We start from the raw sequence: 115,343 nt of genomic DNA, 5'->3' as shown, positions 1-115,343 counted from the left end.
TACTTCTGCAGCGCGTAACTCATCACGTCCCGGAACACCGGACCTCCCTGGAAGCCACCACCCCGAGCACCCGTCGGGTCGTGCAGTACGACGTACACAACGAACCGCGGGTTGTCGGCCGGAGCGAATCCGGCGAAAGAAGTCGCCCACTTGCGGTAGCAACCGCAGGCGGAGTCGACCTGCTGCGCCGTACCGGTCTTGCCGGCCACCAGGTAGCCGTCGATCGCCGCCTGCGGCGCAGTGCCCTTGTCAGCGGTCACCGCCTCCATCATGGTGGCGACCTCCTTGGCGGCCTTCTCGCTCACCACACGGCGCGGTGGGGCGCTCTCGTTGGGCGTCAGACCGCCGTTGGGCTGGATCCAGTTGCGGACCAGCTTCGGCGGCACGTAGACGCCGCCGTTGGCCACCGCGTTGACCGCGGAAGCCTCCTGGACCGCGTTCACCGACAGGCCCTGGCCGAACGCGACGTTCGAGCGGGTGATCTCCGGCCACTCGTCGCCCTGCATCAGCCGGCCCTTGCTCTCGCCGGGGAAGCCCAGACCGGTGGGCTCGCCGAAGCCGAAGTCGTGCAGGTACTTCACGAACTGCGGGATCCGCATCTGCTGCGCGGCCATGATCGTCCCGACGTTCGACGACTTCGCGATCACGCCGGCGATGGTCAGGTTCAGCTTGCCGTGGTCCCAGTGGTCCTTGACCCGGGACGCACCGACCGGGATGCTGCCCGGCACCTGGAGCTTGGTGTTCAGGTCGATCAGCCCGGCGTCGGCCAGCGCGGCCATCGTGACGACCTTCTGCACGCTGCCCGGCTCGTAGGTCCGCTCCAGCGCCGGGTTCTTCAGGTCACCGGACTTGAACTTCTTCGCGTTCGGGTCGAAGGTCGGGTAGTTGGCCATCGCGAGGATCTCGTTGCTCTTGACCTCGGTCACGATCACCGTGCCACCACTGGCCTTGTACTTCTTGACCGCTTCCTCGATCCGCTTCTCGGCGAACCACTGCAGGTCCGCGTCCAGGGTCAGCTGGGCGCCGACACCAGGCCGCGGCTCCTCGACGGTGTGGTTCGCGTTCGGGATCTTGTTGCCGTTGCGGTCCACCTCGTACATCGACTTGCCGTCCTGACCGGACAGCTTGCTGTTCAGGCCGTACTCGAGACCGGACAGGCCCTTGCCGTCGTCCCCGGTGATGCCCACCACGGTCGCGGCGATCGAGCCGTTCGGGTGGCTGCGGATCGGGTCCGCCTCGGTGTAGATCCCGAGCAGCGCCGGCGCCTTCAGGCTGTCCGGCTTGCCCTTGTTCTGCTGGGCGAGCACCTTGTTGCCGGCCTTCATCTCGGCCTGGATCTCGTTCCACGTCTCCGGGCTGACCTCGCCGGCCAGCTTGACGTACCGGCCGGTGCCGGAGAGCTGCGCGAGCAGCTTGTCCGCCGTCGTGATCCCGGTGAGCTTCGGAGCCAGGATCGACACCAGCTGCGCCGCGACCGGCTTGGTCTGCTTCGGGTCCGCGGTGATCGCGACAGTGTCCTCGGTGACCGAGAACTCCACGCCGTTGCGGTCGGTGATCGAGCCACGCGACGCATGCAGGACGGAGGTCTTGTTGTTCTCCTTGCTCGCCGCCAGCGCGTAGCTGTCCGGGTCGACACCCTGCAACAGCACGAGGCGCCCGGCGAACAGCGACAGCACGAACGCCATCACTCCGAACGTCAGTCGCAGTCGCAGCGTGGACCGCCCGAGCTTCAGCGTCCGCGGCGGCTTCTTCACACGTGCCTTCTTGGGACGCGGCTGTGGCCGGTTCTGCGGCGGGCGCTTACGAGCGCTGCTCTTCTTGGCAGCGGTCTTCTTCGCCGGCGCCTTGCGCGGACCGCCTTCAGCAGCGGTACGGCGCGGCACCGGGCGACCGTCGCGTGGCGGCACCCGCTTGGCCGGTGCGGCCTTCTTGGCCGCTGCCTTCTTCGCAGGAGCTGCCTTCTTGACTGCAGCCTTCTTCACCGGACGGCGTGGCTCGGTCTGCTGCCGCTGCGCCTCTTCCTGCTCGCGGGCCTGCCGGAGCAGGCGCTCACGGGTGGACTCGGGACGCTGCGGCGTTGCGCGCGTGCGGTCCGTAGCGGGTGACGGACGAGACGGGGTGGAACGCGGCGGTGTACCGCGACCGGATCCGCCCTTGCGTGGCGGCTCGTTACCCCGTCGGTCCGTCATCCGATCATCCCCCGGTGGTCGTGTTGGCGGGTGGCTTCGTCGTACCGGGCTTGTTCGTGCCCGGTGTGACCGGCTTGTTGGTCTGCGTGTTCGCCGGCGGCTTGCTCGTCACCGGCGGCTTGCCGGCGGGCGGAGCCGACGGCTGCACGCCCTCCGGCGTACCGGGCCCGAACATCGCCTTGCCGGTGCCCGCCTTGCCTTCCTTCGGTACGCCGAGGACCTGGCCGTCGGACAGCCGCAGGAAGACCGGGTTCGGGTTCGGCACCATGCCCATCTTCAGCGCGCGGTCCGCCAGGTTCTGCGGCGACTCCAGCGTGCGGACCTCCTTCTCCAGCTGCTCCTGCTGGTCGCGCAACTGGCCGGCCTGCTCGTTCAGCTTGGTGATTCCGAAGGTCCCGCGCTGCAGTTCGGTGTTGAGCAGCAGCAGGCCGATCAGGCCGGCCGCCAGCAGCGACACCACGAAGATGACGAACGGCATCCGCGGTGGCCGGAACGGCGCGCCGTAGACGACGCGGAGCTTCGGCTCGGACCGCTTCGCCGGCGGCGTGGCCGGCTGGACGCGCGCCTTCTGTGGGCTGAACACAGTGCTCATCAGGCCACCATTCCCTTCTCGCGGACCCGCTCGGCCGCCCGCACGCGAACGGAGGCCGACCGCGGGTTCTCCGCGAGCTCCTCCTCGGTCGGCCGCTCGGCACCCCTGGTGAGGATCCGCAGATATGGTTCGTGGCCCGCCGGAATCACCGGCAGGTCGTCCGGTACGTCGGTCTTGGTGCCGGCCGCCAGCGTCTGCTTGGCGATCCGGTCCTCGAGCGACTGGTAGCTCATGACAACGATCCGCCCGTGCAGCGCCAGCGCCCGTAGTGCATTGGGCAGCGCACGACGCAGTACCTCGAGCTCGCCGTTGACTTCGATCCGCAACGCCTGGAACGTCCGCTTGGCCGGGTGCCCGCCGGTACGACGGGCCGCCTGCGGGATGGAGTCACGCACCAGCTCGGACAGCCGCGCACTGTTCGTGAACGGCTCGGTCTCGCGCTCCCGCACGATCCGGTCCGCGATCCGGCGGGAGAACTTCTCCTCGCCGTACTGGAACAGGATGCGCGCGAGCTCGGCCGAGCTGTAGGTGTTCAGGATGTCGGCCGCGGTGGTCGGGCCGGTCGAGTCCATCCGCATGTCCAGCGGCGCGTCCTGCGCGTAGGCGAAGCCACGGTCGGCCTCGTCCAGCTGCATCGACGAGACGCCGAGGTCGAACAGGATGCCGTCGATCGCCGGCACGCCGAGGTCGTCGAGCACCTGCGGCAGCTCGTCGTACACGGCGTGCACGAACGTGGTCCGGTCCTCGTACGGCGCCAGTCGCTCACCGGCCAGCCGCAGCGCGGCGGGATCCCGGTCGAGACCGATCAGCCGCATCTCGGGAAACTCACGCAGGAAGGCTTCGGAGTGACCGCCGAGCCCGAGGGTCGCGTCAACGAAAACAGCGCCGGGCCGCGTGAGTGCGGGAGCCAGCAGCGCGACCACGCGCTCCAGCATCACCGGCACATGCCGCTCCGACGCATCCATGTCTCGACCCTTCTCGTCGCTGCGGGAGCGACCCTGCCCCCGCAGGTCCCTGTTGTTCGTAGTGCAGTTGTTCGTAGTGCTGGTGAGTTGGCGACCGGATATGACTCCGTCCGGTCAGATCGCGGGTACGACGTCCGGGGAAGTACTCCGTCGTTTGGCGCCGGGGAAGTGGCGTCAACACTCGAAGTCGGAGGTCGGACCCGTGATCTCACCGGACGGCCGGTGTGCTCGCGCGCCGCAAACTCATTCTTTTGTCTCAGAAGATGCCGGGCAGAACCTCTTCGGAGAGATCGGCGAATGCCTGCTCCTGCTCCTGGGAGTACCTGTTCCAGTTCTCCGTGTTCCAGATCTCCACCCGGTTCATCGCCCCGATGACGACACAGTCGCGATCCAGTCCCGCGTAATCGCGCAGCATCGGCGGGATGGTGACCCGGCCCTGCTTGTCCGGCACCTCGTTGGAGGCTCCGGCGAACAACATCCGTAGGTAGTCCCGCGCACCCTTGTTGGTGATCGGCGCCTGCTTCAACTGCTCGGTCAGCTGGATGAACTCGCGCTCCGGCCACACGGACAGCGACCGCTCCTGTCCACGCGTGATGACCAGACCTTCAGCCAGTTCGTCCCGGAACTTCGCCGGCAGGAACAGCCGTCCTTTGTCGTCGAGCTTGGGGAAGTGAGTTCCGAGGAACACGCTCCACCTCCCCGTTGCGGACTCTCCGTCTCAGGCGAGCTGCTTTCCACCACTTCGGTTCCACTGCGCTCCACCTTACTCCACTTCGCCCCACCGTCAACCAACTTCCGCCCCCTGTCCCCCACCTCAAGCGCAAATCGACTGGGCGTGTCCCGCGTGTCGTTGCGCCGGAAGGCAGCGCGGAACGGGCCGGTGGAGCGAAGTGGAGGACGTGGTGGAGGAATGTGGAGGAGAGGGTTCAGAACGGGTAGAAGAAAGGTGCGAACCGAACGCGTGTTTCCGGCGTCGTACGGCGCACTCGGTATTTCCCCCACCCGTACGCTGGGAGGGGCACCGAAACGCCAGGTAACGAAACCTCGGCTGCTCTAGGTCCGACCCTCACTCCGGGTGAGAATGTGTCGGCCGTCAACGAATTTGGGGAGGACCCAGGGTGAGCACCACCGCGACCAGCCCGCTGGCAGGAGGCGGGGACTTCGACGAGCTGTCCGAAGTCGCCGGACGAGTCCGCCGCGCGATCGAGCAGGTGATCGAAGGCAAACCCGACGTGGTCGAGGTCGCCATCACCGTCCTGCTGGCCGAAGGCCATCTCTTGATCGAGGACGTACCGGGTGTCGGCAAGACGATGCTGGCCAAGGCGCTGGCGAAGTCGATCGACTGCACCGTGCGCCGGATCCAGTTCACGCCGGACCTGCTGCCGTCCGACATCACCGGTGTCTCGGTCTTCAACCAGGAGATCCGCGACTTCGAGTTCAAGCCCGGCGCGGTGTTCGCGAACATCGTCGTCGGCGACGAGATCAACCGCGCCTCGCCGAAGACCCAGGCCGCGCTGCTGGAGTCGATGGAGGAGCGCCAGGTCACCGTCGACACCACGACGTACCTGCTCGAGGCGCCGTTCATGGTCGTCGCGACGCAGAACCCGATCGAGATGGAGGGCACGTACCCGCTGCCCGAGGCCCAGCGCGACCGGTTCATGGCTCGTGTCTCGATGGGGTATCCCGAGCCGGCGGCCGAGCTCCGGATGCTCGACGGCCACGCGGCCGACAACCCGCTGGCGAACCTGCAGGCCGTCACCGACGGTCAGCAGATCCTCCGGCTGGTGAAGACCGTGCAGTCCGTACACGTCTCGGAGTCGGTGAAGGAGTACGCCGTCGCTCTCGTCGGTGCGACCCGTCGTTCGCAGGAGTTGCGCCTTGGCGCATCACCGCGGGCAACGCTGCACCTGATTCGGGCAGCACGTGCCGCGGCAGCGCTGGACTCCCGGGAGTTCGTCCTGCCGGACGACATCCAGGAGCTGGCGGTGCCGGTGCTGGCGCACCGTGTCCTTCCCGCGGCTGAAGCGCATCTCGGTGGGCGCGGATCAGCCGACATCGTCGCTGGGCTGGTCTCCTCGGTGCCGCTGCCTCGCACCCGTCGGGACTGAGCCGTGCGGCAGGCACTGCGCGGGCTGACCACCAGAGGGCGAGCGTTCGTGGCGGCCGGGATCACCGCGTCGCTGTGTGCGCTGCTGCTCGGGCAGAAGGACCTGTTGCGCGTCGGCATTCTGCTGGTCGCGCTTCCGGTCGTCGCTGCCCTGGTCGTCGGCCGCACCCGGCTGCGGCTGCAGGTCCGCCGCAGCCTCAGCCCGAACCAGATCCCGGTCGGGACCCAGGCCACCGTCGAGCTCGCGCTCAGCAACGAGGGCCGGATGCCGGCCGGGCTGCTGCTCCTCGAGGACCGCATCCCTTACGTACTGGGGCATCGGCCCCGGTTCGTGGTCGACCGCGTCAGCCCGAACTGGAAGCGTACGGTCACCTATCCGGTGAAGTCCGACGTACGGGGGCTGTTCCAGGTCGGGCCGTTGATGCTGACCGTGGCCGACCCGTTCGGGCTCGTCGAGACGAGCCGGACGTTCACCCGCAGCCAGCATCTGCTGGTCACACCGCGGGTCTACCAACTGCCCGAGATCCGGCTGGGTGCGGACCGGGCCGGCTCGGGTGAGAACCGGCCGCGCGCGATCGCCTCGGCCGGCGAAGAAGACGCGACCGTGCGTGAGTATCGCGACGGTGACGACCTGCGCCGGGTGCACTGGCGTTCGACCGCACGTCGCGGCGAACTGATGGTGCGCCGCGAGGAGCAGCCCTGGCAGAGCCGGTGCGCACTCTTCATCGACGCCCGGACGATCTCGCACCACGGCCACGGACCGTCGTCCAGCCTGGAGTGGGCGGTCAGTGCGGCCGCCTCGATCGGCGCGGACCGGATCCGCCGCGGCTACGCCACCACGATGCTCGGCGGGCCGACCACCATCTCGGCGATCAACCACCGCTCGTCGACCGCCGTCCATCAGCCTTTGACCTCGCAGGCACTGCTCACCGAGTGCGCCACCGTCGAGGAACACAAGTACGCCGAGATCGCTCCACTGCTCACCGTCGACCGCCACGCTCAGGACCCGAGCCTGGTGATCGCGATCCTCGGCGCGTGCAGCAGCGAGGACATCACCGCCCTCAACCGCTGGCGGACCAGCCAGGCCACCGGCGTCGCGCTCGTGCTCGACGCGGCCAGCTGGGCGGTCGGCGCCGAGGCGACCGAGAAGGGCGCCCGGTTGCGCGCCGCGACGGACGCCACCGAGAACGAACTGCGCCGCAACGGCTGGCGGGTCGCCAGAGTGCAGCGCGGTGACCAGGTACCCACCGTGTGGTCCGGGCTCGGGCTACGGACCGGGAGAATCGCATGACCGGACACGCCAGAATCTCGCTCGCCGCTTGGTGCGCCACGGTGCTCGGCTCGCTCGTGCTGACCCCGGTCTTCTCCGGGCCGTTCCTGTTCATCAGCGCGTTCCTGTGCGCGGTCATCACCGGCGTCGGCGTGCTGCTGCAGAACCTGCGCGCCCCGCGCGTCGTCGTACCGATCGTCCAACTCGTCGTGCTCGTCGAGCTGATCTCGATGTTCTTCCTGCACGAGACGATGAAGTTCGGCCTGCTGCCGACCGGTGGCACCGCGATCGAGTTCAACGCGCGCATGGTCGAGGCACTGAGCTCGATCAACCAGTACAGCGCTCCCCTGCCTCCCGACAAGAACCTGCTGCTGTTCGCCACCTCGGTGATCGCGGCGACCGGTCTGCTGATCCACGTGATCGCAGTCCAGCTCCGGCAGGCAGCCTGGGCCGGACTGCTGTTGCTGATCATGTACACCGTGCCGGCCGCGACGGTGCACGGCGGACTGCCCGCACTGCTGTTCATCCCGCCGGCCATCGGCTACATCGTGCTGCTGTCCGCGGAGGGTCGCAGCCGGCTCAGCAGATGGGGCCGGCGGATCTCCGGCGTCTCGCACCTGGACGCGGCCGAGCCGGTCGAGGCCTCCGCCCTCGGCCAGGCCGGGCGACGCATCGGGTTGAGCGTGGTGGCGCTGGCCGCACTGCTTCCGGCCCTGCTGCCGGCTCTGCCGGAAGGCGTGATCGGCAACGGCCTGGCCGGTGGCGGTGCCGGCGGCACCGGCATCGGCGCCACGATCTCCAAGACCGACCCGATGCTCGACATGGGCAAGAACCTCAAGCAGCCCCAGAACGACGTCGCCCTGACCTACAAGGGCGCGCCGTCCGGCGGCGTCTACACGCGACTGACCTCACTCGACCAGTTCGACGGGAACACCTGGCGGATCTCCGATCGTGGCAAGGGCCGCAAGATCGAGGACGCGCTGGTCCCGCCGCCCGGTTACAACACCGGCGATCTCAGTCGGGTGCCGAAGTACAAGCTGGATGTCTCGGTCAGCAAGATCCTCCGGGTCCAGTTCGCCCCGATCCCCTACCCGGCACAGTCGATCTCGCTGCGCCGCGACTGGGCGTACGACGCCAGTTCGCTGGACGTCTTCTCGACCGACAACGCGGTGGTCAGCGGCAAGAAGTACACCGTGACCGCGTACGACCTGCGCCCGACGGAAGAGCAGCTGCGCAACGCGGTCTCACGCGGCGCACCCGACCAGATCACCGATCAGATCCCCCGCAGCGTGCCGCAGAGCATCAAGGACCTGACCAAGCAGGTCACTGCGAACGCCGAGAACAACAAGTACGCCGAGGCCGTGGCGATCCAGAACTGGTTGCGCCGGGACGGTGGCTTCAACTACAGCACCGACAACCAGCGCGGCAGCGGGATGAAGGCCATCGAGGCTTTCCTGCTCAGGAACAAGAGCGGGTACTGCGAGCAGTTCGCGACCGGGATGGCGCTGATGGCGCGGATCGCCGGGATCCCGTCCCGGGTCGGCATCGGCTTCCTGCCGGGGCAGGCCGGCAAGGACGGTCAGTACACGGTCCGCATGCACGACATGCACGCCTGGCCGGAGCTGTACTTCGAGGGCACCGGCTGGGTCCGGTTCGAGCCGACGCCGGCCACCCGGGCGGCGACCACGCCGGACTGGACGGTCCCCTCGGGGAACCCGACCAACCCGAGCACGACGCCGACCACCGCGCCGACCACGCCGGGACAGACCGAGGACCCGAACATCTCCAAGCCCAACAACGGGCGGGACCCGACCGACAACGCCGGTGCCGGGAGCTTCGACAGCGGCAACTGGTTCACGAACGGTGGTGCTCGCACGATCGGGATCGTGGCCCTCGTCGTACTGGTGCTGCTGATCCCCTGGATCCTGCGCAGCCTGAACCGGCGCCGCCGGTTCAGCCGCCCGCCGAGCCGCGTCGCGGCCGAAGGGCTCTGGTCCGAGGTCCGCGACACGTCCCGCGACCTCGGCCTGGACTGGAACGACGTCTCGACACCGCGGCAGTCCGGCGAGTGGCTGATCACGAAGCTGCCCGAAGAGGCACATCCGTCGGCCCTGCGGCTTGCCCGCAGCATCGAAGCGATGCGGTACGCCGGTGCTGCCGACCTGGCCACGGACCTGCGACCGGACACGACCGTCATCCGCAAGGCACTGTGGAAGCAGGCTCCGGCCCGTCGTCGCTGGCGCGCCCGGCTGCTCCCGCCGTCCTGGCGCTGGTACCTGAGCCGCGGCACCACCGAGGCGTCCGATCTGCTGGACGAGTTCGACCTGCTGCTGGCCCGGCTGCGGAGCATGATCCTCCGCCGCCGGCACGCAAGCTGAGGCACCTGAGGTAGCAACGCAAACACCCCGAGCCCACCAGGGACTCGGGGTGTTTGTCGTGCGGAGCTGGTTGCTTCCTAGAGGTCTTCGTCGCGCCGGCGGCGCCAGCGGTCTTCCATCCGCTCCATGAAGCTGCCAGACGAGTCATGTTTGGTCCGGTGCCGCTTCGAGGACGGTGGCGGCGGCGGTAGGTCGTCGGCGTCGCCCGCGTTGCTGATCCGCTTCATACTCAGCGCGGCGATGTACAGACAGGCGACCATCATCACGAAGCCGATGACGCCAATGATCGTGTTGGGGACGATCGCACCGGTCATCAGCACCGCGATGCCCAGCACGAATCCGACGCCGGCGAGCACTGCCCGGCGCTTGTAGTAAGCGCGCACATTGGTCCCTCGCATGGCGGAGACAAACTTCGGGTCTTCCGCTGCCAGGGCGCGTTCGAGCTGCTCGAACTGGCGCTGCTCTTCTTCCGAGAGGGGCACCGTCGATCCCTCCATGGTGAGCGCGATCTCGATAGGCCACCTTCAGTCTAGGCCGCGCCAGCGTCACACGAAACCCTGACCGCCTGTCCCGCGCGTCACGGTCCCGCAACTCCCCTCGTCACACTGCCCCCGAAGCCGCCGCTTCACGGCGTTTCAGCACCCCTTCAGGTGCCCCGGCGCGCTCAATTCCGGTCCGGAACCGCTCCCGGAACAGATACTGCGTGATCAACCACACTCTGCAACCTTCACCCGATTGCGTGGCCTCTGAGAGGTCAGCGAGTGGCGAGGATGTGCAGCTGGGTGGCCAGCGCCCGGAAAGCTGGGTGCTGGCTGGCAGTTCGCTCCAGGTCCGCGAGCGACTCGGCCGCGCCCGGCTCGGAGTCGACGAAGGCCGACGGAACCAGATCGGCGAAGGTCCGCACCCCGTGCACGGTGTGCACCATGAAGCCGGCGTCCGCGAGCTGCGCGGCGATCCCGGCCTCGTCGAACCGGCGCGGCATCGGATCGTTCGCACCCCAGCGGCCGTCCGGATCCTGCAGCGCGACCCGGGCGTCGGTCAGGTGACCGGCCAACGCGCGCGCCAGCACCACCGCGTTGCGCTGGGCAACCAGCAGGCTCAGTACGCCGCCCTCCCGCAACACCGAGGCCATCGCCTGCAGCGCCTGCACGGGATCATCGACGTACTCGAGGACGCCGTGACAGAGCACGGCATCCGCGCTCGACTCCCCCGCCAGCCCGGGTAGCTCGGTCGCATCACCCTGTACGCCGCGGACCAGCTCACTCACGCCTTCGTCCCGCGCCCGCCGCTCCAGCGACGCCAACGCGTCCGGGCTCGGGTCGACCACGGTCACCCGATGCCCTTCGACCGCCAGCGGCACAGCGAATCCGCCGGTGCCACCGCCCAGGTCGACGATGTCGAGGCCTGCTCCTGGATCGACCCGGCTCCGCCCCGCCAACGCAACGCGCAGAGCCTCGCCCACCAGCGCCGTCCGCACGGCCCGCCGCCGCCGATCCACCATCACGCAAACCCTTCCACGACGCCAACCCCCGACGCGCCACACCCTACTTCCCGCGTTGCCACAACCAGCAAACCCCGCCACCGAACCCCGTTCCGCCCCTACCATCGACCGGTGGGAATCTTCTCGCGCAAACAGCCGCCGATCAGCACCGAGGGCCTGCTCCTCGACCAGACCTGGGACGACCCGCCCCTCGACGCGGCCTACGCCGCCGTCCGCCACGGCGATCTGTCGACCGGTCTGATGCTTCTGAAGTCCAGCCCGCACAGCACCGACCTACGCTCGATCCGCATGACCGGCCTCGCCAATGCGGCAATCGGCCAGAGCGAAGCCCTCGAACTACGCCTCGAGGCTCTCCCCGGCGACCCCGACCTCCTCTGCTGGCTAGCCCAGACCCTCGTCTTCGAAGCCTGGGAGGTTCGGTCGGCGTACCGGGCCACACACGTCTCGCAACAGCAGTTCACGACCTTCCACGACATCCTGCGGACGGCGAACCGAGTTGTCACCGACGCGATCGACGGCTCCCCGGACGACGTCACGCCGTGGATCGCGTTGCAGTGGATCGCCCTCGGTCTGCAGTTCTCACTCGACGACAAGTGGCTCGTGTTCCGCAACGCGCTCGCCCGGCAGCCGGACTCTTATCTCGCCCACGCACGCCACGTTCAGACCATCGCACCGAAGTGGACCCGTCGCCCGGTCGAGGAGTTGCTCCAGTTCGGCCGCGACGCCGCGTTCGCATCGCAGCCCGGACGAGCACTCGGGCCAGGCATCCTGGCGCTGGTCTTCGCCGAAGCGATCGCCGAGATCGCGGGCGACCAGGCGAATCGCGATGCTCGGCTGAAGGAGCTGATCGTCGGCCGCAGCAGCATCCTGACCGACGCCATCACTCGCTGGTGGAACCCCGGCCACCTCCCCGAGGCCGCCGACCAGGAGGCCCACCAAGCCGTCGCCTTCACGCTCCGCGCCTTCAGCCACGCCGAGCACGCACTGCAGCACGCAAACCTCACGCGCGGCCGCATCAGCCACAACCCCTGGTGGATCTCCGGCAACGACCCCCTCACCGGCTTCGCCACCGCCCGAGCCAACCGCATGCGCATCTAACAGCGATCCCGCCACCATGAACAACTGCAGGTAGCCGCCCCGTGAGCGGGCGCGAACACCTCCCGCCGCCGCAACAGCACCCATCAACCACACACCTGCAGTCCTTGATGCCACTGGGTGCCAGTGTGCAGATTCTGCGGGGATCTCCTGCCTCTGACCGGCAGCAAGCCCCCGCAAACCGTGCGATTCGGCTCGCTGGGATGCGGCCGGAGCGGGTGAGCGCCGGGATGCTCGCCGCTGCGGCCGATTTACAGAGACGGACAGCTAAGCGGGTCGACGGCTGTGGGGGATGGCGAGGGCAGTGACCGAGGTTCCGGTTGCTTGAGCTTCCGGGCTACGGCTGGGGTGCGTGCGGTGACGGCAGTCGGAAACTTCTCGTCGCATGAGCTTCCGGGCTCCGGTTGCGGTCCAGAAAACGAGGGGATCTCCCCGCAGGTTGCCCCTTCTCCCCTCAAAATATGAGCAGAGAAGGGTCAACCTGAACGGATATCCACCGAAGTTCCGCAGCCCAGGCACACAATCCGAACCCCCGTGCTCGACCACCGCGACGGATCAGCCACACACCACCCAAGCCACACGGCTCTCGGCTAAACCGGCCGCAGCGGCGACCAGCCACCGCCTACCGAACCGGCCGGATCACCAACCGGCCCAACCGCAAACACCCCACCAGGGAACGCGAAGACCTGACCCCAGATGTCCCACCACCCACGGGCTGTACAAAGGCGACATGCCCTGGTTGATCGCCGCCGCGGAGCCCCGCAGCCAACGTCCGACGATCCGGAGACGACGTACGCGGTTCTTTCGGACGTTGTGTGAGCGGGTAGCTAACGTCCGACGATCCGGAGACCAGGTGTGCGGTTCTTTCGGACGTTGCGGGGGTGGCGTGGCGGTGGGATGCGCGGTTGGAGGGGGACGTGGGTCAGCCCATCTCCCCGCGCCTCTGGGGGTGATGGGCTGACTGGTTGGGGGGTATTAGCTGGCTTGCATCCAGGGTTGGGCGAGGACCGAGGCGGGGTCGGTGGTGGCGGTGAGGGCAGGGGTGGTGGAGAGGCGGAGGCTTGCTTCGACCTGGCTGTAGAAGGTTTCTACGGCGCGGATGAGGTCGTCGGCCTCGCGGGTGGTCACGGAGCGCTCCAGGCCGGCCTCGGCGGCGGCGCGCTGGGCGGCGCCGGCGGCGAAGAAGGTCGCCCACTCGGCGAACTCCGGCGCCACCTCGGCGAGCAGGACCCAGGCGTTGCGCTGACGGCGGCGGTTGCCCGAGCGGGTCGGGCGGGCGCGGACGGCGAGGACCGCCGCGGCGACGCGGAGCGCGGCGATGTGCGCGCTCGAGTAGCGGATCAGGTGGTCACTCGTATCGATCGCCTCGGCCAGGGCGGCGCGGGCACGGAACAGCTCGCGGCCGGCTGCACCGGCTGCTATCGGAGACACCGGAGAAACGGTCATCGGTCGGTCACCCTTTCCAGTTGCCAGCGGCCGGAGTCCGGGTCGTGCGCCAGGTCGAACAGCTCCCGCCGTCCGTGCCGGCCGCAGCCCGCCTCCACTCGGTACACCGCGCGCCGCGGACCCCAGTCCGCGTCCAAGACACCAACGGCTGCGGGGCTGGTCACCATTCCCGCGCCGGAATCGAACATGCCCGCGGCGGCCATCACGGCCCCCACGGTCGCCATCCCCTGCTCCTGGGTCCCGGGAGCGTGCGCGGCGACGCGCTCGGCGCGGGAACGGGGATGCGCCGGCGTCGCCGCGCCGCTCGGGACCCGCTGCGACCAGGGGTCGAGCCGGTCGTCGTGGGCGGCGGTGCCGATCACGCCGCGCTCCCACCAGGCGGCGGTCTCGGTCCAGTGCGCCTGCACCGAACAGACCCGCCACAAGCGGCCGCGCCAGAGGAACTGCTCAGGAGACTCGAGGCCGTCCACGACACTCGAACGCACCTCGACGGCTTCGTCGAACTCCCACATGCTCCATCGCCTCCTGTGTGCGAACCGCTGCTGCTCTTGACCGACGGCGGGGTCGGAGTCCCGGTGAGCGGGACCGTGATGGGGGTCGAGGTCCACCACGGCACCCGGCTCACCGGGAGCACCGGATCCCGATGCGGCCGCAACTCCGCACCGGGGCCGTCCAGCTGCCCGGGTCACCTCCGGCCGGTCTCCCGACGAGGCCGGACCGAAGGTAATCGAACATCTGTTCGAACACTTGAAGAGTAGCGTTGCCCGGCCGCAATCGTCAACGGGCCGTAAGCCCGGCGCGTCGCCGTGCGACCGATCCGCCCGACAGACTGGAGGCACGCAGACGAGAGGACGGTCCATGAAGCGGACAGCACTGGTCGCCACGGCGGCGGTCGCCGTGCTCGCGGCGGCAGCGATCGCGCTACCGCTCTTCCAGCCCTGGCGGCTGCTCACCGACAAAGCTGTCGACGACGCGCTGCCCGGCGCCTCCCCCAGTTCCGTCCCGATCTCCATACAGCCATCGTCGACGACGCCACCGACAGTTTCGGTGGCTCCGACCTCCGGGCCCCCGGCAACGACCGCGCCGAAGACCCCGGCCACGACGAAAGTGCTTTCCAAGGGCAGCCTGATCTCACACGAACACGGCACCTCGGGCGACGTCGCCGTACTGCGACTGCCTGACGGCTCCCGCGTCCTGCGGCTGGAGAACCTCGACACCTCCGACGGACCGGATCTCAGGGTCTGGCTCAGCGACGCCGCGGTGCTGCCCGGCCGAGCCGGCTGGCACGTGTTCGACGACGGCCGCTATCAGGCACTCGGTCGCTTGAAAGGCAATCAGGGCAACCAGAACTACCCCATCCCGGCGAGCGTCCAGCTCGATGACTTCCGCAGCGTGACGATCTGGTGCGACCGGTTCAACGTGTCCTTCGGGGCAGCGGAGCTGAAATCGGTGTGACCGCCATGGAGCCCGAGGCCTAAGCTGCAGAGGGTGAGCAATCATCCCAAGGTGCAACGCGTCGCCGACGCACTCCAAGCAGCCGGTGCGACCGGTGAGATCAAGATCCTGGACGAGGCGGTCCCGACAGCCGCGGCCGCAGCGGCCGAGCTGGGCTGCGAGGTCGGTGCGATCGCGAACAGCCTGATCTTCGACGGCGACGGCGCACCGGTCCTCATACTGACCTCTGGCGCACACCGGGTCGACACCGCAAAGGTCGCCGCCGAGCTCGGCATCACCAAGCTCCGCCGTGCGACCCCGGAGTTCGTCAAGGAGCACACCGGTCAGTCGATCGGCGGAGTGGCTCCGGTGGGCCACCCCGCCCCGGTGCCGACGTACGTCGACATCGTCTTGCAGCAGTACGACGTGATCTGGGCGGCCGCGGGGATTCCGCATTCGGTGTTCCCGACGAGCTACACCGAGCTGCTCGAGCTCACCGGGGCCACCCAGATCACCGTCAACTGACTAGAACGCCGGCCTGATGTCCACGTCGGCGGCCCGGACGTAGAACATCCGGTGGCCGAACCAGATCTGGTAGTAGCGATCCTTGCCGAGGACCTGCACGTGATCGCCCGGCGTGGCCATGTCGAACGTCACCGCGCGGTAGTAGTCGGTCTCGATCGACGCATCACTCAACGGATAGGACTGTCCGGCCCCGATCGAGTACTGCAGCGGTGTGACGGCCTGGTACGGAACACCTGTCGGGTACGCCGCCTGCTCGGGGTAGGCCCGTCCGTACACCGGCACTGATTCCTTGCCTGCCTTCGGAGTCACCACGACACCCGGCTTGGCATAGGCATCCGGCGCCGACTTCGGGCTCTTGAACCAGCCGATCGCACCGAGGTACCAGACCCCGACCCAGTCGCCCTGGCGCTTCGCGACGACGTACTGAGCACCCGCTGCGACCCGTGCGCCGTGGTCCCACGTCGCTGTGGTGCTGGCCGAGCCGTCTGCGTGCAGTCCGAGGTCCTTGACCAGCGGAGCGCTGTCGTCCGGTGCCTGGCGCAGGTAGACGAAGTTCGTGCCCTGCGTCGGGCACGGGGTGCCGGCAGTGGTGCAGCCGGTGACGACCTGCGCGTTACCGGAGAAGCCAGGCTTGATGGTGACGATCGAACCGGCCTTGACCGGGAAGATCGAGTGCCCGTAGATCGGTGCGCCGAGCAGGTCGAAGTAGTGCTCCCAGTCCCAGTACGGTCCCGGGTCCCAGTGCATGCCACCGACCGTGGTGGGCAGCGTGCCAGGCACCTGGTCGTGGCCGATGATGTGCGCGCGGTCGAGCGGGATGTGGTTCTTGGCGGCCAGGTACTTCACCAGCTTGGCCGAGTTCCGGTAGAGCGACTCGGTGTACCAGGTGGCGCCCTGAGCCGCGAAGCCCTCGTGCTCGATGCCGATGCTGTGCATGTTGATGTACCAGTTGCCGGCCTGCCAGGCGACGTCGTTCGCCTTCACGTGCTGCCAGACATGGCCGTCGGACGAGCGCATCGTGTACTGCCAGCTCACGTACGTCGGGTCCTGCACCAGGTTGAGAGTGCCCTGCCAGCCACCCTCGGTGTCGTGAATGATGATGTAGTCGATCTTGCCGGTCTTCGGCCGGTTCGCCAGGTCATGGTTGCCGTACTGGCCGGCACCCGCGCCGGTCTTCGCGTACGGCGCAGGCAGCCACTCGCAACCCAGTGAGACCGGGCACTCGACGTCGGAGTTCGACTGCTTCACTCCGGCCGGCAGCGCCAGCTTGGTGGCCTGGGCCTTGTCCGGCGCCACACTGACGGCCGGCATCGCGATCTGCTGCCCAGTGTTCGTCGTACGGGCCGCACCGCGCGCCATGATCGAGTAGACGTCATCGGCGAAGGCGGTCGCACCCGCGCGGTCCGCTGCCTCGGCGTACGACGCCACTGCGCCGTACCACTGAGCTGCGGACGTGTCCGCGCCGACCGGAAGCCCGAGCGACCGCTGGTACGACGCCAGTAGCGCAGCTCCACCGGTGATGTTGGCGACTGCGTCGGTGCGCAGTGCGACCGGGTCGAGTCCGGTCAGCTGGGACGCCTTGTACAGCGTGCGCAGCGACTCGGCCTTGGCGACCTTCTGCTTGCCGGACAGGTCGACGACCGTGCTCGGGTCGACAGCTGTCAGGTGCATCGGGCCGTAGCCGCCCGACGAGCTGGACGCACCCTGGTGGTCGTCCCAGCGGCTCTCCGCGTACGACACGGCCAGCAGCACCGACTCCGGTACGCCGTACTTCGCGGCCGCGGCACCGAAGGCCGAAGCGGCCGCAGTGGTGGACGCATCGGGTGGCGAGGCGGCTGCGGGTGGCCCACCCGACGACACGCCGGTCACCGTGATCGGCAACGCTACCGCCGCGAGTGCGGCGAGAATCTTCGAACGACGCAGCATGTTGGTTTCTCCTGACCCGAGGGCGGGGGCTGCCGGTCACACAGGCTGGCAGTCTGATCACTGTTAGTCGAGGCGACCCGCGCTGTCAACGGTTTACCAAGACTCGCCCTTCAGAGGTTCGATTCTGACGAAAAGGTACGCAGGTGGAAGCACTACCGTTGGCGTTCACAGCGGGCTGGGCGAGTGGGATCAACGCCTACGCCTGTGTGCTGATTCTCGGGCTGCTCGGCCGGTTCGCCGGGGCTGAGGACGTCCCCACCGCGCTGACGGGCAACGGTGTACTGATCGCGGCGGCCGTCCTGTTCGCCTTCGAGTTCGTCGCGGACAAGATCCCGTACATCGACTCGGCCTGGGACGCGATCTCGACCGTGATCCGGCCGACCGTCGGTGCGATCATCGCGGCGCTGATGTCCGGCGAGGCGAGCACCCTCCAGCAGGCCGTGATCGTGACGACCGGCGGTGTGGTGGCGCTGCTGTCGCACGCGGTGAAGTCCAGTCTGCGGCTCGCCATCAACACCTCTCCCGAGCCCGTCACCAACATCGCCGCCTCGTCCGGTGAGGACGTCGCGGTCGCCGGTGTGATGTCACTGGCCGCGTTCCACCCGGAGATCGCGCTCACCATCGCCGCTGTCCTGCTGCTGCTCGGGCTGATCGGCGTGTACGTCGCCTTCCGGTTCATCCGGCGTGGCTGGGCCCGCTTCAAAGCCTGGCGGGACAAACGCAGTGATCCGGCGACCGGGAGCAGTGTTGTCTGATGGCCGAAGTGATCGTCATCGGGGCCGGCCTCGCCGGACTCGCCAGTGCTGTACGTCTGGCCAAGCTCGGCCACCGGGTCACCATCTGCGAGCAGGACGAGCGCCTGGGCGGTGTCCTCGGTCGCATCGAAGCTGACGGCTTCCAGTGGGATGCCGGAGCGGCCAGTACGACGCTCCCGGCCGCGCTGCGCGACCTCTTCCGAAAGAGTGGCCGCCCGATCGAGACTCTGGTTCAGCTGGAGCCAGTGCTCGAGGCACGGCGGCACATGTTCGCTGACGGCTCGGTGCTCGACCTACCGCTGAATGATCGCGCTACTCAGCACGAGGCCTGGACAGACCTGGCTGGCGCCCAGGTGGCCCAGCAGTGGACCGATCTGGTCGACAGCTACAGCGACATCTGGCAGCTGCTGCGCACGACCTCGATCGAGCCGCCGCTGGAGGACAAGCTGTCCTTCAGCACGATCCGCGCTCTCAAGCCGTGGCAGTCGCTCGAAAAGGTAGCCCAGCGCCGGCTGTCCGACGAACGAGCCCGTGCCGTACTGCGCCACTTCGCTGCTCAAGGCGGATCGGATGCGAGCCTCACGCCAGGCTATGTCGGCGTGTGGTCCTACCTGGAGCGCACATTCGGTAGGTGGACCATCCCCGGCGGTTTCGGTGCGATCGCGGACGCCCTGGTGCAGCGAGCCAGCGAGCGGAAAATCACTGTCCGCACCAGCGCGACTGTCGCCGCTGTCACCACCAATGGCGGCGCTGTGACCGGTGTGCGGCTCACTGACGGCGAGGAGCTGGCAGCGGACATCGTGGTCAGCGACATCGACCCGCGGGTGCTCTACGGCGAGCTGGTCGACGACTCCGCCGCCAAGAAGGTCCGCAAGCACGTTCTGGCGACGCACCAGGCCCAGGAGGCGTACGTCGTCCACCTCGGTCTGCAGGAGCCACTCCCAGCGCTCCCCTTCGAGACTGTCCTGCACGGTACGCCGACTGTCGTGGTGCGCACGGGCGGTCAGGCACCGGCCGGCTACCAGGCATGGTCGGTCCTGGTCCACGGCTACCCGACTGACGACGTACTGGACCTGCTGGTCGCCCGTGGCCTGCACATCCGGGACAAGGTCGTCTCCCGCCAGGTGTCACCGTCCTGGTGGGCCGGAGTGGCCTGGGAGGGCTATCGCACCGCCCGCCGCCGGGCCGGCAACGTCTCCCCGGTCAAGGGCCTGTACTGCGTCGGAGCCGGCGCCCACCCCGGATCCGGCGTACCGGCGACCACTCTCGGCGCCGCCATCGTCGCGGACGCCATCGGAAAGGCCTGAAGAACGGAAAGGCCTGAAGAACGGGAAGGCCTGAGCCCCGTCTGCGGTTGATTCAACGAGGCGCACTAAGATTGGTCGTTCCTGTGTTTCGTGTCGGGGTGGTGCCCGGCAGTAGAGAGGATCTCGGTGGATCAAACCCCCCTGCCGGCCGATGACGAGAATGTCGAGCGGGCTGAGCTGGCGGCTGAGCAACAGCACGTTGACCTGGTGTACGACCGGGTCGACGTAGCGGCTCGATCGGCATCCCGAATTGCTGTAGACGGTCACGCGCGGGCCCAGGCCCAGAACGTGGGCCGGGTTCGTGACGAGGAGCAGACTGGTCTGTACGAGCGGGACGTGCTGGTGTTCGCAGCCGCCCGCCGGATCGCGGAGCTGGACGCGGAGCATGAGGGCCTGGTCTTCGGACGGCTCGACTCCGACCACGGCGACGACCAGCCGGCCGCTACGGCCGCCAGCGAGCTCGAGAGCCTGTATGTCGGCCGGATCGGAGTGCGCGACGCCGAGTACGAGCCCCTGGTGATCGACTGGCGGGCACCGGCCGCAGAGCCGTTCTACCGGGCCACCGGTACGGACCGGCTGAAGGTAGTCCGGCGCCGCGTGCTGCGGAACAAGGGCCCGCGCATCATCGGGATCGAGGACGACCTGCTCGCGCCGGAGCGTGCTCCGGCGGATCTGCCGGTGATGGGTGAGGGCGCACTGATGGCCTCCCTGTCGCGGGCTCGCGGTCACACGATGCGCGACATCGTCGCCACCATCCAGGCCGAGCAGGACCGGGCCATCCGGGCGCCTGCGCGCGGAGTCACCGTGATCGGTGGTGGACCGGGCACCGGTAAGACGGTGGTCGCTCTGCACCGTGCGGCGTTCCTGCTCTACAGCGACCGGCGCCGGTTCGAGCGTGGCGGCGTACTGGTGGTTGGTCCGTCGGCGGCGTTCATGGCCTACATCGAGCGCGTCCTGCCGAGCCTCGGTGAGAACACGGTGTCATTGCGTGCGGTCGGCGAGCTGGTCGACGGCGTGAAGGCCACTGCGGTCGACGAGGCCGATGCTGCCGCGATCAAGGGCTCGCTGCGGATGACCGGCATCTTGTCGCGGGCTGCGCGGGACCGGGTGCCGAACGCACCGACCACGCTGCGGGTCTTCATCGGCGGTGCCACCGTCGAGGTGGACACCAACCAGCTCGACAACGTCCGCCGGAACGCACTGCGCCGGACTCCGCGCAACCGAGCCGCGTCCGAGGCCCGCAAGGGTCTGGTGGCCGCTCTGTGGCAGCGGTTCCCGGAGGACCTTCGCACCGGTGTCTACGGCGACCGTGAAGCGTTCGGTGACCGGGTCTCCGACACTCCGGCGTTCCGGACGTTCTTCAGCCAGTGGTGGCCGGTACTGACGCCGGAGACCGTGCTGCGCTGGCTCGGTGACCCACGCCGGTTGCAGCGCTGGGCCCGCAACGAGCTGACGCCGGTCGAGATCGACACGCTGGCAGCTGCGATCCGCAGTACGGACGAGTTCACCATCGCCGACGTGGCGTTGCTGGACGAGCTCAGTACGTCGCTCGGCCGCGCACCGATCCCGGAGTCTCGTGGTGACGAGGAGTTCGACTGGATGGAAGGGCTGTCGGACGGTGTGAACGAGGTGCTGACCACCTCGGAGCGCCGGGCCCGCGCAGTCGCTGCCCGGGAGGCCGAGGAGCCGGAGGACTACGCGCACGTCCTGGTGGACGAAGCGCAGGACCTCTCTCCGATGCAGTGGCGGATGGTCACTCGCCGCGGCGCGCAGGCCAGCTGGACGATCGTCGGCGACCCGGCGCAGAGCTCGTGGCCGGATCCGGACGAAGCCCGGAACGCCATGGACTCGATGCTGTCGCACCTGCAGCGGCACAGCTTCCGGCTGTCCACCAACTACCGCAACTCGGCCGAGATCTACGCGTTCGCCGGTGAGGTGATCCGTCAGACCCTGCCGGATGCCGACCTGCCGAACGCGGTCCGGGAGACCGGGATCGACCCGGAGCACCGGATCTTCGACGCCGGTAAGGTCGCCGAGGCCGCCGGCGACGCCGCAGCCGAGCTTCTGCAGCTCGTCGAAGGCACGGTCGGAGTCATCGTGACGCCGGCCCAGCGTCCGGCCGTGGAGCGGGTGCTGGCCGAGCTCGGGGACCCCCGGGTCGTCGCGCTGACCCCACTGGAGTCGAAGGGTCTCGAGTACGACGCCGTCGTGGTCGTGGAGCCGGACCGGATCGTCAGCGACACGCTGGGCGGCGTTCGAGCCCTATATGTCGTCCTGACCCGGGCGACCCAACGGATGATTACTGTGAACAGCACAACCCATTGGCTGCCCGCCCGCGCCTCTTAACGAGGAAAGCTGGCGTCTTGACCAAGGTTCTGCGCGCGGCCGCGATCGGCATTGTCGTCGTATCGCTGGCCGCGCAGCTCACAGCTCCGGCAACAGCCGCACCCGTCAAGCTCAAGTTCGGTGCGTGCCCGCCGGACTCCGGTGCGACCCGGCAGACGTACTGCGCGACGCTCAGGGTCCCGCTGGACTACGCCAAGCCGAAGGGCCGCCAGATCACGCTGACGGTCTCTGCGGTCGGCAGTCTGAGCGCCAAGCACTTCATGCTGGTCAATCCGGGCGGACCGGGTGCCTCCGGCATCGGTATCGAGCAGTTGGTCAGCGCGGGCCTGCCAGAGAAGGTCGGCGAGCAGTACGCCGTGTTCAGCTTCGACCCGCGCGGAGTCGGTGCGAGCACGCCGGTCAGCTGTGGTGCCGTCACCAGCAAGCACCCTGCACTCCCCTACCTGCCGGCCAACGCCAAGCTGGAGCAGCAGCGCATCCAGCAGGCGAAGCAGGTCGCGGAACAGTGCGGCCGCAAGGCCAAGGACCTGCTGCCCTACATCACCACGGACAACGCGGCCCGGGACATTGACCGGATCCGCATCGCGCTTGGCCGGGACAAGATCGACTATCTGGGCTACTCGTACGGCACCAAGCTCGGTGCGACGTACGCGACCATGTTCCCGCAGCACACCGGCCGGATGATCCTCAACAGCGTGGTCGATCCGCTGGTGTCGACGTACCGGACCGGCTATGAGCAGGACCCGGCGTTGCAGGCGCGGGTACAGGCGCTGTTCGCGTGGATCGCCCAGCAGGACAAGACATATCACCTCGGTAAGACGGCGAAGGCAGTCCAAGCGGTGTGGGAGAAGCTGCGCAGCGACGTGTCCAAGAAGCCGGCCGGGGGCCGTGCTGGGATCGCAGAGGTCGACGACCTGCTGGCCGGCAGCCTCTACACCGATGACGAGTGGTCGTCAGTAGCCGATGCGATCGTCGACTACAGACACGGCAAACCTGACGCGCTGCTGTCCATCACCGACCAACTGGCGTTGCAGTCGGTGGACCCGGCCCAGCTGGCCTACAACTGCACCGACCCGGGCTGGCCGCGCAGCTGGAGCACGTGGCGCTGGGACACCGCAGTCGCCGCGCATCGCGCGCCGTCCATCGCCTGGCTGAACACCTGGTACAGCGCGCCCTGCGCGTTCTGGCCGGTCGGCCCGGTGCAGCAGACCACCATCGGCTCGGGCGAGGTTCCGCCGATCCTGCTGATCCAGCCCCGGTACGACGGTCCGACGCCATTGAACGGTGCGCGCCGGATGCACGTGGTCTTGAAGGGTTCACGACTTCTGATCGAGAACGGCGGCAACCACGCGTCGTACCTGATCCGGAAGAACCCCTGTATCGATGCCAAGGCCGAGAAGTACCTGCTCACCGGGGAGCTGCCGGCCGATGGCAACTGCCCGGCGAGCATCTAGAGAGGTCTGTCCCATGACCACATTGCTGCGGGCGGCAGCGATTGGCGTTGCCGTCATCTCACTGACCGCACAGCTCACGGTTCCAGCCACTGCCACGCCGGGCAAGCTCAAGTGGGGCGACTGTCCACCCGACTCCGGAGCCTTCCAGCAGACCACCTGCGCGACGCTGAAGGTCCCACTGGACTACGCGAGGCCGAGCGGTCAGCAGATCACGCTGACCATCTCGAAGGTGGGCGACCTGACGGCACCCCGCGTTCTGCTGACGAATCCGGGCGGACCAGGTGTCCCCGGCATCGGCATGGAGCAGGGCATCAGGGTCTCGCTACCGCAGAAGCTCTACGACCAGTACGCCGTACTCAGCTTCGATCCGCGCGGAGTCGGCGACAGCACTCCGGTCAACTGCGGTGACTTCGGCAAGCTCGACAAGCACCCGACTGCGCCGTACCGGCCGGCCAACGCGCAGCAGGAGCAGCGGCGAGTGCAACAGGCGAAGCAGGTTGCCGAGCAGTGCGGTCGCAAGGCCAAGGACCTGCTGCCCTACATCACTACGGAGAACGCAGCCCGGGACCTGGACCGGATCCGGATCGCCTTGGGACGCGACAAGATCGACTACCTGGGCTACTCCTACGGCACCAAGCTCGGTGCGATGTACGCGACCGTGTTCCCGCAGCACACCGGCCGGATGATCCTCAACAGCGTGGTCGATCCGTTGACGTCGACGTACCGGCAGTCGTTCGCGCAGAACGCCGGCTTCCAGACTCGGGCCCAGGCGATGTTCCAGTGGATCGCTACGCGGGACAAGACCTACCACCTCGGCAAGACGGCGAAGGCGGTCCAGGCGAGCTGGCAGAAGGTGCGCAGCGACGCAGCCAAGAAGCCGTTCGGCGCACGGGCCGGAATCAACGAAGTGGACGACACTCTGGTCGGTGTCCTGTACAGCGACGGCCTGTGGTCGTCACTGGCCGATGCGGTCGTTCAGCTCCGCAAGGGCCACCCGGACGACCTGCTGGCGCTCGTCGACCAGTACGGGCTGGGGTCAGTGGATCCGGGGCTGCTGGCTTACAGCTGCACGGATCCGGGCTGGCCGCACAGCTGGACCAGGGCCCACCTGGACACCACGGTGTCCGACCGGCGTGCGCCACTGGTCGCCTGGGGTAACACCTGGTTCACTGCGCCCTGCGTGTTCTGGCCGACGGGACCAGTGCGGCAGACCAGGATCGGCTCGGCGAAGGTACCGCCGATTCTGCTGATCCAGCCGCGCTACGACGCCGCAACACCACTGCTCGGCGCACAACGGATGCAGGCCGTGCTGGCGGGCTCGCGGATGCTCGTGAAGAACGATGGCAACCACGCGGCGTACCTGACCGAGCAGAACGACTGTGTGAACAGCCGGGCGGAGAAGTACCTGCTCACCGGCGCACTGCCGGCCAACACGACTTGTCCAGCCAGCACCTGAGCCAAGAAGGAGCCGTCAGCCGGCCGCCTTGCCGCCGATGAGGACGAAGGCGATGACACAGGGGGCGGCCGAGCGGTTGGACCAGGCGTGGTTGGTGCCGCGCTGGATCAAGACGTCCCCTGCGGACAGGCGAGTCTCCTCGGCGTCGAGCACCGCCCAGATCTCGCCACTGAGGACGATGCAGTAATCGAGCGAGTCGGTGGCGTGGATCTGCCGGCGGGCCAGCTCCTCGCCGGCGGATCCCGGCGGCCGCCAGACCGAATCCGGGGGGAATTCGACGGTCCGAAACACCGAGCCGTCCCGCGGCGGAGCCACTGGGAGCGGCTCGGCCGGGATGTCGATCGCCGGACCTTCGTTGTCCACCGGGGTCCGGCTGGTCCGCCACAACTGCGTGACGACGAACTGGTCCGTGCCGGCCTGGCAACTGACATGCGGGCTGATGTTGTCGATGGCGATCATCGACTCGCCGGCGCTGTTCAGCGCGGTGACCACGCGCCGGACCTTGCGGGTGCCGGGCGCCGGGGTGAGGTCGAGCGACGCGACGAGGTTCTCGGCCATGGACTACTCCTGTTCGGTCGGGCAGACGGTCAGTCGGGGATGACCGGGAGGAGGAGGTGCGAGGGGTGCTCGGTGTCGTGGAAGACGTGGTGGAGCGTCGTCCGGGAGCTGCTGATGTGGTAGGGCACGTACTCCACATCAGTGGCGCCGGCGACGCCGGTCGGCCGGTCCATGCTGGTGATCTCCAGGCAGATCCGATGGCCGGCACGGAAGAGGTTCGCGGTCGCCAGGATCTCGATGTCGTACTCCACGACCTCGTCCGGTGTGACCGGTTCCGCGGCGTCCCGGGTGAGCTGGTGGAACGGCTTCCACGGCGTACTGCGGTCCTGGTCGAGGGCACGGTTCGACGCCTTGAGCCAGCCACGACTGAGCTCACGCTCCGGCAGGTCGGAGGGAATCTCGAACTCGCCCTCCCGGGCGCTCCGGACCGACGGGTCGGGCCCGACGTCCTTGAGGACGACCATCCAGTTGGTGTCGTCCTGGTCGATCGACGCCCACAACTTGAGCTTGGCAGGCCCGGCGATCAGGACGTCGCGGGGAAGCGGGTCGGTCAGGAAGCGCAGCTTCGCGACCTGACGCGTATGGGTGAGTGGCATCTGCACGAACGAGTCCGGCGGGATGAGGTCGTCGGCCGAGCCGGGAGTGAACTCCTGGCTGCGCAGCCGTTCCCAGCTGGTCAGGTAGAGCTTGGTCCACTGCGTCTCCGGCAGGGGCCAGTCGGTGCCGGTCCGCCAGTCGTTGAGACCGCTGACCCAGTACCGGACCGGCGGCTCGTCGAGCATGCCGGTGTCGATGCCCTTCAGCCAGTGGTCGTACCAGCGGACGATCTCGTGGTGCAGACCGTGGAAGGGGCGCTCGAGATGGGTGTGGCTGAGGAAGAGCAGCTTCTTCGGGATGTCCGTCAGGTTGCGCCAGTAGCTCTGCGCGCCCTGGAGGTGGGTCTTGTAGGTGTAGCCGTACCAGCCGGCCCCGGTGTAGACGGGGATCCTGATGTTGCCGAACTCCGCCTCACTGCGCTCGACCGTGCCGGGCTGTTCGAAGGGGTCGATGAGGGTCTCGAAGACGGCCGGCATGTGCTGGCCCTTCATGCTGAGCACATTGAGGATGTGCCCGAACATCCGGTAGTCGGGGTTCGCCATCGCCTCGCGCCACAGCGATTCTCTGGCCGGCGGCAGCTCCCCCGGCACGCCCTTGTCCTGATGGAACACACCGAAGTGGCCGACCAGGTAGCGGAACAGGCTCAGTACACCGCCCGGGTGTTCTTCCCGGAAGCCGCCGAGCGTCCCGTAGGCGCCGCGGGGGTCGTAGGGGAAGATCGCCTTCAGAGCGGGCGGGTTCTGCCGGGCGACGTGCATCTGCTCGGCACCGAAGCCGGAGATCCCGATCATCCCGACGTTGCCGTCGCACCACGGCTGGGCGGCGATCCACTCGATCAGGTCGTAGGAGTCGAACTCACGCGAGCCGCCACCCTCGGACTTACCGATACCGCGCGGCATGCCGACCACATGGACGTAGCCGCGGGACGTGATGAAGCGGGTGTCCCCGGCTTCGGTCGGGCCCATCCACAGCGGCGACCACGCCGGCTGCGGCGGCAGCGTTGTCGCTTCCGGCGACAGCAGTTCCTTGTTGTAGATCGAGAACGCCAGCAGCACCGGCAACGGCTCGTCGGTGACCGGGCGGTGGACGTCGATGCAGAGCCGCACCCCGTCGCGCATCGCGACGTAGACATCCGGCTCACTCACCAGGCCGGAGTGAGTGGCCTCGCGACGGTATGCGGTGGGCAGTTCCGGAGAGGGAGCGAGTTCGCTCATCGAGGCATCTCGATTCTTCGGTGAATACGGCGTAGCGATGCGATGAAGCGAGAGACTGACATGTAAAGAATTACACGTCAAGGGCTCAGCATCTGACCGGGTAGGCCCAATATTCATGACAGACTTGACATGTTGAGGTCGGCAGAGCAGATTGGCCTTCGGTACGAGCGAAGGAGGTCGCGGTGACGGCGGTGTACCCACCTGGTGATCCACGCGCTGCGCTGGCCGTCCAAGCCCGGCAGGCGACTGCTCCGCGTCCGGCCGAGGTGTTCGAGCTGTCGGCGGAAGCACCCGATCGGGTACTGCGCAACGGCACCCGCTCGTGGCTCGTGCGAGCTCAGAACTTCTGTCTCGAGGTCACGGCGCTCGTCGCCGGCGACGAACTGACCGAGGTGTCGCTCCCCGAGGAGCACATCGTGCTCGTGCAGAGCGGGGCCGTCTGCGTGTCGGACGAGAACGACGGCCCGGTGGAAGTCACCGACCCGTCGGTCGTCATCGTGCCCCCGGGATCGAGCAGGCTCCGGGCCGGCACCAATGCCCTGGTGGTCAGATTGTTCTCGGCTCACGTGGACGAGGTTGTCGCACGGGCACGGAACGCCGGCTCCTACCGGACCGCCGACCCGACGGTACGGCGGTTGCCGCCGGTGGAAGCAGCGAACAGCCCAGGCCTTCGCGTCCACAGGCTGGCCGACGTACCGGTGTCGCCCGGCCGGCTCGGGCGGATCTTCCGGTCCTCGAGCCTGATGGTCAACTGGTTCGCCGACGAGCACCAGCCTCGTGATCCGGACAAGTTGTCCCCGCATTCTCATGACGACTTCGAGCAGGGCTCGATCACGCTGGCCGGGGACTTCGTCCATCACTTGCGCACGCCGTGGACCCAGCGGCTGGCCGATTGGCGGGACGACGAGCATCACCTGGTCACGAGTCCGTCGGTGACGATCATCCCGCCACCGGTGGTCCACACCACGCAGGGCGTCGGCCAGGGAGTTCACCAGCTCGTCGACGTCTTCGCCCCGCCGCGGGCGGACTTCCTCGCCCAGGGCTGGGTCCTGAACGCCGGCGACTACCCCGAACCAGGCGATCCGTCGTGAGCGCCGAGAACCTCGTCGGCACCTGGGTGAAGTTCCCGGCCCCGGAGGTCGTGGAGGTCCTCGCCGCGGCCGGGCTCGACGTGGTGGTCATCGATCTGGAACACGCGACCCTCGACCTGACGACAGTCTCGCGGATGATCGGCGTCGCCCGTGACCGCGGGGTCCGGCCGTTCGTCCGGGTCTCCGGCCGGACCGCCCGCGATGTCCAGCCGGTGCTGGACGCGGGTGCGGCCGGCATCGTCGTACCCCACGTGGACGATGTCGCCGCGGCCCGCGAGGCCGTCCAGGCGATCAGATTTCCCCCGTTGGGCGAGCGGGGAGCGAGTCCGTCCGGTCGCGCCGGTGGCTGGGGGCAGACCTCCCTGCCCGACTACCTGAGCACCGGTGCGGACGTCTGCGTGATCGCGCAGATCGAGAGTCTCGAAGGGCTCGACAACATCGGCGCGATCGCCGGCGTCCTCGGCATCGACGGTGTGTTCATCGGCGAGGTCGACCTGGCCGCCTCGACCGGGATGGCCGTCGACGTGCCCGCACTCCGGGCCAGGATCGAGCAGGCCGAGGCGGTCTGCCACGCGGGCGGGTTCGTGCTGGCCGGCGGCGCTGCCGACGGCGCCGAAGCCGCCCTCCGGTTCGCCCGCGGCTACCAGTTGGTGCTGGTCGGCACGGACATCGGATTCCTCCGCCGCGGTGCGGCGCAGGCACGCGAGTCCGTGCAGATCCCCGGCGGTGCGGAGCAGCCGGCTCCCCCGGAAACCGGCCGTCGATCCGTGGCCGCCGAGCTGACCCGGATCGTCGCCGATGTCTGGTTCGAGATCGACCACACCGACGGCTCCATGGTGTCCGGCCACTTCACGCCGGACGCGAACCTGACCATCACCGGCGGTGCCCTGCACGGCAAGGCGGAGATCGACGCGTTCTACAGCGCGCGGCACGCTCGCGGCCCGCGGGTCTCCCGCCATTGCGTCACCAACCTGCACGTCCTCGAGGCCGACGAGCGACGAGCCTCCGCGCTCTCGGTACTGATCCTGTACGCCGAGGACGGGGAAGCCCCGCGGCGCCGGACGAACCCCACGCTGATCGCCGATGTGTACGACGACTTCGTCCAGCAGGACGGCCGTTGGCTGATCCACGACCGGCGGATCGTCGCCCAGTTCTTGCCCGAGCAGAACACCCTCACCGTCCCGGGCCGGTAGTCCCCCGCCCAGGGACAGAACACCATCGAAGGAGCAGGCGATGACAGAGCTCGATGCCGGAGATCACGACACCGGCGACCTCCCGGACCGCTCACGCTTCCCGCTGCCCGCCGAGAAGGGCGCACTGCCGCTCGTCGACTCGTTCCTCTACACCGATCTGCTGCCCGAGGTGCCGGCCTTCGAGCTCAGCGCCGGGGAGCGGCACTACCGAGATCCCTTTGTCGGCATCACCGAGAGCGGTACCGCTCGAGAGGGCCTCTACTCCCTGGTCGACACCGGTGAGCGGCCGCTGGCGGCGATGGCAGCCGCGCGCGCCTACCTCGACGTACTGGCGCCGTACCAGCTCACGATCGCGCACCTGCCGATGACCTCTCCGGATTGGCGGTTGTGGACGAACGCCATCCCGACCTGGACGCCGAAAGGCATGCGCCTGGAGCGGCTGGACGAAGATCAGCGCCGGCGGGCGCTGGACGTGATCGAGGCCAGTCTCAGCCCCGCCGGGTTCGCCCTGGTCCGGGCCGCGATGAAACTGAACGGCGCTCTGGGTGAGCTCGTCGACGACTACAACGACACGCTGACCGAATTCGCCTACTGGTTCACCGTCTTCGGGGATCCCGGGTCCGGCGAGCCGTGGGGCTGGCAGCTGATGGGACATCACATCGACCTGCACTGCGTCTTCGTCGGCAGCCAACTCGTCTTCGCGCCCGTCTTCGTCGGAGCCGAGCCGACCGTCGCCGTCACCGGTGTGCACCGTGGCGTCCGGGCGCTCGACGAGGAGACCAGGCGTGGGCTCGATCTCCGCAGGTCGCTGAGTCGGGCCCAGGAGCCCGGCTTCCTGCTCAGCAGCTCCATCGCCGCGGCCGCCTTGCCGCCGGAGCTGGCCGGCCCCTGGAACGGGCGGCATCTGGGCGGTGCCGGTGCCGACAATCTGGTGCTGCCGTCCGAAGGCATCCGCGCGGACGAGCTGACCAGCGACCAGCAGGACCGCCTCGTCGAGCTGTTGCGGGTCTACCTCGACCGGATGCCCGGCCGGCCCGCCAAGACCAAGCTCGACCAGGTGCTCCGGCACTTCGACGAGACCCGCTTCGTCTGGCGGGGCGGCCACGACGACGAGGCCGCCTTCTACTACCGCATCCATTCGCCGGTCCTGCTGGTGGAGTACGACAACCATCCGGGCGTCTTCCTCGCCAACCCCGAGCCCGACCGGTTCCATGTCCACACGATCGTGCGCGAGCCCAACGGGAACGACTACGCCAAGAACCTGCTGGCCCAGCACTACGCACTCCACCACGGCGGCTCGATGGCCCACCAGGTCGATGCCGGCGGCAACCAATGAACCGCGGCCGGTGAGAGTCCTCGTCGTCGGCGCCGGCATCGGTGGGATGTCCGCCGGGATCGCGCTCGACCAGCACGGCATCGATGTCGAGCTGATCGACATCGACCCGCTCTGGCGGGTGTACGGCGCCGGCATCACCATCGCCGGCGCGACCTTGCGCGCTTTCAGCGAACTCGGCGTCTACGAAGACCTCAGGACCCACGGGTACGTCGGTCAGGGGATCCGCGTGTGCTCCGTGGCGGGCGAGCCGCTCTGGGACGTGCCGACGCCGATGCCGGCCGCGGCCGGTGTGGCCGGCTGCGGCGGCATCATGCGGCCGGTGCTGCACCAGATCCTCTCGAGCCGGATCCTGGACGCCGGGATCGGTGTCCGGCTGGGAACCTCGGTCGTCGGGCTGCGGCAGGATCCCGGCGCGGTCGAGGTCGGATTCAGTGACGGCAGCACCGGTCGCTACGACCTTGTCGTCGGGGCCGACGGCATCTACTCGCGGACGAGACGGCAGATCTTCCCCACCGCGCCCGAGCCGGAATACACCGGCCAGAGTGTGTGGCGGATCCTCACCGACCGGCCCGGTCACGTGGACCGGCGGCACTACTTCCTCGGTGGCCCCGCCAAGGTCGGCTTCACGCCGGTCTCGGCGACCCAGATGTACCTCTTCGTCGCCGAGCGAACCCCGCAGGAGTTCCGCGAACCCGGCGAACTCTACGAGACCTTCGTCGACCTGCTGTCCGGCTACGGCGGCATCGTCGCCGACATCCGTGCCAAGGTCACGCCCGAGACCGAGATCGTGTTCCGTCCGCTCGAGACCTTCCATCTGCCCGCGCCCTGGCATTCCGGCCGGGTGGTGCTGATCGGTGACGCGGCCCACCCCACGACGCCCCAACTGGCTTCAGGGGCTGGGATCGCGGTCGAGGACGCCCTCGTCCTGGCCGCGGAGCTGGCGAGTCACGGTGCCGTACCTCCGGCGCTCAACGCCTTCCTGCGACGACGGGAGGAGCGCTGCCGGTACGTCGTCGACAGCTCGATCGAGATCGGGCGTCTGGAGCAGGAAGGTGCTCCACCGGAACAGCAGACCGCCATCGTCGAGCGGGCCCTCGCGAAACTGGCCGAGCCGATCTGACGGCCTAGACGGACTCGACGCCGACGACCGGGCTGTCCTGGTCGCGATAGCGCCGTTCGTACTCGTCGAGGGCCCGGAGGGCGCGCTGAGCCCAGGCGATCTCGAGCTCGGCGCGCTCGACCTCGCCGTCGTACGCGATCTCCCGCAGCAGCAGTGTGAAGGCCTGCTGCGCGGGGGTCCGGCCGGCCACTCGCCGCTGGACGCGGGCATGCCGGCCGGCCGAGATCAGGTCGCGCGTCTGACGCACCTGGTCGCGACGGCGGACGTAGTACTCGACGTGCAGCTCGAGATGGCTTCGGACGGACCGCGAGCCGGCGAGGTCGGAGAAGATCAGCTGGATCCGCTCGGGGTCGCGATTGGGCCGGTACTGCGGGGCCTTCGAGACCCAGGCCACCAGCTCGTCGAGACCCGTCCGGGTGATGGCGTAGACGCGCTTCTCGAGCTTCTCACCGACGGTCGTGACCGCCCCCTCGATGAGTCCGGCCTCTTCGAGCCGGCGCAGCTCGGGATAGATCTGGCTGTGGGACGCCGACCAGAACCACCCCAGGCCGAGGTTGAACTGCCGGGCCAGGTCATAGCCGGAGTTGGGCTCGGTGGAGAGCGTTCCAAGGATCGCGTAGCGCAGAGACACATGTACATCCTGCCACAATCCGGCGGACTTTCACGCGGACCGGCGAAATGAGGCTGTAACTATTTAGATGTCACTATTGACATGATTTGCCCCGCATCATACGTTCGGCCCGCCGGCTCGGGGAGACCGCCGGCCGATCTGCGGGAGACGGAGGCCAGCATGAGCGTGGCGATGTCGGCAGGCGATGAACGGGCTCGCCCCGTCGTTCAGCTCGAAGGCTTCACCAAGACGTTCGGCGCCGTGCGGGTGCTCACCGGCATCAGCCTGCAGGTGCTGCCGGGTGAGATGCGAGCGCTGATCGGGCACAACGGCTCGGGCAAATCGACGCTGGTGAAATGCCTGAGCGGGTTCTACCGGCCGGATGCCGGATCCAGCGCCACCGTCCGCGGCACTCCGCTCGATCTCGGCGACGCGCGCTCGGCCGACACCGCCGGGATCCAGTTCATCCATCAGGACCTCGGGCTGATCCCCGACCTCAGCGTCACCGACAACGTCGCGCTCGATGTCGGCTACCGCCGTGGACGATCCGGCCGGATCGACTGGCGGGCGACCCACCAGCAGACCCGGGAGCTGCTCGAGCAGATCGGCTACGACATCGACGTACGCCGTCCCGTCCGCGAGCTCGCGATGGCCGAACAGACCGGTGTCGCCATCGCTCGTGCGATCGCACCGCGGCGCGGGCACGGGACATGTCTCGTCGTGCTCGACGAACCGACGGCCAACCTCAACACCTCGGAGGCCGACCACCTGTTCGCCGTCCTCGAACGCCTGCTGGAAGGTGATATCGGCGCCCTGCTGATCACCCATCACCTCGATGAAGTGATGCGCCACGCGGATTCCGTGACGGTGCTCCGGGACGGAAAGGTCGTCGCGGCGAAGCCGGTGTCCACCGTGGAATCGCCCGACGACCTCGTGGCGCTCATGCTCGGCGCGGAAGCCCAGCAGGACCTGGCCATTCCCGTCCCGGCCGGCTCGCGGAACCCGGCCGGCTCGGCGCTGACCGTCCGGGGGCTCGGCTCGCGGACGATCCGGAGCCTGGATCTCGAGGTCGGCAGCGGTGAGATCGTCGGGATCGCCGGCATCACCGGCTCCGGCCGCGAGGAGGTCGCCGCGGCCGTCTTCGGCGGGCTCCCCCGCGCCGGCGAGGTGCTCGTCACCGGGCGCACGCTGCCGCCGTCCCGGCCAGGCACCTCGGTCCGCCGGGGAGTGTCCCTGCTGCCCGCCCGGCGGCGCGAGCACGGCATCTTTCCCGGCCTCGATGTCGCCGAGAACCTCACCCTGGCACGGATCCCGGCACGCGGTCGCGTCGTACTGGACTCCCGCCGGCGCCGGGCGATCGCCCTGAAGTGGATCGATCAGCTGCGCATCAGGCCTGGTCTCCCGGCCCTGCCGATCGAGCAACTCAGCGGCGGCAACCAGCAGAAGGTGATGCTGGCGCGCAGTCTGGAGACCACCCCCACCGTTCTCCTGCTCGACGAACCGACGCAGGGCGTGGACGTCAGCAGCGCGGGCGTCATCCACGCCCGCATCCGGCAGGCCGCGCAGGACGGGGCGGCGGTCCTGGTCGCCTCCTCGGACAACGACGAGCTGGCCCGGCTGTGCACGCGCGTACTGGTGATGCGCCGCGGCGAGGTCGCCTCAGAGGTCCGGGGCGCCGAGCTCGATCGGGATCGGATCGACTCGCTGACGCTCAAGGAGCAGCCATGACCGTACCCGTTGCCGCGCCCCGCGCGCTCAGGTGGCTCGATCGGCACGTGATCCTGCTCGTCTGGGCCGGCGTCATCGTCTTGTTCGGTGTCCTCAGGCCCGACATCTTCCTGACCGAGCTCACCGTCAAGACGGTGCTGGCGGACCAGGCCATCACCTGCGCCCTGGCGGTCGGTCTGACGCTGGCGCTCGCCGCCGGCGTCATCGACCTTTCGTTCGCGGCGATGGCCGGGTTGTCGATGGTGATCGTGACCAAGCTCAGCATCACCACCGGCCTCGGCGTCCTGCCCAGCGCATTGATCGCGATCGCGGCGTGCGCAGGGCTGGGGCTGGTGACGGCGTTCCTCGTCACCTGGCTGCGCGTGGACAGTCTGATCGCCACCCTCGGCATGATGAGCGTGGCGACGGGGCTGACCATGAAGCTGACCGCAGGCACGACGCTGACCGGAAAGTTCAGTGATTCCTTCGCGGCCTTCGGTCAGGGGTACTGGGGTCCCTTCCCGCGGCCCTTCGGCTACGCCGTCGTCCTTGGCGTCGCCGGCTACGTCGTTCTCGAGCACACCCCGGCCGGCCGGCGGATCCTGGCCGTCGGGAGCAACATCGAGGCAGCGCGGCTGACCGGAATCCGGGCCTCCGGGTTCCAGGTGACCGCAATCCTGGCCTCCTCGATCGTGGCCGCGGCCGTCGGTGTCGTCCTGGCCGCGAAGATCGGCCAGGCCACCGACACGACCGGCACCGGGTACCTGCTGCCGGTCATCGCGGCCGTCTTCCTCGGCAGCACCCAGTTCAAGGGCCGTGTCAACGTCGCCGGCTCGTTGGTGTCGGCGCTGGCCATCGGTACCGGGATCAAAGGTCTCCAGCTCATCGGCGCCACACCCTGGGTCGCCGACTTCTTCAACGGGGCGGTCCTGCTGCTCGCGGTGGCTTTCGCCGCGCGCCGCCGCCGGCAGTAGCACTCGAGCACCGGCAGCCCACGACTTCGAAGTACCAGCTCTGTCCTTTGCACGACCAGAAGAACCAAGGAGCTCAGCGCATGCACATCCGAACCTCGGCGGCGATCGCCGTCCTCGCTGCGACCTCTCTGCTGGCTGCTTGCGGTAGTGGAGGCGGAACAACGACAGCTGCCGGCGGCGGGGCCGGGCCGTCCGGCACCAAGGCGCAGACAGCGCTGGCGCCTTACCTTCAGCCTCCGACCGCCCTTCCGGTCAGCAAGCCGCTGTCGACGACCCCGCCACCAGGCAAGCAGGTGTACTTCCTCTCCGACGGGATCGGCCTGTCGCAGACGATCTACTCCGGGTTCCAGGCCGCCTCGAAGGAACTCGGCTGGACGGCGCACGTGCAGACCTGGGACGCGGCCAACCCAGCGACACTCAACTCGGCCATGCTCTCGGCCGTCAACGCGGGCGCGGATGCGGTGGCCTTCGTCGCGATGGATGCGGCGGCAATCAAGGAAGGACTCAAGGCAGCCCAGGACAAGCACGTGATCGTCGTCGGCGCCGCTACCGGCAACAAGCCTGGTACGGCGGGGATCTCGGCCGAGGTCAACTCCGCGCTGGTGGCCGGGGTCACCCGGGGCAAGATGATCGGGCTCGGCATCGCGGCAGCCGCCGAGAAGTCCGGAACGGCCGCGCACGTCGTCAACGTGACGGCGCCGGTCTACTCCAGCATCCTCGAACCCACCGACGACGGCGTGGCCTCGACGCTCAAGGAGTACTGTGCGTCCTGCAGCTTCGACAACCTGAACATCGCCGCCGCGGACCTCTTCGCCGGCAAGGTCCCACAGCTCGTGGTCTCCTACCTGCAGGCCCACCCGGACACGAACACCATCAGTATTCGCGCCGCCGGCCTGATGCAGAACGGCCTGGTCGCGGCCCTCAAGGCGGCGGGCCTGCCCAGCATCGCGATCTACGGCGACTCCCCCCTGGAGGCGCAGATCGGCGAGCTCCAGAAGGGTGATGCGACCGGATACACGGGCAACCCGCTCGCCGTACAGGGGTGGCAGATCGTCGACGCGATCGCGCGGGAGGTGGTCGACGGGAACGGCGACGTCTACAGCTCGGCGGACGCCCCGGAGTGGTGGCTGACCACCGACACGAAGCTGTCCTCGGCGCAACCGGAGTTCCCCGCCGGCTACGAGGCACAGTTCAAGAAGCTCTGGAAGCTGCCGTAGGACCAGCCAACAGGCTCAGCCGCGTGGGACGACGTACGACGTCAGGTCTGCGTCGTCCACCGCCAGATCCGCCCAGCGACAGGTCAGATGCAGGACGGTGAGCCCGGAGGTCGGGTACTTCTGTGTGAGCTGAACCCGCTCCGGGCTGGTGCCGTCCAGCGCCAGCTCGTCGGCCAGCCACGGGATGCCCGGGGCGTGCCCGACCATGATCACCGTGCGGGCCTCAGCCGGGGTGTCATGCAGTACGTCGAGCAGCTCGTCCGTACCGGCGCTGTAGATCCGCCGGTCGTACCAGACGTCCGCTGCGGTCACTCCGGCCTCGGCGGCGTACTGCCAGGTCTCACGGGTGCGCTGCGACGGCGAGCACAGCACCAGGTCCGCTTCGATGCCTTGGGCAACCAGATAGCGCCCGGCCGCGGCGGCGTCCGCGCGACCGCGGTCGGCCAGCGGCCGCTCCAGGTCCGGCATTGACTCCGGTGGGACGGCCTTGGAGTGCCGGAGCAGGACGAGGGTGCGATCGACCAGCAGGTCGGACGGGTCAGCCATCAGCCCACGATAGGGCTCAGGAGCCGACGTGGCTGCTCAGGTTCTGGAAGACCTGGCGGGTGGCTGTCGAGCGGTTCAGCGTGATGAAGTGGATGCCCGGTGCGCCACCGGCGAGCAGCTGCTCGCACAGCTCGGTCGCGATCTCGATCCCGACCTGCCGCACGGCGACCGGGTCCTCCTCGACCGCCAGCAGCCGCTCGGTGACGGCCGTCGGCAGCGCCATCCCGGTCAGGTCGGCCATCCGCTGGATCTGCTTGATGTTGGTCACCGGCATGATGCCCGGCAGCACCGGGATGTCACAGCCGAGCGCAGCGGAGCGGTCGACCAGCCGGAAGTAGTCGTCCGCACCGAAGAACATCTGGGTGATCGCGTAGTCCGCACCGGCCTGCGCCTTGGCCGCGAGCACCTGGGCATCCGCCTCCAGCGAGGCTGCCTCCGGGTGCTTGTCGGGGAACGCTGCGACCCCGACACAGAAGTCACCGAGCTCACGGATCAGCTCGACCAGCTCGACGGCGTGGTTCAGGCCTTCCGGGTGTGCGACCCACGGCTGGTTCGGACCGCCGGGCGGGTCTCCGCGTAGTGCCAGCATGTTCCGTACGCCGGAGCCGGCATACGCACCGATCACCGAACGCAGCTCATCGCGTGAGTGCGACACGCAGGTCAGGTGACCGATCGGCGTGAGCGACGTGTCTTGGGCAACCCGCTCAGTGACCCGGATGGTGCCGTCGCGGGTAGTCCCGCCCGCGCCGTACGTGATGGAGACGAAGGTGGGGCGTAGCTGCTCGATCTCGCGCAGTGAGCGCCACAGCACCTCCTCGGCCTCCGGAGTCTTCGGTGGGAAGAACTCGAAGGAGAACGAACGGCTTCCGCTGGCCAGCAGCTCGCGGACAGTCGGAGTGCTGCCGGGGAGCGTGGAGGGAAGACCGTTTGCCATGCGCCAAGGTTACCCGCGCCGTCGATGCCTGTGCAGCGACCGACTACCCTCCGAGACGTGTATGGCGAAGTGGATATCCCCACCGAGGTCCAGCGCGCGCTGACGGGCTTCCTGGACCTGCAGGAGCAGCGGCTGACGGCCATCGGGCCGGAGCTGGGCGAGGTCGTGCAGGCCGCCCGGGACGCGACCAGCGGCGGCAAGCGGCTCCGGCCGGCGTTCTGCTACTGGGGCTTTCGGGCCGCCGGTGGCGACGAGACGCAGCCGATCCTGACCGCAGCAGCCAGTCTGGAGATGCTGCACGTCAGCGCTCTGGTCCACGACGACGTCATGGACTCTTCAGATGTACGGCGTGGCGCTCCGGCCGCACACCGGCGATTCGAGGCACTGCAGCGGGATCGGTCCGAGGCATCCGGCCGTGGCGGCGATCCGGTCAACTTCGGGGTCGGTGCGGCGATTCTGCTCGGCGACCTGTGCCTCATCTGGGCCGACGAGCTCCTGCACACTTCTGGCTTCGACGCGGCCGCACTGGCCCGCGCATCGCGCTTCTTCGACTCTGTGCGGGTTGAGGTGACCGCTGGTCAGTACCTCGACCTCGTCGCCCAGGCGAGTGGTGAGTCCGACATGGACCTGGCCCTGCGCGTACTCCGGTACAAGGCCGCGTCGTACACGGTCGAGCGCCCACTCCACGTTGGCGCTGCGCTGGCTGGTTGCGACCAGCCCCTGATCGACTCCCTGTCGGCGTACGGCCAGCCGATCGGTGAGGCCTTCCAGATGCGCGACGACCTGCTCGGTGTCTTCGGCGACCCGGCCCTGACCGGCAAGCCGGCCGGAGACGACCTGCGGGAAGGCAAGCGCACTGTCCTGGTCGCCTACGCCGTCGACCACGCGTCGGAGGTCCAGCTGGCCGAGTTCGACCGCCTCTTCGGTCGCCCGGACCTGGACGACGACGAGATCCAGTTGCTGCGTGAAATCCTCCAGGACTCCCGCGCGGTACAGGCTTGCGAGGACCTGATCACCGAACGCACCGAAGACGCCCTCGACGCGCTCGACCGCGCCCCCCTGGCCGACGACACTGCCCGAAAGGGCCTGACTGATCTCGCGATCGCCGCAACGTCCCGCGTGCTCTGATCTAAAGGACAGGTAGTGCGGTGAGCAGTGCCGGGGTCTTGGCCTTGGGCTGCTCCTGTACCAGGACTCGGAGCTGTCCGGAGTTGGTGATGTCTTCGGCCAGGATCTGCAGGGCTACGTCGACAGTGTCGTGGTCGTGCTCCAGCAGGTGTTCCAGACCGGTCCACAGGACGATCTCTGCCTCGCCTGTCGAGCGATCACTGAGGGAGTCGGCCAGAGCGTCCCAGTTGCGGCCGAACCAGCGCGGGAAGTCGAAGGCGGTCGCGCACAGGTCGAGGAAGCCTGCTTTGTCGTGGACGTCGCTGGTGTCCAGCAGAACGAAGTCCCAGCCCGCTGCGGCGACCTCCCGGCGTACGGCGTCGGTGGTGTGGCCGGACTGCCAGCGGTAGACGCCGGGGCGCAGGCCCTTGGTCAGCAAGGCACGCAGGTCGGTCATCCGTTGTCCTCCGCGATCCGGCGGAACGACACGTAGTGGTCGTCCGTGTAGTAGTGCTCGTCGCTCTTACCTGCCACGATCCGCCGGGCGCCGCGGTCTTTCTCCCCTGGCGTCTTCACGGTGTACTCGTGGTAGTAGCCGTTGTTCTGCTTCGGCAGGATCTTCTCGCGGTTGCCGAAGACCACTCCGTCGCGGCTGTACGGGTACGGGCCGCCCTTGTTGATCAGCTTCAGCGTGTCCTGCGCCTCCTTCGGCAGCTCGGCCACCGCGACGTACCGCAGGCCGCTGACCGGATCGACACTCGGCGTAGCGGTCGGCTGCTTCGCCGGTGCACAGCCGAAGAGCGAGGCAGCGAGCGTGAGCACCAGCATCGCGATCACTACCGCCGCGACGATGCGGACGGTCTTCGGATTGTTCATCCAGCACTCCGCAGTCGCCGACTGAACTCCGCAGCCGCAGCGGCCGGGTCGTCAGCCTCAGTGATAGCCCGTACGACGACCACTCGGGTCGCACCGGCCTCGATCACCTCGTCCAACCGCTCCAGATCGACACCGCCGATCGCAAACCAGGGTTTTGATTGCTGACGGCTTGCAGCGTAGGAGACCAACTCCAGTCCGGCCGCCTGACGACCAGGCTTCGTCGGGGTCTCCCACGTCGGACCGACACAGAAGTACTCCGACCCGTGCTCAGCCACCGCCGCGTTCACCTGGCTGAAGGTGTGGGTGGACCGGCCGATGATCGGATCCGGCCCGACGACACCGCGGGCCGCGTGCACCGGCAGGTCGCGCTGCCCCAGGTGCAGTACGTCGGCTCCCGCGGCGAAGGCGATATCTGCGCGGTCGTTGACCGCCAGCAGTTTGCCGTGCCGCTTGCAGGCGGCTGCGAACACCTCCAGCGCCGCAAGCTCGTCGGCAGCCTCCATGTCCTTCTGACGGAGCTGCACGATGTCGACGCCGCCGGCCAGTGCGGCGTCCAGGAACTGTTCGAGGTCACCCTGCTTCTCGCGCGCGTCCGTGCACAGGTACAGGCGGGCGTCCTGCAGGCGGTCCGTGGACTCAGTCACACGGCACAGCCTGCCATGCCGTCCCGGACGTAGGGTGACGGCATGCCTGAGCACACGTCTGATGTGGTGGTGATCGGCGGCGGTTTGATCGGTCTGGCGACCGCCTGGCAGTTGGCTACCGACGGCCTTCAGGTGACAGTCTGCGACCCGACTCCGGGCACCCAGACCTCCATCGTCGCCGCCGGCATGCTCGCCCCGGTCACCGAGGTCGAGTACGGCGAGGACGACCTGCTCGCGCTCAACCTGGCCGGTGTCGCGGCCTGGCCGGACTTCGCGGCCCGCCTCGAGGAGGCGACCGGTCTGTCCGCCGGTCTGCATCAGACCGGCACGCTGTCGGTCGCCTACGACGTCGACGACGCGGCCGAGCTCCGTCGACTGGCGGAGTACCGGCGCGGCCTCGGTCTGGCGGTGGAGGTGCTGTCCGGCCGCGAGGCCCGCAAACGCGAGCCCCTGCTAGCGAATGGCGTCTCCGGCGGCGTCTGGGTCCCCGGCGACCACTCAGTCGACAACAGGCAGGTGGTCACCGCTCTACTGCACGCAGTCGAGATCTCTGGCGTCACACTGATCCGTCAGAGCGTCGACCACCTCATCACCTCCGGTACGACGGCCATCGGCGTGCAGCTCGCGGACGGGAGCGCCGTACATGCCGCTCTGGTGATTGCCGCGACCGGACCGTGGTCTGCGCAACTGAAAGGCGTGCCCGCGGAATTCCGTGCACCAGTACGCCCGGTCAAAGGCGAAGTACTGCGGCTTCGGGTCCCGGAGGCATATCGCCCGGTGCTCAATCACACCGTCCGGGCGACCGCGCGCGGATTCTTGGTCTATTTGGTCCCCCGGCCCGGCGGGGAACTGGTGGTAGGTGCCACGAGCAACGAGCTCGGCTACGACACCCGGGTGCTCGCCGGCGGCGTCTTCGCTTTGTTGCGCGATGCAAGGACCGTGCTGCCGGTCATCGACGAACTCGAGCTGGTGGAGACGATCGCCGGGCTCCGGCCGGCCACTCCGGACAACGCGCCGATCCTCGGACCGTCCGGGCTCGATGGGTTGCTCTGGGCAACGGGTCACTACCGCAACGGCGTCCTGCTGACCCCGGTCACCGCGGCGATCCTCGCCGAGACCGTCCGCACCGGCGTGCTCCCGGATCTCGGTAAACCTTTTTTGCGCAGCCGTTTCGGTCAGTTCTGACCAAACAATATAAACATTGAGTTACAGGCGTAACAATCACCCCATTCGCCTCTGTTGTCACATCTGTATCAGCACTTACGGTCAAGTGACGTGACACGGGGAGATGGACTATGCGGAACGTCGTACGTGTACTGACCGGAATCGCGGTCCCGGTGCTGGCTGCCGGGGTGATCACCGCCGGGTCGCCGGGCTTCGGCGCCTACACCGTCAAGAGCGGTGACACCCTCAGCCACATCGCCACCCGCTACGGGACCAGCGTGAAGACCCTGGTCGCCCTGAACAAGCTCCCGGGCAACGGCAACGCCATCTACGCCGGCGAGGTCCTCCAGCTGCCCGGAAAGCCCAAGGCCGCGCCGAAGACGCGGACCGCCGCGAAGACTCCGCCCACGCGCTCCCAGCTCCGGATCACCCGGTACGTCGTGAAGCCGGGCGACACGGTCTCCAAGATCGCCAAGCGGTTCCGGAGCTCGCAGGCGAACCTGCTGGCGGCCAACCGGATGAAGGCCAGCGACCGCATCTTCGTCGGCCAGACCCTCCGGGTCCCGGTCAAGGCAAAAGCCAAGCCCGCGAAGAACACCGAGCCCGCGAAGTCCACCAAGGCCGCCAAGAAGCCCAAGGCGAACAAGAACAACACCTTCGCCGGCCGCACCTACGCCGACCACATCGTCGCGCAGGCGGACAGCAACCGGGCGACCCTGAAGAACCGCAAGCTGCCGACCCGCGCCCAGATGCGCACCCTCATCGTCACCACCGCCAAGCGGTACGGCGTCGATCCGGAGCTGGCGCTCGCGGTGAGCTGGCAGGAGTCCGGCTGGAAGCAGCGGGTCGTCTCCCCCGCCAACGCCATCGGCGCCATGCAGGTGATCCCGTCCACCGGAAAGTTCTCCTCCAGCATCGTCGGCCGCGACCTGGACCTCCTGAAGGCCCAGGACAACGTCACCGCCGGTGTGGTGCTGCTGGACCGGCTCACCGGCGCGGCCAAGCTCGACGTCGCGGTGGCGGGCTACTACCAGGGCCTCGGCGGCGTCCGGAAGAACGGCATGTACCCCGACACGAAGCTCTACGTGCAGAGCGTGCTGCGCCTGAAGGGCCAGTTCGAGAAGGGCTGGAACCCGCTCAAGTGATCGTTTGACTCCGGTAGGCCCCGGAGCCGGCAGCGCTGGCAGCGGTGCGCCTGGCGCTGTCGGCCTGGAGCCTTATCTACACTGCGTGGGAGCAGAGGTAGCTTGAGAGGCGGCTTACCAGCAGTGACGGATGACGTGGGCACGCAGGTTGGCGACCGCCTCGTCGGGCGTGTGCTCGACGGCCGCTACCGCGTGGGCGCCCGGGTCGCCAAGGGCGGCATGGCCACCGTCTACCAGGCGCTGGACATGCGTCTGGACCGGATCATCGCGCTGAAGATCATGCACGACGGTCTCGGTGACGACGCCCAGTTCGCCCGCCGCTTCGTCGCCGAGGCCCGGGCCGCCGCCAAGCTCTCGCACCCGAACGTGGTCGCCGTGTTCGACCAGGGCGACGACAACGGCACCCTGTTCCTCGCCATGGAGTACATCCCCGGCCGAACGCTGCGTGACCTGATCCGTGAGCACGCACCGCTGTCGCCGGCCCGGGCACTGGATCTCCTGGCGCCGATCCTGTCCGCACTGTCTGCCGCGCACGACGCCGGCATCGTCCACCGGGACATCAAGCCGGAGAACGTGCTGCTCTCCGACACCGGCACAGTTAAGGTCGCCGACTTCGGTCTGGCCCGTGCGGTCAGCGCCACCGGTAACACCGCGACGCAGGGCCTGCTGATGGGGACTGTCTCGTATCTGGCCCCTGAGCTGGTGACCGACGGCAGCGCCGACGCCCGCTCGGACGTGTACTCGTCCGGCATCCTGCTCTACGAGCTGCTGACCGGAAACAAGCCACACAGCGGTGACACCCCGATCCAGGTCGCCTACGCGCACGTGCACGCCGACGTACCTGCTCCGTCACTCGTGCAGCCGAGCATCCCGCCGTACGTCGATGCGCTCGTCCAGCGCGCCACCGCCCGCGACCGGGACCTCCGGCCGGCGGATGCGCGCGTTCTGAGCCGTCAGGTGCGCAGAGTGCGCAGTGCGCTCGAGGAGGGCCTGCCGGACGACCCGGAGCTCACCGGCGACCTCACTGTGCCGATCCACCAGATCCGGCAGGACAGCGACTACGACGACGGCTACACGCGCGAAGTCACCCCGATCACGCCGGTGAGCGTGCTCAAGCACGAGACAATCGTCGTACCGGTGGAGCACGGCCGTCCGACTGGTCAGCCGGCAGCCCGCAAGCCGCCTCCTCCAGTACGGCGTCGCCCGGGCCGCGGCCTGATCGCGCTCATCCTTATCCTGCTCGCAGCGATCGGCGTCGGCACCTCGGCCTGGTACTACGGCATCCACCGCTACACGACCGCTCCGGACCTGGTGAAGCTCACTGCGGCCTCGGCGGCGGTAGAGGCCGAGAAGGTCGGGCTGAAGACCACTCTGGCCAACCAGGAGTACTCCGAGGAAGTCCCGAAGGGACAGGTCGTCTCCACCGACCCCAAGTCGGGTGAGCGGATCCGCAAGGACGGTGAGATCAACCTCACCGTCTCCAAGGGTCCGGAGCGATACCGCATGCCGCAGCTGACCGGTCTGGATCTGGACGCCGCGAACCGCGCGATCGCACCGATCAAACTGGTGCAGGGTCAGGTCAAGGAGCAGTACAGCGAGACTGTGCCGATCGGCCAGGTGGTCGACTTCTACCCGCGGTTCGACATGGTCGTAGCGCCGAACACCGCGGTCAACTTCGTGATCAGCAAGGGCAAGCAGCCGATCGCGGTCCCCGACTTCACCGGAAAGACGTACCGCGAGGCGAACAAGGCTCTGCGCAAACTCGGCTTCGTCGTGAACCGCACCGACCAGTACGACGAGAAGGTGGCCGAGGGTGCGGTGATCAGCCAGACCCCGAAGGGCGGCACGCTGCACGCCAAGGACAAGGTGCAGGTCGTCGTGTCCAAGGGCCCGCCGCTGGTCGACGTACCGAATGTGAAGCGCAAGTCGCTCGCGGACGCCCAGCGGATCCTCACGACGGCCGGGTTCCAGGTGAAGGTGGAGAAGGCCGCGCTGAACATCGGCCTGAACATCGTCGCCGCCCAGAACCCGGGCGCCGGCCAGAAGGTCCGGCCGGGCAGCACCATCACCGTCACTGTGCTCTGAGCAACGTTTTGGTCGTCTCCAGGCCCGGGTGATTAGCTGTCCGGGTGAATCGCTCGCGCCTTGCCGTACTGGCGCTGCTGGCAGTCGCGGCGGCCTGGGGATCGACGTTCTTCCTCACCAAGGACCTCCTCACCAGGATGGACGTCGCCGACTACCTGGCGTTGCGATTCCTGATCGCCTCGGTCGCCCTGCTGCTGATCAGTCCGCGCGCGATCGCTCGGCTGAGCCGCCTGGACCGCGGCCGGGCCGTTGCCCTGGGCATCACTTACGGCATCGCCCAGCTGGTGCAGACCGAGGGCCTGCGGCACACGCCGGCCAGCGTGTCCGGCTTCGTCACCGGCATGTACGTCGTGTTCACCCCGCTCCTGGCTGCGGTGATCCTGCGGCACAAGCTCGGTCGCTGGGCCTGGATGGCGGTTGCGCTGGCCACTGTCGGCCTCGGCGTGCTGTCACTGCGCGACTTCAGCCTGGGTACCGGCGAGCTGCTCACACTGGCCTCCGCCGGTCTCTACGCGTTGCACATCATCGGTCTGGGCGCCTGGTCCACCCCGGAAAACGCCTTCGGCCTCTCAGCTCTCCAGATGCTCGTGATTACCTGCGTCTGCGCCATCGGCGCCATCCCGGGCGGCTTCTCGGTGCCCGGCAACACCCGCGATTGGATCAGCGTCGTCTACATGGCACTGATCGCCGGTGCGCTCGCACTGATCGTGCAGACTTGGGCGCAGGCCCATCTGACGCCCACGCGGGCTGCGATCGCCATGACGATGGAGCCGGTGTTCGCGTCGACGTTCGCAGTGCTGTTCAGTTCGGAGAGTGTCACCTGGCGGATGCTGACCGGTGGCGCTCTGGTGCTGGCAGCGATGTTCCTGGTCGAGCTGGCACCACGGCGGAAGTTCGAAGCCGAAGTGCAGCACCTCGCCCAATAGGGAGACATGATGCGAGACAACAGCGCACGGAGGGTCCGGTGGTTCCCCACTGCCGCGATCGCCGTGCTGCTGGCTGTCCTGGCGGGCGGTGGTGCGCTGAACCTCGACCACTACCCGCAGCCCGGTCTCGTAGCCGACGGCGTGCCACACCGATCCGGAGCCACGGCCGCACCGCCACTCGATCTCCGTGCACAGGCCCTCGCCGATCTGAACGCCCTCACGCTGCCCAGCGGCGCCACCCTGGCCGGTTGGGACGGCCCCTGGCGCTACGTCTGGCCGCGTGACGCGTCGTTCGTCGCAGCAGCTCGCTGCGCGGTTGGCCAGTACGCCGAAGCCGCGCGCGTGCTCGACTTCCTGGACCGGATCAAACCCACCACAGGTCGGTGGGAGGCTCGGTACCTGGAGACAGGTGAGCCAGTGGCCGACGGCCGTGAGCAGCAACTGGACGGATCGGGCTGGGTGCCATGGGCAACCTGGTTCTGCCGCACCGGCGCACAGCACTGGGACATGGTCCGGGAGTCCGCCGACCAGATCACCCGCGAGCTCCAATCGAACGGACTGCCCACACCGTCGCCCGACTACTGGGAGCGGCCCGAGTCCGAGGTCACACTGGGCACGGTCGCTCCTCTGCTCACCGGACTGCGCGCTGCGATCCGGATCGCCAACGACCTCGGCCACTCCGCCGAGGCCACCCGCTGGCAGGCTGCGCTGCAGACGCTGTCCACGGCGACCGAGCGCCGCTTCGCACCGGACTTTCCGCGCACCCCGGCGTACGCGGAGAGCTTTCTGGAACCAGGGCTGCCGCCGGCCCTGCTAGGTGGTGGCGCCGACGCGATCGTCACGGTCCTGGGCCCACCGTTCGCTCCGGAGCGAACGGTGGTCAGTCAGGCCATCGCTAACGCCCGCGCTGCCCTGACCCAGCCGAACGGCGGCCAGGACCCTGGTGAGGAATGGCGCGCGGACGGCGTCTCCTGGACCCCACAGACCGCCATGTTCGCCCTGAGCGCCGCAGCTCGCGGTGACCGGGCCACAGCCGAGTCGATCCTGGCCTGGCTCAACCGCTACCGCACACCGAGCGGAAGCCTGCCAGAGAAGGTCAACCGCGACCGCCAGCCGGCCGGCGAGGCTCCCCTGGGCTGGACCGCCGCCCTGGTCGTCCTCGCCGATCAGGCCCTGCAAAAGCCGCTGCCGATCCCTTAACCCCTCTTGAATCAACACAGTTCCATCACGTCATGCACCGGCGCGTCCGGACGCGTCGTACTGGTCTTGGCCGAGTAGAAGAACGCCGTCGAGGCGATGTCGTCCTGCAGCGGCAGATAGCGCCCACCCGACCGCCAACCGAGCGCCTGTACGTCGGCCCGCAGCCTAGTGCGGAACCGGATCGGATCCGGCAGGTGGAACCGGTACATGCCGAACCGCTGCTGGCTCGCGTACCGCCCGTCCGGCCGGATCACCTGCGGCATCCCGAGGTACGGCGTACTGAACTCGGTGTACCCACCCAGGTGCGGTACGTCGAAGTTCCACGCACCGCCGAAGTAGTCCTCCGTACCGGTACCGCAGATGGTCGGGAACTCCTCGTCCCCATCCAGATAGAACTTCACCTCGCCCTCGCCCCACCAGCCACTGCTGTTGACGCCCCACGCGATGTATGTGCCCACGTAGTGCCCCGGACCCTCCACGCCGTCCAGCAGCGTGTGCACGGTCGCAGCGGCCAGCGGGTTGCTCCGCCGCCACTGCGCATGCAGGTACGCCGACTTGTCCGGTACGGCGCCCAGCCAGTAGTCCACCTGGAAGTAGACCACCACGGGCTCGTCGTGAGTGTTCTCCAGCGTCAGAGTGGCCTGGGACTGGAACGGCATCTCCCAGTAGCAGTTGAAACCGCCGTTCGGGTTCACAGCGACCGGTAGCGAGTTCACCTGGGCGAACTTGCCCCAGCCGGAGCAGAAGAAGTCACCGACCGGCGTCTCGATCGCCGGAGCCTCGTCGCCGTCCCAGTGCGCCCGCAGCACCAGCCGACGCCAGTGGTCTACATGAGTCGTGAGCCAGATGTGCGTGATCGCCCCGGACCCCGTGATGTCGGCCAGGGTCGCGGTCTCCCCCGGCCCGATCTCGATCGACGGCGACACCTTCCAGCCCTGACCGAGGTCACGGGCCGCGTGCGCGCCGGTTCCTTCGGTACGGCGGCCGCCCCGGCCCGGCTCACCGGTCGGGTTCTCCGCACTGATGGAGCGCGTCTCGACATCGGCGAGCGCGCTGATTCCGGACAGGTTCCCAAGAGTCATACGGCGACCCTAGGCGATGAGAAATCGATTGCCCAGACCTTCGGGGACAATCAGCAAGGACGAACCTTGGCGTCCGGACCGGTGAACCCCAAGCAGGCCCACGGCCGCCCCTGGGCCGGATTGGCGCGCAGGATCAGCGGATAGGCGTCGGCACCGCGAGCCTCCACCGGAGAGCCCACCGCGCCACCACGCGCCGCGACAGCCGCCTTCACGTCGTCGACGGAGACCGCCGTCCGACCGGCCTTCTGTGCTGCCGCCTCGGCGTCCGTGGCGACCTGCAGGGCGAAGTCGATCTCCGGCGGACTCGCCCAGGTGGTGGTCGTCACCGGGAAGACCACTCCGAACATCGCCAGCCCGACCGCCACGATGATCCGCCGCAACCGCCGGCTCTGATCTCCGGTCAGCAACGCGGCACAACACAACGCCAGGACCAGCGTCAGCCCCCGCAGGATCCAATGCCGATCGAGCCGGCCGTCCACGAAGACCGCGGCCAGCACCGCCACCAGAACACAGAAACCACCCACGGCCAGAGCCTGCACCCGCGACGACACCGAAACCATGCCGCCGACAATAGACGAGCCCGCGCGACGCGCCGGTCAGGGTCGTTGGTGACCTGCACGGCTGGCAGTGTCGAAGGAGTCCCGCCCGGTGCGTTCTGACCGGGCCGCCTCCGAGGGATTGGAACGACTGTGGTTCACGAGGACTCGACAGATCCCGGCACCTGGAGCATCTCGCGGCGCCGCGCACTCCAGCTCAGCGGCGGCGTCGCCGCGGTGAGCGCTCTCTCAGCCGCATCGGCCGATGCCGCAACGGCCGGTACGACGGCACCCGGTACGACGGCGCCCAGCCAGGCGGTGTTGAGCGAAGGCACGAACCTGATGGCCGCGGCCTCACCGGACGGCCGCTGGCTCGCCTTCGACCTGGTCACCGCGATCTGGGTCACCCCGGCTGCCGGTGGGGTCTCCCGCCGACTGACCGACGACCTTCAGGACGCAACCCGGCCGCGCTGGTCACCGGACAGCCGGCGGATCGTCTTCCAGTCCTACCGCGACGGCAACTTCCACCTCTGGTCGATCGATGCCGACGGCAACAATCTTCGGCAGCTCACCACCGGCCACCATGACCATCGCGAGCCGCACTTCACCCCAGACGGCACCAGGATCGTCTTCTCCTCCGACCGGGGCAGCACCGGCAGCTACGGCATCCACAGCCTCGACCTGGCCACCGGCGCGATCACCGCCCTGACCGACGAGCCAACCGAAGAGGCCGAGCCCGCCGTCTCCCCCGACGGCACGAAGATCGCGTTCACCGTCGACGCCTCCTCGATCGCCGAAGTCCACCTGCCCACCGGCGCGCGTCGTACCGTCGTCCCGGCCCAGACCGGCAGCAGCGTCTACGGCCCGGCCTACTCCCCCGCCGGTCAGCTCGCGTATGTGCGGCTCGGCGGGCCGGTCTGCGATCTCGTGGTCGGCGACCAGAAGGTGACCAGCGGCAAGGACGTGTTCGCGGTGCCGCCGTCCTGGGTTTCGACGGACGAGCTCGTCTACACCGCCGACGGCCACGTTGTCCGGCACCACCTCGGCGGCGCGCACACCGTCGTACCGTTCGCCGCCACTGTTCCGATCACGTCTAAGCGCCCGCGCCCGAAGTCCCCCGATCTGGAGTCCACCGGATCCCGGCCGGTGCTCGGGATCGCCGGGCCGACGGCCTCGCCGGACGGTCGCTGGATTGCGTTCCGCGCACTGAACGCTTTGTGGCTGGCCGCAACGAGTGGCCGTGGGCAACCACGCAAGCTCGTTGCCGACGGCTACTTCAACAGCGACCCCGACTTCTCGCCCGACGGCAAGTCGTTGCTCTACGCAAGCGACCGCGACGGAACGGCCGACCTCTGGCTGCACGACCTCGCAACCGGCGCGAACCGTAAACTCTCCGCGCTACCCGGCGCCCAAACCGCGCCACGCTTCTCCCCCGACGGCAAACAGGTCGCCTACCAGGACCAGGACGGCATCGCCTGGGTCCTCGACCTCGCCACCAACGCCGTCCGCCAACTGACGCCGACCCTGTTCCAGCCCGGTCGCGTCAGCTGGTCCCGCGACGGCAAGACGCTGGTGCTCGCCGCGGTCAAGCCGACCTCCAAGCGCTTCCGCGAAGGCACCAGCCAACTCCTGTACGTCGATGTCGCCACCGCCGCCCTCGAGTACGTCGAACCGATGCCCTTCCGCTCGCTCGCCACCCGCGGCGACGACGGCCCCGCCTTCTCTCCCGACGGCAAACACCTCGCGTTCGTCGTCGAGAGCCTCCTGTACGTCGTTCCGGTCGACCAACGCGGCCGTTTCACCGCCGAACCGCGCGCGATCACCGCCGAGGTCACCGACTCCCCCGTGTGGCAGGACAACAACACCCTGCTCTACCTCAACAACGGCCGGCTCCGCCGCATCGACCTGCACGGCTCCCGCCCACGCACGGTCCCCATCAACCTGCAAACCCGTCGGGCCACCATCAAACAGCACGTCACCATCCACGCCGGCGCACTCTGGGACGGCAGAGAGAGCGCTCTCCGTCGCGACGTCGACCTCGTCATCGACGGCTCGAAGATCGCCGCGATCCGGCCGCACCACGGCCGCGCGGACATCGACGCCTCCAACCTGACCGTCATGCCCGGGCTCATCGACGCGCACAACCACTGGCATCTGCGCGGGCGCGCCTGGGGTGCGCGGCAAGGCCACCTGTGGCTGGCTTACGGGATCACGAGTACGCGCTCTCCCGGCGATCCGGCGTACCAGATGCAAGAGACTCGGGAAGCGCTCTCTCACGGCTCTCTGACCGGCCCGCGGTACTTCGCGACCGGCGAGGCGATCGACGGCTCGCGGATCTACTACAACTTCATGCGGCCGACGCTGAGCGTGCGGCAGCTCGGTCTGGAGCTGGACCGGGTCGAGGGGCTCGGCTATGACCTGGTGAAGACCTACGTCCGGTTGCCGATCGACTTCCAGCGCCGCACGATCGCCGCCGTACACCGGCTTGGGCTGCAGTTGTCGTCGCACTACCTCTACCCGGCCGAGCACCTCGGCATGGACGGCATGGAACACACCGGTGCGACCAATCGGCTCGGCTACTCGCACACAGTCAGCCGCCTCGGCCGCGCGTACGCCGATGTCGTCACCCTGTTCACGAAGGCCGGGCTGTCCGTCACACCGACCCTCTTCAACTCGACCATGGCGCACGTCGATGATCCGTCGCTGCTGACCGATCGCCGTACAACGACGTTGTATCCGTCCTGGGAGTACACCTACCTGCAGGGCGAGGTGACCACGGCCAAGGGCCCGGCGGGGGCGACCACGCGCGAGCTGCTGCGTGGGAACGTCGACATGGTGCTGCGGATCCATCGCGGCGGCGGGCTGGTGATCTCCGGGACCGACACCCCGCTGGACAACATGGCGATCTCACTGCACGCCAACCTGCGATCGATGGTCGCCGGCGGGTTCACGCCGTACGAGGCGCTCACGACCGCGACCCGGAACCCGGCCCGCTGGCTCAACCTCGAGGACAAGCTCGGCGTGATCAAGCCGGGTGCGCAGGCCGACCTCTCGTTCGTGACCGGCGATCCGCTCGCGGACATTCGGGCAGCTGCCGCCGTCGATCGGGTCATGGTGGCCGGCAAACTCCACACGGTCGAGCAACTGCTGGCACCGTGGGCAGGGAAGGAGACGGCGACTGCGGGTCCGGCACCGCTCAGCCGGGCGAAGGCGCACGCCGACGATCCGGAATACTGGTGGCACGAGCCCGAGTGGCTGCACCGGCTCTGCTGCGAAGGGTGACGATGGCAGAATTCGAGATCGCGACGGCGAGCGCGGCGGACGTGCGCCTCTTCAGCGAATGGGCTGCTGAGGAGCAGTGGAATCCGGGCCGCTCGGACTCCCTGGCGTTCGCCGCCGCCGACCCGGCCGGCTTCCTGGTCGGCCGGCTCGACGGTGAGCCGATCGCGTCGATCTCCGGCGTGCGGTACGGCGCTGACTTCGCCTTCCTCGGCTTGTACATCGTCCGGCCGTCCGAGCGTGGCAAGGGCTACGGGATCCGGATCTGGCGCGCACTGATGGAACAGCTGGCCGGTCGCAGTAGTTCGGGGCGGTGGGGCGGGGAAGGTATCAGGACAGTCGCGCTCGACGGCGTGGCCGACCAGCAGCCGAACTACCGCAAGTCCGGATTCCGCCACGCCTACAACCACATCCGCCACGAAGGCATCCCGCCGCTCATCACGACCGACGTCGCCTTGGTCGACGGACGGTCGATTCCGTTCGACCAACTGGCGGCCTACGACCGGCGGTTCTTCCCAGCCGCCCGGGATGCATTCCTGGCGACGTGGGTCGGCCTGCCCGCGCATCGCTCACTCGCGGCCGTCCGAGACGGCGAGCTCGAAGGATTCGCCGTACTGCGGCCCGCGCAGACCGGCATGCGGATCGGTCCGGTCCACGCGGCGTCGGACGAGATCGCGGCCGCACTGATCTCCGGCCTGGCCGCGACCCAGCCCGGGACCCCGATCGCCGTCGATGTCCCCGACCGCAACCTGCCCGCGCTGAAGCTGGCCGAGCGGCTCGGGCTGGCGCCCACCTTCGAGTGCGCCCGCATGTACACCGGCGCCGTCCCGGAGCTCGACCACGACGGCATCTTCGCGACGACAACTCTTGAACTGGGCTAGCCTTGGGATCGTTTCCAATCGATCGTGAGGACCGCCCATGTCCCGACTCGCCCTCATCATCAGTACGGCGTTACTCGCCGCTCCCCTGCCAGCCACAGCAGCTCCAACCACCACCTGGGTCCTGCCGGGGGTAGGAACCGTCGGAGCGACGGTGGAATCATCCGCCGGCTCGCTTCAGTTGCGCGTGACCGCCGGTGCGACGACCGCCGTCAGCGTCGCCGATCTTGGTCTGATCACCACGGCAGGTGACCTGTCGAAGGATCTGACGTTGCGCGCTCAGAGCCACCGGCCCGTGCGCACGACGTACAAGATGACCACTGGCAAGCAGCGTCAGCGGAGCGTGGTGCAAGAGGAGAGCCGACTGTCGTTCGGCAATGCCAGTGGGTCGTTCACGCTGGTGGTCCGGGTGTCGGATGACGGCGTCGGATTCCGGTACGAACTGCCGACTCCGACAACTGTGCAGCGTGAGACCGGCAGCTACGAATTGATGCCCAGCGCAACCAGTTGGCTGCAGCCCTACAGCCCGCAGCACGAGAACGAGCATGCCCAGGCAACGGCCGCGACCGCGCCGACCGGACAGTTCGGCCACCCCGCGCTCTTCCGGACCGGCAGCACCTACACACTGCTCGCCGAGTCCGGCCTCGACGGCCGCTACTCCGGCGCGCGCCTGACTCACACCCAGGGATCCGGCCGGTACGACGTACAGCTGGCCGACTCGCAGGTCGTGACGACGGCGACCGCCTGGCGCACGATGATCGTCGGCGACCTCGCGACCGTGACCGGGTCCACCCTGGTGGACGACCTGGCCGACCCCGCCCGGTTCACCGACACCAGCTGGATCAAGCCCGGCCTGGCCTCGTGGTCCTGGCTGTCCGACAACTCGAGTCCGCGCGACTTCGAGCGCCAGAAGGACTATGTCGACGCGGCCGCGAAGACCAACCTCAAGTACATCCTGGTCGACGAGGGCTGGAGCCCCGCGTGGCTGCCGGCCCTGACCCGGTACGCGCGGGCTCGCGGCGTCGAGGTGCTCGTCTGGTTCCACTGGACGAACCTGGAGACCCAGGCGCAGCGCGACGACTGGCTGCCGAAACTCGTTGCCTGGGGCATCAAGGGGGTCAAGGTCGACTTCATGGAGTCCGACACCCAGGCGCGCTACCAGTGGTACGACGCGATCCTCGCCGACACCGCGCAGCGGCACCTGATGATCAACTTCCACGGGTCGACGGTGCCGCACGGACTGGCGCGCACCTGGCCGCACCTGATGACGATGGAAGGCGTCCGAGGCGAGGAGAACGGGCTGAGCGCGAGCCGGAACACCATCCTGCCGTTCACCCGCAACGTGATCGGTTCGATGGACTACACGCCGACCCGGTTCGCGACGCCGGCCAACCCGAAGCCGCAGACCACGAACGCCCATGAACTGGCGCTGCCGGTCGTGTACGAATCCGGCTGGACGCATGTCGTCAGCTCGCCGGAGGAGCTCGATTCGCAGCCGGTCGGGGCCGAGTTCCTGGCTCAGTTGCCGACCGTCTGGGATGACACCCGGCTGGTCTCGGGTGCGCCGGGCGAGCAGGCGGTGATTGCTCGCCGTACTGGGAGCACGTGGTTCGTCGGCGGAATCCAGTCGGGTACGGCGGGCACTGTCGCCGTACCACTGTCTTTCCTGGGGAGCGGCCGGTGGCTGGTCGAGACGATCACCGACAACGGGCCGTCCCTGGCTCGGTCGAGTGCCGTCCGGGGCAGCTCGGATCAGCTCTCGATCGGCGTCGCCGAACGCGGCGGGTTCGTCATGCAGGCTTGCCCGTATCAGGCCGGTCGCACGACCTGTGCCAAGCCGCATCAGGTCGCGCCGAGTACGACGGTCCTGGTCGACGCCACGCCGACAACGGTGGTGACCGGTGGAACGGTCCGGGTGCAGGGCATCTTCGTCGCGCGGACTGGTGGTCCGGTGCGCGATCTCGTACTGGCACCTGAGGTGCCGGCCGGGTGGTCGTTGGTGGCCGGCAAACCGGTCCGCAAGAGCCTGCTCCGCGACGGCGAGAGCATCAGTGGGTCGTGGACGCTGAGGCTCGGCACAGGTGGTGTTCGGGGCGATCTGGATCTCGTTGTCGCGGGCAACTACACGGCTCCGGACGGACGGCTGATCCACTCGGCCGACGCGGCCCGGATCTTCGCCGAACCGCAGCCGCCGCGCGGATCGACGTACGTGAGTGATCTGCCGTGGACCGACGAGACCAACGGCTTCGGACGGCCGCAACAGCGCGACCTCAGTCATGGCGGCGAGAAGCCACCGGCCACGCTGAGCATCGGCGGGAAGACCTATGCCAAGGGCGTTGGGTCACATGCGCCGAGTTCGCTGACGACCTGGCTGGGCGCGGCCTGCACGCGATTCGTCGCCGAGGTCGGGGTGGACGACGATGTCACGACCGACGAAGGTTCGGTCAGCTTCGTCGTGACCGGCGACGGCCGAACCCTGGCCAGTACGCCGGTGATCCGTCGCGGAGCGGCCACCGCGATCGATGTCGACGTGACCGGGGTCAAGCGGCTCACCCTCGCCACGACGGACGGCGGCAACGGCCGGAACTCCGACCACGCCGATTGGGGGCTCGCCGCCCTGACCTGCGCTCCCTAGAAGGGCAGCTTCGGCTGCGGCGGAGCATGGGTCGGATCGACGCCGTCGAACAGGCTGCTCACCGACTCACCGCCGTGGATCCGCTTGATCGCCTCGGCGAACAGGCCGGCCACCGAGCTCACCTGGAGCTCGGGGAAGCCGTCGGGCCGCGGGACCGTGTCCGTGCTGATCACCTCGGTGATCGACGGGTGCGCCCGCATCCGCTCGACGGCCTTCCCGGCGAACAGACCATGCGTACAGGCGACGGCGGCCTCGGTGACGCCACGCTCCTTCAGCCGGTCGAGCAGCTCGATGATCGAACCGCCGGTGGCGATCTCGTCGTCGAGCACGATCACCCGCTTCCCGGTCACGTCACCGACGATCGCGTCGATCACGACCCGGTCGTCGGCCAGCCGCTGCTTGCTGCCCGCCGCCACCGGCAGCCCGAGCAGCCGGGCGAACTGGGTCGCCGTCTTCGCGGCGCCGAGATCCGGGCTGACCACGACCGTGTCGCTGAGATCGCGACCCCGGAAGTGGTCGGCCAGCACACCGATCGCGGTCAGGTGGTCGACCGGCACCGAGAAGAAGCCGTGCACCTGCGGCGCGTGCAGCGCCATCGTCAGCACCCGGTCGACCCCGGCCGCGACCAGCAGGTCGGCCACCAGCCGACCTCCGATCGAGATCCGGGAGGCGTCCTTCTTGTCCGACCGCGCATACGCATAGTGCGGCATCACTGCGGTGATCTGCTGCGCCGATGCACCGCGCGCGGCGTCGATCATCAGCAGCAACTCCATCAGGTGCTCCTGCGTCGGAGGCACCAACGGCTGCACGATGTAGACATCACGCTGCCGGCAGTTCGCCTGCAGCTGTGCCTGCAGGCAATCATTGCTGAACCGATGAATCTCCACCGGTGAGAGCTGAACGCCAAGGTCGGCGCAGATCCGCTCTGCTAGGTCAGTGTGGGCACTTCCGCTGAACACGACGATCTCTCGCACGGCTCTCCCCGAACACGCTGCCAACTCGACAGCTCGCAGCTTACTTGGCCGCGTTGCGGATCTTCGCGGCGAGGGCGTCGACGAGCGACGTGACAAGCTTGATCGTGTCGTCGTCGGTCAGGTTCCCGGCCTCGTCGAACCGCTCGTGCGCCCGGAAAGCCATCACCTCAGGCTTCACCACGACGTCGGAGTGCGTCCACACGAACACCTGCCGCAACGCCAGCTGCGCGCGAACCGTCCCGAAGTTCGTCGGCGCCGCGCCCATGATCGCCACCGGCTTGTGCAGCAACGACGACGTCGCCGACGGCCGCGAAGCCCAGTCGATCAGGTTCTTCAGTCCACCCGGGATCGAGTAGTTGTACTCCGGAGTCGCGAACAGCACGCCGTCCGCGGCCCGGATCCGGTCCCGCAGCTCGCGCACCCGAACCGACAGCGTCTCCTCGGTGTCCAGGTCGCCGTCGTAGTACGGCAGCTCCGCCAGCCCGTCGTACACGTCGATCGCCACTCCCGCCGGGGCGTGCTTCTGCGCCGCCTTCAGCAACGCTGTGTTCAACGAACCCGCCCGCAAGCTTCCCGAGATCCCCAGGATGTCCAAGTCAGTCATTCAACTATTTAAACATAAACTACCTACCCCCACACCACCCCCCACCCAAGGCCACCTCATCACAAGATCCACAGACCGCTCCCTTCGAGCCGGAACGGTCGGCACCAGACCCTCGCCACCGCGGCCCGCCTTACACGCAGCATGGCTGGCCACACCTTCGGCTGAGGGGATGGCGAGGCCGCGATCGCGTGCCCGCCGCCTGAGCTTCCGGGCTTCGGTTGCGGTGCAGAAAAGCGACGGGATCTCCCCGCAAGTTGCTGGTTCTCCCCTCAAAAAATGAGCAGAGAAGGGGCAACCTGAACGGATATCCAGCCAAATTTCGCGGGCCAGGAACACAACCCCGAACCACAATGCTCGACCATCGCAGTGCTCGACCACCGCGATGGATTACCTACCCGGCCTCCTCATCGTCGAGAGCAACCACAACCCGTCAGCCACAAGCAACTGGGAACGTCGGTCACCGGCCTCGCCATCCCGCCCAGCCGAAGACCACCCCAGCCACCCGCTTCAATCAAACCGGCCGCAGCGACGACCAGCCACCGCCGACCCAGCCGGCCGCATCCCAGCGGACGGATGGGACGAGCACCCTCGGGACGGCGGGGCTACTGAGTTGCCACAGCGGATCACCCACCGCGACAAATCACCTGCCGCGATCCCGCTCCCCGCAAACCGCCACCAAGCCAACGACCCCAGCCAGGACCCGGCCAGCGCCGACCACTGCTAGCGAACCACCGCGGCGCGTCACCTAGCAGGCCTCCCCCTCATTAGCCGCAACCACAGCCCGGAATCTCAGGCGACGGGCACGCGACCGCCGACCTCGCCACCCACCTCAACCACCGGATCGTCCAACCATCTGTCGTTCAACCGGCCGCAGCGGCGAGTAACCACCGCCTGCCCAGCCGGCCGCATCCGCGGCAACGCGAAACCCACCGCGACCCCATCCACCCCCGTCGGCGGTCCGGGCTAGCACCCGCCGTACGGAGCAAGGTGTCAGGTGGTGAGGAGGCGGGCGAGGGTTTCGGCGGCGAGCTTGCAGTCGGAGGCGGAGGCGTCGAGGTGGGTTACTACTCGGAGTTGGGTGGCTCCGATGCCACCGACGAGGAGGCCTTCGGTGCGGGCGGCTGCGACTACCTCGGCGACTGTTTTGCCGGTGACGGCTAGGTCGGCTACGACGATGTTGGTGTCTACCTGGTCGGGCTTGACGGAGCCGGGGGCGGCGTCGGCCAGGACTTCGGCGAGGTGGCGGGCGTTGGTGTGGTCTTCGGCGAGGCGGTCGATGTTGTGCTCGAGGGCGTAGAGACCGGCCCCGGCCAGTACGCCGGCTTGCCGCCAGCCGGCGCCGAGGCGCTTGCGCCAGATGCGGGCTTCGCGAATCAGCTCGGTGGAGCCGACCAGGACTGAGCCGATGGGAGCGCCCAGGCCCTTCGACAGGCAGACACTCGCGGCTGCCGCGCGGACGGCGTACGAGGCTGGGGTGCGGCCGGTGGCGACGGCTGCGTTCCAGAGGCGGGCACCGTCCAGGTGCAGCGGGATGCTGCGGGATGCGAGCTCGTCGGCGAGGGCGTCGTACCCGTGCTGGATCGCGCCGCCGCCGAAGTTGTGCGTGTTCTCGACCGAGACGGCCGAGGTGGTGATGAAGTACGGGCCGAGGTCCGGTGCGATCAGCGCCTGGACCTGCGTGAGGTCTGTCGGCCCGATCCACGTGCGGGTGGTGACGCCGCTGACGGCCGCGTGCCCGCCGAGCTCGGCACGCACCACATGCGAGCTCGCCTCGCACAGCAGCTCCCCGCCGCGCGGAACCAGAGCCTGTACGCCGAGGAGATTCGCCAGCGACCCAGTAGCGACGAACAGTCCGGCCTCGTGTCCGAGCAGTCCGGCGACGGTCTCCTCGAGCTGGTTGACGGTCGGGTCCTCGCCGTACACGTCGTCGCCCAGCGGCGCGCTCGTCATCGCCGCCAGCATCCCCGCCGACGGGCGGGTGACGGTGTCGGACCGCAGGTCGATCATGCGCGGGCGGCCCGCAGGCGCTCGGCGACCAGGAACGCGAGCTCGAGCGACTGGTGCCGGTTCAGCCGCGGGTCGCAGGCCGTCTCGTACCGGTTCGCGAGGTCCTCGGCGACCAGCGCCTCACCACCACCGACGCACTCGGTGACGTCGTCACCGGTCAGCTCGATGTGCATACCGCCCGGCCAGGTGCCGACCTGCTGGTGCGCGTCGAAGAAGCCCTGGACCTCGTCCATCACGGCGTCGAAGCTGCGGGTCTTGTAGCCGTTCGGGGTCTCGAACGTGTTGCCGTGCATCGGGTCGCAGACCCACGCGATCGGCGAACCGTGATCGCGGACCGCCTCCAGCAACGGCGGCAGCCCGTCGCGGATCTTGCCCGCGCCCATCCGGGTGATGAAGGTCAGCCGGCCCTCGATGCCCTTCGGGTTCAGCTTGTCGATCAGGGCGCGGATGTACTCCGGGGTCGTGGTCGGCCCGATCTTCACACCCAGCGGGTTCGACAGCGACGCCAGGAACTCCACGTGCGCGCCGTCCAGCTGACGCGTCCGCTCCCCCACCCACAGCAGGTGGCCGCCGACGTCGTACGGCTGCTCGGTGCGCGAGTCGATCCGGGTCAGGGCGTGTTCGTACTCGAGGATGAGTGCCTCGTGCGACGCGTAGAAGTCGACGGTCTTGAACTCGTCCGCCGTCGCACCGCAGGCCCGCATGAACGCGAGCGCCCGCTCGATCTCGGTCGCCAACTGCTCGTACCGCCGGCCGACCGGCGAGGAATTCACGAAGTCGGTGTTCCAGGCGTGCACCTGGTGCAGGTCGGCGTACCCACCCGTGGTGAACGCGCGAGTCAGGTTCAGCGTCGCGGCGGCCGCGTTGTAGACCCCGCGCAGCCGCTGCGGGTCCGGGATCCGCGCCTCGGGCGTGAACTCCAGCCCGTTGACAGCATCACCCCGGTACGTCGGGAGCGTGACACCGTCCCGCGTCTCCTCACCGGAGCTGCGGGGCTTCGCGTACTGCCCGGCGATCCGGCCGACCTTCACGACCGGAACACTCGCGGCGTACTGGAGCACGACCGACATCTGCAGCAGCACCCGCAGCTTGGCCCGGATGTTCTCCGCGGTCACCCCGGCGAACGTCTCCGCGCAGTCCCCGCCCTGCAGCAGGAACGCCTCGCCGCGGGCGACCGCGCCGATCTTCGTCGTCAGGTCGTCGCACTCGCCCGCGAACACCAGCGGCGGCAACGTCCGCAACTCCGAGATCACCTGCTCCAGAGCCACCGGGTCCGGCCACTCCGGCTGCTGCAGCGGCTTGAGCCCCCGCAGCTCGTCCAGACTCGGAACCCCAGGCACTTCCCCGGCACTCAACGTCGCGAATTGCATGCCCCCAGCCTATTCGAGCCGCCCCACCACCCGCACCGCCGTCTCAATCACACTTGGTCAAAGCGTCTAGGGCGGCTTGGTGAATGGTGGGGGCGGCGGCTAGGAAGTTAGGGCTGGTGAGAGTCCAAGACTTGCCGGTCAGGTCGGTGACAGTGCCGCCGGCTTCGCGGACGAGGAGGGCACCGGCGAGCAGGCCGGAGCGGACGTCGGAGTACTGCCAGAACGCGTCCATCCGGCCGGCTGCGACCTGGATCAGGCGGAGGGTGGCGGGGACGGAGGCCTGGACGACGAGCGAGCTGGTGAGCATCGCGGTCATGCTGCGGCCGATCTGCTGGAAGGTTTCGGCGCTCTCGCCCGGCTTGGCCTGACCGGTGGCGACCAAGGCGGCAGCCAGCGAGGTCTTGGCCGAGACGGTCAGCGGCCGGCCGTTCAGAAAAGCGCCCTCGCCGGCGAGCGCGGTGTAGGTGTCGCCCGTGAGTGGCAGATGTACGACGGTCAGCACCGGCTCGTTGCCGCGGACCAGAGTCGCGGTGACGGACCAGTCGGTCATGCCGTGAATGTGGTTGATGTTGCCCTCGACCGGGTCGACGATCCACCACTCACCGGGCGGAAGGTCGCCGCCCTCGAGCTCGTCCTCAACCCAGCCGGACCCCGGTACGGCGGCGAGCAGCGGCTCCTTGATGAGCGCGAGAACCGCGTCGTCGTTGGCATGGATCGCGGCCAGGATCGCGTCCGCGTCAGCCGGTCGGGCGTCGGCGGAGAACCGGTCGATGAGCAGCGGTCCGGCGGTCTGGACGATGGCGGTGATCTCGGAGAGGAGGTTCATGTCTTCGACGCTAGAAGCGCCAACACCTAACATCAAGTGCAACCTTAGATAGGTCTACCATTACCCGCATGCACTTGGATCTGAACCTGCTCACCGCCCTCGATGCATTACTCGAAGAAGGCAGCGTCGCCGGGGCCGCCGAGCGGCTGCACGTGACACCGCCCGCGATGAGCCGCACGCTCGGGCGGATCCGGCGCGCGACCGGCGATCAGATCCTGGTCCGGACCGGCCGCTCGATGACGCCGACGCCCCACGCGGTCGCACTCCACGCCCGCGTCCACGAGCTCGTCCATCAGGCCCAGCTCCTGCTCGCACCCGAGCGCGAGGTCGACCTGGCCACGCTCGAGCGGACCTTCACACTGCGCTGGCACGACGCGCTGACGGTCGCCTACGCCCCGGCCCTGCTGACCACGGTCCGAGCGCAGGCTCCCGGCGTACGGCTGCGGTTCCTGCCGGAGGCGAGCTCTGACACGCACGAGCTGCGGCGCGGCGAGGTGGACCTGGAGGCAGGCGCTGGGATTCCGGAGCTGCCAGAGGTTCGCCACGAGCTTGTCGGCGAGGGCCGGCTGGTGGTCGCGGTCCGCTCCGGCCACCAGCTGACCGAGGGGAAGCTCACCGCCGAGCGGTACGCCGCTGCCGAGCACGTGACGGTGTCCCGGCGCGGGCGCCTGGTCGACCCGATCGACGACGTACTGGCTGAGGCCGGGCTGCGGCGCGAGGTGGTGGTGGCGTCGCCGACGGTCGCCGCGGCTCTCCAGCTGGTGCGCCTGAGCGACCTCGTCGTCACGCTGCCCGATGTCACCAACCTGCTCGACTTCGGGCTCAGCAAGCTGCCGCTACCGCTCGACGTGCCGGCGATTCCGATCCGGCTCTCCTGGCATCAGCGGTACGACGGCGATCCGGGCCACGCGTGGCTGCGGGAGCGGGCGCGCGCCGTACTGCGGGGTCAGGAGGCTTTGGTGTCGCCCAGCCGCAGGTGATCGTCGACCGACTCGCCGGCCTTGATCAGCTCCTTGGCCTTGTCCGCGTACATGTCGACGTACTCCTGGCCGGACAGGTCCATCAGCGCGTACATGATCTCGTCGGTCACCGAGCGCAGCACGAAGCGGTCGCGCTCCATGCCCTCGTACCGCGAGAAGTCCAGCGGCTCGCCGACCGCGACGCCCGGCCGGTTCATCCGCGGGAACAGCTTGCCCGGGTCACGCCGCCAGATCTTCGGCAGCACCGAGCCCGGGGGCTGCAGCTTGTGGGTGTCGATCATCGCGACCGGGATCACCGGGACGCCGGCCACGATCGCCATCCGGGCGACGCCGGTCTTGCCCTTGTACAGGCGGCCGTCGGGTGAGCGGGTGCCCTCGGGGTAGATCCCGAAGAGCTGACCCTTCTTCAGGATGTCCAGGCCGGTGTTCAGCGCGGCCAGCGAGGCGCGGCCGCCGGAGCGGTCGATCGGGATCTGGCCGATGGACCGGAAGAAGGTCGCCATCAGCTTGCCCTTGATCCCGGGAGCGGTGAAGTACTCCGACTTCGCCGGGAAGACGATCTGCCGCGGTACCGCGACCGGCAGGAAGATCGAGTCGGAGAACGCGAGGTGGTTACTGACCAGCAGCGCCGGGCCGACGGTCGGGATGTGGTGCAGCCCCGTCACCTTCGGCCGGAAGAACAGCTTCACGAATGGTGCAACGATGAACTGTCTGATGAGCAGGTACAGCATCCGCCTCGACCTCCGTCACTCGCCTGACAAGCCTCGTCACACCTGGCCGGTACCCGTCCATGGTCCGTCGGACAGGCCTCCGGCACCAGTCCCGCCGGTGCGGAGACTACGTTCCACCTTCCCACTCAGGCAATGTCACCGCCAGGAATGTTGATGTTGCTCACCGTGTTGTCACCTGGATGCAGACTGGATGCAGTCCAGATGCGACCATTGATCGCGCGGCGGGTGGGGGCTTCGGCCACCGCTCAGGGCCGCCTGTGAGGAACCCCACGACCGGGCGAGGAGTCGACCGTGCCAGTGCAAGTCCACGCGGAGGAGTTCCGCAGCTCCGGGACCGGGGAGAACGCCGCCGTCGGCGTACTGCTGAGCCACGGGTTCACCGGTTCACCGCGCTCGATGCGCCCCTTCGGTGAGCACCTGGCGAGCCTCGGGTACGGCGTCGCCGTGCCGCGGCTGCCCGGCCACGGGACGACCTGGCAGGAGATGAACACCACCGGCTGGCCCGACTGGTACGCCGTACTGGACAACGAGCTGGCCCGTCTTCGCAAGGAGCACGACCAGGTGGTCGTGGTCGGCCTGTCGATGGGCGGCGCGCTGGTGCTGCGGCTGGCGGAGGAGCACGGCGCGGACATCTCCGGCGTGGTCCTCGTGAACCCGTCGGTCAGCACCGAGGACAAGCGGCTCGGGCTGCTGCCGGTGCTGTCGAAGTTCATCCCGTCGTTCCCTGGCATCTCGAACGACATCAAGAAGCCCGGCGTGGACGAGGGCGCGTACACCCGGATGCCGCTCAAGGCGACACTCTCGCTGTCGAAGCTGTGGAAAGTGGTCCAGGCGGATCTGCCAAAAGTCACCCAGCCGGTGCTGCTTTTCCGCAGTACTGTCGATCACGTGGTCGAAGCCAGCTCTTCCCGCCGGGTCCTCACCTCCATCTCGTCGCGCGACGTGACCGAGACCGTGCTCGAGGACAGCTACCACGTCGCGACGCTCGACAACGACGCGCCACGGATCTTCGAGGACACCGCAGCCTTCATCGCTCGAGTAACGAGTACTGCCCGCGTGACTGGTCCAGCCGATGCGTGACAACGGTCTGACCGCCGCGGAGTACACCTCACTCGGCGGGATCGACGCGCTGGTGGCCGAGCCGGTGCTGGCCGCGCTGGCCAAGGCGAACATCGCCGCGTACTGCGAATCCTCCGAGGAGACGCCCGACGAGCTGTTCGTCGACACCGACCAGGTCGAGCAGGCCCGCCCGGTGATCGCGCGCAGCACCGAGGACGCCGAGTGGCAGTCGCTGGTCGAGCAGTTCAACGCGCCGTCCGCGCCCGGCCACGACGGCGGGGAGACGCCGGTGCCGCGGTGGCCGGCCAGCGAGGACGTGGACGAGAAGTACGAACCGCTGATCGACGTACCGGCCGGACTGATCGTCGGCGACGACCCCGAGGACGAGCCGGAGCCCCGCCCGAAGCGGGCGGCCGACGACCCGCACGATCACTTCGTCCCGCCGGAGCCGCCGCGCGGCCCGAAGCTGGACTGGGTCAGCCGGCTCGCCTGGCTCGGCCTGTTCGGCGGTCCGATCCTGCTGATCCTGGCCGCGCTCTTCGACTTCGGCGACAGCCGGATCACCGCGCTCGCGGTCGCCGGCCTGATCGGCGGCTTCCTGACGCTGGTGATCCGGATGAAGGACCGGCTGCCCCAGGACGACACCCCGGACGACGGAGCCGTGGTGTGAGCTAGCATCAGCAGATCGTCGGACAATCTGACGTTCTTGTTGAGGGAGGTACCCCGTGCAGGTCAGCGAAACCGTCGAGATCACCGGCCACCTGATGGACTCCGGGTTGCTGTCCCGGGTCCTCGACGACATCCGCGGGTACGGCGGTGAGTACACGCTGGACAAGTTCGACCTCGGGTACGACAAGGACGACCCGTCCACGGTCCGGATGACGGTCGGCGCGGAGGACGAGGAGTCGCTGCAGCGGCTGCTGATGCGGATCCAGACCAAGGGCGCGAACCTGGTCGACCCCGGTACGCCGGAGATCGCCGAAGTGGCCCAGGACGGGGTCTTCCCGGACGGCTTCTACTCGACCACGAACCTGCCGACCAGCGTCCGGCTGGACGGTCACTGGGTGACGGTCCAGAACCCGGAGATGGACTGCGGCCTGCTCGTCGAGGGCGGCGCCGTACGGACGATCCCGATGTCCGAGGTCAAGGCCGGGATGCGGATCATCTCGAGCGCGCAGGGCGTCAAGGTCACCCCGCCGATCGCCACGAACACCGAAGAGGGCTTCGGCTTCATGGAGTCCGACGTGTCCAGCGAGAAGCCGCAGCGGGTGCTCGTCCAGCAGGTCGCCGACGGCATGCGCGAAGCGAAGGCGAACGGCCTGAAGGTGCTCTGGGTCGGTGGCCCCGGCATCGTGCACACCGGCGCCGCACCGGCCATGGTCGCGATCGTCGAGGCCGGTTTCGTCGACGTCCTGTTCGCCGGAAACGCGCTGGCCACCCACGACATCGAGTCGTCGCTCTACGGTACGTCGCTCGGTGTCGACCTGGCCCGTGGCCGCGGCGTCGAGCACGGTCACGAGCACCACATCCGCGCGATCAACACGATCCGCAAGGCCGGCTCGATCGCGGCCGCGGTGGACCAGGGCGTGCTGACCTCCGGCGTGATGCACGCGCTGGTCAAGCAGGGCAACAAGTTCGTCCTGGTCGGTTCGGTCCGCGACGACGGCCCGCTGCCGGACGTCTACACCGACGTCCTCGAGGGCCAGCGCGCGATGCGCAACGAGCTCGACGGCGTCGGCTACTGCCTGATGGCCGCGACCATGCTGCACTCCGTTGCCACCGGCAACATTCTGCCGGCCTCGATCCCGCTGACCTGCGTCGACATCAACCCGGCCACCGTCACCAAACTCGCCGACCGTGGCTCCAGTCAGGCGCGCGGTATCGTCACCGACGTCGGCCTGTTCGTCGAGCACCTCGCCCGCGAGCTCTCCCCGGCGTACGCCGAACTGAAGTAGGTCCCGCCCGACTGCCCAACCCGAACATGGGAGACAGCCACTGATGACCCCGGACTTCGAGTCGTTCCTGCGCCGGTTCGAAGAGGCCAACTCCGCGTTCGTGAACGGCGACGTCTCGCTGTGGATGCCGATGGTGTCCCGCAGCGAGGTGAGCTCGATCTTCGGTGGGTTCGGCGGGTTCGAGACCGGCTGGACCCAGGTCGGCCCCCGCTACGAGTGGGCCTCGGCGCAGTTCGCGCCGAGCGACGCGAAGGTCGAGTTCGAGTACCTGGACAAGCACGTCGGCCCCGACTCGGCGTACACGGTCGCGATCGAGCGCTGCACGGTCCGGTACGTCGATCGCCCGGGCGAGCACGCGCACGAGTTGCGGGTGACGATGGTGTTCCGCGCCGAGGACGGCGACTGGAAGATGGTCCACCGGCACGCGGACCCGCTGAACCCCAAGGCCGGGCCGACCGAAGCCTAAGGTTTGCCAGGATGTTTGGATGGGCCCCATGACCGAACTCGTGCACCTGAGCACCGCCGACGGCGTCGCGACCATCACCCTGGACTCGCCGCACAACAAGAACGCGCTCTCCCAGCAGCTCACGGGTGAGCTGCTCGAGCATCTGGCCACTGCCGGAGCGGACGACGCGGCCCGGGTGATCGTGATCCGGTCGGCGCTCGACGTGTTCTGCTCAGGTGCGGACATGTCCGAGGCGACGAGTGTCGGCATGGGCGTCGGCGCGCAGCGGATGGTCGACGTACAGCGCGCGATCGTCGCCAACCCCAAGCCGGTGATCGCCCGCGTGGCCGGTCCGGTGCGGGCAGGCGGGATCGGCATCGTCGCCGCGGCCGACATCAGCGTGGCCGGAGCCAGTACGTCGTTCGCCCTGACGGAGGTCCGTCTCGGGCTGGCGGCGGCAACGATCTCGCTGACTGTGCTCGCCCGCCTGAACGACCGCGCGGCGGCGTACACGTTCCTGACCGGCAACGCCTTCGACGGTCTCGAGGCGGCCCGCCTCGGCCTGGTCACGCTGACCGTGGCCGACGACGAGCTCGACACCGCTCTCGACTCTCTGGTCGAGTCCGTCCTCAAGGGTGTCCCCCAGGGCCTCCGCGAGACCAAGAAGCTTCTCAACCGCGAGCTCCTCGCCGACATCGACGCCCGCGGCACCGAGCTCGCCGAACTCTCCGCCTCCCTCTTCGGCTCCCCCGCCGCCCAGGAAGCGATGCTCGCCTTCTTGAACCGCAAGAAGAAATAGTTTGAATCGCAAGAAGAAGAGCTAGGAGACGAACTTCCACCAGCGCTCGCTCTTGGGACGCTTCGGTTTGCGGCCTCCACGGCGCTCGACAGGCTGGCGTGCCCAGAGCACGCCGGACACGTCGGGCAGGATCACGCGTTGCCCCGCCGCGGTGATCAGCAGATAGTTCGCTTCGATCCGCTGGTAGTGGCCCATGCAGAGACCGCTCTGCCGATCCCACCAACGCCGGCGGGTCTCGAAATGCGGGCCGACGCACGAGCGGACATCGGAGCGCGGGATCGGATGCTCCGCGAAGCGCTGCAGGAGGTTCGCGAACCGGTAGCGGTCCGGGTCGGACATTGCCTCGATGTCGGCGGCCTCGAGCGGTTCCAGCAGGCGTTGGACGTCGGGGGGCAGGAGGTGTCCGCCCCACAAATCGCGGAGCTCGCTTCCCAGGTAGTGCAGCCGGGAGAGCGAAATCATCCAGACGGAACCGGCCCACCAGTTCACGGCGAGGAGTACGACCGCCAACACCGCTTGGCCCCAACCGCCCAGGACGATCCGGCCCGCCTCCAGATGCCACGGCAGTACGGCGAGCAGCAGCATCACGGCGCCGCCGTACGCGACCCAGGCCGACGGATCGCGCAGGCTCATCGGGTGATAGCGGCCGCCGGGCTTTCGGGGCAGCGCACGTGAGCGCATCCCGAAGACGAACGGATTGCTGCTGCTCGTGACGTCGCGGAACACCTGCAGGGCCTGCTCGGGCAGGTGCAGGTACGGCAGGTACGCCGTGATGCGGTGGGCAAGGAAGGCCCCGGTGAAGGCGTGCGCCACCGTGAGCGCCAGCAGCCCCACCCAGGCGAAGCTGAGCGGAATGGCGACGCCCCCGAGCGACACGTCCGAGCCGCCGGCGAACAGCCGGCCCGCGATCGTGGCGAGGCAGAGGCCGGCGCCGATCGCGAGCAGACGGGAGCACACCTTGGCGCCCGTGAGGATCCGGGCGGTCTCGGACACCGGGTCGGGCCGGCGCAGGTAGTCGGCCCGCCGCTCACTCCAAGCCCCGCTGGAACGTTTTGCCATTCAGGCGATTATGGCAGCGACCGGGGGCTCACAACCGCAGCCGGTGTGGCGTTCCCGCGACCAACGTGAGTGGGACGCGGGCGTCGCCGTACCGGATGGTGCGGGTCTGATCCTGGTCGGCGATGAGGACCGCCTCGCGCCCGTCCGGGGACCAGGTGAGGTCGACGGTGATGCCGCCGCGCGCTCGCAGGCCGGTGATGGTGCCGGTGGGCCAGGCGGCGGGGAGGGCCGGGAAGAGTTCGAGGTCGCCGCTGTGGCTTTGCAGGAGCATCTCGGCGATGCCCGCGGTGGCGCCGAAGTTGCCGTCGATCTGGAACGGCGGGTGCGCGCACAGCAGGTTCGGATAGACGCCCGCGCCACTGCCGACGTAGTCGGTCTCGGTGTCGTCGGCCAAGGTCAGGAAGGCCCGGACCAGCCGGTGAGCGGCCGCACTGTCGCGGAGCCGGGCCCGCAGGTTGATCTTCCAGGCCAGTGACCAGCCGGTCGCCTGGTCACCGCGCAGGTCCATCGTCCGGGTGGCCGCGGCGGCGAGCTCTGGCGTGCTGTCCGGGGTGATCTGGTCGCCCGGGTGCAGTCCGATCAGGTGCGACATGTGCCGGTGATGCGGTTCCTGCTCCGGCAGGTCAGCAGCCCACTCCTGCAGCTGTCCGCGGCTACCGATCGACGGATCCGGGATGCGCTTCCGGGCCGCCGCGAACTGATCCACCAGTACGTCGGTCAGCCCGAGCACCGACGCGGTCTCGACGCAGCGATCGAACAGGTCCGCGATCAACGCCAGGTCCATCGTCGACGAGACCGTGACGGACGCCGGCTCCCCATCGGCAGCGACGTACTCGTTCTCCGGCGAGGTGGAAGGCGACGTACCGAGGCTGCCGTCCGGGAGCTCGGTCAACCAGTCGAGGCAGAACTCCGCCGCGCCGCGCAGCGTCGGCCACGCGCGCTCCAGGAACTCGCGGTCGCCCGTGAACGCGTAGTGATCCCACAGATGCCGGACCAGCCAGGTGCCGGCCATCGGCCAGTTCGACCACTTCGGATTGCCGTCGACCGGGACGGTCCAGCACCAGGCGTCGGCGTTGTGGTGCGCAACCCAGCCGGCCGCGCCATAGCGTTCCGAGGCGGTACGGCGGCCTGCCGCGGCGAGGTGGCCGAGATACGTGAGCAGCGGCTCGTGGCACTCGGACAGGTTGGTGGTCTCGGCCGGCCAGTAGTTCATCTCGGTGTTGATGTTGACCGTGTAGTTGGAGCTCCACGGCGGCTGCAGGATGTCGTTCCAGATGCCCTGCAGTGTGGTCGGCAGCCCGCCGGGTCGCGAGCTCGCGATCATCAGGTAGCGGCCGTAGTTGAAGATCAGCGCCGCGAGCGCGGGATCGTCGCTGTGTGCCAACCGCTCATCGGTCGGCAGCTCAGCCGCCGCGGTCGCCGGGAGATCCAGCGTCGAGCGGCGGTAGAGCGCGCGGTAGTCCGTGACATGCTCAGCCAGCAGCTCGTCGTACCCACGAGCGAGCGCGGCCTGCACCCGCTCGTCGGCCTCGGCCAAGCACTCCTCGCGGGTCCGGGTCGGCGCGGTCGCCGGATCGACGTACCCAGTCGCCGTCGACAGCACGAAGGTGATGTCCGTCGGGCCGGTGCTGGAGCTGCGGAGTGCAATGGCCGCCGCCATCCCCCGGTCGGGACCGTCGGAGTAGCGCACGGCCTCAACGCCCTCGCGATGCGGCGGGGCTACGTCTGCCGGCGCCTGGATCAGCAGGCCGTTCTCGACTACCTCCGATTGCAGCTGCGAGATCAGCCGGGCCCGGACATCGATCGGCCCCGAAGCCGTCACGCGGACCACGAAAACACCGGCGGGATGGCTGACGAACGCCTCCTGGTGGACGGTCAGACCTCCGATCTCGTACGAGACCGTGGCCACCGCCGAATCAAGGTCCAAGTCCCGCCGGTACGCCGTCGCGTCGCCACTGACCGCGTAGTCGAGCAGGAGGTCCCCCAGCGGCAGGTACGCCTGCGAATGCCCGGCCTGGAACCCCGTGGCCAGCTCTTCGGCCCGCCGTACGTCGCCGGCCGCGACCGCGTCCCGGACCGCCTGCACAGCCTGCGATCCGACCGCACCGCGCGGCTCGCACAGCACCCGCTGGGTCTCCGGGCTACCGGACCACAGCGTCTCGTCGTTCAGCGCGAGCCGCTCGGTCCCGGGCCGCCCGAAACACATCACCCCGATCCGGCCGTTGCCCAACGGCAACGCCTCCACCCACTCCCCCGCGGGACGGTCGTAGCGCAAGCTGCTCACCGGATTCCTCATGCGAGAGATCCTATGTCTCAGAGGTGCAGCTCGATCAAGAGGGGAAGGTGATCAGATGCTTTTGGCAAGTCGTCCGCAACCTCGGCCGGGACCGGCAGGATCCGGCCGGACAGCTCCGGCGTGACGTGCACCCCGTCGATCCGCTTGTGCGGGTCGGACGAGCTGAACGTCGGCCCGGCATCGACGCCGAGATCGATCAGACCCTCGTCGGCCAACCGCTGCCAGACCGGACCGTCCGGCGTCTCGTTGAGATCACCGACCAGCAGGTACGGCGTACCGAAGGATCGGCATCCGCGCAGAACCTGCTCCAACTCGTGTTGCCGGCCGAGAATGTGCAGTCCGAGATGACACACCACCAACGCGACCTCGGCCGACCCCAGCGTCACCCGGCCGCCGACCGCACCACCGGGAAGCTGAGTCGCGATCAACCGCAGCCGCCGGCGCACGAACGGCCGCCAGATCCGCCAGTGCAGCGCGTTCACCAACTCGATGCTCTCGGCAACCAAAACTGCGTTCCGCGCGGACGCGGCGACGTACCGGAGGCCGAAGCTGGCCGCCATCGCCCGCCGCTTGCGCCGGGTCCCCCACCAGGTGGGGGCCTCCTGCACGAGCATCACATCGGGCGCGCACGCCTTGACCACCCGGGCCAGTGCCTCCCGGTCGTCTCCCCAGCGATGGACGTTGTAGGAGAGGACCCGGAGGACAGGGGCTTCGGTCATGCCTCCGAGTCGTCCAGCTCGACGGTCTGCACCGAGTCGGGAGACGCGGCGCGCAGACCGGTCCGGCGAGCTGCCGACTTGCGGGCGGCTCGCTCGACGCGGGTGGAACGACCTCGGGCCGCGGCCGTCTTGGCCGTCACCGCGGTCGTCTTGACCCGGACCCGGCGCAGCCAGGTGGCTTCCTCGCGGGCCAGGTCAGCCGCGCCGACCATGCCGGCCTCGGGACCCAGCACGGCGCGCACGATCCGCGCCTCGGGCCGGAAACCGCGACCGGTCAGCGTCCGCTTGAAGGCCTCGCGCGCCGGGGCGATCAGCAGCTCACCCGCATCCGAGACACCGCCGCCGATCACGAACGTGCCGGGGTCGAGCGCCGCGGCCAGGTTGGCCAGGCCGATGCCGAGCCAGCGGCCGACGTCCTCGAGCAACTCGATCGCGACCGGGTCGCCGTCCTTGGCGAGCTCGGTGACCATCGGGCCGTTGATCTTGCGCGGGTCGCCACCCGCAGCGCGCAGCAGGTTGTGGGCTACCGGCGAACCGGACAACGCCAGCTCACGTGCCTCGCGGGTCAGCGCGTTGCCGGAGGCGTACTGCTCCCAGCAACCACGGTTGCCGCACTCGCACCGATGCCCGCCCGGCACGACCTGCATGTGCCCGAACTCGCCCGCGATGCCGAACTTGCCGCGCTGCAACGCCCCGTCGTTCAGGATCGCGCCACCGATGCCGGTGCCCAAGGTGACGCAGACCAGATGACTCTCGCCCTGACCGCCACCGAAGCGCCACTCGGACCAGGCCGCCGCGTTCGCGTCGTTCTCGACCACGACCGGCAGGCCGAGGCGCCGTTCGACCGCGTCCCGCAGCGGCTCGTGCCGCCAGGCGAGGTGCGGCGCGAACAGCACCGAGGAGCGCGTCCCGTCGACGAACCCGGCCGCACCGATGCCGACCGCGATCACGTCGTGCCGCGACTCGAGGTCGCGGACGATCTCGGCGATCGCGTCCTCGGTCTCCTTCGGATCCTTGGTCGGCGTGTCCCGGCGGAGCCGGTCCAGGATGTTGCCCTCCGGGTCGACCACGCCGGCGGCGACCTTGGTGCCGCCGATGTCGATACCGATCGTCAAAGCCTGTGTCAGAGCCACACGAGCCTCCTCGTCGTGTCCCCCGGGGTGGTTCCAGTATCCCGCAGCAACCCAACCACTCGACTGGCCGTCACTGGATCGGGGCGGGCTTGCGGGCCAGGTCAGCGGCGCCGATCAGGCCTGCGTCGTTGCCCAGCTCGGCCAGCCCGAACGTCGGGTGCGGGCGGTTCGACCGGGCCGGCAGGTTCTTCTCGAAGGCGACCTGGGCCGACTTCATCAGCAGCTCCTTGGCCGCGCTCACACCGCCGCCGATCACGATCGTGGTCGGGTCGAACAGCGTCGCGATACTCGCGAGCCCCTCCCCCAGCCAGCGACCGAGGTCCTCCAGCAGCTCGGTCGCGCACGGATCGCCCGCGGCGGCGGCCTCGGTGATCATCGGACCGCTCAGCTCGGCCGGGTCGGTGATCCCGCACACACTCAGCATCTGGGCGGCGGACAGCGAGCCGGACTCCGCCTGCGCACGTCCTTCACGCACCAGCGCACGGCCGGAGGCGTACTGCTCCCAGCAGCCCCGCGCTCCACAACCACACCGATGACCACCCGGTACGACGCGCATGTGGCCGAGCTCGGCGGCGACGCCATGGGCACCCCGCAGCAGCTCGCCGTCGATGACCACGCCACCGCCGATTCCGGTCCCGACCGTCACACACACCATGTGCTCGGCGTCGCGCGCGGCACCGAAGGCGAATTCACCCCAGGCCGCAGCGTTCGCGTCGTTCTCGACGACGACCGGGACCTTCAGCTTCTGGCTGACCCGGGCTCCGAGCGGCTCGTCCCGCCAGGCCAGGTTGGGCGCGAAGAGGACGGTCGACCGGTCCGATGACACGAACCCGGCCGCGCCGATCCCGACGGCCTCGATCTCGTGCCCGGCGATCAGCTCGGCGGCCGCGTCGATGATCGCTTCCGCGGTCGCGTCGACCGAGTCGGCCGGGGTGTCGCGATGGGTCCGGGCGCCGATCGTACCGTCCGTATCGACGACGCCGGCGGCGATCTTCGTCCCGCCGACATCGATGCCGATGGTCAGTCCCATGGTTCGGGGTCCTCACTCACGTCGATCCGGTCCACCGTGGGCGGTGCGGCCGGCTCGTCCTCTGGAGACTTCGAGGAACGCGACGCTGCGTCCTCCTGCTTCTGCCGGGCCACCTCGGCGGCCGACTCCAGCAAGGTACGCACCGAACCGAGAACGTGGGCCGCGGCCGTCGACAGCTGCTCGATCGTCTCCGGGCTGGTGTTGCGCACCTTGTTGATCAGCTGGCAGACCGGGCACCAGACGCAGTCCGGCCCCGACTTGTGCTCGTGCTCTTGCTCGTCGGCAGGCTCCTCCGGCTCCGCAGCGGAAGGCCCAGGCCCGGCGTGCGTATCGGCAGCGGACTGCAGCACGGCGAACAGCTTGGCCGCCTCCTCGGCAACCGTGCCGACCGGCTCCTTGCTCATTCTGGGCTCACCGGCCCTCCCCGATCGCAGCCTCGCGCGCCTCCTGCTTGGCGTGGTACTCGGCCGTCAGCCCCTGCGCCAACTCGGACGCGGACTCCAACGGCCCGGTCGCCACCGGCAGCTCGACCGGCCGCGCCACCTCGCGCGGCGCGAACCGCACCTGCAGCCGTCCGTCGTCCAACCGGGCCCCTGCCACCACACCGCGCGCCAGCGCGGCCGGCAGCGGCAGAACCCGCCGATACGAACCGACGGTGATGATCAGCTCATCGCCGTGCCGGGCCAGCTCCAGCTCGCTGGCGGAGGCGAGCGGCAACGGCATCGTCAGCGTGTACGTGCGGCCGTCGGTGTCGATGTGCCGATCCACCCACAGCGAAGTCTCTTCGGTAGCGCGCGCGAACGGGTCGTCGCCGCCATACATCTCCACCGCGAACGCGGCCAGCTCCTCGACCCCGACCGGCTCACACACCCGGTACGGCGACTCCCAGATCGGCAGCGGCCGGAACGAGTCGGCGACCTCCTCCAGGATCCCGCGCTGGGCGGCAACCCACTGCCGACGCCAGGTATCGGCACCGGCCGCGGGGAACACCCGGTTGGCCACGACGCCGTCCACGCGATAGCCGTACAGGGAAAGGCGAGTCAGCGAACGGCGTGCCTCCGCGACGACCACGGCCTCCGGCGTCAGCACCAGGCGCACCGAGGCGTCCGGACCGGCCAGCAGCGCGCGGATGTCGGACAGATCGGCCTGCAGCCGACGCAGCGCGTCGAAGACGGTGTCGTCCGGCATCGGGATGCTCGACGACCGGCTCAGGAACGGCCGGAACGTCCGCATCACCTTGCGCTCGGCGTTGAAGATCCGCTCCATGTACCAGTTCAGTGCGTCCGGCAGGGCGAGCAGGCGCAGCGTCTCCGCGGTCGGCGCACAGTCGACGACGATCACGTCCCAGCGCCCGGACCGGACGTGGTCGCGCACCTCGAGCAGCGCGAGCACCTCCTCGGCGCCCGGCAGCACGGTCAGCTCCTCGGCCTCGATCGGGTCGACACCGACCATGTGCAGCACGGAGCGCAGATAGGCCTGGATGTCACCCCAGGACCGCTCGAAGCGGCGTTGCGCGTCGATCTGCTGGACGAACAGCAGGTCGTCGATCTCGGTCGGCTCCTGGCCGACCTCGGAGTCGAAGGCGTCCGACAACGAGTGCGAGGCGTCCGTCGACAGCACCAGCGTGCGCAGCCCGCGCAACGCGGCGAGCGTCGCGGTGCCCGCGGCCGACGTCGTCTTGCCGACGCCACCTTTCCCTGTGTACAGCAGTACCCGAGTCACGTCTGATCAGGACTCGACGCGCTTCTTGAGCCCCTTCAGGGCTGTGTCGATGATGACCTTCTCGGCCTTGCGCTTCAGCATCCCGATCATCGGGATGGCGATGTCGACGGCCAGCCGGTACGTCACTTCGGTTCCTTCCGCGCCCAGTTCCCGCAGTACGTACGCGCCGTCCATGCCCTTGACCATCTTGGCCTCGACCAGCGTCCAGGTCACCTCGTTGCGGGACCAGACGTAGTCCAGCGTGTACTCGTCGGAGATCGCCCCGGCGTCGACCTTGAACCGGACCTGCTTGGGCCGGCCGGCCTCGTCGGTGGACAGCACCTGGGTCTCCCGCATCGAGTCGGCCCACTCCGGGTACGCCGCGAAGTCCGCGATCACCGCCATGATCTCTTTGGGGGTGGCGTTCACCACGATGGTCGAGGTGGTCTGATCCGCCATCGATTCACCTCTTTGCTGCCGGGACTGACCTTGCTCAGAGCGAGAGACTATCGCGGGTTGGTGCCCGGTACGTCGCTCGCCTGCGGCGCGGCCCACTTCTGCTTCGTCCTTGAACGCCCACAACCGCTCCCGGTACTGCCTCACATACCGTTCCCGCAGGCGGACGAGCGCCCTGCCCCGCACCGGCCGGGCCGGATCGACCCGCAGGTACCAGTGCACGACGACACCGTCGCGAACCTGCTCCAGCCACCACTCCGCCGTACCGATCGCCGCACCCGTGACAGCCCACCGCACACCCTCGAGGCCACGCCGCTCGGAGGGGGTCAACGTGAGCTCCGGCCACCACTCGCGCCACAGGGTGTCCGAGCCGAGCCTCTCGGCGACGTAGGCTGGATCCGCAACGACCAAGTCGTCGCAACTGACGTCGAGTGTGGGCATGACTAGAACCTAGTTCCGTGAGTCACATTAACCTGGCTACTTCTGGGTAGGTGACTGTAGCGTGCGCCGGAAGTCGACAATTCGTGACCGACTGAGGAGACGCGGATGCGTGAGTACACCGTTCCTGCTGTGACCGAGCCGCCCACCGGCAGCCTGAGCGATCCCGTGTGGGCGAACGCGTCGTCCCATCCTGGCACCCCGGTGTTCGCCCGGCGTACGGGCGAGGTTTGGCAGGACGTGACAGCGGCTGAGTTCGCCGCTGAGGTGACCGCGGTGGCCAAGGGCCTGATCGCGGCGGGCGTGAAGCACGGCGAGCGGGTCGCACTGCTCAGCCCGACGCGCTACGAGTGGACGCTGATCGACTACGCGATCTGGAGCATCGGCGCGGTCACCGTGCCGATCTACGAGACCTCGTCGGCATCGCAGATCCAGTGGATCCTGACCGACTCAGAGGCCGTCGTGGCCGTCGTCGAGAACGCCACCCACGGCGCCGTGGTCGAGTCCGCCCGCGCCGAGGCCCCGGCCCTGCAGGAGGTCTGGCAGATCGAGGCCGGCGCGGTCGACCAGCTCACCGAGCTCGGCCGCGAGGTCAGCGACGCCGACTACGACAAGCGCCGTACCGCGGTCACGCCCGACGACCTGGCGACGTTGATCTACACGTCCGGGACGACCGGCCGGCCGAAGGGCTGCCGGATCAGCCACGGGAACTTCATCGCCGAGCTCGCCCCGGCGGTCAAGATCCTCGACGAGCTCTTCGACACCGACGGCGCGAGCACGCTGCTGTTCCTGCCGCTGGCCCACGTGTTCGCCCGGATCATCCAGGTCGGCTGCGTGATGAAGCGGGTCAAGGTCGCGCACAGCCCGGACGTGAAGAACCTGGTCCCCGACCTCGGTTCCTTCAAGCCCACCTTCATCCTGAGCGTGCCGCGGGTCTTCGAGAAGGTCTACAACTCCGCCAGCCAGAACGCGCACTCCAGCGGCAAGGGCAAGATCTTCGACGCCGCCGCGGAGACCGCGATCGCCTACTCGCAGGCGCAGGACAAGGGCGGCGCGTCGTTCGGCCTCAAGGCCAAGCACGCCCTGTTCGACCGCCTCGTCTTCAGCAAGCTGCGCGCGGTCCTCGGCGGCAAGGTCCAGTACGCCGTCTCCGGTGGCGCGCCCCTCGGTGACAAACTCGGCCACTTCTTCCGCGGCATCGGCGTACCGGTCCTGGAGGGCTACGGCCTGACCGAGACCACGGCCGCCGTCGCGGTGAACCTGCCCGACGAAATCCGCATCGGTACCGTCGGCCGACCGCTTCCTGGTGTGACGGTCGGCGTAGCGGCGGACGGCGAGCTGCTCTTCAAGGGCGGCCAGGTCATGCAGGGCTACTGGAAGAACGACGAGGCCACCGCGGCCGCGATCGACGGCGACGGCTGGTTCCACACCGGCGACCTCGGTGAGTTCGACGTCGACGGCTTCATCAAGATCACCGGCCGCAAGAAGGAGATCCTCGTCACGGCCGGCGGCAAGAACGTCGCCCCCACCGTCCTCGAGGACCAGATCCGCCTGCACCCGCTGGTCAGCCAGTGCATGGTCGTCGGCGACGGCAAGCCCTTCATCGCCGCGCTGATCACGATCGACCCCGAGACGATCGTTCCGTGGGCGACCGAGCACGGCAAGCCGACCGACGTCGCCTCCCTCACCAACGACGCCGACCTGATCGCCGAGATCCAGAAGGCGGTCGACGAGGCGAACGGCTCGGTCTCCAAGGCCGAGGCGATCCGCAAGTTCCAGATCCTGCCGATCGACTGGACGCAGGAGTCCGGCGAGCTCTCCCTGAAGCTCTCCCTCCGCCGCCACATCGTGATGGCGAACCACGGCGCCGACGTCGAGGCCCTCTACACGAAGTGATCCACCGCCTGAGGCCGGCGAAGGCACCTACCGCTTCGCCGGCCACCACGCGACCACCGTTTCAGCCGCTGACGTCCGAAGGTCAGCGGTGCGTGGTCGGCTGTGCGTGGTCGGCGTGTTTTCGGACGTTGCGGTGCGGGGGTTGCGGTGCGGGGGTTGCGGTGCGGGGTTGGCGGATGCCGAGGTGCGCTCGGATAGCCCGTCAGCCGTAGGCGACGAAGTGCACCGGTAACCCGACCTCGCCATCCCCCTCAGCCACCGACCCTGCCGCACCCGAAGGTTCAGTGGCCGCCGGAGGCGGGCGAAGTCGTCTTTGTGGAACCAAATAGGCGCCCAGCGGCCGCGAGACTCCACAAAGACGGCGGGACCGAGGCCTGCCGGCGATTCGCGGCGCGCGATAGCCCGGCCGCCGTCCAGCAGGGCGAACCGTCCCGTGGATGCAGGTTTGCGGAGTCCTACTGTCACCCAGCGGCTGTTGCAGAATCGGCATGGACGTTGGTGACTGCAATCCGGTGGCTGGGCGGGGTTGGTGCGTGTTTGTGGGGATCTGCTGTCTCTGGGAGGCAGCAGATCCCCGCAAAGGTGGTTGGTGTGCCCCCGATTCGCGCCGCACCGGACAGGCCGGGCACGTACCGGCTGGCTGGTCGCCGCGGCGGCCGATTTACTGAAACGCTAGGCGGGCGTGGTCTACGGCTGAGGGGGATGGCGGGGCCGGTGACCACAGTTTCGGCTGCTTGAGCTTCCGGGCTATGGCTGAGGTAGGCGAGGTGACGGTAGTCGGCACGTTCAGGTCGCTTTTTGGAACAAAGCGCCCTCCGCGAGTGAAGCCACCGTGCAATCAGCACTCGAGCCCTCACACTCGCACGGTGGCTTCACTCGTGGGGAGGCCCCGCCCTCGCCGTTTGCCTGGCTAGCCAGTCGCGTTGGGGGTTATGCACTCAGAATCAGAGTGCATAACCCCCCAAGCTCGGTACCTAGCCAGCGAAATCGGGCAGGACGAAGCCATCAACCACCGCGACGGGTCAGCAAGCAAGCCTCCTGATCGTCGGCGGCAACCACCGCCCGTCAGCCCAAGGCAACGGGAACCTCGGTCACCGACCGCACCATCCCCCTCAGCCGAAGACCGCCCCAGCCACCCGTCTCAGGAGAACCGGCCGCAGCGGCGACCAGCCACCGCCTACCCCACCGGCCGAATCCGCGCGGACGGACGGGACGAGCACCTTCGGGAAGGAGGAGTTCCTGGCCGGCCAAAGTCCTCAGCCACCGCGACCGATCACCTGCGGCGATATCGCAACAGGCACCCAGCGGCAGTAGAACCCCGTGAACCGGCAGCACCTGCAGTTATCGCGGCTAACGTCCGAAAGCCGCGCCGACGACGTACTGCGAACGTTCGGACGTTAGGCGGGGCGGTTGTGCGCGTAGCGGGGGGACCCGCAATCCGATGGGCCCACCCAGCAGGTGGTCCGGGGGTCGGCCGAATGGGGGATGGGGGGTGGGGCTTGTTGGGGGATGTGGGGAGGGGGTGGGGGCGGGGAGGGTGGGGGTATGGAATCGGTTGTTGAGGTTGGTGGGTTGCGGAAGGCATATGCGGGGCGGGCTGTGGTGGACGATGTTTCGTTCACTGTGGGTGAGGGGGAGATTTTCGGGATTCTTGGGCCCAATGGGGCGGGGAAGACTACGACCGTTGAGTGCATTTCGGGGTTGCGGGTGCCGGACGGGGGGCGGGTTCGGGTTGCTGGGCTGGATCCGGCCAGTGATCGCAGGGCTGTGACTGAGGTGCTGGGGTCGCAGTTGCAGGAGAGTGAGTTGCAGGCGAAGCTCACTGTGCGGGAGGCGCTTGAGCTGTACGCCGCTTTCTACCCGCGGCCGGCGGATTGGCGGGTGCTGGCGGAGCGGTTGGGGCTTACCAGCCTGCTGACGAAGCGGTTCGGGGTGCTGAGTGGCGGTCAGAAGCAGCGGCTGTTCATCGCGCTCGCGCTGATCGGCAACCCACGGGTCGTCGTACTCGATGAGCTGACCACCGGGCTCGATCCACGGGCTCGGCGGGATACGTGGGAGGTTGTCGAGGACGTGCGGAACCGTGGGGTCACGGTCCTGCTGGTCACGCATTTCATGGAGGAAGCGCAGCGGCTGTGCGACCGGATCGCCCTGATCGACAAGGGGCGGATCACCGCGCTGGACACGCCGCAGGGGCTGATCGCGCGGTCCGCGGGTTCGACGGTCATCTCGTTCACGCCGTCGGCGCCGGTCGACGACGAGGAGCTGGCGGCACTCCCCGCGCTCACCTCGATCGAGCACAAGAACGGCCGGATCACGCTCAGCGGCAGCGACGAGACCGTCAACGCGGTCATCTCGCTGCTCGTCCGGCACCACATCACCGCGCATCAGCTCCGCGTCACCGACGCCACGTTGGACGATGCCTTCCTGACCCTCACCGGAGCCACCTCATGAGCACCACCACCGCCACGAGCACAACAACGCGACCAGCTTCGCCGTACGGCGCGGTGCTGCGGACCGAGGCCCGCCTTTTCCGGCGAGAGCCGGGGACCCTGTTCTGGGCGCTCGGGTTCCCGCCGATCCTGCTGGTGATCCTCGGTTCCATACCGTCGTTCCGTAACGTTGATACGAACCTCGGCGGGCTGCGGATGATCGACGTCTACGTCCCGGTCCTGGCGCTGGTCGCCGTGATCATGACCGGCCTGCAGACGATGCCGCCGGTCCTCACCGGCTATCGCGAGCGCGGCATCCTGCGCCGGATGTCGACGACCCCGGTTCGCCCGGCCGCCCTGCTGTCCGCCCAGATCGTCCTGAACGGCGGCGCCGCGCTCGTCACGGCGATTGTCTGCCTGGCGATCGGCCGGCTCGCATTCGACGTCAAACTTCCTAACCAACCGTTCGGTTACACGCTCGCCCTGCTGCTCACCTCGGCAGCCTCCCTCGCCTTCGGTGCGGTGATCACGGCTGTGGCCCGAACCGCGAAGATCGCGACAGCGATCGGCTCAGCGGCGTTCTTCCCCAGCCTGTTCTGCGCAGGCATGTGGCTACCGGTCCAGGCGATGCCCGACGTGATGGCGCGCATCGTCACGCTCACCCCGTTCGGCGCCGCAGCCGAGGCACTTGGCGAGGCGGCGGCCGGCGACTGGCCCGCCTGGTCGCATCTCGGCGTACTGGCTGCCTGGGCGGTTGTCCTGTCGGCCGCCGCCATGCGCTGGTTCCGGTGGGAGTGAGTCCCTACTCGTGCAGACTGAGGTTGTGACGGCGATCAGCAGCGACAACAGCCTGGACCGGCGCCGGCAGGCGTTCACCCGGCTGGCGCCGCCCGCGCTGCTGGTCATCTCCAGCGTCCTGGCGTTCACCACCGCCGACCTGATCACACCGCATCGGTGGCAGCAGCTGACCGTGATGGTCCTCGTTGCCGCGGCGACGGTGCTCCAGCTGTGGTGGCTCTGGGCGGGTCCTCGCCGGTCCCGCCCGGACGCCGTCTCAGTGACGTACTTCGCGATCCGCTGGGCGATCGGCGCCGCGCTCGCGCTGCTGAACGGGTTCTACGCGTTCTACGTGGCCGCCGGGTACTTCGATCCCACCCATCTCATTCCGGGGCGGCGCCGGCGGCGGTTCGCCCTGTTTGCCTGTTCGGTGCCGGTATCGTTCGCGCAGGTCGGCGGCATCCCGACCGACGGCCCAATGGGGTGGATCGTGTTCGCCTGTCTGCTGGCGGCCACCAACGCATTGCTGACCTTCGTCGGCCGCCTCTCCGAGCAGGAGGAGGAGCGGTCGCGGGCGCGCGCCGTCACCATCACGGAGCTGCAGAAGACGCAAGCGGAGAACGCCGCCCTGCATGCTCAGCTGCTCGTCCAGGCCCGCGAGGCCGGGGTCGCCGACGAACGCCGCCGGCTGGCCGCCGAGATCCACGACACGATCGCGCAGGGACTGACCGGCATCATCGCCCAGCTCCAGGTGGTCTCGGGCACGACGGATCCCGAGGTCGCCCGGGACCACGTCACGCGCGCGACCGACCTGGCCCGGCACAGCCTCGGCGAGGCCCGGCGGTCGGTCCAGAACCTTGCCCCGCAAGGACTCTCGTACGACGGCCTCCCGGAAGCCCTGCGTAAAACGGTCGACCAGTGGGCGGAGCGGACCGGCGTACCGACGGAGCTCACGGTCACCGGGACCGCGCAGCAACTGCACGGCGAGGTCTCCGCGACGCTGCTCCGGATCACCCAGGAAGCCCTCGCGAATGCCGGCAAACACGCCAGTGCCTCGAGGGTCGGCGTCACGCTCAGCTTCATGGACACCGAGGTGACGCTCGACGTCCGCGACGACGGCAAGGGCTTCGACCCGCTCAGCCTGCCGGCCCGGACCGGTACCGGCGGCTTCGGTCTGGACGGCATGCGCGCCCGGGCCGAGCGGATCGCCGGCTCACTCACGATCGAAGCCGAACCAGGAGCCGGTACGGCGGTCTCCGCCCGCGTACCGTTGGTGATCGACGAACGGGGAACCACGTGATCTCGCTGCTACTGGTCGACGACCACCCGGTCGTGCGCAACGGTCTGCGCGGCATGTTCGAATCCGCCGGGGGCTTCACCGTGCTCGCCGAGGCGTCCAACGGGGTCGAAGCGGTCGAGCTGGCGACCAAGCTGGACCCGGACGTGATCCTGATGGACCTACGAATGCCAGGCGGCAGCGGGCTTGAAGCGATCGCCGAGCTGCGGCGCCGCGGCGCGCGCTCGAAGGTGCTGGTCCTGACGACCTGGGACACCGACGCCGACACAGTGCCGGCGATCGAGGCCGGTGCGACTGGCTACCTGCTCAAGGACGCGCCCCCGGCCGAGCTGTTCACCGGTGTTCGCGAGGCGGCGGCGGGCCGGTCGGTCCTCTCCCCCGCGGTCGCGTCCCGGCTGGTCACCGCCGTACGGACGCCGGCCGCGAGTCCATTGGCTGCGCGCGAACGCGAAGTACTGGCGCTGGTCGCGAAGGGAACGTCGAACCGGGAGATCGCCCGCGAGCTGTTCATCAGCGAGGCAACGGTGAAGACACACCTCAGCCACATCTTCACGAAGCTGGACGTCAACGATCGCGCGGCCGCGGTCGCGAAGGGTTACGAACAAGGGATTCTGGGCCAGTAGTGTTCCAGTCCGCCGGCAGGTGCGGACCGGAACACCAGCGACTGCTAGTTACAGATGGTCGGTGACATCACCGTGGTCGGACTGTCCCAAGCGGCACAGCGGACCGTCGAGTGGCCGTACCAGTCGTGGCCGAACTCGTGTGCCGCCAGCAGGGCGTCGTCGTTCACACCGCCCATGTACAAGGCGATCCGCTGACCGGATCCCCAGTTGCAGCCGACAACATTGCTGCCACCACCGCAGTCCGTGATGTAGCCGTTGCGGCACTCGACCGGAGTGCCACCACCTTCGCGCAGACCTGCCCAAGCTGCTGCTCCCTGTCGGATGGCAGCGGCATACGGCTGGCAGGAGGACGTGATGGTGTAGTTGCGCTGACTCGGTACCGACCAGCCGCCGGGCGGCGGTGCAAGGACTTTCGCCTTGCCCTTAAGGTCGGACGGCGTGTCGACGACAGTCGTGCCGTGCGGAGCGGAGGCCCCTTCGGCGTGGGCGGAGGTTGTTGTCTCGTGGGCGGGGGACGCAGACGCTCCGGCCAGTGCGACCGGGGCGGCATAGGTGACGACGGCCATGACGACGGTGGCCAGGCCGGACAGCATCAACAGCTTGCGCGCCATTGATTTCTCCTTCTGTGGTGGGGGGCGGGTGCCTCACAGGAGGGCGGAGGCAGAAGGTGCGGCCACGCTAAAGGAAGTAGACCAGTGCTGTCCATGGTTCGCTCACGCTGCGGATCCCTTCAGTTACGCAGGGCTCACTTGCCTCCCGAGAAGGTAATCCCTTGCGTGATCTGCTTCTGCGCGGTGAAGAACAGCACCAGGCACGGCAGCGTGATCAGCAGCGAGGTTGCCATCAGCAACGGGGTGTCCGTGCTGTTGACCGTCTGGAAGCCGGCCAGGGCCAACGGCAACGTCTTCCACTGGTCGGAGTTGATGTAGATCGCCGGCCCGAGGAAGTTGTTCCAGTAGCCCATGAACAGCAGGATCGAGACCGCCACCACGGCCGGCCGGGCCAGCGGCAGGTAGACCAGCCAGAACGTCTTGAACCACCCGCACCCGTCGACCACCGCGGCGTCCGCCAGCTCCGAGGGCATCCGCGCGAAGAACTGCCGGAACAGGAAGATGAAGAACGGCGAGCCGAAGAAGGCCGGCAGGATGAGCGGATAGAGGGTGTCGATCATCCCGAGGTTGTTGAAGAGCATGAACTGCGGAACCATCGTCACCTCCCCCGGCAGCAGCATCGTCGCCAGCACGACGCCGAACACCACCCCCGAGAACCGCACCCGCAGCCGCGCGAACGCGAAGCCGGCCAGCGAGCAGGAGAAGACTGTGCCGACGATCGGGATCACCGTGGTCAGCACCGAGTTCAGCGTGTACCGCCAGAACGGGAACGACGTCACCGCCCGCCGGTAGTTGTCCCACAGGAACTCATGCGGTACGACGCTCGCCCCCGAACTGCCCACTCCGGCCAGGGAGCGCAGTGAGGTGGCGATCATCCACAGGAACGGGTACACGAACACGACCGAGCCGGCCGCGAGGACGACGTACAGGATGATCGTGGTCAGTAGGCTTCGGCGTTTCATGCTGACTTCCTCGTACGACGGCGACGGCGGGCGCTCGTCATCTCGGTCTCGTAGTAGACGGCGAAGGCACTCCCCCGCAGCGTCACCGTGGTCAGCGCCAGGATGACGACGAACAGGATCCAGGCCAGCGCGGACGCGTAGCCCATCCGGAAGTCCCGGAACGCGTTCTCGTACAGGTAGTAGACGAAGAACAGCAGCGAGTCCTTCGGGCCGCCGTTCGCGATGAATCCCTGGGTGAAGATCTGCAGTGAGCCGATGATCCCGGTGAGCGCGTTGAACAGGATGATCGGCGACATCTGCGGCATCGTCACGTGCCAGAACGTCCGCACCGGACCGGCGCCGTCGATGGCGGCCGCCTCGTACAGGTTCGGCGGCACGTCCTTGAGGCCGGCCAGGTAGATCACCATCGCGCCGCCGACCGTCCACAGACTCATCAGGATCACCGTCGGCAACGCCCAGGCCGCGTCGTTGAACCAGCCCGGCCCGTTGATCCCGACCTTGCCGAGGATGTCGTTCGCGAGCCCGTACTGCGGGTTGAAAACCCAGAGGAACAAGACCATCTGGGCCACGCCGGACACCAGGCTCGGCAGGTACCAGATGGTCCGGAAGAGCCGCATCCCCGGCAGTTCGGTGTTGAGCAGCAGCGCGACCACGAACGCGAGCGCGGTCTGCAACGGCACGCTGATCACGCCGTACAGAAGGGTGACCTTGAGCGCCTGCGCGACCTTGGGATCGCTGAACGCCTCGCTGTAGTTGGCGAGGCCGACGAACTGCGGTGGCGTCAGCAGGTCCCACGACGTCAGGCTGACGTAGACCGACGAGATCATCGGCCCGACCGTGAAGATCGCGAACCCGATCAGCCACGGCGAGATGAACAGCCAGAACGCGATCGTCTTGTCCGCCCGCGGCCACCGCCGGCGCGCCCCGTACGCCGCCAGTCCGATGACGGCGTACAGGACGATCAGCAGGAGCAGGAACGGGACCAGTGGGACGAGCGCGGCCGGCACACCCCAAGACGCCGCGAGCTCCCGGATCCAGCCGATTGTCGGGTTCACTTCTTCAGCGCCGCCGTGCACTTGGCGGAGAGCTCCGGCAGGATCTTGGCCACGTCGTCCTTGCCGGTGCCCAGCGCGGTGTAGCTGTTCATCCCCTTCTCCGCGTCACCGGAGACCTGGTTCTCCTTGGCCACCGAGGGGCCGACGACGCCGGTCTTCAGCGCGGTGGTGAAAGCGGCCAGGTTGCGGTCGGCCGGCAGCACCTTCTCCAAGGTGCCCGAGGACGCGGCGATCACCGGTACGCCGAGCGCAGTGTTGCCCTGGATCAGTTGATCCTGCGCGATCTGCTGCGTACCGACGAACTCGACGAACTTCTTCGCCGTCTCCAACTGCTTGCCGGTCGCCTTCTTGCTGATCGCGAGCCCGTCGACCTCCATCTGGAACCCCTTGCCCGGCACCGGGACCAGCGTCCAGTTCGGCTTGCTGATCTTGGCGAAATCGGCCACGGTCCACGGGCCGAAGTCGCTGAACATGGCCAGCCGGCCGGCCGCGAACCACTGCGCCTGGTCCTGGCCCTTGATATCGATCGAGGTCGGCGCGGCCTTCTGGTTCTGCATGTCGACGACGTACTGCGCGGCCTTCACCCCGGTCTCGTCGCCGAAGGTGCAGGCGGTCCCGTCGGCGTTGTAGTAGCTGCCGCCCGCGGCGGTGAGCCAGCCCCGGTAGTACAGGTTGCTCGACCCGTAGACGCGCGCCTTGCCGTCACCGTGCGACAGCTTGGCGGCCAGCACCTTGAACTCGTCGAGCGTCAGCGGCGTCGTTGCGCTCGGCAACGGGACGCCGGCGGCCTTGAAGGCGTCCACGTTGATCGCCATCACCTTGGGCTTGGCCGCGAACGGCATCGCGTAGTACTTGCCCTGGACCTGGAGCGCCGACGAGATGTTCGGCTGGACGTACTTGGTCGGGTCGACCTGCTGCTCGGCGAAGCTGGACACGAAGCCGGCCAGGCTGTTGTTGCTGATCTCCATCACGGTCGACTGGGTGCCGCCGGCGATCGAGGTCAGGACCTTCTGCTCGTAGTCGGCCTGGATCCAGTTCGTCGTCACCTTGGTGCCGGGGTTGGCCTTCTCGAACGCCGCGGCGATCGCCTTCAGCGAGGCAGCCTCGGAGTTCGCGCCCCAGAACGAGAACGTGATCTCGGCGGAGTCGCTCTTGGCGTTGCTCGCAGGCTGACTGCCGGTCGCGCAACCGGCGGCGAGCAACAGCGCAACAGCAACCGGGGCCACGCGGAGGGGATTCTTCATGAGGGGTCCTTGGTCTCGACCCGGACGGTCTCGCCGGGCTGGATGAGGTGGGTTGCGGTGCCGACCGTCACGGTCAGCGGGCCAGGTCCGCTGTGAACAGTGACCTCGGTGCACCGCCGCGCTTCCTGGGTGATGCAGAGATCCCAGTCGCCGATCCGCACGTGGTCGGCGGTCAGCCGGCCGATCTCCTGCGGCAGGTGGGATTCGATGGTCAAGGCCGCCCCGGCCTGTGGGCGCAGGCCGAGCAGACCGACGACCAGGTGGTCGACGACGGTGAAGGAGATCTCCGGGTAGTCGTCCCGGCTGTCGATCAGCTGTTTGGTCCAGCTCCAGGCCGACTCGTCGCGTCCGTTCTTGAAGAGCAGCTCGGGGTAGTAGCTCTTCGACTCGATGTTCAGTGGCGGGTTCGACGCCATCTTGGCTTCGCAGTAGTCGAGGAAGCGCTCGTTGCGTTCGCCGCTCCCGGTGATCCCGAACAGCGCCGCCAGCGTGTGCGACTCCAGCCCCCAGTCGAAGTCGAGGCCTTCCTTGGTCACACCGCGCGCGAACTGCTCACCGTTCCACCAACTCTGGTACGTCGCCTGGATCCGATCCGCCGCCGCATCCCGCCCGAGCTTGCGCAGTACGGCGTACTGCGTGGCCAGACCGTCACCCGCGATCAGGAGGGGTGCCTCGCGCTCGTTGTACGTCGCGGTCCCCAGGAAGATGTCGGCGGTCCCGCCGGCCTCCGGGATGCCGTCACCATCGGCATCGTGAGCCGTCACGAACTCGCCAACACTGGTCTCGTAGTAGGCCGCGAGATCCGGGTCGTCGAGCCATCGGCGGTCGCCGGTCCAGTCGTACTGTTCCAGCGCCCGGTAGCAGAGGTCGAACACCGCGGGGATCTCCCGGACGAAGTGCTCGTCGTTGTGGTAGTCCAGCGCCGCGATCCGGCCGTCGAAATGGAACGCCCAGATCGGGAACCATTTCCGGGCCGGCGTCGCGGACCGGGCGAAATGCCGGAACATCGCGAAGTTCTCGGCGTCCAGGCCGAGCAGGTGCGCCCCGGCGGCCTGGTGGCAGATGTCCCGCGAGTAGAACATGTCCCGGGACGGGTAGCCGGCCCAGTACGACGGCAGGTTGCCCGGCGTTCCATCTCCGGTCTGCACCGTGGTCTGGACCCAGTCGAGGGCGCGCTGGGAGGCCCAGCCGAAGGCGTCCTCGACGTAGCCCGAGTCGGAGCTCACAGTGAGCACTGGCACTCCCTCCGAGATTGGATATTAGCGGTAAAATTTCCTTGCTAAAGTAAACACCTAGACCAATTCCGTCAATACTTCAGCTGCGCCGGTTTTACCGCTATAGTCGCCGCCGTGACGAGCTTTGAGATCCGCTCCCTGGACGGTTCCGTGCAGCGGACCGGCACCGCGACCGGCGCATCCTCGGTGACCGAGTTGCCCGGCACCGAGCCCGGTGTCTTCCGCTTCGAAGTCGTGGCCGAGGGCCCGGTGACCCTGCAGTGGACCTGGCCGACCGGCTCGGCAGTGACGCTGTGGCGGGCCACTTGCGGCGCGCGTCGCGAGCTCCCGACCGACTGGGGTTCGCGGCGCCGGATCCGCTCGGTCCGTTCCGCGCCCGTCGGCAGTCTCGTGGACGATCACGACCGCAGCCTGCTGACCGTGGCGCTGTCGGCACATGTCCGCGGCTGCGAGTTCGCGATCGGGGTGAACGAGGAGACCGCCGAGCAGCTGATCGAGCTGGTTGCCGACGACATCGAGTCCCCCAGCTTCGTGCTGCGGATCGACCTGCGCGACGTGCATTTCGCCGAGGCGCTGCGCGGCGTGACCGCCGACTGGACCGCGGACCTCGGTGACCGGGTGGCCGTCGTACCGAAGCTTGCCCGGCAGGCCATGTATTCGACCTGGTACAGCGACCATCAGCACGTGACCGCTTCGACGGTCGAACACCACGCGGCCGCGAGCGCGGCGTACGGGTGTGAGGCGATCATCGTCGACGACGGCTGGCAGACGGACAGCACCGCACGCGGCTACGCGTACTGCGGTGACTGGGAGCCGACCAGTGGCAAGTTCCCCGACATGACCGAGCATGTACGCCGGGTGCACGAGCTCGGACTGCGCTACGTGCTGTGGATCGCCCCGCCGCTGATCGGCGCGTACTCCAAGGCGTGGGAGCGGTTGAAGGACCGCGTGCTCGGCTTCCCCGACGGCGACACGGTAGCGGTACTGGATCCGCGCTACCCCGAGGTCCGTGAGCACCTGGTCGAGTGTTGCGTCCGTCCGGTCCGGGACTGGGGTGTCGACGGGCTGAAGATCGACTTCATCGACTCGTGGGCGTGGGACGGTCCTGTCCCGGACGCGCCTGATGCTGACTGCACCTCGGTCGATGAGGGTGTGGAGCTGCTGCTGCAGGCGGTGCGGGACGAGGTGCAGCGGCTGCGGGACGACGTACTGATCGAGTTCCGGCAGGACTATGTGAACCCGCGACTCTGGCAGTTCGGCACCTTCCTGCGGGCCGGGGACTGCGCTATGGATCCGGTGGAGAACCGGGTCCGCACGATCGACACTCGACTGCTCGCGGGCGACCGCGCGGTGCACTCCGACATGCTGATGTGGCATCCGTCGGCCGCACCGGAGACGGTGGCGCACCAGTTCATCGGTGCGCTGTTCAGTGCGGTGCAGGTGTCGATGGAGCTGGAGGCGTTGCCGGCTGCACACGATCAGGTGGTGCGGTTCTGGCTGGCGTTCATGCGCGAGCACTTCGACGTACTGCACCACGGCGTCCTGCTGCCGTCCCGGTCGGACGCGCGGTATCCGCAGGTCCGAGCCGTCGGCGCAACCACCGTGGTGGCCGCGTTCACCAACCCGGTGGTGCAGTTGGAGGAGACGGACCGCTCGATCGTGCTGGTGAACGGCGGCAGCGAGCCGCGACTCCTGGTCGAAGGTGCCGGCCCCGGACCGGTCGACCTCGTAGTGTCTGACTGTTCGGGGGTCGAGGTGTTTCGCGGTACGACGACTCCGCCCGCGGGACTGTGGGTGGTCGACGTACCGACGGCCGGGGTGGCCCGGATCGACAGGAACTGAGGGGGATCGATTGGTGTCACGACCACGCCGTACGACGGTTGCGGATGTCGCTCGGCTAGCAGGGGTGTCGGCGATGACGGTGTCGAACGTGCTGAACGCACCGCATCGGGTCAGCGAGCCGACGGTCCGGACTGTGCAGGCCGCGATCGACGAGCTCGGCTACACCCCGAACCATGCTGCCCGCGCTCTCTCGTCGGGCCGCAGTCAGGTGATCGGCCTGCCGCTGTACGACGAGTTCAGCGAGGAGAACCCGGGGCTCAGTGGCTTCCTGCACGGTCTGCTCGACGGCCTGGTCCGAGCCGCAGCCGTCTCCGGGTACGGCGTTCACGTGACCACGCCGGCTGCCGGAGCAACCGAGATCGCGCTCTACGAGAAGCTGATCGCGGCCCGGCAGGTCGATGCGATCGTGGTGCTGGAGACGATGCCGAACGACGCGCGGATCGAGTTCCTCAGTCAGCGCCGGTTCCCGTTCGTCGCGTTCGGCCGCACCGGCCCGCAGCACCGCCAGTGCTGGGTCGACGTGGACAACGAGACCTCGATGGCCGGGATCGCCCGGCACCTGCGCGAGACCGGCCGAGAAAGCGCTCTCTACCTGCGAACGGACAGCTCGCTCCCCTGGGTCCACCAACGCGAGGACGGCTTCGTCCGCGAGTTCCCCAAGACCGTCGTCCGCTCGTTCAGCACGCTGGAAGATGTCGACGCTTTCGTCTCGGAGAGCGCTCCCCCGGATGTTCTCGTCGCCGACAACGACGCCTTCGCGGTAGTCGCGATGCGCGCCCTGCAACGCCGCGGGATCCAGGTCGGCCAGGACGTCGCCGTCACCGGCTTCAACGACTTCCCCTTCGCCAGCATGCTCGACACTCCCCTGACCACCGCGCGGATCCCGCTGCGCGACATCGCCGCCTGCCTCTTCGACCGCGCCCTGATCGAGATCAACGGCGACGCGGATCAGCCCGGCCGGCTAGTCACCGCACCACTGGTAGTTCGGTCGAGCGCCTGACGGGCGATGAGCAGCACCACCGTCGTCCCGATCACGCCGGACGCGGCGATGGTCAGATTGGGCGCGATCAACGTGCCTACCACCCCGGCCAACGCGATGCTCACTCCCTGGATTGCCATCAGCCCGCTGGTCTGCACGGTGAAGAGCCGACCCCGGTACGCCGGATCGGAGGCGTCGAGGATCATCGGATCGACGGCCTGGTTGAACGCGTACCCGGCACCTGAAGCCGCGAGCAGGAGTGCGGCGATCGGCACGGACGGCCTGGCCAGGAAGGCGATGGCGGGCAGCTGACTGGCCAGGAGCAGAGGAACGACGAGCCGTCGACGCGTAGCCGGGTGAAGTTTTGCGACGACGAGCTCGCCGAGCACAGTTCCGGCCGCATACCCGGTGAAGAGCGCACCCGCCGTGGCCGGGGCAGCGCCGGTCTGTGCCGAGTAGGCGACCGCGAGCCCGTCCGGAACCGACGAGAAGGCCGGTGCCACCCAGGTCAGCAGGATCAGCGGCCGCAACCGCGGGTGGGTGAACAGGTACCGGAGACCGCTCCACGAGTCGCGCACGGTACTGCGAGTGCGCTCGCCTGCCGGTGAGTACGGCGTACCGGCGCCGATCAGCACTGCGGAGACCAGGAAGGTCACCACGTCGACCGCAAGTAGCCATGGTGCGCCAACTGCCGCGACCGCGGCCGCACCGAGCGCGAACCCGGTCAGCACGGTCAGCTGACTGATTGCCCGCAGCAACGATCGGCCGGCCGGAAACAGCTCGGCCGGCAGCAGATGCGCCAGGCTCGCGGAGCGGGCTCCGGCGAAGATCGGTGCGATCACGCCCGTCGCCAGCAGCAACCCGAGCAACGCGCCGACCGGCAAGCCCGGGATCAGCATCAGGGCGATGCAGACCGCGCTCAACACATCGCACACCACCAGCACGCGGCGTGCCGGGAAGCGGTCGGCGATGGAGGACAGGAGGATGCCGCCGAGCGCGTACGGGAGGAACGAGCAGGCCAGGACGAGGGCCGAGAGCAACGGTGAGCCGGTCCGTTCGAAGATCAGGATCGACAACGCCACTTGCGCGGCGATGGTGCCGAGCATCGAGACGGCATGCGCCACGAAGACGTTGCGCAGACCGGGAAGGACGAGAACAGCTCGATAGGACCTCACGCCTCGAAGGGTGTCGGAGGGCGGTGCCGACACCATAGACTTTTGGTTGTGACCGAAAGTTCTGCCGGATGACCGTCCTGCACTTCACCCAGAGCGATGCGCTGCGCTGCCGATTCGGGGCGTCGCCGTTGTGGGAGACGGTGTCCGCGGTGCGGGTGCTGAACGGGGTTCGGCATCGGCCGATGTATGCGCCGTGGGTGGCATCGAAGGCCGAGGCCGCGGCTGGGCTGGATCTGAGTGGGCTGCAGGCCACGCAGCCGCGGATCGGGTTCAGTCCGGACTTCATGACGCCGCCGCCCAAGGCCTCGCGGGCCAAGCTCAGCACCGAGTTGGCTCGCGTCCGCAGTACGCCGATCGATCGGGTCCGGCGCGAACTGACCCGGTCCCGGGACGAGTTCAACAATCCCGGCGCACCTGAGATCGACCGGATGCTGACCAACCCGGCGCGCGCCCGGGACCGGCTGGCCGACGAGATCGAGAGCGCGTGGGAGGCCCTGATCAAGCCGGACTGGCCGATGATCAGCCGGGTGCTCGAGGACGACATCGCCTATCGCGGCGGCCAACTCACGGACGGCGGTCTGGCCGCGCTCTTCGACGATCTGCATCCGACACTGAGCTGGGAGGACGATCGGCTGATCGCCAGCCAGTACCGCGAACCCACGCACAAGCTCACCGGCCAGGGACTGCTGCTCGTGCCCGGCGTCTTCGCCTGGCCGCACCTCGTGATGATCGTCGACCCGAACTACCAGCCCGCCCTCGTCTACCCGGCGCGCGGCGCAGCCCGCCTCTGGTCCGACGCCCCCACTCCCCCGGATCCGCTCGCTCGATTGCTCGGGCGCACGCGAGCCACCCTGCTGGTCGCGCTCGACCCACCGGCGACGACCAGTGCGCTCGCCGCCGAACACGGCCTCGCGCTGGCCACGGTTGCTGAGCACCTCGCGGCACTCCACGACGCCGGGCTGGCGACGCGCCGCCGTACAGGGCATCGGGTGCACTACCGGAGGACCGAAGTGGGCCAAGCGGTGATCGACTCCTCGGTAAACTGACACAGTCATACTGTCGGGATGAACATGCGGCACATCCGGCGCTGGCCGGCCTCGCTCGCGGTGGTCGCCGTCCTGATCCTGCAGTTGCTGATCCCGACGCAGATCGCGACCTTCCCGCGCTGGGTGATGCCGGCGCTCGGCGCGTTGCTCCTGCTGCCACTGGTGTGGATGAACCCGTTCCATCTGCGGCGCGACGAACCCTGGCTGCGTTGGGTCGAGGTCACGCTGCTCGGGGTCCTGGTGCTGGCCAACGCGATCTATTTGGCCGAGCTGATCGTGTACCTGAACTCGGGCGCCGCGAACAACGGCCTGGTGCTGGTGAAGGCGGCGGCGCTGATCTGGGCGACGAATGTCGTTGCCTTCGGCATTTGGTACTGGGAGGTCGACGGCGGCGGGCCGTTCGCCCGGGCGCCCGAGCACGAGCGTCCCGAGGAGCGGGCCGATCTGCTGTTCCCGCAGATGACCGTCGACCTGCCGGGATGGCAGAAGTGGATCCCCGGATTCACCGACTACCTGTTCGTCGCGTTCACCGCGGCGACGGCGTTCAGCCCGACCGACACGATGCCGCTGACGGCCCGGGTGAAGGTGCTGATGGCGGTCCAGTCGGCGATCGCGCTGCTCACTGTCGCGGTGGTCGCGGCGCGGGCCGTCAACGTCCTCTGAACAGTGTCGCTCCAGGATGGGCCTCGACAGCCATGTAATGGGCATGAGAACGTTATGCCCATGTACAGCACAAAGTCGGTGGGGCTCGGCTTCGCGCTCTTCTCGGCCGTCACGTTCGGTGGCTCGGGAGCCTTCGCGAAGCCGCTGATCGGTGCCGGATTCACGCCGCTGCAGGCCGCCTGGGTGCGGATCCTGGGCGCCGCGCTGCTGCTCGTGCCGCTGGTGCTGATGCTCCGCGGCAGTGCGGGACTGCGCGCGGCACGGGCGTCGTGGAAGCCGCTGGTGCTGTACGGGCTGACCGGGATCGCCGGTTGCCAGGCACTGTTCTTCGCCGCGGCCAGCCGGCTCCCGGTCGGGGTCGCGCTGATGCTCGAGTTCTCCGGTCCGGTGCTCGTGGTGCTGTGGCTCAAGTTCGGCCAGAAGGTCGCCGTACCGCGATCAGCCGCGGTCGGTGTGGGGATCGCTCTGCTCGGTCTGGCCACGGTGGCCGAGATCTGGACCGGGCTCAAGATCGACCTGATCGGGCTGCTCGCTGGGCTAGCGGCGGCCGCCTGCCAGGCGACGTACTTCATCCTGATCGACAAGCTGACCGGGGTCGCCGATCCGCTGGTGATGACGGCCGCTGGAAGCGTGGTCGGTGCCGTCGCGCTCACCCTGATCGCGCTGCCGTGGCAGACGCCGTGGCACGTGCTGACCGACACGATCGCGATCGGTCATCGGCATGCGCCGGGCTGGATGATGGCCACCTGGCTGATCGTGATCAGTACCGTGGTCGCCTACCTCGCCGGAGCGGCCGCCGTACAGCGGCTGTCGGCGGCGATCGCGGGAGCAGTCGCGTACGTCGAAGTGGTCGCGGCCAGCTTGTTCGCGTTGGTACTGCTGAATGAGCGGCTCACGACCAACCAGATCATCGGTGGTTCGATCGTGCTGGTTGGCGCGTTCGTGGCCCAGTCGTCGGTGGGCAAGGTCGCCCCGCCGGAGGTTCCGGTGCCCACCGACGTACTGGATCCCAGTCTCACCTGAGCCCTAGTTTTCTTTGAGTATGGCGACAAGCTCGCGAGGGAGACCGTGGGTCTCGTGCAGGTACTCGTAGTCGGTCTCGTCGAGCGACTTGTGGAACCGCTCGTGACTGAGGATCTTGCGGCCACGGTCGAGCAGGTTGCTGAACCGGATCTCCTCGTCGATCAGGATCCGCCGGACCAGCGTCACCGACTCGCCCTGGTGGAAGTGGTTCAGCGTGTGCTCGAACAGTTCGAGCGGCAGGTCGGACAGGCTGCTTGAGTCGTCCCCGCTCCACAACAGCGTCAGCACTCGGCGGATCAGCCGGCGCAGGACATAACCGCGCCCGGTGTTCGACGGGTGCACGCCGTCGCCGACGATCACGATGCTCGACCGCAGGTGGTCGATCACGATCCGCTGCTCCTCGGTGCTGAGCTTCCACAGCTTCGGTGTCTCCCGCATCCACGGCTCGAACAGACTCGTCTCGTAGACCGAATCCTTGCCTTCCAGCAACATGGTCAGCCGCTCGAGCCCGAGGCCGGTGTCGATGTTCTGCTGCCGCAGCGTTTCCAGCGAACCGTCGTCGTGCCGGCGGTACCGCATCATCACGTGGTTCCAGATCTCGACCCAGCGGTCGTCGGTAGTCGGCGTACCCTCCGGCTCACCGTCGCCGGTCCACACAAACATCTCCGAGTCGGGACCGCACGGGCCTGTCGGGCCGTTCGACCACCAGTTGTCCTCGGTGGTCAGCTCGATCGGCAGACCGAGCTCCTGCCAGGTGCGCAGCGACTCCTGGTCGAGCGGGACCTGCGTGTCCCCGCCGAACACGGTCACGTACAGGCGGCTCGGGTCGATGCCGAAGCCCTCGGTCAGCAGTTCGTAGCCCCAGCGGAGCGTCTGGCTGCTGCCGTAGTCGCCGAGCGACCACGAGCCGAGCATCTCGAACACGGTCAGGTGTGTCGGGTCGCCGACCTCGTCGAGGTCCGTCGTTCGCAGGCATCGCTGGATCCCCACGAGCCGGCGACCCATCGGATGTGGTTCACCTTCCAGGTACGGCGTGAGTGGGTGCATCCCGGACGTCGTGAACAGCACCGGATCACCCAGGCGCGGGATCAGCGTGGACCCGGTGGTCGGGATGTGACCGTGCTGCTGGAAGTAGTCGATGAAGGTGCGGGAGATGGTCTTCTGGAGCGTAGAGCTCATGGTTCTGGGTCCCTTACTGAGAAGACCGGACCCGAGTCACCTGGCGTCAGGAACGACAAAACCGGCGAACCGTTTCCGGTCGCCGGTGGTGGAGGAAGATGTCAGGCAGCGGCAGCCGGAGAGCACGAAGCTCGTACGGCTGCTACCAAGCTGAACATCTGATGCATGCCAAAGAGCGTACACGATCAGTCAGGCCCGATGTCCAGCAGTTCGCGCAGCGTGGCGCCGGACTGTTGCCAGGACCACTCGTCCTTGACCCACTGCCGACCCGCCGCGCCCATCCGCTGGGCCTTCGCCGGATCGGTCAACAGCTCGATCAGCCGGACCGCTACCGCGACCTGGTTGTAGGGGTCCACCAGATACCCGGTCTCCCCGTGCCGGACCGTGTCCGGGGTCCCGCCAGAGTCGCCGATCACCACTGGCTTTCCGGTGGCGGATGCCTCCAGCGTGACGATCCCGAGCGCCTCCGGCTCGAACCCGAACCGGCGGGTGCGGCTCGGCATCGCGAACACATCCACGGCGTCCAGGTACGGCGGGATGTCGGCCCACGGCACGGGCCCGGTGAAGACGACCGACCTGGTGGAGGCAGCCAGCGCCTCGAGCCGCGCCCGATCAGGCCCACCGCCGACGATCAGCAGCGTGGCCGACGGCACAGCGGCCAGCACCCGAGGCCACGCACGAATCAGGGTGTCCTGCCCTTTCCGTGGAACCAATCTGGAAACGCAGGCCACGACTGGCGTCTCGCGGATCCGCTCTCCTCCGCAGCCAGGGAAGAATCGCGTGGTGTCGACTCCTGGAGCCAGGCGGCGCATGCGGGCGGCGGCGGCCGGCGACAGCGCCGGGGCGATCTGCTCGGCGCACCATGACGACACTGTGGTGAGGGTGTCGGCAGCGTCGGCGATGCGACGCAGGGCTTGACGGGTGCCGGGAACACCGGCCCACCACGTCTCGTGGCCGTGGCTGACGGCAACGATCCGCTGCGCCCCGGCTCGCCGCAACGCCGGGCCCATCAATCCCAGTGGAGCCGCCGCGCCGAACAGCACCCGGTCGGCGCCGTACTCGCGCATCAACTCGACAGCGCGCCGGGTGGTCCTCGGCGTCGGCACGAGCATCGACGTACGGTCGCGGATCACCGGGAACGGCAGCGTCGCGTCGTACTCGGCGTCGCCGGGTTCGCGGGAGGTGTAGACGACGAGGTCGGGCAACTGGTCGCACAGGGAGCGGACGAACGACTCGATTCCGCCTTGCCGCGGCGGGAAGTCGTTGGTGACAACGAGAACGGTCATTTGTGGGCGGCGGCCCAGGCCCGGCCCATCGCGATGCGTTCCGGAGCGGTCGGGTGTGAGGCGAACATCCAGTACCGCCAGCGGCTCGGCGTCAGGCCGGAGATGTTCGTCACCGCGAGGTTGTGCTCCATCGCGATGAAGTCCTCCGGATCGTTCGTCAGCCGCAGCGAGTGGTAGTCCGCGCGCGCCTCGATCCGCCGGCTGACCAGGTTCTGCACCGGGCTGGAGAGCGTCGTACCGAGCGCGATCAACGCCAGCAGCGCGGCAGTCCGCCGCGGGTCCGCCATCCTTGCCCCGAGCAACGCTCCGAGCAGGACGACGCCGAACGCAGCGCCGAGTACGCCGATCAGCGTGCCGTGCAGGACGTCGTCCTCGGCCGCGTGGCCGAGCTCGTGCGCGACCACCAGCCGGGTCTGGGCCGGCGGCGTCTGCTTCAGCAGCGTGTCGTAGACGACCAGCCGCCGGGTCGATCCGAAGCCGGAAACGTAAGCATTCAAGGCGGTTGTCCGCCTCGACGCATCAGCGACCAGCACATCCTTGACCGGTACGCCGTCGTCGGCCGCGAGCTTGAGGAAATCGTCTCGCTGTGCGCCGGCCGGCATCGACGTGAAGTTGTTGAACCTCGGCTCGACCAGAACCGGGTACGCGAACGACACCCCGAGCACGAGCAGCGCGGTGATGATGGCCGCAGGCAACCACCACGTCTTCTGGCGGCGCTTGGCCAGCCCGATCAGGCAGACGGCGATCACCGCGATCGCCAGGGCGACCAGCAGCCAGTTCACCGCGCGATCGCGGGCCCACAGCCCCCATCCCTGGACCGACAGTCCGTACTTGCGGGTGACACGCTCGGCCAGTACGTCGGTCGGCAGCGTGATGAGGCTGGTGAGCAGTCCGAGCCCGGCGATCAGCAGCGGCACGGCGACGTACCAGCGGCTGATGCGGAGGGCGTCGTACAGGCGGCGGCCGAGCGGGCTGAAGCCGACCGCCAGCGGGACCACGACCGACAGCACCCAGGAGGTCGTTGACCATGGCAACAACTCGGTCCGGAACTGTTGCTGGCGGGCGATCTCGGCCGGGGTGAAGTCCAGTGCTGGGTCGGGCGTCGGCAGGTCGATCAGGTGCCAGGGGGTCGTGGTGACTATCACCACGACCAACGCGACCGCAAGGACGACCGCGGCAATCCGCGGCGCCCAGCGGCCGTCAAGCACCAGCCAACCTCTTGAGGTACTTCTGCCACTCAACGACGAACTCCTGCTCGGTCATCCCCAGGATCGACTTGAACGCATCAGCCAACCCGCTCGTGCTCTTCGAAGCATGCACCGCGCGATAGAACTTCACCAAGGCGGCCTGCCCTTCCCGCTCGGAGATCAGCCGGCACGCGAGCCAGGCGGACTCGTAGGCCTGGGACAGATCGGCCGACGAGGCAGCGAACGCATTCGTGTCGGGGAGCGCGGCCGGGACCTTGCCGGCCCGGATCGCCTTGAAGAGCTCCTTCGCGGCCGACTCGTCCTGAACCGGCACCGCAGTGAACGCGACGTAGTCGGCGAAGCCCTCGGCCAGCCACAGCGGCACCGGCGATGCGGTCGCCGTCGACGCGACGTGTGTGGTCTCGTGGGTCAGCACGATCCGGCGGCCCTGCTTGCCGAGCTCCTCGAACAGCTTGGGGTTGGCAACGATCCGCACCGGCGCGCCGCTCTGCGGCTGGTCGAGCTCGGCCATCGTGACGGCGGCGATCTGCGTGTACGTGTTCGGCGCCGCGCCGAGCACGGCCTCCATCTGGGACTGCTTGGCCGGCAGGTAGACGACCACCTTCTGCGGCCAGGCCTTGCCCCACACCTTGCTGACCGAGGTGACCGCCCGATCCGCGACGGCGACGTACGCGTCCGCCTGGGCCTTGGACTTCAGGCTGATCACCAGGCTGCGATCGCCCTTGGCGACGTTGAGCGCGCCCAACGTCCAGACCGGACGCCGCTGCCCGGCCACGAAACGGTCCGAGAACGAAGCGGCGTACGCCTTCCCGTCACGCATGACGAAGGTGACCGGGAGGATCGCGCGGGCCGGCTTCACGTCGTACCCGGTGAGTTGCCACGAGACCTCGACCTGCGCGAGCCAGGACGCCGTACCGCCGAGCTCGGCCGTGCGGTCGGGCGCGAGCGCGCCGATGTCGTCGCTCACATAACGGAACTGGAAGGTCCCGATCGGAAGCTGCTCGAGATTCTCGAAGATCGTCCGCGCGCTGACCTTGAACGCGCTCGACTGCGGGTCGACGGTGTCCAGGAACGCGGTGCGGCTCTTGTCCTTCACCGCGTCGGCCATCGCCGTCAGTACGGCGCCACCGTCGGTAGCCCGCTGAACACCGGCCGCAGCCTCGTCATCGGGCGTCGTCGACGTCTGCGGGTCGCGCGAGCCGACCGGCGCGTTGGGATCGGCGGGAGCGTTGGCGACCTGCCGGAGACCGGCATATCCCGCCCCGGCCACCAGGCAGACGGCCAGGCCGATCGCGACCTTCTTGACGATCGTCCCATTGAACGGCGACGGTGGTTTGGGCTCCGCGGGCTTGAGCTCGTCAGCCAGGGCGGCCTGATCGACCGCGGGCATCGGCACCGTATCGCCCTGCTCGTCGATCACTTCGACCCCTCGCTGCTCACCTGCCCCAGTCAGGCGCGACACTCCGTGCCTCCTCCGACAGTAGAGCACTTGGATGGTCGTGAAACGACTCGGCTCCGGGGTCGGGACCCCGGAGCCGGTGCGTATCGCAAAGCGACGGGTCAGCCCGGACGAACGGCCGTGTTGTACGGCATCAGGTCGATCGGGTCCGTCTTGACCGGCTTGCCCGGACGGGAAGCGTGCACGATCCGGCCGTTGCCGATGTACATCCCGACGTGCGAGACCGGGCTGTAGTAGAACACCAGGTCGCCCGGCATCAGCTGGCTCTTGGCGACGCGGCGGCCCTCGTTGGTCTGCGCCTTCGAGGAGTGCGACAGGGAGACCCCGGCCTTGCCCCAGGCGTACAGCATCAGGCCGGAGCAGTCGAAGGAGTTCGGTCCGGCGTCGCCCCACACGTAGGGGTCGCCCATCTGGGCCATCGCGACCTGAACCGCACGTCCGGCGCGGCCGTTGGCCGGAACCGGCAGGTCGTCGTCCATCCGGTCGCTGTCCCGGCTCGGGCGCTCGTCGCGGGCCTTCTCGGCTTCCTTCGCGTTCTCTTCCGCGATCCGCCGGCGCTCCGCGTCGCTGAGCTTGCCGAGAACCTTCTCGGCGTCGTCCAGGTTGCCCTTGGCCTCGGCGATCAGCTTGTTCTGCTGCGCCTGCACGGCCTGCAGCGAGGCGAGCTCGCTCTGCGCGCTGGCCTGCAGGTCGGCGACCTTGCCCTGCGCGTCCTGGAACTTCCGGAGCGCGGAGTTCTGCTGCCCGGCGAAGGCCTGGGCGGTGGAGGCCTGGCTGAGGAACTGGTCCGGGTTGGGCGACAGCAGCAACTGCGCCGTCGTCGACATCCCGGAGGTCTGGTAGCCGGCAACCGCGAGCGAGCCGATCTGACGCTTGACCGCGTCGACCTGGACCTGCTGCTTGCTGACGGCGGCCTGGAGAGCCTTCAGGCGGGCCTGGGACGCGGAGATCTGACCACGCAGGTCGTTCGCCGACTCACCGGCCTCTTCGGCCTTGTGCTGCAGAGCGGCAACCTGCTTCTTCGCCTCGTCCAGTGACGGCTTCGGATCGGCGTCCGCTCCCGACTGGATGAACAGCACACCCGCTACGACGGCGGTGCTGGTGATGGCGGCGAGGGCGATTCCCTTGGTGCGGTTGATGCGTCCGGTGGACACAGCCCGGTCGGTCCCTTCCTCTGCTCGACGCCGTCCCCGTCAACCACGCCGGTACTACAGGCTTAACGCCCGTACTGCCCGCGAGGTCACTCCCTCGGCTTCCCCGTTGCCCGGTCGGTCCGATCAACCGACACCCTGAGGCAACAGGACGTAACAGTAGTGACCGTTTCGTGACCGGTGCAATTCGCCCCTCGGGTTTGATCCAAACTTAACGTCGGATCACACCGAGCCGACCGCCGTTTCGCCTTCTCCGTCAGGGGTTTTGGCAGCAGCGTCGAACTCGACACTCCTGACAGCGTGCACGAGGCGTAACGGTGGCACGAGACCGGACTCGGCCAGTACGTCGAGCGCCGCGCGCTCATCATCATCGATGTGAATGGATTCGTGGCGTTCGGCGGCGAAGCCGAGAACCACCGAAACCACGCAGTCCTGGCAGCCGGGACCACGCATGACACAGGCGTCGCAGTCGATCAGCACAACGTCCTCCTAGGGGGAAGCTCCCCGGACTTGCATCCGGCTGAGAAGGACGCTAGAGACCCCCGCCGACAGTTCTTGAAAAAAGCACAGCTTGAAAAGAGCACAGTTTGAATCAGGCTCGCGCGATGCGGGCGATCAGGCTCGTTGCGGACAGTGAGCGCGCGCCGAGTCTTCCGATACTCTCGGCGACCTCACGGTCGGTCGACACGACGACGATCGGGCGGCCGGGAGGCTCGGCGCGGACCAGTTGGCGGATCACCTCGTCGGCGATCACACCGGCCGGACTGAACCGGACCCGCACGCCACGGGGTGGATTCAGCTGCACCGGTCCGGAGAGCTCAGCGCCGTCGAAGACGACGGTCACCTCGATCCGGCGTTGCGCCACGAGCGCGCCGAGCGCAGTGACCAGCCGCTGCCGTTGCGAATGCAGCGGCGAGGTCGGCCAGGCGGTCTTGGTGACGTTGTAGCCGTCGATGATCAGATGCACCTGCGGTAGCGCCAGAAGCTCGTCGAAGAGCGCTGGGTCGTCCTCAGGAGCCGTCCGGCCGACAGGAGCCGCCTCGGGCTCACGACCCGCCACAGTGTCGGCAGGGCGGAGCTCACCGCCCGGAGGCAGGGCCAGCTCGCGACGCAGACCGCTTGCAGCCTCGATCACCGTGTCCAGCAGCAGACGTGTACGCGTCGATGCCAGCTCGCGCTCCTGACCCGCCGTACGACGGGCTGCGTGTTCGACTGCTTCGAGCTCGGTGATGCGGGCGCGCAGCTTGCGCATCTCACGCTCGACCTCGGAACGTGCCGCGTCGACGCGTTCGTCCGCGGTCTCCGCCTCGGTAGTGCGTTGCTCCAGGTCGCTCTGCAGACCGGTGATCCGTTGCCGGGCCTCGTTGAGCTTGCGGCGCAGGGTGACGTTCTCGCCCTTCAGCTCGTTGACCTGCTCACGGAGGCGTTCGCGAACCTGACGGGTCTCGGTCCGGGCCTGATCGAGCTGATCCGACAGCCGGGCGATCGCCTCGTCATCCGCCTTCGGCACCTCGACCGGGAGCTGGGCGGCCGCGGCGATCCGCAGCTCCCAGTCGTCGGGGCGGAGCAGGTAGGCCAGGGCCGCGACCTCGACCGGGTCCGCCATCGGCACCGGGATACCTTCCGCCACCGCATCGCCCAGCTCCGCGTGCTCCCGTCGTACCTGGAAAGCGGTCAGCCGGCGGAAGTGCTCGTCGGTCTCCAGGATCGGGCCGAGCACGGACGCCGAGAGCTTGGCGCGCTTCGCCGGAGCGAAGCTCGCGAACCGGCGCAGAGGCGCCGGGACATCAGTCGCGGGGAGCTGGCCGAGCGCCTGCGCGGCAAGAGTCAGGACTCGTTGCCGGACCGGTTCGGGCAAAGTCGTAGCGGCGGAGCTCGCGGCGGTGCCTGCCTCAGTCACCGGTCCGCAGTCCGGCTGGGGTGACGGCCGTCACGCTGCTCGCTTGACGGCGCCCGTGGTGCAGACCACAACGAACCGGCGCGACGGCCGAATTCGCGGTGATCGCCTGTGTACGCATACCGAGAGCGTAGTCGACTCGCTCGCGTGTCACCTGCGGAATTGTCGGTGGCGACTCTTAGCGTCGTTGCCATGACCAGCCCGCCGCTGCCGACGTCGCCGCCGATTCGGGGTGTCCAGCCGAGTTTCGACGACCTCGGGACACCGCTGCGCGACATCACGTTCTGCGTGGTCGACCTGGAGACCACCGGTGGGGCGCCCGGCGACTCCGGGATCACCGAGATCGGCGCGGTGAAGGTGCGGGCGGGTGAGATCGTCGGCGAGTTCCAGACGCTGGTGAATCCCGGTGCCCCGATCCCGGCGTTCATCGCGGTGCTGACCGGCATCACGAACCCGATGGTTGCCTCGTCACCCCGGATCGACTCGGTGCTGCCGGCGTTCCTGGAGTTCGCCCGCGGCTGCGTGATGGTCGCGCACAACGCGCCGTTCGACATGGGCTTCCTCAAGCACGACAGCCTCGTGCACGGATACGACTGGCCCGATTTCACCGTCGTCGACACCGCGCTGCTCGCGCGCCGCGTGATCACGCCGGACGAAGCGCCGAACTGCAAGCTCGGGACGCTGGCCAAGCTGTTCCGCACCACCACGACCCCGAACCACCGCGCCCTGTCCGACGCCCGTGCCACCGTCGACGTGCTGCACGGGCTGTTCGAGCGGGTCGGCTCCCTCGGCGTACAGACTCTTGAGGATCTGCAGACCTTCAACTCCCGCGTCGCGCCGGCCGTTCGCGCGAAGCGGCACCTCGCCGAATCGTTGCCGCACGCACCGGGTGTGTATCTCTTCACCGACGACCGCGGCGAGGTGCTGTACGTCGGCAAGTCGAAGGACCTGCGCAACCGGGTCCGCTCGTACTTCACCGCCTCGGAGACCCGCAACCGGATCGGCGAGATGGTCGGCATCGCGACCTCGGTCCGCGGCATCGAGTGCGGTACGTCGCTCGAGGCGGAGATCCGGGAGTTGCGGCTGATCGCGGAGCACAAACCGCGGTACAACCGGCGGTCGAAGTTCCCGGAACGGCAGCACTGGCTGAAGGTCACCGTCGAGCCGTTCCCACGACTTTCGCTGGTCAAACAGGTGCGCGACGACGACGGCGGCTACCTCGGCCCGTTCAGCTCCCGCAAGACGGCCGAACGCGCCATGGCCGCCCTGCACGAAGCCTTCCCCATCCGCCAGTGCACCGCACGCATGTCGCGCACCCCTCGGTTGTCGCCCTGCGTGCTGGCCGAGATGGGCCGCTGCGTAGCGCCCTGCGACGGCCGCATCTCCACCGACTCGTACGGCGCTTTCGTCGACGACCTGCGCACCGCGCTGACCGCGGACCCGACGCCGGTCATCGACGCCCTCGACCGGCGCATCGACGTACTGTCCGCCGACGAACGCTTCGAAGACGCAGCAGTCCACCGGGATCGCCTGAGCGCCTTCGTCCGCAGCTCGGCGCGCATGCAGCGGATGGCATCCGTCACCAGCTGCGCCGAGATCTGCGCGGCCCGCCGTACCGACGACGGCGGCTGGGAGCTGCACGTCATCCGCCGCGGCCGCCTCGCCGCCGCCGGAATCAGCCCCCGCGGCACCGACCCCCGCCGCTACCTCGACATGCTCCGCGCCTCCGCCGAAACCGTTCTCCCCGGCATCGGCCCGGTAGCCACCGCCTCCCCCGAAGAGATCGACCTCGTCCTGCGCTGGCTGGACCAGCCCGGAATCCGCCTGGTCGAGATGGACGGCACCTGGATCTGCCCGATCACCGGCGCCGGCCGCCACCTCACCCGCATCGACAACGCCACCGCCGACCTCCACCACCCCTCCGAACGCCGCCGACTCCGCCCCCTGGGCCCCGCCCGAGCCAGCTGACAAGCACGCCGACTTCCACCAGCCGAGCCCTCCGACACCCCTCAAGTGGTGGCTGCTGTTCATCTGGTCGTACGGCGAGATCCCGGCACGATCGGCGTACAGGAGGAAGTCAGCAGCGGGGATCGCGGTCATTTGGCGCTCGGGGCTCTCGCGTCGGCGCGTACGGTCCGGTATCGCCTCCGGTGTCGGCTCCGATGTCGGCGATCGGGGAACGGTCTCGTCAGAAAGGCGGCGGATCCTCGAGCGGCCGAACGGCAGGCGGCACGTGCGGACGGCTGGACGGCGCGGAATGACGGGCGCCGGCATCCGGGTGGTTGGGACCGGGGCTGGGACCAGAGTTGGGACCGGGGTTGGGGCCGGGGTTGGGGCCGGGGTTGGGGGTGATGGGGCCTCGGGCGGGTGGGACGGTGGTGTAGCGGTGGCCGGTGGCGGCGACAGGTGTAGTGCCGCGCCGATCTCTGCGGCCCACGAGCGCTCCGGGTCGACCGGCCTGCCGGACGAATCGATCTCCTCCGGACGCGGAGTGTCGATCTCCTGTGCTTTGCGCTGCCGGAAGAACGAGGCCATCGCGCCGGCCTTCATCGCCTCTGCCCACGACGCCAGCCGCGACGCCGCCTTGAGGTACTCGATCAACGCCATCGGGGACAGGCATTGAACGCGCGCCGACTCCAACGCCGTCGCCAGATCGCCGCCGGGCGGAAGGAACACCCAGTCCGGCGCGAACTGGCGCAGCATGAAGCGCTCGGCCTCGTCCTGGTCGGCGGTTGCCCACAGCTCCCATTCCAGTTGGTCGACGGCTGACATCGGCGGGAGGTCGGCGTCGTACACATCCTCCTCGCTGAGCACCGTCGGCGATTCAGGGTCGTCGGAGTAGAACACGTCGTCGTAGATGTCGTCGGGCGGCTCGTCTGTATCGGGAGGCGGGAAGTAGGTCCCCAGGGGGCGGCAATCCGGTGGCGGAACGAGGGCGAACCGCCCACCCGGCCGGTTCGCGAAACTGCCGGCGAGCAGTTGCTCGTCGGAGGCGCGGGCCGAGTTGATCGTCATGCACACATATTAGAACATCTGTTCGATTACGCCAAATCGCCGGGTTCGGGGCGGGAACCGGGGGCGGTCGCCACTATGCTTCGGCTGGTCCGAGTGTGCTTCGAGGGAGAGGACGACATGGTCACCGCGATCGTGTTCATCAAGGCCGATGTCGCGCGGATCCCGGAGGTCGCCGAGCAGGTGGCGGCGATCGAGGGAGTCAGCGAGGTGTACTCCGTGACCGGCGGGCTCGACCTGATCGCCATGATCCGGGTCGCCCATCACGACGAGCTGGCGAGCGTGATTCCCGACCACGTGAACCGGGTTCCCGGCGTACTGAGCACGGAGACGCACATCGCGTTCCGGGCGTACTCGACCCATGATCTGGAGGCCGCGTTCAGCCTGGGCCAGGAGGACGGTGTCTGAGCCTCGGAGACCGCTTTTCCTGACAGACGCTGAAGTTACGGTGGACGCATGAGCAACCCTCCCGCTGGCTGGTACCCGGACCCGACGGGGCAGCCGGAAACCATCCGCTGGTGGAACGGGATGCAGTGGACCAACCAGACCGAGAAGGAAACGGTTCCGGGTGGCGGTGGGTCCGCGACGGCTCAGCCAGTGGATTCGGCTGCGACGGGTGAAGCTCAAGCCAGTGAACCGGCGGGGCAGTCTGCGGCGGACGAGCACGCGCTGAGCGAGGCCGAGGCGGGCGAGGACGCGCTGGGTGAGGCTGCGGCGGGTGGCGACGGGCCGCCTGCTGGAGGTACGACGGCATCCGCGGAGCGGAACGAGTCGCCGCGGTCGGCGCCCGCTCAGGAGACGGAGTCGGCGCCGCAGGGTCCGGTCGCGCCCGTGGTGGACGGGCCGAGTGTGGATGCTTCGGCACAGGTGCCCACGCCTTCGCAGGATGCTGGTTGGTGGTCCGATCCGCTTGAGTCGGAGAGCGGGCCGCGACTGTCGGCGGTGGAGTCCGTGGACGCAGGCGAGACTGCCGAAGCTGCTGGTGAGGCGCGCGGGCCTGATGAGCTGACGCCGTTCGAACGCGCCCGGGCGACATGGAACACGTCGGAGCTTGCCCCGGCACCGCCAGAGCACTGGACTCAGCAGCCCCTGCCGGACGAGGTCGATCCGACTCCGGAAGCCGAGCAAACGGCAGCGACCACCCCAACGGACGCTTCTGAGCAGGCGCCGAACAGATGGGCGCTGCGACTGGCTTCTGCGCCGGAGGGCGCAGCTGAAGCTGGTACGGCGGAGGCGGCCGCAGCCGAGGCTGGTGCGGCGGAGGCGGGTCCGACTGAGGCGGGTACGACGGATGCGCCGGCAGAGACCGGTTCCCGGAGTACTCGGGGTGGCTGGGCTGTCGACGGCGGCGGCGACCTCCAGCCTGGAGTTGGTGCTGCCGGTCGATGGGGGGCTGAGGTCGCCGATGCCTCGGCGGATGGTCAGGGTGTGAAGGCTGAAGCCGGTCCGCACAGCGGAGCCAGCGGTCGGCGCGCGGAGACAGGTGTCGAAGAGCCGGCCGGTACGACGACAGCTCGGGGAGCTGGGACTGCGGACGGCACCGGCACCACGACCGGCACAGGAAACAGTCCTGGAATCGCGATGGGACCTGGGACTGCGACGGCGGCTGAGGCGGGCGCAGGAACTGGGACAGCGGCGGGGACTGGCGCCGCGGCTGGTTCTGGGGCTGGGGGCGCTCAGGGGGTGGGTGGCGGTGCGGCGGGGTGGTCCGATGTGAGTTGGACCGAGGCGCCGAACGCCGTACGGAAGTCGCATGGTCCAGGCGCGGCGGACGAGGGTGCTGCGGTTCGGAGTGGCGTCGAACCTGATGGCGAGAGCGCTCAGGAGCGGGCCGACCTGAGTTCGGGTGGCGAGGTGAGGGAGGTGCCGCCGGCCCGGGGTGATCAGGCGGGCGACGCGTCGGTTCCGGGTGTGGCTGAGGCTTCGCAGGTGCAGTCGGGTTGGGGTGTGGATCCGGAGCTGGAGCAGGCTCCGAGCAAGCAGAACTGGGGCGTTGCGGCCGGTGGGCAGAGCAGTGGTCGGAGAGCTGCGACCACTGGCGGGCAAGACGAGGAGACGGACGCCTCAAAGACATCCCCTGGTGGGCACGAGGCCAACAGTCCGAGCGGGGGTCAGCGGCCGGTAGCGAACCCGTGGGGAGTGCAGCAGCCGGCGGATGCTCAGCAGTCCGCTGGTACGCCCTGGGCCGAGCGCCAGGAGACCGGGCCGTCGCCAGACACCGCTCCTGCAGTAGGCGGCAACAACCCGTGGGCGTCAGGTGGCCAGAAGGCTGGCACCGGGCAGCCTGCTTGGGGTACTGGGCAGAGCGACGGCGGTCCGTGGGCGGGTCAGCACGAGACGGCCTGGGGAGCTGAGCAGTCTGGTGCTCAGACCGCCGCTGGTCCCTGGGGTGAGCAGAAGCAGGCAGCTTGGGGAGGTCGGCAAGGCAACGCGGGCCCTGCGCAGGGTGAAGCTGGACCGTGGGGTGGTGAGGCGGACCGTCGTGGGCGAGTTACCTCGACGGGGGCCGTCACGGAGAAGAGGCCGTCCGGTGGCGGTAGTGGGCCTTCGGGCACGAGGCTGCCGCTGCTGATCGGTGGTGGGATCGCGTTGGTGATGCTGATCGTCGCCGCGATCTTCCTGATCACGAGGCCGGACGACAACAAGGCTGACCCGCTGCCGACGACGCCGGTCAGCCGGCCGACGAGTACCACGAAGCCCGGTCAGTCGAAGAACCCCAAGCTGCACGAAGGCGAGCGGATCTCGTCGACCGCGATCTCGTTCCCGCGGCGTACCGGGTTGTGGTCGGACCGCAAGCGGCTGGTACCGCAGTTGCTCGACTCCAGCGGGCAGTACATGCTGCTGCAGGAGAAGTTCGACGGGACCAACAGCTGGTACGCGAACATCTTTGTCGGTGCACTGGGCAACGAGGCCCGGTACGGCGGCGACCCGAAGGCGACCGCGCTGGCGCTCGCGAACGAAGTGCCTGCGACGCTGTACGGCGGTATCCCGATCACCCGCAAGCCCGGGGCGAACGGTGCCGTGAAACGGTCGGACAAGTCGGGCTGGTACGTGCAGCAGACGGTGACGGCGAAATCGGGCAAGGTGACCGCCCGGGTGCTTACGCTGACAGTAGCCGTCTTCGACCTAGGAGACGGGACCTCCGTCGCCTACATCAGCGACATCCCCACCACCCGGCCGGACCTGAAAGCGGCCGAAAGCCAGGCCTACAAGGGAATCAACGTTGGCTGACAACGACAACCAAAACCCGCCCCCGCCCCCGCGACGCTCCGGCCGCCACAGCGCTCCCCCGCCGCCGCCGGTCGCTCCCGCCCGCCGTCCACCCACCGCTTCCACCTCCCGCACAGCCGACGGTACGGCGCTGCCGCTGCCCCTGCCGGACAGTTCGGAGACCGCACGGCCGCCGCTGTCCGCCGCGCCTGGTCCCACCGAACCCCTGAGCTCGGATGGGCCACGCACGTCCGACAACGCGCGTCCGTTGGACGGTGCGGGTCCGCTAGATGGTGCGAACGCGTCGGACAGTGCGAGCGGGTTGGACAGTGCAACTGGGCTGGACGGTGGAAGCGGGTTGGGCAGCGCGGGCCCCCTGAGCGGTGGGGGCATGCTGGTTAGCGGCGGCCTGCTGGGTGGTGTTGGTGGGTTGGACGGTCTTGCTGGGCGGTCTGGTCCTGGTGAGGTGGGTGATGTGCTGATGGGGCAGTCGCCTGCGCCCGCGCCGCCACCACCTCCGCCGCCGCGCTCCCCCAGCCGAAGCGCGCAGACGGAGCAGTACGGCGGGGACACGGGTCAGCCGGCGTACCCCGGCCAGCCCGCGCCGCAGTTCAACCAGCCGCCTGAGCAGGGACCGGCAGCTGAGCCGATCCCGCCACAAGGACCGCTGCAGATGCAGGTCTCAGCACCGATGCAGAGTCCAGAGTCGGCACACGGGCCCGGTCCTGGATCCGCACACGGACGCGGGCCTGAGTCGACACAGGAAGCCAAGCCGGCAGACGGGCCGGGCCAAGCACAGGGATCTGGGTCGCCGCACGGTCCGGGACAGGCACAGGGACCCGGGCTGACGCAGGGACCCGGGCCAGGGCACGGGCCCGGGCTGGCGCAGGGGCCGGGGTTGGCGGATGGACTGGGAGTTCCGCGGTCGGGTGGTTCGATGCCTGGTGCAGCGACTAGTGGTCCGACGCAGTATCCGCTGCAGCAACCAGGTTCGGGTCAGCCTGCGCCGTTGGCTGGGCAGCCGAGCGCTGGTCCGTACGGCGGTCCGCCGGTGCGCGCTGGTCAGCCGCTGATCTCCGGGGAGCCTGACTTCTCGGGGCAGGGGCCGCGCTTTGGGCAGGTGAGTGCTCCGAGCGGTCAGCCGATGGCTGGGCCGAGAGGTGAACAAGCGGTTCCTGGTCCTGGGAGCATTCAGCCGACTTCTGGTTCGGAGTACCGGCCGCCGGTGGCGGGACCGCACTCCGGGCAGCCCTGTGATGTGCCTTCGGCTGGTGAGCTGCGCACAGGACAGGTACCGGTCGCTCCAGCGGGCGAACCAGGTGCAGGACAGCCGCCGGTGGGACCACTCACGCCGCGCATGGGACAGGCGCCGGTGGGACCGCAGGCCGCGCAGCCGCCGCGTGCGGGATCTTGGCCGCCGGTGGGACCCGTGGGTCCGCTGGGTGGGCAGCCGGGGCACGGACCGCGCTCGGCATCGACCGGTCCGCAGGGCGGCCAATTCAGCCAGGAGTCGCGTCCGGGTTCGACGGATCCACAGAGCGGGGAGCCGCACCACGGGCCGCGTTCGGGGTCACCCATGCCGCAGGGCGGGGAGCCTGGGTATGCAACACACTCGGGATGGCCAGATCCGCGGGGCGGGCAGGTTCCGTCAGGATGGGAGCCACACCTGCCGCCACATGCCCAGAGCGGGACTCCCGCTCCGGGCGGCGCTCCGATACAAGGCGGTCCCCCAGTGCGAGGCGGGGGTCCAGTGCAGGCAGGAACTACAACGCCGGGCATGGAGCCTGGCCACGGCGGGCCCGCAGCACCAGCCGGAACCGCATCGCCTGCAGGATCCCCCGGACAAGGCGCGGGACCGGCCAACGGCACCGCCCCGATGCAGGCAGCCAACCCGGCTCAGGGCGCGACGCCGATGCAAGGCGGGCCTCCCCGACAGGTGGGGCCGGTCCGGCGCGGCGCCGTACCGCCCCAAGGCTGGACTCCAGCCCAAGGGCCGGCTCCGGCGCGAGGCGAGGCTCCCGCGCAGATCGGGACCCCGGTCCAGAGTGCGGGACCGTCCCACGGCGGCGGTCCGGCACGAGACGGCGCTCCGGTACAAGGTGGTGCTCCGGTACAAGGCGGGATGCCGCCACGAGACGGTGCTCCGGTGCGAGGCGGGACGGTCGCGCAGGGCGGGACTGCGACGGAAGGTGCGGGACCGGTCTACAACGGGCCTCCGCCGCACAGCGGACCACAGGCGCCGATCGGAAGCCCAGTGCAAGGCGCGGGACCGGCGCGGGGTGAGAGTCACGCGGAGGTCGGGGCGCCGGTGCAACGTGCGACTTCGGCTCAGGGTGAGAGTCCCACGGCTGTTGCGGGGCCGGTGCGAGGTGGCGGGGCGGCGGCTTACAGTGGGGGGTTGTTGAGTGGTGGGGAGGCGGCGCTGGTTGGGCGTCGTCGGGGTGGGGTGGTTGGAGTGCCTGAGGCTGAGGGGTATGGGGTGGTTTTGCGGCAGAGTGGTGATTCGGGTGCGCGGGCTCGGTTGGTTGGGGCCTTGGTGCTGGTGGTGGCGGCTTTGGTGGCTACTGCTTTGTGTGTGGGCTGGATCTGGACGCGTGCCGACGCGGTGACGCCTGTGTCGTTGCCGTCCGGGAAGCCTGGGTTGTCCACGGTGAGTCCTTCGGTGAGCCCGTCGTCGACGCCGCCTCCGAAGGGGCAGGTGCTCGGGTCGCAGATCGTTGCCGTGAACAAGGACACCATGCCGATCATGGGGTCGGCCTGGAGCACGAGCGGTGACCGGAGCGGGTTGTTCGGCAGCGCTGCGGTGATGTTCACCGTGCACGAGGACTACAACGGCGTCGCCGATTGGGTGAACGTCGTCTCGTTCGGTCAGTTGACGCCGACGGTGAAGGTCACGAGCACGCCGGCCGGGCTCAAGGCCGCGGCGACGCAGGCGGGTTCACGCGCGATCATCGGCCTGTACGGCGAGGGCGCGAAGATCTCCGCCACGACGCACAAGGTGATCACGGTCGACGGTCACCAGGGGCACGAGATCACGACCCGGGTCGCGGTCAGCGCGCCGAAGCTGCCGGAGACGTTCTCGACCGTGCTGATCGCGGTGATCGACCGCGGCGACGGTACGGCGGCCGTGTCGATCGGCGACATCGCCGGGTCGACGCCGACGTGGATCCCGGTCTGGCGTACCAAGGTCAGCCAGATCAAGATCAACCGCTGAAATCGCTGAGAAGGCCGGCGCGACCACAGTCCCGCCGGCTAACCAAGCAAGAGGACTAGCCGCGCACCGCGATGCAAGCGGCGATCCAGCGATCCAGGACGTCCTTCGCCGCACCGGAGTCGATCGCCTCAGCCGCGCGATCCATACCGGTCCGGATCCGCGCGGTGATCGGTCCCTCCACGGGCGTGTACGCCGCCAGCGCGGCACCGGCGTTCAGCAGTACGACGTCGCGCACCGCCCCCACCTCGCCCTCGAGCAGCGACCGGGCGACCTTCGCGTTGTACGGCGCGTCCGCCCCCTTCAAGGCCTCCGCCGGAACCGGCTCGATGCCGAGATCCCGAGGATCCAGCGTGAACGGCCCCTCGACCTCTCCCCCGCCGACGTTCCACACCTGCGACGTCGTACGGGTGGTGAGCTCGTCGAGACCGTCGTCGCCGTGGAAGACGAGCGCGTCGATCCCGCGCCGGGCCAGTACGCCGGCCATCAGCCCGGCGACCCGTGCGTCGCCGACGCCGACCGCTTGCGCGGAGGGGTCGCCCGGGTTCGCCAGTGGGCCGAGGAAGTTGAAGGTGGTCGGTACGCCGAGCTCACGCCGCGGTACGGCGGCGTGTCGCAGCGCCGGGTGGAACGCCGGCGCGAAGCAGAAGGTGATTCCCGCCCGCTCGCCTACTTCGGCGACCTGCGCCGCGGTGAGGTCGAGCGGAATCCCCAGCTCGGCCAGTACGTCGGCCGATCCGCACGCCGACGAGGCGGCGCGGTTGCCGTGTTTGACCACCTTGGCCCCGGCGCCCGCGGCGACGATGGCCGACATCGTGCTGATGTTCACGGTGTGCGCCTGGTCGCCGCCGGTACCGACGACGTCCAGGGTCCGTCCCGGCACCGTGATCCGGGTGGCGAAGTCGCGCATCGTCGCGACCAGGCCCTCGACCTCGACGACCGTCTCGCCCTTGGCACGCAGCGCGATCACGAATCCGGCGAGCTGCGCGGGTGACGCGGCCCCGGACAGGATCTGCTCCATCGCCCACGCGGTGGCGGCGGCCTCCAGGTCCTCGCCCCGCAGCAGCGGGTTGAGGACGTGGGGCCAGGTGTAGGCGGCCATCGCCGGGATCAGGTCGTGGCAGGCAGTTTGGCGACCACGGTCCGGAGCAGACCAGCGGTCACCTCGGCGAGCCGGACCGGGTCGATCGGGTGCGAGACCGCGGCCTCGGCGCGCGACCAGGTGGCGAGCCAGGCGTCCTGCGGACGGCCGGTGATGACCAGCACCGGCGGGCACTGGAAGATCTCGTCCTTCAGCTGCCGGGCGATCCCCATCCCGCCGGCCGGGACCGCTTCGCCGTCCAGGATGGCCAGGTCGATGCCGCCCTTGTCCATGGCCTTGATCACGGCCGGCTCGGTCGCACACTCGACGTACTCGAGGGCGGGCAGGTCACTGGCCGGACGCTTGCCCAGCGCCAGCCGGACGGACTCCCGCGTCGTACGGTCGTCGCTGTAGACGAGAACCTTCAGCGGACGCTCTGAGCTCATCGATTCATCCCAAGCTGTGAAAAAGACGACTGGACAGCTGAATGCTACCGGGGTGCCTGCTCGGCCCGGCGCGCCTGCTCCTCCAAGCGGTCCAGCCGGCGGTCCTCGCGGCGTGCCTCACGCTGCGAGTCACGCACCCACTGGACGAACAGGACACCGAAGAACACCAGTCCGACGATGTCCCCGGACCCCCACAACAGACCGCCGGCGATGAACTGGTCGTGCAGCGGCGACGGCGGCCAGGAGCGTTCGAAACTCGTGTACCAGTCCTCGGCGATCAGCTTGTTCGCGGACATGATCGTGATGCCGAGGAACGCGTGGAACGGCAACGTGAGGAACGTCATGATGAGCCGGAACGGGTAGATCACCCGCCCGGGGACCGGGTCGAGGCCCAGCAGCGGCCAGAAGAACAGCGATCCGACCAGGATGAAGTGGAAGTGCAGCAGGTCGTGCAGCGCGGTCGAGCGCAGCGTCGCGTCGTAGATGCCACTGAAATAGAGCACCCAGGGGCTCAGCACGAACAGCGTGAAGCCGATCAGCGGGAAGCAGGCGACCTTCGCGAACCGCGAATGCAATACGGAGAGCAACCATTTCCGGGGCCGCTGGGGCAGCGTCCGCAGTGCCAGCGTGACCGGCGCGCCGAGCGCGAGCATCAGCGGCGTCAGCATCGACAGGATCATGTGCTGGGCCATGTGCACGCTCAGCAGCACCGTGTCGTAGGTGCCCAGCGCCGACTGGGTGGCGATCACGGCGCTCCCCAGGCCCAGCCCGACGAAGGCGAACGTCCGCCCGCGCGCCCATTTGTCGCCACGTTTCCGCAGCTGATGGACGCCGTACAGGTAGAGCGCGCCGATGGCAACGATCACGGCGAGTAACACCGGTTCGAAGGTCCAGGCAGTCAGTAACCGCAGCGGCGTGAAGGGCGCGATCTGGTCACCGGGCCCGGCGTGGAGGGGAAGCACCTGTCCACAGTAGAAGCACCGTTCCGCGACATGCATGGGGGTGGTCGTAGTACTTCGCAGATGGACCGACATAATGACGGCGTGGCCACTGCAACTGCGCTCCCAGCGTCTCGTGAACACGGGCACCATGACCGTCCCAGCATGGTCAGTGTCGGCACGATCGTCTGGCTCGCGAGCGAACTGATGTTCTTCGCCGCCCTTTTCGCGGCGTACTTCACGATCCGGTCGGTAACGACCGCGACCGCGGCGCCTGGGACGGAGACGCTCTGGGACGCGTCGACCGAGATGCTGAACGTCCCGTTCGCGCTCACCAACACGCTGATCCTGGTGCTCTCCTCGGTGACGTGCCAGTTCGGCGTCTTCGCGGCCGAGCACGGCCGGGTCGGCCGGGTCGGATCGGCG

The 115,343-nt window shown here is 68.6% G+C and carries 98 protein-coding genes (2 of these 98 running past the window's edge); 48 read left to right on the top strand and 50 right to left on the bottom strand.

From position 1 onward, the window contains the following. The 4 genes from OG474_RS34770 to mraZ form a co-directional block, all read right to left on the bottom strand. Positions 1-2,189 carry the 5' portion of a peptidoglycan D,D-transpeptidase FtsI family protein gene (locus tag OG474_RS34770; RefSeq protein WP_405057860.1) on the bottom strand. The gene continues 52 nt to the left of window position 1, outside the view, so the window shows 2,189 of its 2,241 coding nt (coding positions 1-2,189); its start codon is at positions 2,187-2,189; its stop codon lies beyond the left edge, outside the window. Positions 2,190-2,193: 4 nt separating this feature from the next. Further along, the gene (locus OG474_RS34765; protein ID WP_405057859.1) at positions 2,194-2,781 is read right to left on the bottom strand and encodes a hypothetical protein; all 588 of its coding nucleotides are present in this window, start codon (positions 2,779-2,781) and stop codon (positions 2,194-2,196) included. Further along, the gene (gene rsmH / locus OG474_RS34760; RefSeq protein ID WP_405057858.1) at positions 2,781-3,746 is read right to left on the bottom strand and encodes a 16S rRNA (cytosine(1402)-N(4))-methyltransferase RsmH; all 966 of its coding nucleotides are present in this window, start codon (positions 3,744-3,746) and stop codon (positions 2,781-2,783) included. The genes OG474_RS34765 and rsmH overlap by 1 nt, the downstream gene beginning before the upstream one ends. A 256-nt stretch (positions 3,747-4,002) precedes the next feature. Then, a complete protein-coding gene (gene mraZ, locus OG474_RS34755; RefSeq protein ID WP_405057857.1) occupies positions 4,003-4,434 on the bottom strand; it encodes a division/cell wall cluster transcriptional repressor MraZ in 432 nt (143 codons plus the stop codon). A gap of 430 nt (positions 4,435-4,864) precedes the next feature. Here mraZ and OG474_RS34750 point away from each other — a divergent pair, with 430 nt between their 5' ends. Genes OG474_RS34750 through OG474_RS34740 form a run of 3 tightly spaced genes read left to right on the top strand, consistent with a single transcriptional unit; the run spans position 4,865 to position 9,501 of the window. Beyond that, positions 4,865-5,854 (top strand): AAA family ATPase, encoded by a 990-nt coding sequence (locus OG474_RS34750; protein ID WP_405057856.1) that lies wholly within the window; start codon positions 4,865-4,867, stop codon positions 5,852-5,854. A gap of 3 nt (positions 5,855-5,857) precedes the next feature. Further along, entirely contained in the window at positions 5,858-7,144 is a 1,287-nt protein-coding gene (locus tag OG474_RS34745; RefSeq protein ID WP_405057855.1) for a DUF58 domain-containing protein, read from the top strand. Next, the gene (locus tag OG474_RS34740; RefSeq protein ID WP_405057854.1) at positions 7,141-9,501 is read left to right on the top strand and encodes a transglutaminaseTgpA domain-containing protein; all 2,361 of its coding nucleotides are present in this window, start codon (positions 7,141-7,143) and stop codon (positions 9,499-9,501) included. The genes OG474_RS34745 and OG474_RS34740 overlap by 4 nt, the downstream gene beginning before the upstream one ends. Positions 9,502-9,578: 77 nt before the next feature. On the opposite strand, the gene OG474_RS34735 is transcribed toward OG474_RS34740, so the two are convergent. Beyond that, positions 9,579-9,998 carry a DUF3040 domain-containing protein gene (locus tag OG474_RS34735; RefSeq protein WP_405057853.1) on the bottom strand — a complete coding sequence of 140 codons (420 nt, stop codon included), beginning with the start codon at positions 9,996-9,998 and terminating at the stop codon, positions 9,579-9,581. A 257-nt stretch (positions 9,999-10,255) separates the two neighbouring features. Continuing rightward, a complete protein-coding gene (locus tag OG474_RS34730; protein WP_405057852.1) occupies positions 10,256-11,002 on the bottom strand; it encodes a class I SAM-dependent methyltransferase in 747 nt (248 codons plus the stop codon). 111 nt (positions 11,003-11,113) lie between these two features. Between OG474_RS34730 and OG474_RS34725 the strand changes: the two genes are divergently transcribed. Then, positions 11,114-12,100: a hypothetical protein gene (locus OG474_RS34725; protein WP_405057851.1), complete on the top strand. Its 987-nt coding sequence runs from the start codon at positions 11,114-11,116 to the stop codon at positions 12,098-12,100. Positions 12,101-13,072: 972 nt separating this feature from the next. Here the strand turns inward: OG474_RS34725 and OG474_RS34720 are convergent. Beyond that, positions 13,073-13,543 carry an SAV_6107 family HEPN domain-containing protein gene (locus tag OG474_RS34720; RefSeq protein WP_405057850.1) on the bottom strand — a complete coding sequence of 157 codons (471 nt, stop codon included), beginning with the start codon at positions 13,541-13,543 and terminating at the stop codon, positions 13,073-13,075. Next, positions 13,540-14,055 (bottom strand): DUF6504 family protein, encoded by a 516-nt coding sequence (locus OG474_RS34715; RefSeq protein ID WP_405057849.1) that lies wholly within the window; start codon positions 14,053-14,055, stop codon positions 13,540-13,542. The genes OG474_RS34720 and OG474_RS34715 overlap by 4 nt, the downstream gene beginning before the upstream one ends. A 346-nt stretch (positions 14,056-14,401) precedes the next feature. Here OG474_RS34715 and OG474_RS34710 point away from each other — a divergent pair, with 346 nt between their 5' ends. Together OG474_RS34710 and OG474_RS34705 are read left to right on the top strand one after the other, a co-directional pair. Continuing rightward, positions 14,402-14,998: a DM13 domain-containing protein gene (locus OG474_RS34710; protein ID WP_405057848.1), complete on the top strand. Its 597-nt coding sequence runs from the start codon at positions 14,402-14,404 to the stop codon at positions 14,996-14,998. Between the two features lie 33 nt (positions 14,999-15,031). Beyond that, positions 15,032-15,502: a YbaK/EbsC family protein gene (locus tag OG474_RS34705; RefSeq protein ID WP_405057847.1), complete on the top strand. Its 471-nt coding sequence runs from the start codon at positions 15,032-15,034 to the stop codon at positions 15,500-15,502. Here the strand turns inward: OG474_RS34705 and OG474_RS34700 are convergent, their stop codons facing one another. Then, a complete protein-coding gene (locus OG474_RS34700; RefSeq protein WP_405057846.1) occupies positions 15,503-17,428 on the bottom strand; it encodes an N-acetylmuramoyl-L-alanine amidase in 1,926 nt (641 codons plus the stop codon). Positions 17,429-17,571: 143 nt separating this feature from the next. On the opposite strand from OG474_RS34700, the gene OG474_RS34695 reads away from it, so the two are divergent. The 5 genes from OG474_RS34695 to OG474_RS34675 all read left to right on the top strand — a co-directional run bounded on the left by OG474_RS34695 (position 17,572) and on the right by OG474_RS34675 (position 24,746). After that, on the top strand, positions 17,572-18,183 hold the full coding sequence (locus tag OG474_RS34695) for a DUF4126 domain-containing protein (RefSeq protein WP_405057845.1): 612 nt from the start codon (positions 17,572-17,574) through the stop codon (positions 18,181-18,183). Continuing rightward, a complete protein-coding gene (locus tag OG474_RS34690; RefSeq protein ID WP_405057844.1) occupies positions 18,183-19,490 on the top strand; it encodes a phytoene desaturase family protein in 1,308 nt (435 codons plus the stop codon). The genes OG474_RS34695 and OG474_RS34690 overlap by 1 nt, the downstream gene beginning before the upstream one ends. Positions 19,491-19,616: 126 nt before the next feature. Then, positions 19,617-21,836, top strand: a complete 2,220-nt coding sequence (locus tag OG474_RS34685) for a HelD family protein (protein ID WP_405057843.1) — start codon at positions 19,617-19,619, stop codon at positions 21,834-21,836. Between the two features lie 17 nt (positions 21,837-21,853). Further along, positions 21,854-23,290, top strand: a complete 1,437-nt coding sequence (locus tag OG474_RS34680; RefSeq protein ID WP_405057842.1) for an alpha/beta hydrolase — start codon at positions 21,854-21,856, stop codon at positions 23,288-23,290. Positions 23,291-23,303: 13 nt separating this feature from the next. Further along, positions 23,304-24,746, top strand: coding sequence for an alpha/beta hydrolase (locus OG474_RS34675; RefSeq protein WP_405057841.1), 1,443 nt, complete (start codon positions 23,304-23,306; stop codon positions 24,744-24,746). A 15-nt stretch (positions 24,747-24,761) separates the two neighbouring features. On the opposite strand, the gene OG474_RS34670 is transcribed toward OG474_RS34675, so the two are convergent. Both OG474_RS34670 and OG474_RS34665 read right to left on the bottom strand, forming a co-directional pair. Next, positions 24,762-25,304, bottom strand: a complete 543-nt coding sequence (locus OG474_RS34670; protein ID WP_405057840.1) for a cupin domain-containing protein — start codon at positions 25,302-25,304, stop codon at positions 24,762-24,764. Positions 25,305-25,333: 29 nt separating this feature from the next. Further along, on the bottom strand, positions 25,334-27,115 hold the full coding sequence (locus OG474_RS34665; RefSeq protein ID WP_405057839.1) for a CocE/NonD family hydrolase: 1,782 nt from the start codon (positions 27,113-27,115) through the stop codon (positions 25,334-25,336). Positions 27,116-27,297: 182 nt separating this feature from the next. Between OG474_RS34665 and OG474_RS34660 the strand changes: the two genes are divergently transcribed. From OG474_RS34660 to OG474_RS34645, 4 genes are read left to right on the top strand one after another with little or no spacing between them, the layout of a single operon-like run. Then, the gene (locus OG474_RS34660; protein WP_405057838.1) at positions 27,298-28,206 is read left to right on the top strand and encodes a hypothetical protein; all 909 of its coding nucleotides are present in this window, start codon (positions 27,298-27,300) and stop codon (positions 28,204-28,206) included. Continuing rightward, positions 28,203-29,399, top strand: coding sequence for an aldolase/citrate lyase family protein (locus tag OG474_RS34655; RefSeq protein WP_405057837.1), 1,197 nt, complete (start codon positions 28,203-28,205; stop codon positions 29,397-29,399). The genes OG474_RS34660 and OG474_RS34655 overlap by 4 nt, the downstream gene beginning before the upstream one ends. Positions 29,400-29,439: 40 nt before the next feature. Next, entirely contained in the window at positions 29,440-30,735 is a 1,296-nt protein-coding gene (locus OG474_RS34650) for a DUF3500 domain-containing protein (RefSeq protein ID WP_405057836.1), read from the top strand. Positions 30,736-30,745: 10 nt separating this feature from the next. Beyond that, positions 30,746-31,855: an FAD-dependent monooxygenase gene (locus tag OG474_RS34645; protein ID WP_405057835.1), complete on the top strand. Its 1,110-nt coding sequence runs from the start codon at positions 30,746-30,748 to the stop codon at positions 31,853-31,855. Between the two features lie 4 nt (positions 31,856-31,859). On the opposite strand, the gene OG474_RS34640 is transcribed toward OG474_RS34645, so the two are convergent. Then, a complete protein-coding gene (locus tag OG474_RS34640) occupies positions 31,860-32,486 on the bottom strand; it encodes a PadR family transcriptional regulator (protein WP_405057834.1) in 627 nt (208 codons plus the stop codon). Between the two features lie 159 nt (positions 32,487-32,645). Between OG474_RS34640 and OG474_RS34635 the strand changes: the two genes are divergently transcribed. The 3 genes from OG474_RS34635 (at position 32,646) to OG474_RS34625 (ending at position 36,363) form a co-directional block, all read left to right on the top strand. Beyond that, positions 32,646-34,193 (top strand): sugar ABC transporter ATP-binding protein, encoded by a 1,548-nt coding sequence (locus OG474_RS34635; RefSeq protein ID WP_405057833.1) that lies wholly within the window; start codon positions 32,646-32,648, stop codon positions 34,191-34,193. Then, entirely contained in the window at positions 34,190-35,146 is a 957-nt protein-coding gene (locus tag OG474_RS34630; RefSeq protein ID WP_405057832.1) for an ABC transporter permease, read from the top strand. Before OG474_RS34635 ends, OG474_RS34630 begins: the two co-directional genes overlap by 4 nt. An 80-nt stretch (positions 35,147-35,226) precedes the next feature. Beyond that, positions 35,227-36,363 carry a sugar ABC transporter substrate-binding protein gene (locus tag OG474_RS34625; RefSeq protein ID WP_405057831.1) on the top strand — a complete coding sequence of 379 codons (1,137 nt, stop codon included), beginning with the start codon at positions 35,227-35,229 and terminating at the stop codon, positions 36,361-36,363. A gap of 15 nt (positions 36,364-36,378) precedes the next feature. On the opposite strand, the gene OG474_RS34620 is transcribed toward OG474_RS34625, so the two are convergent. Continuing rightward, positions 36,379-36,909: a SixA phosphatase family protein gene (locus tag OG474_RS34620; RefSeq protein WP_405057830.1), complete on the bottom strand. Its 531-nt coding sequence runs from the start codon at positions 36,907-36,909 to the stop codon at positions 36,379-36,381. 16 nt (positions 36,910-36,925) lie between these two features. After that, the gene (gene metF / locus OG474_RS34615) at positions 36,926-37,843 is read right to left on the bottom strand and encodes a methylenetetrahydrofolate reductase [NAD(P)H] (RefSeq protein WP_405057829.1); all 918 of its coding nucleotides are present in this window, start codon (positions 37,841-37,843) and stop codon (positions 36,926-36,928) included. A 24-nt stretch (positions 37,844-37,867) separates the two neighbouring features. On the opposite strand from metF, the gene OG474_RS34610 reads away from it, so the two are divergent. Beyond that, positions 37,868-38,971 (top strand): polyprenyl synthetase family protein, encoded by a 1,104-nt coding sequence (locus OG474_RS34610; RefSeq protein ID WP_405057828.1) that lies wholly within the window; start codon positions 37,868-37,870, stop codon positions 38,969-38,971. A 1-nt stretch (position 38,972) separates the two neighbouring features. On the opposite strand, the gene OG474_RS34605 is transcribed toward OG474_RS34610, so the two are convergent. Genes OG474_RS34605 through thiE form a run of 3 tightly spaced genes read right to left on the bottom strand, consistent with a single transcriptional unit; the run spans position 38,973 to position 40,470 of the window. Next, on the bottom strand, positions 38,973-39,407 hold the full coding sequence (locus OG474_RS34605; RefSeq protein ID WP_405057827.1) for a barstar family protein: 435 nt from the start codon (positions 39,405-39,407) through the stop codon (positions 38,973-38,975). Then, entirely contained in the window at positions 39,404-39,826 is a 423-nt protein-coding gene (locus OG474_RS34600) for a ribonuclease domain-containing protein (protein ID WP_405057826.1), read from the bottom strand. Before OG474_RS34600 ends, OG474_RS34605 begins: the two co-directional genes overlap by 4 nt. Then, positions 39,823-40,470: a thiamine phosphate synthase gene (gene thiE / locus OG474_RS34595; RefSeq protein WP_405057825.1), complete on the bottom strand. Its 648-nt coding sequence runs from the start codon at positions 40,468-40,470 to the stop codon at positions 39,823-39,825. The genes OG474_RS34600 and thiE overlap by 4 nt, the downstream gene beginning before the upstream one ends. A gap of 42 nt (positions 40,471-40,512) precedes the next feature. On the opposite strand from thiE, the gene thiO reads away from it, so the two are divergent. From thiO to OG474_RS34570, 5 genes are all read left to right on the top strand, one after another. Continuing rightward, complete coding sequence (thiO, locus tag OG474_RS34590; protein ID WP_405057824.1) at positions 40,513-41,655, top strand: glycine oxidase ThiO; 1,143 nt, start codon at positions 40,513-40,515, stop codon at positions 41,653-41,655. A gap of 110 nt (positions 41,656-41,765) precedes the next feature. Further along, positions 41,766-42,779: a LysM peptidoglycan-binding domain-containing protein gene (locus OG474_RS34585; RefSeq protein WP_405057823.1), complete on the top strand. Its 1,014-nt coding sequence runs from the start codon at positions 41,766-41,768 to the stop codon at positions 42,777-42,779. Positions 42,780-42,902: 123 nt separating this feature from the next. Further along, positions 42,903-44,864 (top strand): Stk1 family PASTA domain-containing Ser/Thr kinase, encoded by a 1,962-nt coding sequence (pknB, locus tag OG474_RS34580; protein ID WP_405057822.1) that lies wholly within the window; start codon positions 42,903-42,905, stop codon positions 44,862-44,864. A gap of 44 nt (positions 44,865-44,908) precedes the next feature. Beyond that, positions 44,909-45,790: a DMT family transporter gene (locus OG474_RS34575; RefSeq protein WP_405057821.1), complete on the top strand. Its 882-nt coding sequence runs from the start codon at positions 44,909-44,911 to the stop codon at positions 45,788-45,790. Between the two features lie 9 nt (positions 45,791-45,799). Next, entirely contained in the window at positions 45,800-46,990 is a 1,191-nt protein-coding gene (locus OG474_RS34570) for a glucoamylase (protein ID WP_405057820.1), read from the top strand. Between the two features lie 11 nt (positions 46,991-47,001). On the opposite strand, the gene OG474_RS34565 is transcribed toward OG474_RS34570, so the two are convergent. Next, complete coding sequence (locus tag OG474_RS34565) at positions 47,002-48,072, bottom strand: glycoside hydrolase family 172 protein (protein WP_405057819.1); 1,071 nt, start codon at positions 48,070-48,072, stop codon at positions 47,002-47,004. A gap of 50 nt (positions 48,073-48,122) precedes the next feature. After that, positions 48,123-48,632, bottom strand: a complete 510-nt coding sequence (locus OG474_RS34560) for a hypothetical protein (RefSeq protein ID WP_405057818.1) — start codon at positions 48,630-48,632, stop codon at positions 48,123-48,125. 129 nt (positions 48,633-48,761) lie between these two features. Here OG474_RS34560 and OG474_RS34555 point away from each other — a divergent pair, with 129 nt between their 5' ends. Genes OG474_RS34555 through OG474_RS34545 form a run of 3 tightly spaced genes read left to right on the top strand, consistent with a single transcriptional unit; the run spans position 48,762 to position 55,400 of the window. Further along, complete coding sequence (locus OG474_RS34555; RefSeq protein ID WP_405057817.1) at positions 48,762-51,890, top strand: DPP IV N-terminal domain-containing protein; 3,129 nt, start codon at positions 48,762-48,764, stop codon at positions 51,888-51,890. Between the two features lie 2 nt (positions 51,891-51,892). Then, positions 51,893-52,768, top strand: a complete 876-nt coding sequence (locus OG474_RS34550) for a GNAT family N-acetyltransferase (RefSeq protein WP_405057816.1) — start codon at positions 51,893-51,895, stop codon at positions 52,766-52,768. Between the two features lie 37 nt (positions 52,769-52,805). Continuing rightward, positions 52,806-55,400 (top strand): glycoside hydrolase family 97 catalytic domain-containing protein, encoded by a 2,595-nt coding sequence (locus OG474_RS34545; RefSeq protein WP_405057815.1) that lies wholly within the window; start codon positions 52,806-52,808, stop codon positions 55,398-55,400. On the opposite strand, the gene OG474_RS34540 is transcribed toward OG474_RS34545, so the two are convergent. The 5 genes from OG474_RS34540 to OG474_RS34520 all read right to left on the bottom strand — a co-directional run bounded on the left by OG474_RS34540 (position 55,397) and on the right by OG474_RS34520 (position 61,181). Further along, positions 55,397-56,374 carry a ribose-phosphate diphosphokinase gene (locus OG474_RS34540; protein WP_405057814.1) on the bottom strand — a complete coding sequence of 326 codons (978 nt, stop codon included), beginning with the start codon at positions 56,372-56,374 and terminating at the stop codon, positions 55,397-55,399. The genes OG474_RS34545 and OG474_RS34540 overlap by 4 nt on opposite strands. Before the next feature lie 40 nt (positions 56,375-56,414). Next, positions 56,415-56,978: an NADPH-dependent FMN reductase gene (locus OG474_RS34535; RefSeq protein ID WP_405057813.1), complete on the bottom strand. Its 564-nt coding sequence runs from the start codon at positions 56,976-56,978 to the stop codon at positions 56,415-56,417. Positions 56,979-57,968: 990 nt separating this feature from the next. Beyond that, entirely contained in the window at positions 57,969-58,985 is a 1,017-nt protein-coding gene (locus OG474_RS34530; RefSeq protein ID WP_405057812.1) for a threonine aldolase family protein, read from the bottom strand. Next, positions 58,982-60,355 (bottom strand): class II 3-deoxy-7-phosphoheptulonate synthase, encoded by a 1,374-nt coding sequence (locus OG474_RS34525; protein WP_405057811.1) that lies wholly within the window; start codon positions 60,353-60,355, stop codon positions 58,982-58,984. The genes OG474_RS34530 and OG474_RS34525 overlap by 4 nt, the downstream gene beginning before the upstream one ends. 43 nt (positions 60,356-60,398) lie before the next feature. Beyond that, positions 60,399-61,181 (bottom strand): inositol monophosphatase family protein, encoded by a 783-nt coding sequence (locus OG474_RS34520; protein WP_405057810.1) that lies wholly within the window; start codon positions 61,179-61,181, stop codon positions 60,399-60,401. A gap of 68 nt (positions 61,182-61,249) precedes the next feature. On the opposite strand from OG474_RS34520, the gene OG474_RS34515 reads away from it, so the two are divergent. Continuing rightward, on the top strand, positions 61,250-62,161 hold the full coding sequence (locus OG474_RS34515; RefSeq protein WP_405057809.1) for a LysR family transcriptional regulator: 912 nt from the start codon (positions 61,250-61,252) through the stop codon (positions 62,159-62,161). Here the strand turns inward: OG474_RS34515 and OG474_RS34510 are convergent. Continuing rightward, positions 62,128-62,892 (bottom strand): lysophospholipid acyltransferase family protein, encoded by a 765-nt coding sequence (locus OG474_RS34510; protein ID WP_405057808.1) that lies wholly within the window; start codon positions 62,890-62,892, stop codon positions 62,128-62,130. The genes OG474_RS34515 and OG474_RS34510 overlap by 34 nt on opposite strands. Before the next feature lie 291 nt (positions 62,893-63,183). On the opposite strand from OG474_RS34510, the gene OG474_RS34505 reads away from it, so the two are divergent. Genes OG474_RS34505 through OG474_RS34485 form a run of 5 tightly spaced genes read left to right on the top strand, consistent with a single transcriptional unit; the run spans position 63,184 to position 67,150 of the window. Next, positions 63,184-63,972, top strand: coding sequence for an alpha/beta hydrolase (locus OG474_RS34505; protein ID WP_405057807.1), 789 nt, complete (start codon positions 63,184-63,186; stop codon positions 63,970-63,972). After that, positions 63,965-64,621: a hypothetical protein gene (locus OG474_RS34500; RefSeq protein ID WP_405057806.1), complete on the top strand. Its 657-nt coding sequence runs from the start codon at positions 63,965-63,967 to the stop codon at positions 64,619-64,621. Before OG474_RS34505 ends, OG474_RS34500 begins: the two co-directional genes overlap by 8 nt. A 55-nt stretch (positions 64,622-64,676) precedes the next feature. Continuing rightward, positions 64,677-65,906 (top strand): TIGR00300 family protein, encoded by a 1,230-nt coding sequence (locus OG474_RS34495; protein ID WP_405057805.1) that lies wholly within the window; start codon positions 64,677-64,679, stop codon positions 65,904-65,906. Positions 65,907-65,949: 43 nt separating this feature from the next. Next, the gene (locus tag OG474_RS34490) at positions 65,950-66,372 is read left to right on the top strand and encodes a nuclear transport factor 2 family protein (RefSeq protein ID WP_405057804.1); all 423 of its coding nucleotides are present in this window, start codon (positions 65,950-65,952) and stop codon (positions 66,370-66,372) included. Positions 66,373-66,400: 28 nt separating this feature from the next. Continuing rightward, on the top strand, positions 66,401-67,150 hold the full coding sequence (locus OG474_RS34485) for an enoyl-CoA hydratase-related protein (protein WP_405057803.1): 750 nt from the start codon (positions 66,401-66,403) through the stop codon (positions 67,148-67,150). 21 nt (positions 67,151-67,171) lie between these two features. Here the strand turns inward: OG474_RS34485 and OG474_RS34480 are convergent, their stop codons facing one another. From OG474_RS34480 to OG474_RS34445, 8 genes are all read right to left on the bottom strand, one after another. Next, positions 67,172-68,209, bottom strand: coding sequence for a hypothetical protein (locus OG474_RS34480; RefSeq protein ID WP_405057802.1), 1,038 nt, complete (start codon positions 68,207-68,209; stop codon positions 67,172-67,174). Between the two features lie 28 nt (positions 68,210-68,237). Further along, on the bottom strand, positions 68,238-70,505 hold the full coding sequence (locus OG474_RS34475) for a glycosyl hydrolase family 95 catalytic domain-containing protein (protein WP_405057801.1): 2,268 nt from the start codon (positions 70,503-70,505) through the stop codon (positions 68,238-68,240). A 17-nt stretch (positions 70,506-70,522) separates the two neighbouring features. Beyond that, a complete protein-coding gene (locus tag OG474_RS34470; protein WP_405057800.1) occupies positions 70,523-71,224 on the bottom strand; it encodes an endonuclease/exonuclease/phosphatase family protein in 702 nt (233 codons plus the stop codon). Then, entirely contained in the window at positions 71,221-72,357 is a 1,137-nt protein-coding gene (locus OG474_RS34465; protein ID WP_405057799.1) for an ROK family glucokinase, read from the bottom strand. The genes OG474_RS34470 and OG474_RS34465 overlap by 4 nt, the downstream gene beginning before the upstream one ends. A gap of 70 nt (positions 72,358-72,427) precedes the next feature. Next, positions 72,428-73,387, bottom strand: a complete 960-nt coding sequence (locus OG474_RS34460; RefSeq protein ID WP_405057798.1) for an ROK family glucokinase — start codon at positions 73,385-73,387, stop codon at positions 72,428-72,430. Then, positions 73,378-73,791: a hypothetical protein gene (locus OG474_RS34455; protein WP_405057797.1), complete on the bottom strand. Its 414-nt coding sequence runs from the start codon at positions 73,789-73,791 to the stop codon at positions 73,378-73,380. The genes OG474_RS34460 and OG474_RS34455 overlap by 10 nt, the downstream gene beginning before the upstream one ends. A 7-nt stretch (positions 73,792-73,798) precedes the next feature. After that, entirely contained in the window at positions 73,799-75,109 is a 1,311-nt protein-coding gene (locus tag OG474_RS34450; RefSeq protein ID WP_405057796.1) for an ArsA family ATPase, read from the bottom strand. Positions 75,110-75,115: 6 nt separating this feature from the next. Continuing rightward, a complete protein-coding gene (locus OG474_RS34445; RefSeq protein WP_405057795.1) occupies positions 75,116-75,985 on the bottom strand; it encodes an SRPBCC family protein in 870 nt (289 codons plus the stop codon). Between the two features lie 105 nt (positions 75,986-76,090). Here OG474_RS34445 and OG474_RS34440 point away from each other — a divergent pair, with 105 nt between their 5' ends. From OG474_RS34440 to OG474_RS34420, 5 genes are all read left to right on the top strand, one after another. Continuing rightward, a complete protein-coding gene (locus OG474_RS34440; RefSeq protein ID WP_405057794.1) occupies positions 76,091-77,878 on the top strand; it encodes an AMP-dependent synthetase/ligase in 1,788 nt (595 codons plus the stop codon). Between the two features lie 1,485 nt (positions 77,879-79,363). Further along, positions 79,364-80,329: an ABC transporter ATP-binding protein gene (locus OG474_RS34435; protein ID WP_405057793.1), complete on the top strand. Its 966-nt coding sequence runs from the start codon at positions 79,364-79,366 to the stop codon at positions 80,327-80,329. Continuing rightward, positions 80,326-81,105, top strand: coding sequence for an ABC transporter permease (locus OG474_RS34430; RefSeq protein ID WP_405057792.1), 780 nt, complete (start codon positions 80,326-80,328; stop codon positions 81,103-81,105). Before OG474_RS34435 ends, OG474_RS34430 begins: the two co-directional genes overlap by 4 nt. Before the next feature lie 25 nt (positions 81,106-81,130). Further along, a complete protein-coding gene (locus tag OG474_RS34425) occupies positions 81,131-82,384 on the top strand; it encodes a sensor histidine kinase (protein ID WP_405057791.1) in 1,254 nt (417 codons plus the stop codon). Continuing rightward, entirely contained in the window at positions 82,381-83,004 is a 624-nt protein-coding gene (locus OG474_RS34420) for a response regulator (protein ID WP_405057790.1), read from the top strand. Before OG474_RS34425 ends, OG474_RS34420 begins: the two co-directional genes overlap by 4 nt. A 44-nt stretch (positions 83,005-83,048) precedes the next feature. Here OG474_RS34420 and OG474_RS34415 read toward each other — a convergent pair whose 3' ends face one another. The 5 genes from OG474_RS34415 to OG474_RS34395 all read right to left on the bottom strand — a co-directional run bounded on the left by OG474_RS34415 (position 83,049) and on the right by OG474_RS34395 (position 88,111). After that, on the bottom strand, positions 83,049-83,615 hold the full coding sequence (locus OG474_RS34415; protein ID WP_405057789.1) for a hypothetical protein: 567 nt from the start codon (positions 83,613-83,615) through the stop codon (positions 83,049-83,051). A 134-nt stretch (positions 83,616-83,749) separates the two neighbouring features. Beyond that, positions 83,750-84,577: a carbohydrate ABC transporter permease gene (locus OG474_RS34410; protein ID WP_405057788.1), complete on the bottom strand. Its 828-nt coding sequence runs from the start codon at positions 84,575-84,577 to the stop codon at positions 83,750-83,752. Then, positions 84,574-85,632 (bottom strand): carbohydrate ABC transporter permease, encoded by a 1,059-nt coding sequence (locus tag OG474_RS34405; protein ID WP_405057787.1) that lies wholly within the window; start codon positions 85,630-85,632, stop codon positions 84,574-84,576. Before OG474_RS34405 ends, OG474_RS34410 begins: the two co-directional genes overlap by 4 nt. Continuing rightward, positions 85,629-86,876 carry an extracellular solute-binding protein gene (locus OG474_RS34400; protein WP_405057786.1) on the bottom strand — a complete coding sequence of 416 codons (1,248 nt, stop codon included), beginning with the start codon at positions 86,874-86,876 and terminating at the stop codon, positions 85,629-85,631. Before OG474_RS34400 ends, OG474_RS34405 begins: the two co-directional genes overlap by 4 nt. After that, positions 86,873-88,111 (bottom strand): hypothetical protein, encoded by a 1,239-nt coding sequence (locus tag OG474_RS34395; protein WP_405057785.1) that lies wholly within the window; start codon positions 88,109-88,111, stop codon positions 86,873-86,875. Before OG474_RS34395 ends, OG474_RS34400 begins: the two co-directional genes overlap by 4 nt. A gap of 114 nt (positions 88,112-88,225) precedes the next feature. On the opposite strand from OG474_RS34395, the gene OG474_RS34390 reads away from it, so the two are divergent. Next, on the top strand, positions 88,226-89,953 hold the full coding sequence (locus tag OG474_RS34390; protein ID WP_405057784.1) for a glycoside hydrolase family 36 protein: 1,728 nt from the start codon (positions 88,226-88,228) through the stop codon (positions 89,951-89,953). A gap of 13 nt (positions 89,954-89,966) precedes the next feature. Then, on the top strand, positions 89,967-90,953 hold the full coding sequence (locus tag OG474_RS34385) for a LacI family DNA-binding transcriptional regulator (RefSeq protein ID WP_405057783.1): 987 nt from the start codon (positions 89,967-89,969) through the stop codon (positions 90,951-90,953). Here OG474_RS34385 and OG474_RS34380 read toward each other — a convergent pair. Next, positions 90,902-92,107, bottom strand: coding sequence for an MFS transporter (locus OG474_RS34380; RefSeq protein ID WP_405057782.1), 1,206 nt, complete (start codon positions 92,105-92,107; stop codon positions 90,902-90,904). The two genes, OG474_RS34385 and OG474_RS34380, sit on opposite strands and share 52 nt — an antisense overlap. A 68-nt stretch (positions 92,108-92,175) precedes the next feature. Between OG474_RS34380 and OG474_RS34375 the strand changes: the two genes are divergently transcribed. From OG474_RS34375 to OG474_RS34365, 3 genes are read left to right on the top strand one after another with little or no spacing between them, the layout of a single operon-like run. Continuing rightward, positions 92,176-93,153: a DUF5937 family protein gene (locus OG474_RS34375; protein ID WP_405057781.1), complete on the top strand. Its 978-nt coding sequence runs from the start codon at positions 92,176-92,178 to the stop codon at positions 93,151-93,153. Between the two features lie 18 nt (positions 93,154-93,171). Beyond that, positions 93,172-93,816: a hypothetical protein gene (locus OG474_RS34370; RefSeq protein WP_405057780.1), complete on the top strand. Its 645-nt coding sequence runs from the start codon at positions 93,172-93,174 to the stop codon at positions 93,814-93,816. Between the two features lie 60 nt (positions 93,817-93,876). After that, on the top strand, positions 93,877-94,839 hold the full coding sequence (locus OG474_RS34365) for an EamA family transporter (protein WP_405057779.1): 963 nt from the start codon (positions 93,877-93,879) through the stop codon (positions 94,837-94,839). A gap of 3 nt (positions 94,840-94,842) precedes the next feature. Here OG474_RS34365 and OG474_RS34360 read toward each other — a convergent pair whose 3' ends face one another. The 8 genes from OG474_RS34360 to OG474_RS34325 all read right to left on the bottom strand — a co-directional run bounded on the left by OG474_RS34360 (position 94,843) and on the right by OG474_RS34325 (position 103,140). Further along, complete coding sequence (locus tag OG474_RS34360; RefSeq protein ID WP_405057778.1) at positions 94,843-96,018, bottom strand: alanine--tRNA ligase-related protein; 1,176 nt, start codon at positions 96,016-96,018, stop codon at positions 94,843-94,845. 185 nt (positions 96,019-96,203) lie between these two features. Next, complete coding sequence (locus OG474_RS34355) at positions 96,204-97,304, bottom strand: glycosyltransferase family 4 protein (RefSeq protein ID WP_405057777.1); 1,101 nt, start codon at positions 97,302-97,304, stop codon at positions 96,204-96,206. Beyond that, positions 97,301-98,512 carry a M48 family metallopeptidase gene (locus OG474_RS34350; RefSeq protein WP_405057776.1) on the bottom strand — a complete coding sequence of 404 codons (1,212 nt, stop codon included), beginning with the start codon at positions 98,510-98,512 and terminating at the stop codon, positions 97,301-97,303. Before OG474_RS34350 ends, OG474_RS34355 begins: the two co-directional genes overlap by 4 nt. Next, positions 98,505-99,974, bottom strand: a complete 1,470-nt coding sequence (locus tag OG474_RS34345) for a hypothetical protein (protein ID WP_405057775.1) — start codon at positions 99,972-99,974, stop codon at positions 98,505-98,507. Before OG474_RS34345 ends, OG474_RS34350 begins: the two co-directional genes overlap by 8 nt. A 98-nt stretch (positions 99,975-100,072) precedes the next feature. After that, positions 100,073-101,125: an NlpC/P60 family protein gene (locus OG474_RS34340; protein ID WP_405057774.1), complete on the bottom strand. Its 1,053-nt coding sequence runs from the start codon at positions 101,123-101,125 to the stop codon at positions 100,073-100,075. 219 nt (positions 101,126-101,344) lie between these two features. After that, positions 101,345-101,602, bottom strand: a complete 258-nt coding sequence (locus OG474_RS34335) for a hypothetical protein (protein ID WP_405057773.1) — start codon at positions 101,600-101,602, stop codon at positions 101,345-101,347. Positions 101,603-101,714: 112 nt separating this feature from the next. Next, the gene (locus tag OG474_RS34330; protein WP_405057772.1) at positions 101,715-103,022 is read right to left on the bottom strand and encodes an NYN domain-containing protein; all 1,308 of its coding nucleotides are present in this window, start codon (positions 103,020-103,022) and stop codon (positions 101,715-101,717) included. After that, on the bottom strand, positions 103,015-103,140 hold the full coding sequence (locus OG474_RS34325; protein WP_405057771.1) for a hypothetical protein: 126 nt from the start codon (positions 103,138-103,140) through the stop codon (positions 103,015-103,017). The genes OG474_RS34330 and OG474_RS34325 overlap by 8 nt, the downstream gene beginning before the upstream one ends. 71 nt (positions 103,141-103,211) lie before the next feature. On the opposite strand from OG474_RS34325, the gene OG474_RS34320 reads away from it, so the two are divergent. From OG474_RS34320 to OG474_RS34305, 4 genes are all read left to right on the top strand, one after another. Next, positions 103,212-104,987 carry a DEDD exonuclease domain-containing protein gene (locus tag OG474_RS34320; RefSeq protein ID WP_405057770.1) on the top strand — a complete coding sequence of 592 codons (1,776 nt, stop codon included), beginning with the start codon at positions 103,212-103,214 and terminating at the stop codon, positions 104,985-104,987. 1,164 nt (positions 104,988-106,151) lie between these two features. After that, a complete protein-coding gene (locus tag OG474_RS34315; RefSeq protein WP_405057769.1) occupies positions 106,152-106,439 on the top strand; it encodes an Lrp/AsnC family transcriptional regulator in 288 nt (95 codons plus the stop codon). Between the two features lie 48 nt (positions 106,440-106,487). Continuing rightward, positions 106,488-109,262, top strand: a complete 2,775-nt coding sequence (locus tag OG474_RS34310; protein WP_405057768.1) for a DUF2510 domain-containing protein — start codon at positions 106,488-106,490, stop codon at positions 109,260-109,262. A 2,434-nt stretch (positions 109,263-111,696) separates the two neighbouring features. After that, positions 111,697-112,455: a hypothetical protein gene (locus OG474_RS34305; protein WP_405057767.1), complete on the top strand. Its 759-nt coding sequence runs from the start codon at positions 111,697-111,699 to the stop codon at positions 112,453-112,455. Positions 112,456-112,510: 55 nt separating this feature from the next. On the opposite strand, the gene trpD is transcribed toward OG474_RS34305, so the two are convergent. From trpD to OG474_RS34290, 3 genes are read right to left on the bottom strand one after another with little or no spacing between them, the layout of a single operon-like run. Next, positions 112,511-113,554, bottom strand: coding sequence for an anthranilate phosphoribosyltransferase (gene trpD, locus OG474_RS34300; RefSeq protein WP_405057766.1), 1,044 nt, complete (start codon positions 113,552-113,554; stop codon positions 112,511-112,513). A gap of 8 nt (positions 113,555-113,562) precedes the next feature. Further along, on the bottom strand, positions 113,563-113,979 hold the full coding sequence (locus tag OG474_RS34295) for a hypothetical protein (RefSeq protein ID WP_405057765.1): 417 nt from the start codon (positions 113,977-113,979) through the stop codon (positions 113,563-113,565). Between the two features lie 44 nt (positions 113,980-114,023). Next, positions 114,024-114,941, bottom strand: a complete 918-nt coding sequence (locus OG474_RS34290; protein WP_405057764.1) for a cytochrome c oxidase assembly protein — start codon at positions 114,939-114,941, stop codon at positions 114,024-114,026. A gap of 81 nt (positions 114,942-115,022) precedes the next feature. On the opposite strand from OG474_RS34290, the gene OG474_RS34285 reads away from it, so the two are divergent. Then, positions 115,023-115,343 carry the 5' portion of a heme-copper oxidase subunit III gene (locus tag OG474_RS34285; RefSeq protein ID WP_405057763.1) on the top strand. It continues 342 nt past the right edge of the window, so the window shows 321 of its 663 coding nt (coding positions 1-321); it begins with the start codon at positions 115,023-115,025; its stop codon lies off the right edge, out of view.

This window comes from Kribbella sp. NBC_01505, assembly GCF_045040285.1.
Classification (GTDB): Bacteria; Actinomycetota; Actinomycetes; order Propionibacteriales; family Kribbellaceae; genus Kribbella.
This window is presented reverse-complemented; position numbering and strand designations above follow the sequence as displayed.

Coding starts and splice junctions, on each gene's coding strand:
- OG474_RS34665 (WP_405057839.1), bottom strand. CDS start 27,115: ATGAGCGAACTCGCTCCCTCTCCGGAACTGCCCACCGCATACCGTCGC.
- OG474_RS34310 (WP_405057768.1), top strand. CDS start 106,488: ATGAGCAACCCTCCCGCTGGCTGGTACCCGGACCCGACGGGGCAGCCG.
- OG474_RS34610 (WP_405057828.1), top strand. CDS start 37,868: ATGCCTGTGCAGCGACCGACTACCCTCCGAGACGTGTATGGCGAAGTG.
- OG474_RS34410 (WP_405057788.1), bottom strand. CDS start 84,577: ATGAAACGCCGAAGCCTACTGACCACGATCATCCTGTACGTCGTCCTC.
- OG474_RS34570 (WP_405057820.1), top strand. CDS start 45,800: ATGCGAGACAACAGCGCACGGAGGGTCCGGTGGTTCCCCACTGCCGCG.
- metF (WP_405057829.1), bottom strand. CDS start 37,843: ATGGCAAACGGTCTTCCCTCCACGCTCCCCGGCAGCACTCCGACTGTC.
- OG474_RS34480 (WP_405057802.1), bottom strand. CDS start 68,209: ATGGCAAAACGTTCCAGCGGGGCTTGGAGTGAGCGGCGGGCCGACTAC.
- OG474_RS34485 (WP_405057803.1), top strand. CDS start 66,401: ATGACCGAACTCGTGCACCTGAGCACCGCCGACGGCGTCGCGACCATC.
- OG474_RS34620 (WP_405057830.1), bottom strand. CDS start 36,909: ATGGCTGACCCGTCCGACCTGCTGGTCGATCGCACCCTCGTCCTGCTC.
- OG474_RS34630 (WP_405057832.1), top strand. CDS start 34,190: ATGACCGTACCCGTTGCCGCGCCCCGCGCGCTCAGGTGGCTCGATCGG.
- thiO (WP_405057824.1), top strand. CDS start 40,513: ATGCCTGAGCACACGTCTGATGTGGTGGTGATCGGCGGCGGTTTGATC.
- OG474_RS34710 (WP_405057848.1), top strand. CDS start 14,402: ATGAAGCGGACAGCACTGGTCGCCACGGCGGCGGTCGCCGTGCTCGCG.
- OG474_RS34295 (WP_405057765.1), bottom strand. CDS start 113,979: ATGAGCTCAGAGCGTCCGCTGAAGGTTCTCGTCTACAGCGACGACCGT.
- OG474_RS34600 (WP_405057826.1), bottom strand. CDS start 39,826: ATGAACAATCCGAAGACCGTCCGCATCGTCGCGGCGGTAGTGATCGCG.
- OG474_RS34375 (WP_405057781.1), top strand. CDS start 92,176: ATGACCGTCCTGCACTTCACCCAGAGCGATGCGCTGCGCTGCCGATTC.
- OG474_RS34535 (WP_405057813.1), bottom strand. CDS start 56,978: ATGACTGACTTGGACATCCTGGGGATCTCGGGAAGCTTGCGGGCGGGT.
- OG474_RS34740 (WP_405057854.1), top strand. CDS start 7,141: ATGACCGGACACGCCAGAATCTCGCTCGCCGCTTGGTGCGCCACGGTG.
- OG474_RS34625 (WP_405057831.1), top strand. CDS start 35,227: ATGCACATCCGAACCTCGGCGGCGATCGCCGTCCTCGCTGCGACCTCT.
- OG474_RS34320 (WP_405057770.1), top strand. CDS start 103,212: ATGACCAGCCCGCCGCTGCCGACGTCGCCGCCGATTCGGGGTGTCCAG.
- OG474_RS34530 (WP_405057812.1), bottom strand. CDS start 58,985: ATGATCGACCTGCGGTCCGACACCGTCACCCGCCCGTCGGCGGGGATG.
- OG474_RS34670 (WP_405057840.1), bottom strand. CDS start 25,304: ATGGCCGAGAACCTCGTCGCGTCGCTCGACCTCACCCCGGCGCCCGGC.
- OG474_RS34690 (WP_405057844.1), top strand. CDS start 18,183: ATGGCCGAAGTGATCGTCATCGGGGCCGGCCTCGCCGGACTCGCCAGT.
- OG474_RS34765 (WP_405057859.1), bottom strand. CDS start 2,781: ATGAGCACTGTGTTCAGCCCACAGAAGGCGCGCGTCCAGCCGGCCACG.
- OG474_RS34355 (WP_405057777.1), bottom strand. CDS start 97,304: ATGACCGTTCTCGTTGTCACCAACGACTTCCCGCCGCGGCAAGGCGGA.
- OG474_RS34605 (WP_405057827.1), bottom strand. CDS start 39,407: ATGACCGACCTGCGTGCCTTGCTGACCAAGGGCCTGCGCCCCGGCGTC.
- trpD (WP_405057766.1), bottom strand. CDS start 113,554: ATGGCCGCCTACACCTGGCCCCACGTCCTCAACCCGCTGCTGCGGGGC.
- OG474_RS34565 (WP_405057819.1), bottom strand. CDS start 48,072: ATGACTCTTGGGAACCTGTCCGGAATCAGCGCGCTCGCCGATGTCGAG.
- OG474_RS34730 (WP_405057852.1), bottom strand. CDS start 11,002: ATGGTGGATCGGCGGCGGCGGGCCGTGCGGACGGCGCTGGTGGGCGAG.
- OG474_RS34460 (WP_405057798.1), bottom strand. CDS start 73,387: ATGGGACTGACCATCGGCATCGATGTCGGCGGGACGAAGATCGCCGCC.
- OG474_RS34560 (WP_405057818.1), bottom strand. CDS start 48,632: ATGGTTTCGGTGTCGTCGCGGGTGCAGGCTCTGGCCGTGGGTGGTTTC.
- OG474_RS34675 (WP_405057841.1), top strand. CDS start 23,304: ATGACCACATTGCTGCGGGCGGCAGCGATTGGCGTTGCCGTCATCTCA.
- OG474_RS34445 (WP_405057795.1), bottom strand. CDS start 75,985: ATGCCCACACTCGACGTCAGTTGCGACGACTTGGTCGTTGCGGATCCA.
- OG474_RS34325 (WP_405057771.1), bottom strand. CDS start 103,140: ATGCGTACACAGGCGATCACCGCGAATTCGGCCGTCGCGCCGGTTCGT.
- OG474_RS34415 (WP_405057789.1), bottom strand. CDS start 83,615: ATGGCGCGCAAGCTGTTGATGCTGTCCGGCCTGGCCACCGTCGTCATG.
- OG474_RS34635 (WP_405057833.1), top strand. CDS start 32,646: ATGAGCGTGGCGATGTCGGCAGGCGATGAACGGGCTCGCCCCGTCGTT.
- OG474_RS34315 (WP_405057769.1), top strand. CDS start 106,152: ATGGTCACCGCGATCGTGTTCATCAAGGCCGATGTCGCGCGGATCCCG.
- OG474_RS34365 (WP_405057779.1), top strand. CDS start 93,877: ATGTACAGCACAAAGTCGGTGGGGCTCGGCTTCGCGCTCTTCTCGGCC.
- OG474_RS34700 (WP_405057846.1), bottom strand. CDS start 17,428: ATGCTGCGTCGTTCGAAGATTCTCGCCGCACTCGCGGCGGTAGCGTTG.
- OG474_RS34370 (WP_405057780.1), top strand. CDS start 93,172: ATGAACATGCGGCACATCCGGCGCTGGCCGGCCTCGCTCGCGGTGGTC.
- OG474_RS34735 (WP_405057853.1), bottom strand. CDS start 9,998: ATGGAGGGATCGACGGTGCCCCTCTCGGAAGAAGAGCAGCGCCAGTTC.
- OG474_RS34715 (WP_405057849.1), bottom strand. CDS start 14,055: ATGTGGGAGTTCGACGAAGCCGTCGAGGTGCGTTCGAGTGTCGTGGAC.
- OG474_RS34360 (WP_405057778.1), bottom strand. CDS start 96,018: ATGAGCTCTACGCTCCAGAAGACCATCTCCCGCACCTTCATCGACTAC.
- OG474_RS34525 (WP_405057811.1), bottom strand. CDS start 60,355: ATGCAATTCGCGACGTTGAGTGCCGGGGAAGTGCCTGGGGTTCCGAGT.
- OG474_RS34430 (WP_405057792.1), top strand. CDS start 80,326: ATGAGCACCACCACCGCCACGAGCACAACAACGCGACCAGCTTCGCCG.
- OG474_RS34400 (WP_405057786.1), bottom strand. CDS start 86,876: ATGAAGAATCCCCTCCGCGTGGCCCCGGTTGCTGTTGCGCTGTTGCTC.
- OG474_RS34455 (WP_405057797.1), bottom strand. CDS start 73,791: ATGAGCAAGGAGCCGGTCGGCACGGTTGCCGAGGAGGCGGCCAAGCTG.
- OG474_RS34515 (WP_405057809.1), top strand. CDS start 61,250: ATGCACTTGGATCTGAACCTGCTCACCGCCCTCGATGCATTACTCGAA.
- OG474_RS34490 (WP_405057804.1), top strand. CDS start 65,950: ATGACCCCGGACTTCGAGTCGTTCCTGCGCCGGTTCGAAGAGGCCAAC.
- OG474_RS34585 (WP_405057823.1), top strand. CDS start 41,766: ATGCGGAACGTCGTACGTGTACTGACCGGAATCGCGGTCCCGGTGCTG.
- OG474_RS34435 (WP_405057793.1), top strand. CDS start 79,364: ATGGGGGGTGGGGCTTGTTGGGGGATGTGGGGAGGGGGTGGGGGCGGG.
- OG474_RS34720 (WP_405057850.1), bottom strand. CDS start 13,543: ATGACCGTTTCTCCGGTGTCTCCGATAGCAGCCGGTGCAGCCGGCCGC.
- OG474_RS34520 (WP_405057810.1), bottom strand. CDS start 61,181: ATGAACCTCCTCTCCGAGATCACCGCCATCGTCCAGACCGCCGGACCG.
- OG474_RS34440 (WP_405057794.1), top strand. CDS start 76,091: ATGCGTGAGTACACCGTTCCTGCTGTGACCGAGCCGCCCACCGGCAGC.
- OG474_RS34475 (WP_405057801.1), bottom strand. CDS start 70,505: ATGAGGAATCCGGTGAGCAGCTTGCGCTACGACCGTCCCGCGGGGGAG.
- OG474_RS34470 (WP_405057800.1), bottom strand. CDS start 71,224: ATGACCGAAGCCCCTGTCCTCCGGGTCCTCTCCTACAACGTCCATCGC.
- OG474_RS34650 (WP_405057836.1), top strand. CDS start 29,440: ATGACAGAGCTCGATGCCGGAGATCACGACACCGGCGACCTCCCGGAC.
- OG474_RS34500 (WP_405057806.1), top strand. CDS start 63,965: ATGCGTGACAACGGTCTGACCGCCGCGGAGTACACCTCACTCGGCGGG.
- OG474_RS34510 (WP_405057808.1), bottom strand. CDS start 62,892: ATGCTGTACCTGCTCATCAGACAGTTCATCGTTGCACCATTCGTGAAG.
- OG474_RS34545 (WP_405057815.1), top strand. CDS start 52,806: ATGTCCCGACTCGCCCTCATCATCAGTACGGCGTTACTCGCCGCTCCC.
- rsmH (WP_405057858.1), bottom strand. CDS start 3,746: ATGGATGCGTCGGAGCGGCATGTGCCGGTGATGCTGGAGCGCGTGGTC.
- OG474_RS34550 (WP_405057816.1), top strand. CDS start 51,893: ATGGCAGAATTCGAGATCGCGACGGCGAGCGCGGCGGACGTGCGCCTC.